This is a genomic window from Enterobacter cloacae complex sp. IR53030 (assembly GCF_049238365.1).
GTDB classification, from domain to species: Bacteria; Pseudomonadota; Gammaproteobacteria; order Enterobacterales; family Enterobacteriaceae; genus Enterobacter; species Enterobacter kobei.
In genome coordinates this window covers 56,181-171,523 of the sequence record NZ_JBMKHA010000007.1, presented here as the reverse complement: position 1 = coordinate 171,523, position 115,343 = coordinate 56,181, and the positions used below count along the sequence as shown (strand labels likewise).

Genomic DNA, 115,343 nt, shown 5'->3' with positions numbered 1-115,343 from the left:
ATCCCCCGAGCTGAGAGCAGATCATGCGCACGCCGGAAAGGCGGCTACGCTCTTCATAGCGGTTTGTCATTTCCGCTGCCAGCGTTTCCCACGGGACCAGCACCATCGCCGACAGCAGTTCAATCGAGAGATAGGTGCCCAGATAGTACCAGTAGCCCATGTCCGTCATCCACAGCAGGGCATACAAAAACATGAGCGGTGAGCTGAGTAATAAAAAGAAGCGGCGGCGGCCACATTTACGTCCGAGCCAGGTATCACCGAAATTATCGGTGACGTATCCCATAATGGGGCTGAGGAGTGCGTCAATAACGCGGGCAATGGCGAATATTGAACCCGCTTCAATCACTGAGAGTCCGCAATAGGTGGTGTAAAAAAAGAGCAGCCAGGTGCCGATAATGGCAAAAGCGCCCCCGCCAAACAGATCGGTTACGCCGTAGCCAAGCGCTACGCCGTAACCAACTCTACGTTCAGTTGGTTTGACCATAATAATATCCAGTGTAGGGTAATGATTAACCTGTGTTTCAGGTCGTTTTTTTATTTACTGCTGGACGACACATTACGTTCTAATTATTGATATCTATCCATTTTCTTAATTGAGATGAGCGATAAAGGGCCTCCACAAGGGTGAGTGATTTCCCGGCAGCATGGATATCGATGTAGTCCGTTTCCGGGTGATGAATGGCATGATAAAAACGGCGGATCGCCTGCTGGTGTCCCAGCCCCCAGTAGCTTTTGACCGAGCCGTCAGGAGAATCATCGGTTGCCAGCTTGCGACGTTCGCCCGGGGTAATGCGCCAGAGCACATTGTCATTGAGCAGCAGCGAACCCCGTTCGCAATGGATCTCAAGCCAGAGGGGGGAATCCGTGGTATTGCAGTTGCTGGCATAAAACAGGCCACGCGCGCCGTTAGCAAAGTGCAGCGTCGCCATTGCGCTGTCCTCCCCTTCGGTTACGTCCGCCAGCTCACCGCTCTCCACCACGCCTTTCAGGCGCGTGACCCCGCCGGCGAACCACTGCATCAGGTCGAGGGTATGGATCGCCTGGTTGATCAGCAGACTGCCGCCTTCCGTTGCCAGCCGTCCACGCCACGGACTTTCGGTGTAATAGGCGCCCGACCGCGACCACGTCAGCACCGCTTTCATGCCGAGCATCTTCCCCAGCTCGCCCTCGCTTAACTCCTGTCGGATGCGCAGGCTGGTGGGATTGAGCCGGTTCTGATAGCAAACGCCGAGCAGGCCCGGCGCCTGCTCGGCGGCCTGGACGATATCGCCGAATTCACTGCTGTTCATCCCCACCGGTTTTTCGCAGAACACATGCTTCCCGGCGGCGAGCGCCGCCAGAATCATACGTTTATGCTCGAAATGCGGCGTACAGATATGGACCACGTCGATGGCATCATCCAGCAGCATTTCCCGGTAATCCTGATAAAAACGGCACTGATAGGCCATCGCCAGCGTCAGTCCTTTAACGCTGTCGATATCCACCAGCGCGCGCAGCGCGACGTTGGGGATCTGGCGTAATGCATTCACATGGCAGCGGTGAATCGCGCCGGCACCGATAACCGCTGTGTTCAGGATCGTCATCGTTGCCTCCCGTTATGCCGTCGCGTTGGCCAGCATCTGAGCCTTCACGCAAAGCTCCGCCGCCTTGAAGGCGTGCGCCTGCGTCATGGCGTTTTCGGTCCGGTGCAGGCAGTCGAGGATCAGTTCACCAAAGAACGGGAACCCGACCTGCCCGGCGACGGGATAACGGAATTCTCCCTCCTTGTTCACCAGGTAAACCACATCCTGCTCGCCGCGGGTTAAATCGACATATTTGCGGATTTCGATATAGCCTTCGGTGCCGAGCAGGGTCAGACGACCGTCGCCCCACGTTGACAGCCCGTCCGGCGTAAACCAGTCGCAGCGGAAATAGCCGCTGGCACCGTTTTCCCCTTTCAGCATCGCGTCGCCGAAATCTTCGAAGGCGGGATACTGCGGGTGTTTAACGTTGCGAACCTGGCTTGCCACCACCGAGGCGTCGCTGTTGCCGGTATAAAAAAGGAACTGCTCAATCTGGTGGCTGCCGATGTCGCAGAGAATGCCGCCGAAGTCGCGACGATCGTAGAACCACTCCGGACGACCGGTCCCTTCCCGATGTGGACCGGTTCCCAGGGTTTGCACGACGCGGCCAATCGCGCCCTGCTGCACCAGTTGTCCGGCAAAGACCGCGCTCTCTACGTGCAGACGCTCGCTGTAATACACCGCGTATTTCTTCCCGGTTTGCGCCACCATTGCTTTGGCATCGGCCAGCTGTTCAAGGGTGGTGAGCGGCGCTTTATCCGTGAAATAGTCCTTACCTGCGGCCATCGCTTTCAGCCCCAGCGCACAGCGCCCGGACGGGATGGCCGCACCCGCTACCAGGCGCACCTCGTCGTCGTTGAGTATCACGTCCAGCGACGCCGCCACGTTGGCCTGCGGATATTGCTTGATGAATTTATCCACTTTCGCCGGGTCGGGGTCGTACACCCATTTCAGCGTGGCGCCGGCTTCAATCAGGCCGTTGCACATGCCGTAAATATGACCGTGGTCGAGTGCGGCAGCGGCAAAAACAAATTCACCTTCCCGGACAACCGGCTGCGGTTTACCTACCGGGGCGTAGTTCATTCCGTCTTTCTTGTTCATGATGACATTCCTCAATCCAGATCTTTTCCCAGGGGGATGGAACCGACTTCGCTGAAGTTGGCCACGCTTGCGGACTTCTCATAAAAACGGGGGGCGAGGGCGTTCGTCCCGCCGGTACGGTAAAACGGGTCATCGCGCTGAATCGGCAGCGGGACGACGGTGCGGGTAATGGCTGATTTATAAATTGCGGTAATCAGTTCGAGGGAACGCTTGCCCTGCAGGCCATCCACTAACGGTGCCGTGCCGTGCTCAATGGCATAAAGCAGGTCGTTAATCTGCCCGTTGTGTAGCGTCCATTCGAGTTTGCGGGTGTCGTGAAAAACCGCGTTGAGTTGCGCTTCTCGCGGCAGATCGTGGCTTTCCTGTGGGAAGCCGTTATCGGCGCTGACGCTGGCAAAGGCCTGCCACGGCGCGGAGATACGCGCTTTATCGCCCTGAATGATGATTTTCTGATCTTCCCCGTGGTGCACCACCGAGGCGGTAAGCTGCGTGAGCGCGCCGTTCGGGTATTTGAAGATCGCGGCGCTGAGGTCTTCCACCTCGGCATTGTCGTGCGCCACGTTGGTCATCATTGCCACGACCTCCGACGGGAAGCCGAGCATCCACTGGATGGCGTCGATATGATGTACCGCGTGGTTAAGCGTGCAGCCACCTCCCTCTTTTTCCCAGGTGCCACGCCACCACAGGTCGTAATAGCAGTGTCCGCGCCACCAGAACGAATCCACCTGCGCATGGCAGATTTTTCCCGCGAGGCCGGAATCCAGCGCTGCTTTTAAGCGCCAGAAAGCTTCGGTAAAGCGGTTCTGAGCGATAATGGAGAGCGTCTTACCGCTGGCCTGCTGTGCGGCGATCATCGCGTCGCACTCTTCCAGCGAGGCGGCCATCGGTTTTTCGCACAGCACATGGCACCCCGTGCGCAGGGCATCAATGCTGATTTCCGCGTGAACGTAGGGCGGCGTACAGACATCGACGATGTCCACATCGGGCTCTGACGCCAGCATCTGCTGGTGGCTTGCGTACACGCGGGCATCCGTCAGGCCGTAGCGTGCTTTTTTCTCGTGGGCTTTTTCCGGGTAGATATCGACCAGCGCGACGATCCGGCAACGCTGACCAAACTGCAAATAGCCCTGAATATGGTTATGCTAGATATTCCCTGTTCCCACGATAGCAACATTTAACATCGTGTTTCTCCGCTGTTACCAGGTGCCAGAGGCGTCCAGCGTGATGCTGGCGGTCTCTTTAGCCACTGAGGTGCTAATACGCTGCTGAAGCAGGCGCAGATACTGTTTCTCGTTGAGCGGCAGGTCGACCCAGTCGTCTGTCCAGGTGGAGAGGTGCATGGCGTTGGAAAGCGTAAGCCCGCGGATCCCTTCCAGACCCGGCGCGATCAGCGGCTCGCCGCGCAAAATGGCGGCCGAGAAATTGGCGGTAATAACGTGATGTTCGCTGCATTCCGGGGCGACGGGGATGGAGACCTCCCAGCATTCGGGTTCACCAAAACCGTTTTGCCAGCGGGCGTTGAAGGCGGTTTCGGATTCACGTAACCGCCAGTAGCGCAGTTTCCCCTCTTCGACGACCACCTTGCCGCGGTCGCCAACGATTTCCAGGCGGTTGGTCCCCGGTGTTTCCGCGACGGTAGTGATAAACACGCCCGTCGCGCCATTGGCGTACTCCGCATAAGCGGTGACCTCGTCTTCCACTTCGATATCGCGATGTTTGCCGAACTGGCAAAACGCGCGCAGACGGACCGGCATTCCGACCAGCCACTGCCAGAGATCGAGCTGATGCGGATCCTGGTTGAGCAAGACGCCGCCACCTTCCCCTTTCCAGGTGGCGCGCCAGCCGCCGGAGTTGTAGTAGCTCTGCGAGCGATACCAATTGGTGATGATCCAGTTGGAGCGGCGGATCTCGCCCAGCTCACCGCTGTCGATAAGGTCTTTTACCTTCTGATAGAGCGGGTTCGGGCGCTGGTTGTACATGATGCCAAACACCACGTCGCACTCCCGGGCGCAGGCGTTCATCTCCTGCACCTGAGCCGTGTATACCCCCGCCGGTTTTTCACACAGGGTATGAATGCCGTTGCGCATCGCCAGCATCGACAGGCGCGGATGCTCGTAGTGCGGCGTCGCGACAATCACCGCGTCGATAAGCCCGCTCTGGATCATCTCCTGGGCGTCACTGAACACGGGGAGATTGCCGACCAGCTGGCGAATGGCCGGATGCTTTTCCGGTGCATTATCGCAAACCGCCGTCAGGCACGCGTCGCTGACCGTACCCGCCAGTAAATAGCGCGCGTGGACCGTGCCGATATTACCTATTCCAATAATGCCAAAACGTACCTTCTCCATGTCACACCTTAATTTCTGTTGAAAAGAAGTGATGACCGGAAAATAGGAAAGGCGAGCCGCAGCGACAATGTGTTTTTGTGAGAATACTCGCAAGGTGATTAAGTAATCTCCAGGCTTTCTGAAATTTGGTTTTAAAATCAAAAGGCTGTTTCTGCAAATATTTGCAAAAACTGAATGGGAGCGAGGTCACACTATGCCGGGCAGGTTAAAAATGGAGGAGATTGCGGCCCTGACGGGCTATTCCGTCAGTACGGTATCTCGGGTATTAAGCGGCAAATCGTATACCAGCGATAAAGCCCGGGAGGCGATCGTTCGTACTGCCAGAGAATTAGGGAGGGTGCGAATAAGTACCCTCCGCAACGAAAATAAAACTTTTAGTCAATTAAATTCAATCACTTACATAGGCGTTTTTTTGCGTTTGGTGACTTATTCGCACCTTCCTTAGGCGTACTGGAGTCCATGGCGAGCGGCAGACTGTTAATTAACGGTATCGCTGTTTTTGCGCCAGAAAGAACCTTTCAGGGACGCGGCGATATTTTTTATCTGGAAGTCACAAAAGGGATTACTGAAGCCTGCGCGCGGCACAATGTGTGGGTGAGCTGCTGTGGATTAGAAGAACAGCACGCCGACGTGAAATTATTTATGGAAAAGGCCAGCCAGAAGAATATTAACGCGATAATTATTATTGGGACTGATGATTCCACCATATTTAAACTGGCGAGCACGTTAAATAAGCCCTGCGTGTTAATTAATTCCGTTGATCGGGATCGGGAGCTGGATGCCGTGTCACCCGATCACCGGGCGATTGGGTTTACCGCCATGCAGTATCTTTTTGAGCAGGGACATCGGCGTGTGCTCACGCTCACCTGCCTGCGGCGAGAAACGCTTTACGCGCGTCTGGACGGCATTAAAGAGGCGTACCGCCATTTTCACGTGGGCTTCGATCCCCAGCGTGATTTGCTCGTGACGGAGTGGTTTACCGCCGAAGAGGCTGAGCGGGCTTTGGATGAGTGGCTGATGAGCCATGATAGATCGCAGTGGCCGGAGGTGATTTTCCCGAACAGCACCAGCATGGTGGAAGGGGTAGTCAGGGCGTTAACCCGACACGGGCTGCGCGTTCCGGAAGATATTTCACTGATAACGACCGATTTTGCATGGAACCTGGCGCACCGTCTGGAAAAACCGGTCACGGGCGTGACGGTGCCCTGTCGGGAGCTGGGGATTGAAGCCGTTCACCTGCTGCAAACGCGGCTTAACCGACCGCAGGCGCCGGTCTTTAACCTGCTGTTGCAGGGAAAAGTGATGGATTACGGCTCGGTCTGTAATGCAACGCGCCACGCGGCTCGCGTGGCGCTGGAACGGTGATCAGGCCAGTTGAGGCGGCAGGCAGACGCCGATGCCTCCGATACCGCAGTAGCCGTATGGGTTTTTGTGCAGGTACTGCTGATGATCGTCCTCGGCATAGTAGAACGGTTTCGCGGTGGTGATTTCGGTTGTCACGTCACGCGTATCGCCCGCTTCCCGCATGGCCTGCTGGAAACGCTCAAGGCTGGCGCGGGCGGCAGCATCCTGCTCAGGCGTGAGCGGATAAATGGCCGAGCGGTACTGTGTGCCGTGGTCGTTGCCCTGACGCATACCCTGCGCCGGATCGTGGTTTTCCCAGAAAACCTGCAGAAGCTGCTCGTAGCGAATCACCGCAGGGTCGTACACCACGCGAACCGCTTCCGCATGGCCGGTCTCGCCGGAGCAGACTTCGCGGTAGGTTGGGTTAGGCGTGTAGCCGCCGGTGTAGCCAGCAGCGGTGCTGTATACGCCGGGCAGCTGCCAGAAGAGGCGCTCAACGCCCCAGAAGCAGCCCATGGCGAACAGGGCGATCTCCATTCCATCCGGCACGTTAGTCATCGAATGGCCATTCACGGCGTGTAAGGTCGCCACAGGCATAGGGGTGTTGCGTCCCGGTAATGCATCAGCTTGTGAAACCAGATGCTTTTTGTCGAATAAACTCACGATGGGGCCTCCCGGGGTGCGATGTTTCGGTTAAGGTTGTCACGACGCGTTTAATTGAACACAATAAATGCGCTGAATGAGTCTAGATTTAATCATAAGAAATATTTGGGTGTTACACCCATTTTCAACCCGTGATGTGGGTTTTTGGCTAACAGGCCGTATTTTGCCGCGGAGCGGCACTGCATTTGCTTCCAGGGTGGAAACAGGGATATTCAGGAGAAAACGTGACAAAAATCCGCCAGTTATGTTTGGTCAGTGTGTTGCTGACAAGCGGGGTTGCCAGCGCGGCGAATGTCCGTTTGCAGGTTGAGGGGCTTTCCGGAGCGCTGGAAAAAAACGTGCGTGCGCAGCTGTCGACCATCCAGAGTGATGAGGTGACGCCGGACCGGCGTTTTCGCGCGCGCGTGGATGACGCGATCCGTGAAGGGCTGAAAGCGCTGGGTTATTACGAACCCACCATTGATTTCGATCTCCGTCCGCCGCCAAAGAAGGGGCGTCAGGTGCTTATTGCCCGCGTCTCGGCGGGGGAGCCGGTACGGATTGGTGGCACGAACGTCGTCCTGCGCGGCGGGGCGCGTACCGACCGGGATTACCTGGATCTGCTCAGCACGCGGCCGAAAATCGGCACCGTGCTTAACCATGGCGATTACGACCATTTCAAAAAAGAGCTGACGAGCGTTTCCCTGCGTAAGGGCTACTTTGACAGCCAGTTCAACAAAAGCCAGCTGGGCATCGCGCTGGAGCGACGCCAGGCCTTCTGGGACATCGACTACGACAGCGGGGAGCGCTACCGCTTTGGCGACGTGACGTTTGAAGGTTCGCAAATTCGCGAAGAGTACCTGCAAAACCTCGTGCCGTTTAAAAAAGGCGACTACTACCAGTCGAGCGACCTGGCGGAGCTAAACCGCCGTCTCTCCGCCACCGGCTGGTTTAACTCGGTGGTTGTCGCGCCGGAATTTGATAAGTCTCGCAAAACCAAGGTGTTGCCGCTGCATGGCGTTGTCTCGCCGCGCACCGAGAACACCATTGAGACCGGTGTTGGCTATTCGACCGACGTCGGCCCGCGCGTGAAGGCCACCTGGAAAAAGCCGTGGATGAACTCATACGGCCACAGCCTGACGACCAGCGCCAGTATCTCTGCACCGGAGCAGCAGCTTGATTTCAGCTATAAAATGCCGCTGCTGAAAAATCCGCTTGAGCAGTACTATCTGGTCCAGGGGGGCTTTAAGCGCACCGACCTGAACGATACAGAGTCCGATTCCACCACGCTTGCGGTATCCCGCTACTGGGATCTGTCCAGCGGCTGGCAGCGCGCCATCAACCTGCGCTGGAGCCTGGACCACTTTACCCAGGCCAACGTCACCAACACCACCATGCTGCTCTATCCTGGGGTGATGATCAGCCGCACCCGCTCGCGCGGCGGCCTGATGCCAACCTGGGGGGATTCCCAGCGTTACTCCATCGATTACTCCAACACGATGTGGGGTTCTGACGTGGATTTCTCGGTGATTCAGGCGCAAAACGTCTGGATCCGCACGCTGTATGACAAACACCGCTTTGTCATGCGCGGCAACCTTGGCTGGATTGAAACCGGCGATTTCGACAAAGTCCCGCCGGACCTGCGTTTCTTCGCCGGGGGCGACCGCAGCATCCGCGGCTACAAATACAAATCTATCGCGCCTAAAGACGATGACGGCAAGCTGATCGGGGCCTCCAAGCTGGCCACTGGCTCGCTGGAGTACCAGTACAACGTCAGCGGAAAATGGTGGGGCGCCATGTTCGTTGATGGCGGCGAGGCGGTGAGCGATATCCGCCGCAGCGACTTTAAAACTGGCGCAGGTGTAGGCGTGCGCTGGCAGTCACCGGTCGGGCCCATTAAGCTTGATTTCGCCGTTCCGGTCGGCGACAAAGAAGAACATGGATTACAGTTTTACATCGGTCTGGGGCCTGAATTATGAGTTTATGGAAGAAAATAAGCCTCGGGGTGCTGATTTTTATCGTGCTGCTGCTCGGTACGGTGGCGTTTCTGGTTGGGACGACGACCGGGCTGCATCTGCTGTTTAACGCGGCGAACCGCTGGGTGCCGGGGCTGGAGATAGGTCAGGTGACCGGCGGCTGGCGCGACCTGCGTCTGAAGAACATCCGCTATGAGCAGCCAGGCGTGGCGGTGAATGCCGGGGAATTTCACCTCGCGGTGAAGCTGGGCTGTCTGCGTGACAGCAAGCTGTGCGTTAACGATCTGTCGCTAAGAGACGTTAACGTGGCGATAGATTCGAAGAAAATGCCGCCGTCTGCGCCGGTGGAAGAAGAGGATAGCGGCCCGCTGAATCTCTCCACGCCGTACCCGATTGCGCTCTATCGGGTGGCGCTCGATAACGTCAATATTAAAATCGACGACACCACCGTTTCCGTCATGGATTTCACCTCCGGCCTGCGCTGGCAGGAGAAAAACCTGACCCTGACGCCAACCTCACTGCAGGGCTTGCTGATCGCGCTGCCGAAAGTGGCCGAGGTGGCGCAGGAAGAGATCGTCGAGCCGAAGATCCAGAATCCGCAGCCGGAAGAAAAGCCGCTGGGTGAAACGCTAAAGGATCTCTTCTCGAAGCCTGTTCTGCCGGAAATGACTGACGTTCATCTGCCGCTGAACCTCAATATTGAGGAGTTCAAAGGTGAGCAGCTACGCCTGACCGGCGATACCGACCTGACCGTCTACAACATGCTGCTGAAAGTCAGCAGCATTGACGGCAACATGAAGCTCGACGCGCTGGATATCGACACCAACCAGGGGTCGGTGAATGCGTCTGGTAACGCCCTGCTGCGCGACAACTGGCCGGTGGATATCACGCTGAACAGCGCGCTCAACATCGACCCGCTGAAGGGCGAAAAAGTGAAGGTCAAAGTGGGTGGGGCGCTGCGCGATAAGCTGGACGTCGGGGTCAATCTCTCCGGCCCGGTGGACATGGTTCTGCGCGCGCAGACTCAGCTGGCGGAAGCCGGGCTGCCGCTCAATCTTGAGGTTGTCAGCAAGCAGCTTTACTGGCCGTTTACCGGCGAAAAACAGTTCCAGGCCGATGACCTGAAGCTGAAGCTGAGCGGCAAGATGACTGACTACACGCTCTCGTTCCACACGGCGGTGAAGGGACAGGGCGTACCGCCCGCGAACATCACGCTGGATGCGAAGGGCAACGAACAGCAGGTCAACCTCGACAAGCTGACCGTCGCGGCGCTGGAAGGGAAAACGGAGCTGACCGCGCTGCTCGACTGGCAGCAGGCGATCAGCTGGCGGGGCGAACTGAAGCTGACGGGTATCAACACCGCCAAAGAGGTGCCGGACTGGCCGTCGAAGCTGGACGGGCTGATCAAAACGCGCGGTAGCCTGTACGGCGGTACGTGGCAGATGGACGTGCCGGAGATCAAGCTCACCGGTAACGTCAAGCAGAACAAGGTGAATGTTGAAGGCTCGGTGAAAGGCAACAGCTACCTGCAGTGGGTGATCCCGGGTCTGCACGTCGCGCTGGGGCGCAACACGGCGGATATCAAAGGCGAGCTGGGGGTAAAAGATCTCAATCTTGATGCCACCATCGACGCGCCGAACCTGGATAACGCCCTGCCGGGCCTGGGCGGAACGGCGAAAGGGTTAGTGAAAGTGCGCGGTACGGTCGACGCGCCACAGCTCCATGCGGATATCACCGCCAATAATCTGCGCTGGCAGGAACTGAGCGTTGCTCGCGTCCGCGTGGAAGGAGATGTGAAATCCACCGATCAGATCGGCGGTAACCTGAACCTGCGCGTGGAGCGCATTTCTCAGCCGGACGTGAACATTAACCTGGTCACCCTGGACGCCAAAGGGAACGAAAAACAGCATGACCTCCAGCTACGCGTGCAGGGTGAGCCGGTTTCCGGGCAGCTTCACCTGACCGGCAGCTTCGACCGCAAAGCGGAGCGCTGGAAAGGGACGCTGGACAATACCCGTTTCAACACGCCGGTGGGGCCGCTGGCGTTGTCACGTTCTCTCTCGCTGGACTACCGTAATGCTGAACAAAAGATCGCTATTGGGCCGCACTGCTGGATCAACCCGAATGCAGAGCTGTGCGTGCCGCAGACCATCGATGCGGGCGCGGCAGGGCACGCGCAGGTAAACCTCAACCGCTTTGATCTGGCGATGCTGAAACCGTTTATGCCGGACACCACGCAGGCCAGCGGCGTCTTCAGCGGGAAAGCCGATGTCGCCTGGGATACGACCAAAGAGGGGCTGCCGCAGGGTAGCGTCACGCTTTCGGGCCGTAACGTGAAGGTGACGCAGGAGGTGAATGATGCGTCGCTCCCGGTGGCATTCGATACCCTCAACCTGAGCGCAGACCTGCATAACAACCGTGCTGAGCTGGGGTGGCTGATCCGTCTTACTAACAACGGTCAGCTTGACGGACAGGTACAAATTACCGATCCGCAAGGACGGCGTAATCTGGGCGGCAACGTCAATATCCGTAACTTCAACCTGGCGATGGTGAACCCGATATTCGCCCGCGGGGAGAAAGCCGAGGGTATGCTGAACGCCAACCTGCGTCTGGGCGGCAACGCGCAAAGCCCGCAGCTATTCGGTCAGATGCGCCTCAGCGGCGTGGACATCGACGGCAACTTTATGCCGTTTGATATGCAGCCCAGCCAGATTGCGATGAACTTCAACGGCATGAGCTCGACCCTGAGCGGTTCGGTGTTAACGCAGCAGGGGCAAATCAACCTGAGCGGTGACGCGGACTGGAGCCAGCTCGATAACTGGCGTGCCCGCATCGCGGCCAAAGGCAGCAAGGTGCGCATTACCGTACCGCCAATGGTGCGCCTAGATGTCTCGCCGGATGTGGTCTTTGAGGCGACGCCAAGCCTCTTCACCCTGGACGGGCGCGTCGACGTGCCGTGGGCGCGTATTGTGGTTCACGAGGTTCCGGAAAGCGCCGTCGGTGTCTCAAGTGATGAAGTTATGCTCAATGAAAATCTGAAACCTGTCGAACAGAAGAGCGCTGGCATACCGATTAATAGTAACCTTATCGTACACGTGGGGAATAACGTGCGGTTGGATGCGTTTGGGCTGAAGGCGAGGCTCACGGGCGATCTGAAAGTGGCCCAGGATAAACAAGGGCTTGGCCTGAACGGGCAGATCAATATTCCTGAAGGGCGTTTCCATGCCTATGGTCAGGATCTGATTGTGCGTAAGGGCGAGCTGCTGTTCTCCGGTCCACCGGATCAGCCTCTGTTGAACATCGAAGCGATTCGTAACCCTGAAGCGACGGAAAACGACGTCATTGCAGGCGTACGCGTCACCGGCTCTGCCGACGAACCGAAGGCGGAGATCTTCTCTGACCCGGCGATGTCGCAGCAGGAAGCCCTCTCTTACCTGCTGCGTGGACAGGGTCTGGACAGCGGTCAGAGCGACAGTGCGGCGATGACCTCAATGTTAGTCGGCCTGGGGGTTGCACAAAGTGGGCAGGTTGTGGGTAAAATCGGCGAGACGTTCGGCGTAAGCAATCTGGCGCTGGACACCCAGGGCGTGGGTGACTCCTCGCAGGTGGTGGTCAGTGGCTATGTACTGCCGGGTCTGCAGGTAAAATACGGTGTGGGGATCTTTGACTCACTGGCAACACTCACGCTACGCTATCGCCTGATGCCTAAGCTATATCTGGAAGCAGTGTCCGGCGTAGACCAGGCACTTGATCTGCTCTATCAGTTTGAGTTTTAGCAATGCGAATATTTGTCTACGGCAGTTTACGAACCAAGCAAGGCAACAGTCACTGGATGACCAATGCCCTGCTGCTGGGGAATTACAATATCGAAAATTACCAGTTGTACAGCCTGGGCCACTATCCAGGCGCGGTTCCCGGCGAAGGAACAGTACAGGGTGAAGTTTATCGTATTGATAATGCTACACTTGCCGAACTTGATGCCTTGCGCACCAGGGGCGGTGAATACGCTCGCCAGTTGATCCAGACGCCGTACGGAAGTGCGTGGATGTATGTCTACCAGCGTCCGGTCGATGGGTTAACGCGGATTGTAAGCGGTAACTGGTTAGACAGAGACCAGTACTGAAAAACGACAACGCCACCGGAAGGTGGCGTTGTTTTTTTACTCTTTCAATTATCTTCTGTATTACGGCGTCTGGTTAAGAACAGAGGAACGAACAGCATGACGTACGGGGCAATAATCCATAAAAAACACAAGGCGCGTGAACGGCCATAGTAGTTTATGCACCGCGTATTGCTTGAAATGACGGGCAGGAAAAACAGTAAAAACAGCAGAATCGCATAATCGCTTCGATAAGGGATCCATAAGTAAAACAAAAACCAGGCAAGCTGGAATGTTATGATGCAGAGATACTGCCATTTGCTGTCTTTGCCGTAACAGTCAAACGCCTTTATGTAACCCATCTTTATGCTTTGAAGAAAGAAACTTAGCATGTATAACGCTCACGATCGCGACGGTCAGGAGTGTGCTCGTCAGCAACGCCCCTAAAAAATAGCTGTGGGTGATATCAGTAGCACCCGAGCCTAAAGTATGCAATTTACTATATCCTCTCTCTACTGCAACAAAAAGTGTATATAGCCCGATGTTGATACAGAACTGAAGTAGACAAGAAGCGACGATATTTTTGGGAGTTCTTTTTAATAACATAAGTGATGCGTAGATAATACTTGCTGAAAGAGCAAAATAGAGTCCGTTAAATAAACTTGATAGTAAGGCGATATTAACTTCATTGAAGACTAAATTATCGCTTCCATAGTACCATGCCAGGTATTCAACATACGTGCTTCTGCCAAAGATAAAGGCAGCAATAATAAGGATGAATAGACTCAAGATATGGCTTTTCTTACTCATAATTTTGCTCCCTTAGAAAGCAGTTCCTTCATTGTTTTACCAGCTTCCAGCTGATCTTTGATTATGGCAAGGTCACGAGTATTGTGGTTATACTTTGCAATAGCGGTTGGCGTACCTTTACCACCATTGTCCATAAAGAAGACAATATCCTTACGACCATAAAGAAGTACCTGTGGGATGGGATCACGCCCATAACTCACTGCTTGCGGAAGGGAGTGAATAGACTCTGTCGTGAGGAAGCGAGGAATGCTTTCATGCTCAATATTGCCTAAAGGTGTAGTGGCAACAAGGGAGCCGATAAAATCGGTCGTATACACTAACGCATCGGTATCTTTAGTCGTGACTTTTGAACCCGTAAGATATTTTATCTGTTGCCAAAGGGTAATATCTTTTGGGATTACTTTTATACCATCCATAAACATATCTTGCTTACGTTTTAGCTGAATGACTGTACGATGCACCTGTGTCAAAGAGGGGCTTATTTCCCCAATAGAAGGCATAAGTCCATCGCGGGAATACAGTCGTTCAATGATAAAATAAATTCCAGTTGGGCGGGCAACATCAATGTTAATGGATGACATATGAATCCTGTTATGAATGGGGATTAATGATCATCATGACAGTATGTTATTAATTTCCATGCTATTCAACCACTCCCACCATAAATGATAGGGTGTCCTTTTTTTAAAAATATACAAGATAAAAGAAATGGGATTTATCTTAAAAACTCATGTGGTGCTTTTAACTAATCCATAAAAAAGCCCCGACTCGCGGGGCCTTCATTATCAGCGTAAGAATTACTTCTTAGCCGCGCGCTCGAAAGAGGCGATGATTTCTGCTTTCGCCGCTTCTGCGTTGTCCCAGCCGTCAACTTTAACCCACTTGCCTTTTTCGAGGTCTTTGTAGTGCTCGAAGAAGTGAGTGATCTGCGCTTTCAGCAGTTCTGGCAGGTCGTTCACATCTTTAATGTGATCGTACTCTTTGCTCAGCTTGGTGTGCGGTACTGCAACCAGCTTCGCATCTTCACCGGATTCGTCGGTCATTTTCAGCACGCCAACTGGACGGCAGCGAATGACTGCGCCTGGCTGCAGCGGGTATGGCGTTGGGACCAGTACGTCAACCGGGTCACCGTCCAGAGACAGGGTGTGGTTGATGTAACCGTAGTTGCATGGATAGAACATCGCGGTAGACATGAAACGGTCTACGAACAGGGCGCCGCTCTCTTTGTCCACTTCGTATTTGATCGGATCTGCGTTTGCCGGGATTTCGATAACTACGTAGATGTCTTCTGGCAGTTCTTTACCCGCTGGGACGTTGAGTAAGCTCATGTCGGTGTCCTTTAAAATGGATGGTAAACAAGTGGCAGGTATTATAGCCAACTCACGCTGAATGTCTCCGCCTGTTTTCGCATTCTCTCCCCGCCAGCACCACTTTTCAGACCGATTCCATGACAGAAAAATCCATAAACTCAGCCGCATTTTTAATGGTGAAATGAAAGCGATTACAAACTTGTGATTAACGTTTTATTCACTTTTCCGAAGTGTGATGTAACGCAATTCGTTACATATTTCATTGGCTATAGTCATTTCGCAGAACATCTTTTAACCAACAATAAACACCCCTACGAGGACGCTCATATGTGGAAGCGCTTACTTCTTGTCACAGCAGTTTCGGCAGCCATGTCGTCTATGGCGATGGCCGCCCCTTTAACCGTAGGTTTTTCGCAAGTTGGCTCTGAATCCGGCTGGCGTGCGGCAGAAACCAACGTTGCGAAAAGCGAGGCTCAGAAACGCGGCATCACGCTGAAAATCGCCGATGGTCAGCAAAAGCAGGAAAACCAGATCAAAGCCGTGCGCTCATTTATTGCTCAGGGCGTGGATGCCATCTTTATCGCGCCAGTGGTGGCGACCGGCTGGGAACCGGTTCTGAAAGAAGCCAAAGATGCTGAGATTCCGGTCTTCCTGCTCGATCGTTCCATCGACGTTAAAGACAAATCTCTCTATATGACCACCGTGACGGCCAACAACGTGCTTGAAGGGCAATTAATTGGCGACTGGCTGGTAAAACAGGTCGACGGCAAGCCGTGTAACGTCGTTGAACTGCAGGGCACCGTGGGGGCGAGCGTGGCTATCGACCGTAAGAAGGGTTTTGCTGAGGCCATCGCGAAAGCGCCAAACATCAAGATTATCCGCTCTCAGTCCGGCGACTTTACCCGCAGTAAAGGTAAAGAGGTCATGGAGAGCTTTATTAAAGCGGAAAACAACGGCAAGAACATCTGCATGGTTTACGCCCATAACGATGACATGGTGATCGGTGCGATTCAGGCGATTAAAGAAGCGGGCCTGAAGCCGGGCAAAGATATCCTCACCGGCTCTATCGACGGTGTGCCGGATATCTACAAAGCGATGATCGACGGCGAAGCCAATGCCAGCGTAGAACTGACGCCAAATATGGCGGGTCCGGCATTTGATGCGCTGGAGAAATTCAAGAAAGACGGCACGATGCCTGAGAAGGTGACCGTCACCAAGTCCACGCTCTACCTGCCGGATACGGCGAAAGAAGAGTTAGAGAAGAAGAAAAACATGGGCTACTAAGCCAGTGAAATTGCCGGGTGGCGCTGCGCTTGCCCGGCCTACGATACGCTCTTTTGTAGGCCGGATAAGCGTAGCGCCACCCGGCTTGATGTAGGGGGAACCATGACCACTGAACAGCACCAGGAAATCCTCCGCACAGAGGGCTTAAGCAAATTTTTCCCGGGTGTAAAAGCGCTGGATAACGTTGATTTCAGCCTGCGGCGCGGTGAAATTATGGCGCTGCTGGGCGAGAACGGCGCGGGAAAATCGACGCTGATTAAATCTCTGACCGGCGTTTATCACGCCGACCGCGGCACCATCTGGCTGGAAGGCAACGCCATTTCGCCAAAAAATACCGCCCATGCTCAACAGCTTGGGATTGGGACGGTCTACCAGGAAGTGAACCTGCTGCCAAATATGTCGGTGGCGGATAACCTGTTTATTGGTCGTGAACCAAGACGTTTTGGCCTGCTGCGGCGCAAAGAGATGGAAGCGCGGGCGACGAAACTGATGGAATCCTACGGCTTCTCCCTCGACGTTCGCGAGCCGCTGAACCGGTTTTCCGTCGCGATGCAGCAGATCGTCGCCATTTGCCGCGCGATCGATCTCTCCGCGAAGGTGCTGATCCTCGACGAACCTACTGCCAGCCTCGATACCCAGGAAGTCGAGATGCTCTTTACCCTGATGCGCCAGCTGCGCGATCAGGGCGTCAGCCTGATCTTCGTCACACACTTCCTCGATCAGGTGTATGAAGTGAGCGATCGCATTACCGTACTGCGTAACGGCAGCTTTGTCGGCTGCCGTGAAACCCGCGAGCTGCCGCAGATTGAGCTGGTCAAAATGATGCTGGGCCGTGAGCTGGAGACCAATGCGCTCCAGCGCGCAGGGCGCACGCTGCTGAGCGAAAAACCGGTGGCCGCGTTCAGCGATTACGGCAAAAAAGGGATCATCTCACCGTTTAACCTCGAAGTGCGCCCCGGCGAAATTGTCGGGCTGGCGGGGCTGCTAGGGTCAGGCCGGACCGAAACCGCCGAGGTGATCTTCGGCATCAAGCCTGCGGACAGCGGTACCGCGTTGATCAAAGGTAAACCGCAAACCCTGCGATCGCCGCATCAGGCCTCCTGTCTGGGAGTGGGGTTCTGCCCGGAAGACAGGAAAACAGACGGCATTATTGCCGCCGCCTCGGTGCGGGAAAATATCATTCTGGCGCTACAGGCGCAGCGCGGATGGCTGCGTCCAATTCCGCGTAAAGAGCAAAACGCCATTGCCGAGCGCTTTATTCGCCAGCTGGGTATTCGTACGCCGAGCGCGGAACAGCCGATCGAATTTCTCTCCGGCGGTAACCAGCAGAAAGTGCTGCTGTCACGCTGGCTGCTGACCAAACCGCAGTTCCTGATCCTGGATGAACCCACGCGCGGCATTGACGTTGGCGCGCACGCCGAAATTATCCGGCTTATCGAAACGCTGTGTGCCGACGGGCTGGCGCTGCTGGTCATTTCGTCCGAGCTGGAAGAGCTGGTGGGGTATGCCGATCGCGTGATCATCATGCGCGATCGCAAACAGGTGGCTGAGATCCCGCTGGATAAGCTGTCCGTTCCGGCGATCATGAATGCCATCGCGGCATAAGGAGTGAATTGTGATGTCCCGTTCGCTTTCGCAAACCGGTGAGTCAAAGCGCCGCTTTAACTGGCCAACCGGCACGCCGCAAATCGCAGCGCTGCTGCTGGTGTTACTGGTGGATAGCCTTGTCGCACCGCATTTCTTCCAGATTATTGTTCAGGATGGTCGCCTGTTTGGCAGCCCGATCGATATTTTAAACCGTGCCGCGCCCGTCGCGCTGCTGGCGATTGGTATGACGCTGGTGATAGCCACCGGCGGGATTGACCTCTCCGTCGGCGCAGTGATGGCTATTGCCGGGGCTACCGCAGCCTCCATGACCGTGGCGGGCCATAGCCTGCCGGTGGTACTGCTGGCGGCATTGGGAACCGGCGTGCTGGCCGGACTGTGGAACGGCATTCTGGTGGCGGTACTAAAAATTCAGCCTTTCGTCGCCACCCTTATTTTGATGGTGGCCGGGCGCGGGGTGGCGCAGCTGATCACCTCCGGACAGATAGTCACCTTTAACTCCCCGAGTCTGGCGTGGATCGGCAGCGGCAATTTCCTGTTCTTTCCAACACCGGTGATCGTGGCTCTGGTTACATTAGTGGTGTTCTGGCTTTTCACCCGCAAAACAGCGCTCGGCATGTTTATTGAAGCGGTGGGGATCAACATTCGTGCGGCACGAAATGCCGGGGTCAATACGCGGCTGATGGTGATGCTGACCTACGTGCTGAGCGGCGTTTGCGCCGCCATTGCCGGGGTGATTGTCGCGGCCGATATCCGCGGGGCCGATGCCAACAATGCTGGGCTCTGGCTGGAGCTGGATGCCATCCTCGCGGTGGTGATTGGCGGCGGATCGTTGATGGGCGGGCGCTTTAACCTGCTGCTCTCGGTCATTGGCGCGCTGATCATTCAGGGCATGAACACCGGGATCCTGCTCTCCGGTTTTCAGCCGGAACTCAACCAGGTGGTAAAAGCGGTGGTCGTACTCTGCGTGCTGATCGTCCAGTCACCGCGCTTTGTCAGCATCATTAAGGGGATCCGTGGCCATGATAAAACGTAATTTACCGTTAATGATCACGCTGGGCGTGTTTGTGCTGGGGTATCTCTACTGTCTGACCCAGTTCCCCGGTTTTGCCTCAACACGCGTGATTTGCAACATCCTGACCGATAACGCCTTTTTAGGCATCATCGCCGTCGGGATGACCTTTGTGATCCTCTCCGGTGGGATCGATCTCTCCGTTGGCTCGGTGATCGCGTTTACCGGCGTGTTCCTCGCCAAGGCGATCGGTTTCTGGGGGATCTCCCCTCTGGTAGCGTTTCCGCTGGTGCTGGCGATGGGCTGTGCGTTTGGCGCCTTTATGGGGCTACTGATCGACGCGCTAAAAATTCCCGCTTTTATTATTACCCTCGCCGGGATGTTCTTCCTGCGCGGCGTAAGTTACCTGGTATCGGAAGAGTCCATCCCGATTAACCACCCGGTGTACGACACGCTCTCCAGCCTGGCGTGGAAAATCCCCGGCGGTGGCCGTCTGAGCGCGATGGGGTTGTTGATGCTGGGCGTGGTGGTGGTGGGTATCTTCCTTGCCCACCGTACCCGGTTCGGTAATCAGGTTTACGCCATTGGCGGGAACGCCACGTCGGCAAACCTGATGGGGATCTCGACCCGCAGCACGACCATCCGCATCTATATGCTCTCAACCGGCCTGGCAACGCTGGCGGGTATTGTCTTCTCGGTGTATACCCAGGCGGGCTATGCCCTTGCAGGCGTAGGCGTGGAGCTGGACGCGATTGCCTCTGTGGTCATTGGCGGCACGCTGCTCAGCGGCGGAGTGGGGACGGTGCTGGGAACGCTGTTCGGCGTAGCGATCCAGGGGCTGATCCAGACCTATATCAACTTTGACGGCACGCTCAGTTCCTGGTGGACCAAGATCGCCATCGGCATTCTGCTGTTTATATTTATTGCCCTGCAGCGCGGTCTGACGGTGCTCTGGGAGAACCGTCAAAGCTCGCCTGTTACTCGCGTAAACACCTCGGTAACAGAGCGATAACACGCTGAATTTGCTTAAAGTCTAAACATTTTCCGGTAGCGGCCGATAACCTTTTTTTCTGTCCAGAAATATCTCGCTACCGGAAATAATATCATGCTTAAAACGCTATCGATTCGTACCGGCTTGCTCTCTTTACTGGCCGTTATGACCCTTCTGCTGCTGATTGTCAGCGGCATTGGCATTTATGCCCTCACACAGAGTTCTTCTTCACTGCAGCGCATTAATCACCTTCAGGGTGAGCAGATGGTGCAGCTAAATACCGGCTATACGCTGATTCTGCGCGCGCGCAATGAGGCGGGCCAGGCCGTCCGGATGATGGAAATCGGCATGCTCGATGATGCGGCCAAATCGGTTAAAAACATCAATCAGGAAATCGCCGTGGCTCAGAAAACGCTGAAAGGCGTGATCGACGGCGGCGTGGCTGACGAGCAGGGGCAAAAGTTGCTGGATAACGTGGCAACCAGTCTGGCGACGTATAACCAGCAGGGCATCAACCCGATGCTAAAAACCCTGAATGACCAGAGCGCGGACAGTTATTACGACCTGCTGGAGAATACGCTGATCCCCGTGGCGAAGCAGTTTGATAACGATATGCAGGCGTTTCAGACATGGAGCGAAGCGCGAGGGAAGGCGGAAGTCACTGCCGTACAGGCGAGCAAAACCCGCGTGCTGATCCTGATTATTGTCGCCGCGCTGCTGACGGCTGGCATCATCGTGCTTGCCTGGCTGGTGCTGCGCCATATGCTGCTTAAGCCGCTCTCTGCTTCCATTGCTCAGCTGGAGAATGTGGCGGCGGGCGATTTAACCCACACGCTGAATGCCCCGGCGAGCCAGGAATTTAACCGCCTTAACGCGGCGATAGAGGTGATGCGTCAGTCGCTGATGCACTCGGTGATGCGGGTACGCGATGCCAGCTCGCAAATCGACACCGGCAGCCGTGAGCTGACGGCGGGCAACCGGGATCTTGCCGAGCGTACAGAATCCACCGCCACCTCGCTGGAGCAGACCGCTGCCAGTATGGAACAGATTACCGCCACGGTGAAACTCAACGCCGATAATGCCGAGCAGGCGCACCAGCTGGCGAAATCGGTTTCTGATACCGCCGATCACGGCAGCGAAATGGTCTGCTACGTGATTGAAAAAATGCGTGATATCTCCGGCAGTTCAGCGCGTATTGCTGACATCCTGAGCGTGATCGATGGCATTGCCTTCCAGACCAATATTCTGGCCCTTAACGCCTCCGTGGAAGCGGCGCGCGCGGGCGAGCAGGGGCGCGGGTTCGCCGTCGTGGCGGGTGAAGTGCGTAACCTTGCCAGCCGCAGCGCCGATGCGGCGAAAGAGATCCGATCCCTTATCAGCGATTCGCAGACCCACGTTAACGAGGGCAGCGAGCTGGCCCAGCAGGCGGGTGAAACGATGGATGAGATTGCCACCGAAGTGCTGCGCATGACCAAACTGATGCGCGAGATTGCGACCGCGTCTCAGGAGCAGAGCCGCGGCATTGAGCAGGTGAATATTGCTGTGAATCAGATGGACGAAACGGCGCAGCAGAATGCGGCGCTGGTGCAGCAATCCTCCGCCGCGACCCGCTCTCTGGAAGAGCAGTCGCGTCAGCTGATGGAGGCCATGTCATCATTTAAATTGACGGCTCAGACTGCGGCATAATATTTCCCAACCCCGGTACGTTCTGTGCCGGGGATTTATTTCGCCCTGAATTAATGGCCGCAATATTATCGTGAATATCGCCCATTAATATTTCCAGTGAGTGGGTTAACGCTAACGCTTTTTCAGTTGGCTCAAGGTATAAACCCTTGCGGAAAAATAATGGCTCATCAAACAGTTGATTAAAACGCTTCAGGGCCAGGCTCACCGCAGGACGTGACATCTCCAGGCGCACTGAGGCCTTTGCCATGCTGCCGCAGCGGACGACTTCAATAAATACAGGAATAAGGTTTAAATCAATGCCGGTATTCGCCCGGGAATAATTTTTCATTGCGATGCTGCTCCACGAAATATCTGTCAAACTGTTATGGAAATAATGCAGGAGCAATGGCGAATATAAAAGCGTGTTTTTTATAAACACTTATACGGTAAAAGATATAAATGTGTTGGGGAGCCAGACGGGCTCCCCGGGAGTGAGAGATTACGCGTCCGGATACTCGCGGATAAAGCGCTCAACGTCTTCAACCATGTGGTTGTTGCCGACGAAGAAGGAACGACGCTGGTGGAGGCTTTCCGGCACGATGTCCAGAATACGCTCTTTACCGTCGCTCGCCTTGCCGCCCGCCTGTTCGGCCAGGAACGCCATTGGGTTGCACTCGTACAGCAGGCGCAGCTTTCCGTCAGGGTGGCTGGCGGTACTTGGATAGAGGTAGATACCGCCTTTCAGCAGGTTACGGTGGAAATCCGCGACCAGCGAGCCAATATAGCGGGAGGTGTACGGGCGCTGAGTCGCTTTATCTTCTTCCTGACAGAATTTGATGTACTTCTTCACGCCGTTCGGGAATCGGATGTAGTTGCCTTCGTTGATGGAGTAGGTGTTGCCCTTCTCCGGGAAGCGCATACGCTCCTGGCTCAGACAGAAGACGCCCAGCGATGGATCGTAGGTAAAGGCGTGAACACCACACCCGGTGGTGTACACCAGCATGGTGGAGGAGCCATAGACGACGTAACCGGCAGCCACCTGATTACTGCCCGGCTGCAGGAAATCTTCCTCGGTCACCGGCGTGCCAACAGGCGTGACGCGGCGGTAGATGGAGAAAATGGTACCGACAGAAACGTTAACGTCGATGTTGGAGGAACCGTCGAGCGGATCCATCAGTACAACGTATTTCGCGTGTTCACAGCCTTCGAAAACAACAATTTCATCTTCTTCTTCGGAGGCGATACCCGCAACGATGTCGCGCGCGCGCAGTGCAGCTTTCAGTTTTTCATTTGCGAACAGATCGAGTTTCTGTTGAACCTCGCCCTGAACGTTCTCGGCACCGCTGGCACCCAGGATATCGACCAGACCGGCCTTGTTGATATCACGATGGATGATCTTAGCGCCCAGCTTTATTGCCGACAGCAAAGCAGTGAGTTCACCCGTAGCATGAGAGAACTCGTGCTGCTTTTCGACAATAAATTCACCTAACGTTTTCATAACACTTTCCCTGCATCTTTGTGAGTAGAGCGATTGTATGTTCACTAAAACGACTAAAGCCCAACAATCTTAACAAATATTCAAATAGTAGCGCAGAGGTGAATCGCGCCAGCAACATACGGATTTACCTGAAATGCGTTTCACAGCCGCTAACATGTGAGTAAAATGTGCGCCACATTGAAGAAGGATAGTGACGTATGCGCATTCATATATTGGGGATTTGTGGCACTTTCATGGGCGGGCTGGCAATGCTGGCGCGCTCGCTGGGCCATGAAGTGACAGGTTCGGACGCCAATGTGTATCCGCCGATGAGCACGCTTCTGGAGAAGCAGGGTATCTCTCTGATTCAGGGCTACGATGCCAGCCAGCTGGATCCCGAGCCGGATCTGGTCATTATTGGCAACGCCATGACCCGCGGCAATCCGTGCGTTGAAGCGGTGCTGGAGCGCAATATTCCATTCATGTCCGGCCCGCAATGGCTGCATGATTTCGTCCTGCGTGACCGCTGGGTGGTTGCCGTTGCGGGTACCCACGGAAAAACCACCACCGCCGGCATGGCGACCTGGATCCTCGAAGCCTGTGGCTACAAGCCGGGCTTTGTGATCGGCGGCGTGCCGGGTAACTTCGACGTTTCTGCGCGTCTGGGCGATAGCCCATTCTTTGTCATTGAAGCGGATGAATACGACTGCGCGTTCTTCGACAAACGCTCCAAGTTTGTCCATTACTGCCCGCGCACGCTGATCCTCAACAACCTTGAGTTCGATCACGCGGATATTTTTGACGACCTGAAAGCGATTCAGAAGCAGTTCCACCACCTGGTGCGCATCGTGCCGGGGCAGGGCCGTATCATCCTGCCGGAGAATGACATTAACCTGAAGCAGACTCTGGCGATGGGCTGCTGGAGCGAGCAGGAGCTGGTGGGCGAGCAGGGTCACTGGCAGGCGAAGAAACTCAACGCGGATGCCTCCGAGTGGGAAGTGTTGCTCGACGGCGAAAAAGTGGGTGAGGTGAAGTGGGGCCTGGTGGGCGAACACAACATGCACAACGGCCTGATGGCGATTGCAGCTGCGCGTCATGTTGGCGTTCTGCCTGCGGATGCCGCCAATGCGCTGGGCACGTTTATCAATGCCCGCCGCCGTCTGGAACTGCGCGGTGAAGCGAATGGCGTGACGGTGTATGACGATTTCGCGCACCACCCAACGGCTATTCTGGCGACGCTTGCCGCGTTGCGTGGCAAGGTCGGCGGCACCGCGCGCATTCTTGCCGTGCTGGAACCGCGCTCGAACACCATGAAAATGGGCATCTGCAAAGACGATCTGGCCCCGTCGTTAGGCCGTGCCGATGAAGTCTTCCTGCTGCAGCCGCAGCATATTCCGTGGCAGGTGGCGGAAGTGGCCGATGCCTGCATTCAGCCTGCCCACTGGAGTGCGGATGTGGATGCGCTCGCGGATATGGTGGTCAAAGCCGCACAGCCTGGCGACCATATTCTGGTGATGAGCAACGGCGGGTTTGGTGGGATCCATCAGAAGCTGCTGGACGGTCTGGCGAAAAAGGCCGAGGCCGCAGAGTAAAAAAAAGCCCGGTGGCGCTAGCGCTTACCGGGCCTGGATTTTGCACGACCTTGTAGGCCGGATAAGGCGTTTACGCCGCCATCCGGCGCAAAACCGCACCGATTACCCTTCGTTCTCAGACAGCTCGCGCAGATACTGGAAAATCAGACGCGCAGACTTCGGCGGTTTATTCCCTTCTTTCTCTTTCTTCGCGTTGCGGATCAAAGAGCGCAGCTGCTGACGGTCGGCATTCGGCCACAGGTTCAGCACTTCCGGTACCGCATCATCGCCCTGTTCAATTAGACGATCGCGGATCTGCTCCAGCTTATGGAACAGCGCAACCTGCTGGTTGTGGCGGTTTTTCAGTTTATCCAGCGCCTGGCGGATCGGATCTACGTCGCGCTGACGCAGCATTTTCCCGATAAGCTGAAGCTGGCGACGACGGCCTTCTTTTTTGATTTTCTGTGCCAGTTCAATGGCATCACGCAGATCCTGGTCGAGCGGGATTTTGTCCAGCGCGTTTTTACCCAGTTCTACCATTTCTGCGCCAAGCTGTTTTAACTCTTCGGCGTCGCGTTTAATTTCACTTTTACTGACCCAGATGATCTCATCATCTTCGTCTTCGATGTCATCACCGGGAACGTCGTCGAGCCAGTCTTCGGGCTGCTTAGTCATGTCAGGCTCCTTAAAAAAAGAGGCTAATGTTACCAGTTAAGACGCGCACTGAAAAACGGTTCTCTGTTAGACTTCATTTAACTCTCTCTTACAGTATGGCATTTGCGATGAAAGTAACCTCACAAGTTGAAGCGCAGCGTAAGATTCTGGAAGAAGCCGTCTCCACCGCGCTGATGCTTGCTTCCGAAAAATCAGATGGCGCCGAAGTGGCGGTCAGCAAAACCACCGGTATCAGCGTGAGCACCCGCTATGGCGAAGTGGAGAACGTAGAATTCAATAGCGATGGCGCGCTTGGGATCACGGTGTATCACCAGAATCGCAAAGGCAGCGCGTCGTCTACCGATCTCAGCCCGGATGCCATTGCCCGCACGGTGCAGGCGGCGCTGGATATCGCCCGATACACCTCGCCGGATCCTTACGCCGGCGTGGCCGATAAAGAGCTGCTGGCCTTTGACGCGCCGGATCTTGATCTCTTCCACCCGGCAGACGTCACCCCGGATGAAGCCATCGAGCTGGCCGCGCGTGCCGAGCAGGCTTCCCTGCAGGCCGACAAGCGCATCACCAATACCGAAGGCGGCAGCTTCAACAGCCACTACGGCATCAAAGTTTTCGGCAACAGCCACGGCATGCTGCAGGGCTACTGCTCCACCCGTCACTCGCTCTCCAGCTGCGTCATCGCCGAAGAGAACGGTGACATGGAGCGTGACTACGCTTACACCATTGGCCGCGCGCTGGGGGATTTGCAATCGCCGGAGTGGGTGGGCAAAGAGTGTGCCGAACGCACGCTGTCTCGCCTGTCGCCGCGTAAACTCTCTACCATGAAAGCCCCGGTGATTTTTGCCAATGAAGTGGCAACCGGTCTGTTTGGTCATCTGGTGGGCGCTATCGCCGGTGGCTCCGTTTACCGTAAATCCACCTTCCTGCTCGACTCGCTGGGCAAGCAGATCCTGCCGGAATGGCTGACCATTGAAGAACACCCGCATCTGCTGAAAGGGCTGGCCTCTACGCCGTTCGACAGCGAAGGGGTGCGCACGGAACGCCGCGATATCGTTAAGGACGGCATTCTGACCCAGTGGCTGCTGACCAACTACTCCGCTCGCAAGCTGGGGCTGAAAAGTACTGGCCACGCGGGCGGTATCCATAACTGGCGTATTGCCGGGCAGGGCCTGAACTTTGAGCAGATGCTGAAAGAGATGGGCACCGGTCTGGTGGTAACCGAACTGATGGGCCAGGGCGTCAGCGGCATCACCGGAGACTATTCTCGCGGGGCGGCGGGCTTCTGGGTCGAAAACGGTGAAATTCAGTATCCGGTGAGCGAAATCACCATCGCCGGCAACCTGAAGGACATGTGGCGCAACATCGTTACGGTCGGTAACGATATTGAAACACGTAGCAATATACAGTGTGGTTCTGTACTGCTGCCCGAGATGAAAATTGCGGGTCAATAAAGATAGCGTTTTGTTAATAATAAAAAAGGAAGTGAGCAATGCGTAAACATCTGTTAGCGATCGTCGCGGCTTCAACGCTGGTTCTTGGCTCTTCTGCGTTTGCTGCCGATCTTGAAGAAGACATGGGCATCCTCGGGCAAAACCTGAAGGTGGTGCAAAAGACGGACAATGCGGCGGAAATGAAAGACGCCCTGACCAAAATGCGTGAAGCGGCGCTGGACGCCCAAAAAGCGACACCGCCGAAGCTGGAAAGCAAAGCGGCTGACAGCGCAGAGATGAAAGACTATCGCCACGGCTTTGACGTGCTGGTCGGCCAGATTGACGGCGCGCTGAAGCTGGCCAACGAAGGCAAAGTCAAAGAAGCTCAGGCGGCGGCCGAGCAGTTCGTGACGACCCGCAACACGTATCACAAGAAATACCGTTAACCGATCGCGCATCGGACCAACACCCAACGGGAGCCAGTGGCTCCCGTTTTTTTTGCGTGGTGATAAGTAAACCCTATCGCCATCACATTTTTGCATTACCACGCCTGAACGTTTTCGTTGCCTCTGCCCGCCTTTGACCGCTGGAATCAGTGATATTCATCACGTAAATGCATTGATTTGACCGTATTCACCGTATTTATGTGGCACAGATCACTGCCGCGGCTTGCCTTTCCACTTCGAAGTGGAAAACAACTCGCTACAAACCCTTCCTCCCCACCGTTAGTTTTATTCCAGAGCCATTAACGGGGTAAGACGAGTGATTAACGGAGCGGTAATGAACGACGTTGGGGAACAGGCGGTGCAAACAGAACAGCTCGCGAACACCATGCTACAGCAGGTCTATGCTCTGCTGGCCCGGCACAACATCATCCCCAACGCAGTACAGGAGCAAATGCTCACCTCCCACGTTCGCGCCATGGCGCACCGGTCCGTGACCGGCGAGCCGCTGCCGGAGGTTGAAGCAGAGCTGTTTGACGAAATTTCACCGGATTCAATGCGGCTTGCCCGTGAAGTGGTGGTGCAGTTTGGCAACCTTCCTGATGAAGAGGCCTGGCTGCTCTCCGTTCACTTTGAAGTCGCGAAAGACAACCTTTAAGGAGCAACACATGGAACAGATTACAGTCGTGATTGGCGATCGCCTGGGTAAAGGTCAGAAAGTGGCGGCCGGGGTGGAAAAAGCAGGTGGACGCGCGGTGGTTGTGCCGGGCATGGCAGCGGATATGAAGCTCGGCGACGTAATGAAAGCGGAAAACGCCACCTTCGGCATCTCCTTCTGCGGCAGCGGCGGCGCGGGCGCGATTACCGCGCAAACCAAGTATGGCTACAAAGCCAAATACGGCATGCGTTCGGTAGATGAAGGCGTCACCGCCATCAACGAAGGCTGCAACGTGCTGGGCTTTGGCTTTATGGACAAAGAAGAGCTGGGCGAGCGTCTGGTGCAGGCGTGGCAGAAGAAACACGGCGCATAAGCATGAAAGAACAGTTCACAACCACGGTGAGAGTGAAGGGGAAGGGCGACGCCAAAGCGCGCGCCTTTGCCGACGCGCTCAACCACGTTCAGGCCGCGGTGATGAAAGCCTCACCGCATATCTTACTGCGTATTGAGCCACAGGATGTGCAGGTCGTTCAGGCGCAAGAAGCGGTGCGTAAAGAAGCGTTTCTGTTCTTCTTTTTGCGCCGGGAAAGACGCACCTACAGCGTGGAGCTGGATGTGACCGTCAACGTGACCGCCATCAATCTCGATCGGGTGGACTTCGTCACGCAACGCTGATTATTCATAAAAGGGCAGACTGATGTTCTTAATTATATTAATAAAATCGCTCATCATCGGCGGCCTGGTAGGCGTCGGTGTTGGGGCCGGGGCTGCACGCATGTTTCATGCGCCTACCACTCAGGGTATGGGCGCGTTTCGTACGTTGGGGGAACTGAACTCCTGCGAAGGGGATCCCGCTTCTCACTTCTCCTTTGGGTTAGGTTTCTTCTTTAACGCCTGGGCCTCTTCCGTGGCCGCGGGTGCTTTCACACAGGACGTTGACCACCGCATCATCCCAAACTGGGGCGCGGCGGCACTGATGATCAAAAACCGTAACGTCGGCGAAACGCTGCACGATCCGCGCAAAATGGCGATTGCCTGTGGCGTGATCGGCATGATCGTCGTGACTTTCCTTAACCTGACGGCCTCCTCCGTACCGGCTGCGCTTCAGGTCACCGCCGTGAAGGTGCTGGTGCCCGCTGCGAACCTGCTGGTCAACACCGTGATGCCGGTGATCTTCTGGCTGGCGGCCATCGACGCCGGTAAAAAATCGGGCTTCTGGGCCACCATCTTTGGCGGCGCGGCACAGCTGATCATGGGTAACGCCGTACCGGGCCTGGTGCTGGGGATCCTGATCGGTAAAGGCGTTGAAGAGAGCGGCTGGAACCACGTCACCAAAGTGATGATGGCGGCGATCGTTCTGCTCTTCGTGCTGAGCGGCTTCTTCCGCGGCTTCGACATGAAGATGATCGAATCCTTCCATCTGACCGTGCCGAACTGGCTCGACATGATCCACAACTCGCTCAGCGGTAAATAACAGGAGCCTCGACATGGAACAGAATAAAGGTTTTTGGTATGCCGACTGGTCGTTCCCGATCTTCGTTGGCCTGCTCTCCTCCGGCGTGTTCGCCGGGACGCACATGTACTACCTCTACGGCATCGGCGCGTTTAACGAAGTGGCCTTCGTGGCGATGCTGAAAGCGGGGATTGATACCGGGGTCTACGGTGCGGTGGCGGCATTCGGCGCAAGCTTCCTGTTCGCCCGCATCATTGAAGGCTCACTGGTGGGTATTCTCGACATCGGCGGTGCGATTCAGACCGGCGTCGGGCTCGGCGTGCCGGCGCTGCTGTTGGGGGCGGGGATCATGTTCCCAGTGACCAACTTTATTGCCTCGCTGATTACCGGCCTGGTGATTGGCCTGGCGATTGGCTACGTCATCATCCTGGCGCGTAAGTTCACCATCAACCAGAGCAACTCCACCTACGGGGCTGACGTGATGATGGGCGCGGGTAACGCCTCAGGCCGCTTCCTCGGGCCGTTGATTATCCTCAGCGCCATGACCGCCTCTATTCCTATCGGTGTCGGTTCCCTGGTGGGCGCGCTGCTGTTCTACATCTGGCAGAAGCCGATTACCGGTGGCGCCATCCTCGGTGCAATGATTTTGGGCTGGCTGTTCCCGGTCGCCCTTTAATACCCGCGGGCGCTCAGGCGCCCGCCTTATCAGGAGAACCCCATGTTTGATTTACTCCTGCGCCGCGCGCGCCTCGCCGACGATACCCTGACCGATATCGCCATTCAGGATGGGAAAATCGCCGCGCTGGGCGACATTGACGCTCCCGCCCGTAAAACGGTTGAGCTGAACGGTAATGTGTTCGTCAGCGCAGGCTGGATTGACTCTCACGTCCACTGCTACCCGAACTCGCCGATTTATCACGACGAGCCGGACAGCGTAGGCATTGCCACGGGCGTCACCACCGTGGTGGATGCCGGCAGTACCGGGGCAGATGACGTGGATGATTTCTATGAAATTACCCGCAAGGCCGCCACCGAGGTGTTTGCCCTGCTGAACATCTCCCGCGTCGGGCTGATTGCCCAGAACGAACTGGCCAATATGGCGAATATTGATGCCGATGCCGTGAAGCAGGCAGTAAAACGCCACCCTGATTTTATCGTCGGCCTGAAAGCGCGCATGAGCAGCAGCGTGGTCGGTGAAAACGGCATTACGCCGCTGGAGCGCGCGAAAGCCATTCAGAGCGAGAACGGCGATCTGCCGCTGATGGTGCACATCGGCAACAACCCGCCGAACCTCGACGAAATCGCCGAACTGCTCAGTTCCGGCGACATCATCACCCACTGCTACAACGGCAAACCCAACCGTATTTTGACGCCCTCCGGCGAGCTGCGCGCCTCCATCACCTCCGCCCTGAAGCGCGGCGTGCGTCTGGACGTGGGGCACGGTACGGCGAGCTTCAGCTTTGAGGTGGCGAAACGCGCCATCGCGATGGGCATTCTGCCGCACACCATCAGCTCGGATATCTACTGCCGTAACCGGATTAACGGACCGGTCGGGTCGCTTGCAAGCGTGATGTCGAAGTTTCTCGCCATCGGCATGTCTTTGCCGCAGGTCATTGACTGCGTCACCGCCAACGCCGCGGATGGCCTGCGCCTGACGCGTAAAGGCCGCATCCAGCCCGGCCTTGACGCCGACCTGACGCTGTTCACGATTAAACGCCAGCCAACGGTGCTGACGGATGCCGAAAACGACAGCCTGCAGGCTGAACATATTCTGGTGCCGCTTGCCGCGATCCGCGCGGGCAAGGGCTACATGACCGAACAAGGGAGCACGGAACATGCCTTCGATTTATGAGAAGTACCACTTAAAGCAAGTTATCAACACCTCGGGCCGCATGACGGCGCTGGGCGTTTCCACGCCGCGCCCGGAAGTGGTGCAGGCCGCAATGGACGGCATGAATCACTATTTTGAGATGAAGGATCTGGTCAACAAAACCGGGGAATACATCGCGAAGCTTCTTGATGTGGAAGGCGCGACGGTGGTCTCCTGCGCGTCGGCGGGCATTACCCAGTCCGTAGCGGCAGTGCTGGTCAAAGACAGCGACTGGCTGCTGGAAAACCTGCACGTGACCCCGATTGCGAACAACGAGATTGTCCTGCCGAAAGGCCACAACGTTAACTTTGGCGCGCCGGTGGGCACCATGGTCGCGCTGGGCGGCGGAAAACTGGTCGAAGCGGGCTATGCCAACGAATGTTCCGCCGATCAGCTGGCGGCGGCGATCACCCCGCGCACGGCGGCGATCCTCTATATCAAATCTCACCACTGCGTGCAGAAAAGCATGCTCAGCGTCGAGCAGGCGGCAGTAGTCGCACGTAAACACGATCTGCCGCTGATCGTCGATGCCGCAGCGGAAGAAGATCTGCATGTTTACTACCGTTCCGGCGCGGATCTGGTGATCTACAGCGGTGCGAAGGCGATCGAAGGGCCAACCAGCGGGCTGGTGATCGGCAAAACCCAGTACGTTGAGTGGGTGAAACGCCAGACGGCAGGTATTGGCCGCGCGATGAAGGTGGGTAAAGAGGGCATCCTCGGCCTGACCTGCGCCATCGAACACTACCTCACGGCGACCAAAGAGAGCGGTGCTGAGATGGTGGCGAAGATGACGCCGTTTATCGACGCGCTTAACACCCTGAACGGCGTCACCGCGCGCGTAGTCTGGGACAGCGCCGGGCGCGATATTGCCCGCACCGAGATTAAATTTGACGAAGCGACCACCGGCGTGGGCACCGGTGACCTGGTGAATAAGCTCAAGCAGGGTGAATACGCCATCTATTTCCGTGGCTACAAGGCCAACGAAGGGATTATCGAAGCGGACGTGCGCAGCGTAAATGCTGACCAGCTGAACATCGTGTACCGCCGCATTAGCGAAGTGTTAGGACAGGAGAAAAAGGCATGAAACTGACCCCCAATTTTTACCGTGACCGCGTCTGCCTGAACGTGCTGGCAGGTTCGAAGGCCAATGCCAGCGCCATTTACGAGGCGGCGGAAGGCCATGTGCTGGTGGGCGTGCTCTCCAAAAATTACCCGGACGTGGCAAGCGCGGTGGCGGATATGCGTGAGTACGCGGCGCTGATTGATAACGCGCTTTCCGTGGGACTGGGCGCGGGCGACCCGAACCAGTCGGCGATGGTCAGTGAAATCTCCCGTCAGGTACAGCCGCAGCACGTCAACCAGGTCTTTACCGGCGTGGCGACCAGCCGCGCGCTGCTGGGGCAGAACGACTCTGTGGTGAACGGTCTGGTCTCACCGACCGGCACCGTCGGTATGGTGAAAATTTCCACCGGTCCGCTGAGCAGCACGGCACCGGACGGTATTGTCCCGGTGGAAACCGCGATAGCCCTGCTGAAAGATTTTGGCGGCAGCTCGATCAAATACTTCCCGATGGGCGGCCTTAAGTGCCGTGACGAATACCAGGCGGTAGCGGAAGCCTGCGCCCGTTACGACTTCTGGCTGGAACCGACCGGCGGGATCGATCTGGAAAACTTTGAGGCGATCCTGCAGATCGCCCTCGACGCGGGCGTGAGCAAGATCATCCCGCATATCTATAGCTCGATTATCGACAAGGCCAGCGGTGATACGCGTCCGGAAGATGTGCGTACGCTGCTTGAGATGACGAAGAAACTGGTTAAGTCATAACACCCAAAGGAGCCACCATGCACACCCGTAACCTGCTTGTTGCTTCACTCTCTTTGCTTGCTACCGCCGCCGTCGCGCAAACCCAGTATGCCTGGGTCGGTACCTACAACCCCAACGGCGAAGGGCTGTACCGTTTTACCGTTGACGCGCAAACCGGCGCGCTCGGCAACAAAACGCTGGTTAGCAAACTGCCGAACGCCGCGCAGTTGGCCGTCTCACACGACGGCAAAACGCTCTATCTGGCAAGCGAAGTGGAGCAGGGCGTGGTGCAGGCGCTGCGGGTGGAAGATAACGGCGAGCTGAGCGAGTTGAATCAGGTGGCCTCCGGCGGCGCGGGGCCGGTTTATCTTTCGCTGACGCCGAATGGCCAGCACCTGCTGGTGGCAAACTACGTCAGCGGATCGATTGCCGTTTTGCCGGTCAAAGCAGACGGCAGCCTGGGAGATGCCACGGATAAACATCAGGATCAGGGCGAACCGGGTGCAGCAAAACCAGAAGCCGCTGTAGAGGGCAGTTTTGCTATCAGCGATCACAACGGTCCTCATGCGCACATGATCGCCGCCGATCCGAGCGGGAAGTACGTATTTTCGACCGATCTGGGGTTAGATCGCATCTATCAGTACCGTTTTGACGATCGAAGCGGAAAGCTGACCCCCAACGATCCGCCGTTTATCAGCGCCTCCTCGAAAGGGGCCGGACCTCGCCATTTCGTCTTTACGCCGAAAGGGGATGCCCTGTGGCTGATTAACGAAGAGGCCTCAACGCTCACCCATTATACCGTGAATGCCAACGGCACCTTGAAAGCGGGTAAAACACTCTCTGCCCTGCCAAAAGGGTACAAAGGCACCAGTTTTGCTGCCGGGCTGGCGTTAAGCGCCGACGGTAAACAGCTGTATGTGGCTAACCGTTTGCATAACAGCATCGGGCACTTTACCGTAACAGCAGAAGGCACGCTGAGGCATCAGGATGACGTGTGGACGCGTGGCGACTACCCGCGCACCCTGACGCTCGATAAACAAGGACGCTGGCTGTACGTTATGAACCAGCGCAGCGATAACATTACCCGTTTTCGCGTGGCGCAGGATGGGAAGTTGAGCTTCGAGCCAGACTATACGCCGGTCGGCAGCCCATCCCAGATGGTCATTTCACCCTAAGCCGTAAGAGGACAACGACGTGCGATTTCCGAACCAACGTTTAGCGCAACTTTTCGATCTGTTGCAAAACGAGACGCTGCCGCAGGACGAGCTGGCGCAGCGGCTGTCGGTCTCCACGCGAACCGTCCGTGCTGACATCACCGCCCTGAACGGGCTGCTGGCGAGCCACGGGGCGCAGTTTATTCTGAGCCGTGGAAATGGCTATCAGCTTAAAATTGACGACGCCGCGCGTTATCAGCAGCTCCAGGCCTCCCATCCGCGCGCGCTGCGTATTCCCCGTACGGGCGCGGAGCGCGTGCATTATCTGGTGGTGCGTTTTCTGACGTCGGCGTTTTCGCTTAAGCTGGAGGACCTGGCGGACGAGTGGTTTGTCAGCCGCGCCACGCTGCAAAGCGACATGGCGGAAGTGCGCGAGTGTTTTCATCGCTATAACCTGACGCTGGAAACCCGTCCACGCCATGGCATGAAGCTGTTTGGCAGCGAAATGTCGGTTCGTGCCTGCCTGACCGATCTGCTCTGGGAGCTGGCGCAGCAGGACAGCCTGAACCCGCTGGTGACGGACGTCGCACTCAATGCGGGCGTGGCGGAAAAGATGGTGCCAGTGCTGCACGACGCGCTGACGCGTCACCACATTCGCCTGACGGACGAAGGGGAGTTGTTCCTGCGCCTGTACTGCGCGGTATCGGTGCGACGCATCAGCGAAGGCTATCCGCTGCCGGAATTCCATGCGGAGGATGTGGAGGAGAACGTGCGGGAAGCGGCGAAAGATATTGCCGTGGCCATTCAGGAACTGGCGGGCAAAGCGCTTGCACCCTCGGAGGAGAACTGGCTCTGCGTGCACATCGCTGCGCGGCAGATCCAGGAGATCGCCCCAAGCGCCATTAACGCCGATGACGAAGAGGCGCTGGTGAACTACATCCTGCGCTACATCAACACCCACTACAACTACAACCTGCTCAGCGACGCGCAGCTGCACGCGGATCTGCTCACGCACATCAAGACGATGATCACCCGCGTGCGGTATCAAATCATGATCCCCAATCCGCTGCTGGATAACATCAAGCAGCACTACCCGATGGCCTGGGACATGACCCTGGCGGCGGTATCGAACTGGGGCAAATACACGCCGTATGCGATCAGCGAAAACGAAATTGGTTTCCTGGTGCTGCACATTGGCGTCGGGCTGGAGCGTCACTACAACATTGGCTACCAGCGCCAGCCGCGCGTGCTGCTGGTCTGTGACGCCGGTAATGCGATGGTGCGTATGATTGAGGCGGTACTCCAGCGTAAATACCCGCAGATTGAGGTCACGCGCACGCTCACGCTGCGCGAGTACGAGCAGGTGGAATCGCTCAGCGAGGACTTTGTTATCGCTACCGCGCGCGTCAGTGAAAAAGCAAAACCGGTAGTGATGATCGCACCGTTTCCGACTGATTATCAGCTGGAGCAGATTGGCAAGCTGGTGCTGGTAGACCGCACCCGCCCGTGGATGCTGGATAAATACTTCGACGCCGCCCATTTCCGCATCATCGACGCGCCGATTGACCAGCAAACGCTGTTCCGCGAGCTGTGCGAACAGCTTGAAGGGGAGGGGTTTGTGGGGACGGCGTTTCTGGAGTCGGTGGTTGAACGTGAAGCCATCGTCAGCACCATGCTCGGTGACGGCATTGCGCTTCCGCACTCCCTCGGTCTGCTTGCCCAGAAAACCGTGGTCTACACCGTACTCGCCCCGCAGGGGATTGCGTGGGGTGACGAAACCGCGCACGTGATTTTCCTGCTCGCCATCAGCAAAAGCGAGTATGAAGAGGCGATGGCGATCTACGATATCTTCGTCACCTTCCTGCGCGAGCGCGCCATGGCGCGGCTCTGTAGCTGCGGCGATTTTGCCGAGTTTAAAACGGTGGCGATGGAGAGTTTGAGTCGGTTTTGAGAGGCGTTATCCAGAATTCGATGTAATGCGAATGTAATGCTAAACTGCATTACACATTCACTTCTACTGGAGGCATAATGGCCACGCTGAACGTCCGTCTGGATGACAAACTCAAAAATGAGGCTTATGCCGTGCTGGAAAAACTCAATATCACGCCAACGGAAGCTGTGCGTTTACTGTTTCAGTATGTCGCGGAAACGGGACGCATGCCGGTGAAATCGGTCACCATTAGCGACAGTGAAGATGAACTGATACAGACAGTCCGGGAGCGACTGGCTAATCCGCAAAAGGGAATCAAGGTCAGTCTGGATGACTTATGAACTGGTATTTGACCCGAGGGTGTTAAAGGAGTGGAGCAAGCTGGGCGATACCGTAATCAGCCGTTTATCATGACGCAAACAAACGGCTTTAGCGATTACCGCAAATGATGCACAACCTGGTTACTGCTGCCGCGCCAGATCAGCGCGGGGTCTTTTAAATCCTGAACGAACTTGCCGTCGACCAGCACGTTAATCAACTCCACCACTTCCATCTGAGCCGCATTCAGTTCATCCAGCCTGTAACCCGTCCAGACCCAGATATCCTTTCCTGCGCACTCGCGGCGAATGCGTTTTACCAGATTCAGGATCTCCGGCACGTTTTGCGGGTGAAGAGGATCGCCGCCGGAGAGCGAAATTCCCTGTCGTTTGATGCGCGTATCGTTGAGATCGTTAATGATCCGGTCTGCCATTTCCGCGGTAAACGGCATACCGGAATTTAAGCGCCAGGTGCTTTTGTTATAGCAACCCGGGCACTCGTGGACGCAGCCTGACACGAACAGGGTGCAGCGGGTGCCGGGTCCGTTGACGATATCGACAGGGTAGTATTGATGGTAATTCATAGCTTTAACCTGATGCCCTCACCCCGGCCCTCTCCCACAGGAAGAGGGAGAAAACCGGAGCCGGGCTCAACAATATGATCGATCGGTCCCCTCTCCCTTGAGGGAGAGGGGTAGGGTGAGGGGGAGAACCCAGCGCAGAACTTACCCGATCTGCCCATTCCCCAGATGCTTCACGCGGCGTTTCACCTCTTCCTGCTTACCGGCGTTAAACGGACGCGCATCCGGGCTACCGAGATAGCCGCACACGCGGCGGGTTACCGACACGCGTGCCGCGTCGTGGTTACCGCATTTCGGGCAGGTAAAGCCTTTGCTGGTACACTCGAACTCACCGGTAAAGCCGCACTCGTAGCATTCGTCGATGGGCGTGTTGGTGCCGTAATACGGCACATGCTGATAACTGTAATCCCACACGTCTTCCAGCGCCTTCAGGTTGTGCTGAATGTTCGGGTACTCGCCGTAGCAGATGAAGCCGCCGTTGGCGATCGGCGGATATGCCGCTTCAAAGTCGATCTTGTCGTACGGGTTTACCTTCTTCTCCACGTCGAGGTGGAAGCTGTTGGTGTAGTAACCTTTATCGGTCACGCCTTCCACGATGCCGAACTCGGCGGTGTCCAGACGGCAGAAGCGGTCGCACAGGTTCTCGCTTGGGGTACTGTACAGGCTGAAACCGTAGCCGGTTTCCTCTTTCCACTGGTCCACGGCATCGCGCAGGCGCTGAACAATCGCCACGCCTTTTTCACGCAGCGCGTCGCTGTCATACATATGCGTGCCGCCAGACAGGGCATTGATGGTTTCATGGATGCCGATATAGCCCAGCGAAATCGACGCGCGGCCGTTTTTGAAGATCTCAGAGACGTCATCGTCCGCTTTCAGGCGCACGCCGCAGGCCCCTTCCATATAGAGGATAGGCGCCACGCGGGCTTTTACCCCTTCAAGGCGGGCGATACGGGTCATCAGCGCCTTGCGCGCCAGCTGCAGGCGTTCATCCAGCAGTGTCCAGAATTCAGCTTCATTGCCTTTGGCCTCCAGCGCGATGCGCGGCAGGTTCAGGCTGATGACGCCGAGGTTGTTACGCCCGTCGTGGATCTGCTCGCCGTTTTCATCTTCGTAAACGCCGAGGAAGCTGCGGCAACCCATTGGCGTTTTAAATGAACCGGTTACTTTTACGACCTGATCGTAGTTCAGAATATCCGGGTACATGCGCTTGCTCGCGCACTCCAGCGCCAGCTGTTTGATGTCGTAATTCGGATCGCCAACTTTGTGGTTCAGCCCGTCGCGGATGGCGAATACCAGTTTCGGGAACACCGCCGTTTTGCGGTTTTTGCCGAGGCCGGAGATACGGTTGCGCAGGATGGACTGCTGGATCAGACGCGATTCCCAGCTGGTGCCCAGGCCAAAACCGAAGGTCACAAACGGCGTCTGGCCGTTGGCGGTATGCAGGGTATTCACCTCATACTCCAGCGACTGGAACGCGTCATAGCACTCTTTCTCGGTGCGCGAGTGTGCATAACCGTCGGCGTCCGGGATCTGCCACTCTTCGGCCGTTTTGCGGTGCTTGTTGAAGCTTGCGGTCACAAACGGGGCCAGCACTTCGTCAATGCGGTTAATGGTGGTGCCGCCGTAAATGTGGCTGGCGACCTGGGCGATAATCTGTGCCGTGACCGCAGTGGCGGTGGAGATGGATTTTGGCGGTTCAATCTCGGCGTTACCCATTTTAAACCCGTGGGTCAGCATGCCTTTCAGGTCGATCAGCATACAGTTGAACATCGGGAAGAACGGTGAATAGTCGAGATCGTGATAGTGGATCTCACCGCGCTCGTGCGCTGAGACCACATCGCGCGGCAGCAGGTGCTGACGGGCATAGTGTTTGGCGACGATACCGGCCAGCAGATCGCGCTGGGTGGGGATCACTTTACTGTCTTTGTTGGCGTTTTCATTGAGCAGGGCAGAGTTGGTCTGCTCTACCAGGCCACGGATTTCCTGGTTCAGGCGACCGCGCTTTTCACGCTGCACGTCACGATCGTGGCGGTACTCAATGTAGGCGCGGGCCAGCTGCTTGTAGGGGCCCGCCATCAGCTGATTTTCAACCGCGGTCTGGATCTCGTTGATATCCACCTGGCTGCGTTCATTCATCTGGCTGCTAACGACTTCTGCGACGGTGGCGCAGTAATCTGCGTCATCGACTCCCGCTGCTTTAGCTGCACGCAGAATGGCTTCCTGGATGCGCTCTGATTTAAACGGCACTTTACAGCCATCACGTTTCATCACATGCGGTGTCATGATCACTCCATTTTTAAAAACAGTTTATCCACAGAGGTGGAGAAGTATTCACCGGGCGCATTCCCCGCCAGGCCAAAGACTTCCCGCGTTCCCGGCTCGTGTTATCCACAATTCCGGCCAGCGTAAGCGCCGTCTTGTTGTTGGAATAGTAGACGATTAATACAACATGTTGGGTCGGCGTGCATTTTAAGTGCTACATATAGTGATTTGCATCAAACTTGTTTGCGATTTATTTGATGCAGAACAAAGTAAAAAGACGAGAGTACAAACGGCGGGCGCTTCAGCGATTGTAAAGACCGGAAGGAAAAATCTGATTAATTATTCAACAAAAACAAGCGCTCAGCACGGTCTGTACTGAGCGCTACGTGATTAATGGATGCCGCGCACCCAGCTTAAACCTGCCTGTAAAAAGGCGGCGATAGCGACAGTGCCCAGCACCAGTGGGATGAGAAGGGAACGCGCGGGCACCGCATCCTCAATGTGCGGTTCTTCCGTACTCAGGGCTGACAGCGCCTCTTCCCGGGTGCGTGCCGCCAGAAGCTGCTCACGCACACGGTCTTCCGTCAACAGGCTGGTTAGCGTCGTGAGCAGCTGCATATGCGTGCTGCCTGCTTCAGCAGGGGGAATGGCGAGCAGGAAGACCATTCTGACCTCTTCATCCCCCTCCAGCCCCGGCCAGCGTATCGGGTCGTCAAAGAGCGCCAGACAAAACGCCGCCTGATGCACCGTCTCGGTTTTACCGTGTGGAACGGCAAGTGCTTCGCCCAGAGCCGTGGGACCTTCACTTTCACGCTGTAAAACGCTCTGGATAAATGTCTCTTGATCGCCGATGACGTTTCGCCTGACGAGCGGTTCGGCGAGCCAGCGGATCAGCGCTTCAGGGGTACGGTGCGGCGGGTTGATAAAAACCAAATCGGGGTGCGTCAATGCAAGCAAGTTCATATTAAGCCTCTAACAAAAAATCGCAGGTCGCGGAAGGGTGGATCGCCGTTACCGGCTGCACGGGCTCTTCCAGATAGTTGATCTGAGGAAGCCCCGCGAGATCTGCCGGAACGGGAACCGGCTGCGTGCCAGCGTTAAACACGCGGATGACCGTGCCATGCGACTGTTGGGCATGGGGCAGGGCAGACAGAATAAGCGGCTCCGGTAGGGTCAACAGCGAGAAGTGTGCCGGAAGCTGGCGTTCGGGCAGGCGCAACGAAAAGCGCTCAAGGCGATGATCGAGCGTGTGCAGCGTTTGCCGTTGATAGGTAAAGGGCTGTCCGGTCGCGAGATTTTCCAGCTGGCGTAGCGTCAGATGATCGGCATTGTCGGCCAGCGCGACGCTGAATGAAAAGTGCAACGGCTTCAGCAACTGGGCATCGGGGGTCTCAACCACCGTATTATTAATCCCGGATGCCCGACCCGGTCGCCAGTCAAGGTCGTTTCGTCCGAGCACACCCGTTGACTTAAACAGCGTCAGGGCAATCACTGCCGGTTCGTGCCCGAGGATCTGAAACTCCTTCATGCCGCGGCTATTCACCACCAGCGCTTTGCCTTCTTCTGCGACAGCGATAATGCCCTCGCTGGTTTCGAGATCCACGGGCAGCTCGCGATAGCGTTCCTGCCAGTTTTCATCGTCATACCCCGTTTCGCGTTGGATGATCGCAAAGGGCTGTGAGGCGATAGCGTGATGCGTGTGAATATCGCTGTTGATCAGCAAGCGCAGCCGGTGATCGCAGTGGCTGTTTTCCAGCGCACCGTCGACATACAGGTTCGGATCGTCATGGCGCAATTCACACGCCAGACGCAGGCATAACGGTTTTCTGACTGCATCCTGATGTCCGGCGAGATCCGGCGGCAGAAGCAGCGTCGCCTCAATAATCAGCTTTTCGACAAGCGGCGTTTTCAGGCAATCAATGAGTGTGAAATGGGAACAGCGCGTTGGCGTATCGCCCGCAAGCGGGGAGAAATCGTAGCTGTCGCCCGCATCCGCGCAGTCTTCGAGGGTAAAGAACGCGGGGATGCATCTGCCCGTGTGTTTGTCCTCAAGGGTAAGCGTTCCGGCGTCCAGCATCAGCCGATAATGCGCATTTTCTATTTCGCGGCCCTTTTTCTGTTCAGGCTGCCGTAACGGCGCAGGGTTATTCTCAACGTTCACGGTGAGATAGCCAACCGACGGCAGAACCGGCGTCTGCACAGCAATGTGCCAGCGGAAATAGGGAGGAAGGGGCGTTTCACACTCGCCTTCGGCAGTGAGGGAGATCGCCGTTCCGCCGGGTAAAATGTCTCTTTTCAGGACGTCGAAGCGCACGGGCTGCCCCTGATACGTCAGCGCGATATGTTCAGCCCTGCTATACAGCGTGGTTTTAACCACGCGCCGCATTGGGGTGGTCAGCGGATTGAAGATCAGCAGGTCCCCTTCCTGAGCACAGGCGGCGGCCAGCGTTTTTACCACCAGATTCCACAGGCTGTGACACAGCTGCTCGGTTTGTTCCAGCCGATGCAGAATGTCGCGATTGGTCGCATCGCTATTACAGCCGCCGATAGAGTCGTGGGCGTGGGTTCGCAAAAGCGTCTTCCAGAGGGTATCGACTACAGAGAGATTGACCGGTAGCCCCTGATGCCGCGCCATGGCAATCGTCGGCTCCAGCTGTCGCAGGATAAACTGCTCGATCTCATCATTTTTCTTTTTAATGTCGTAGCGCACAGAGCCGATCGTTTTATGGATGCGGGTGTAGCGTGGCGATTTCAGCTCGCCTTCCCAGCTTTCAAACTGCTCACGCTGCGCGCGCAGGATGTCCACGTAACGCTCCAGCGAACTGATGGTGTACCAGTCCTGGTTGGGAGAGTGTTTGCTGGCGACCTGCAGGATAGTCGGCAGCGCCGGGTCGATGCTGACCTGATCGCCGCCGCAGGGTAGGAGCAGGTCATCGATACCGGCCCGTGAACGCAGCAAATCGACCATCGGGTAGATTTTCCCCTGCAGATGGCTGGCTTGCGAAGCGATATTTTTAGCCGCGCCATACCCGAGCGCCATCGCGCAGGCGATGACGCTCGCCCCTGACGGCGCGCGCCAGATAAACTGGCTGCGTTTGGCATGCCGGTCGTGATCGATACCGCGCCAGAAGACGATGTTATCGATATTGCAGCCCTGCAAAATCGTCGGCATCTGCGCATTGTGGCCGAAGGTATCCGGCAGATAACCGACCTGCATCGCATGTCCCAGCGTTCGGGCGGCGAAGATGCCGTACTTCAGGTTGCGGATAATGGATTCGCCATGCACGTTGTAGGTGTCCGTCTGGGTATACCACGGCCCGACGAAAATCCTTTTTTCTCTGACCAGCTTTTCCAGCCTGGCGCGATAATCGGGATTGATCGCAAGAAAGTCCTCCACGACCGCCATCTGCCCGTCAAGGTGATAGCAGGCATAAGCCGGGTTCTGCTCCAGCGTGTTGATAACATCCGCAAAGTTGTATGACGCCAGCACCATGCTGTCCTGACGGGTGAAATACCACTCCTGATCCCAGTGCGTGTGGGCAATAACGTGGATCTGACTCATGATGTTTCCCTCACCTGACGTTCTTTGGGCTGACATAAAGCACGCCCAGGGCGCAAATCAGTGCGCCAATAAAGACGCTCGCCAGATAGCCCGCCACATTGGTCGCCAGCGGCCAGCCCCAGATGGCGGGCAGAGGCAGCGTCTGCTTCACGCCGAGTGCAATCGCCACCAGTGCACCGGCGACGGCACCGGTCATGAACACCGGGATCAGGCGTGGGTTTTTCAGGATGAACGGGATAGCGCCTTCTGAGATCCCGATTACGCCCAGCAATAACGAGGTGCTGCCAACGGTTTTTTCTTCCCGGCTGAAGACATCCGGCAGACCAAAGCGGCCGTTGAGGAATGCGGCAAAACCGACGCCAATGGAGGGGATCACGATAGAGAGTTCGCGGGCGGTTAAATCAAACGTCTCGCTCATGCCATTCAGGCCGAGCGCGACCGAGCCTGCCGCCTTATTGACCGGACCACCAAGGTCGAAAGCGGTGCCCGCGGCGATCATTGCGGAATAGAACCCGCGACCGGTGTCGCCTGCCGAGGTAAAAAAGACCACCATCAGCTGATTAAGCGAGCCAAAAATCGGGTTAATCAGATATTCCATGACCATCACCAGCGTAATGCCGGTGATCAGCGGGACGATTAGCATGGTTTTAATGGTGGTGAGCTGCTGGCGGACATGAATCGAATCGTTGAGCCAGCGCACCAGATAGCCCACAAAGAAGCCAATCCCAATCGCGCCAAAAAAGCCGGAGGGCATAAAGCCCTCGATATCAAAGAAGCGCTTGTAGACTTCGTCTGACATGATGCCGCCGATAAGCCCGGGGATCAGCGCCGGTTTTCCGGCAATGGCAAACGCCAGATACATGGCGAAGACCGGATACATGAACTTGATTGTCATAAAGCCCACTTTATCCAGCACGCTGAACGGCGAATGTTCAATGTTAATAAACTGGCCGGTAATTTTGGCCGTCGCCATCATCAGCCCACCCATGACCACGACCGGTAACATATAGCTGATGGCCGCCATGATATGGCCAATAAATATCTGGTAAGCCGAACGCCGGAGATCGTCTTCGTCTTCATCTGCTACAGCGGTAGCATTTTTTTCCATTGCCAGCGCCTGACGCAGATAGCGATCGGTGTGCTTGATCAGCTCTTGTGTTCGTGTCTGAAGGTGAGGAATGTCATCAAAACGTTCGGCATCCTGAATGGGGACGTCGGTTGCCAGAATAATGGCGGTGGCAGAGGCAATTTCCTGTTTTGTTAAGCGATTTTTAACACCGTCGCTACCCTGCGTTTCGACCTTTACCTCAATGTTATGCGCTTTAGCCCATGCGATAATTTTATTCGCGGCCATAAACGTGTGTGCAATGCCTGTCGGGCAGGCCGTTACCGCGACAACTTTTTGTTTCGTCATTGTCATAATTCCCTGGATGTGAAAACAGGGAAAGTATAAAGAGAAGCCAAAACAGTTTTTAATGTTTGCTAATACTTATTACGTATCGTCATACGCGGGCTTGCAATATGTGAAGCGCCTTCCAGAGGATATTTTTCGGCTGTGGTAAAATCATGTCAGGATTAAACAGGGTGTAATATATGAATTCATTTCAGGGAAGTGAGCGTTTGATATTTGAATACATTCAGCATCACGCTACTCATATTTCTACTATATCGGCAAAAGAGATTGCCCGTGATACTTTTACCACGACAACCTCCGTTAATCGCGTGTGTAAGAAAATGGGCTATAAGAGCTATACAGAGCTTCGGTATCGTTTTTTACGCGATCATTTTACCCCTGCGCCTGTAAACCCTGACGTGGGGCCGCAGGCGGAGGAGATTGTGGTGGAGATGTCCAGGTTGCTGACCCATTCCAGCCATATTTTTCTCTATGCACGGGGCGCATCACTCACCAGCCTCAACTACCTGTCGCGTTTTTTATCTCTGGCGAGCCTGCCGCACCTTATTCTCAACGATATGCACCAGCTGACGCGGGTATCGAAGGGAACGCTGGTGTTGATCAGTAAATCCGGAGAGACGCAGTCGTTAATTGAAATGGCGCGTAACGCGCTGCGCAAAGGATTAAAGATTATTGCGATCACGCGCGAGGGGTCTACGCTGGCCGCGCTCTCTTCTCTATGCTGGCCGTTGTTGATTGATATCAACGCGGTATCGTTATATCAGCGGGAAGGGCAGCTGGAACTGTTAAGTGCGGTAGACCGTATCGGCTGCAGGCTGCTGCAGCACGATACGGTGTAGTCAGGTCGTCAGAGCTGCTTCACTATCCCCAGACGGACGGCATAATCATTTTCATGGTTGCCGTCATCGTTGATATAGGTTTTATCCAGTGAAACCAGTTCGACGTAAGGCGTCCAGCCATCGTCGAGCTTGTAGTTGAAGGCGACGGTATGTTCCCAGTAGGTATCATCCCCGGTTCCCTGATCGACACCATCCTGCCAGCGGAAGCGTGGGTTGTAGGACATCCCGAATTTGCCAATGTTATACGCGAACCAGATGTCGAACTGGTGTGACTGGCGGCGGGTATACCCGCTGCCGTCGAGTTCTTTGTCGCTGTGCGCGTCATTGACGGTGTTATAGCGATAACGGGCGGCGAGATTCAGACCGTTATCGAACGCTTTCCAGCCCTGAATGAAGGGGCGGTAATGGGTATTGCTGGCGGTGAAAACCGTCACCATACCCGGCGCTACGGCAAAGCCGTTTCCAAGATCGAAGCGCCAGCGTGTTTCAATCTCTTGTGCCGCCTCCGTTAAGCCTTTTTCGTCTGGGTTATATCGGTCGGTATCGCCAAAAAAGGTATCATTGTGGTTTTGTGCGGCTTCAACGGAGAAGTAAAAACCATTCTCCGCCTGATGCATGACCTTAATACGGGAATCATTGACGTCTGAGTTTGTGTTGTGACCAAAACGAAGGTCGACGGATGTATTTCCGCACCATCCCTGTGTGCTTAATAATAGTGCGCTAATACACGTTGCTTTAATAATTCTCTTTTTCATAATGTCCTGCCGAGGTTATTTGATTGGCAGGGCTATTTTTATTTTCGGCACGCCACGATGTAAAAGTTATCGTCGTACATTTAGCGTATCGCTAAACATAAAAAAAAGAGATACAGCATGCTGTATCTCCTGATAGTTATTCCTGCACCCACCAGATAGCTTCAAACGGGCGCAAGAGCAGCGTGTCGGGACGGGTGGGGACATCATCATAGTTGCTGAGTGCGACCCGCCATGCGCCCTGTACCGGCTCCGGTTGCCACTGCTGACGCTCGCGGCTCAGGTTCGCCACCACCCTCAGCGTCTGCCCCTGCCACTGACGGCGATAACACCACAGGGAAGGATGGTCCGGGAGCAGATCCTCGTAGTCGCCCCACGTGAGCAGCGGCAGCGTTTTGCGCAGGCGAATCAGCGACTGGTAGGTGTAAAACACCGAGTCCTGGTCGTCCAGCGCCGCGCGGGCGTTCACGGTTTCGTAGTTATCGCAGACGCCAATCCACGGCTCGCCCTCGCTAAAGCCCGCATTGTGCGAGGCGTCCCACTGCATTGGCGTGCGGCCGTTATCGCGGGATTTGCTTGCCAGAATCGCCAGCAGTTCCTCAGGATCGCGACCGTTTGCCCGCATTTCGGCGAACATATTCAGGCTTTCCACATCGCGATAATCGGTGATGCGGCTGAAGTGCGGGTTGGTCATCCCCAGCTCCTCGCCCTGATAAATGTACGGCGTGCCCTGCATACCGTGCAGCACCATGCCCAGCATTTTCGCTGCGGCTACGCGGTGTTCCCCTTCGTCGCCAAAGCGTGAAACGATGCGCGGCTGATCGTGGTTACACCAGAACAGCGCGTTCCAGGCTTTGTTGTGCATCCCCTGCTGCCAGTGGCGGAAGAGGGTTTTCAGCGCGACAAAGTCCGGTTTCGCCTTCGTCCATTTTTCACCGCCCGGGTAATCCACCTTCAGGTGATGGAAGTTAAAGGTCATCGACAGCTCGCGCCCGTCGAGCGAGGCATACTGCTGGCAATTCTCCAGCGAGGTCGAGGACATTTCGCCCACCGTCATCAGGTTGCGCGGGGTAAAGACGTCGCGGCTCATCTCCTGAAGATATTCGTGGATGCGCGGCCCGTCCGTGTAGAAGCGGCGACCGTCGCCCGTTTCGTCATTCGGGAAATCCTGATCTTTTGAAATCAGGTTAATGACGTCCAGACGTAAGCCGTCCACGCCGCGATCGGCCCAGAACTCGCATACCTTTTTCAGCTCGGCGCGCACCTCCGGGTTTTCCCAGTTGAGATCCGCCTGCTCCGGCGCGAAGAGGTGCAGGTAATACTGCTCGCTCTCGGCGTGCCAGCGCCAGGCGTTGCCGCCAAACTTGGAGCGCCAGTTGTTAGGCAGTTGCTCCGGCGTACCGTCGCGCCAGATGTAGAACTGGCGGTACGGGCTTTCCTTATTCAGTGATTCCCGGAACCAGGCGTGCTGGGTTGACGTGTGGTTGAACACCATATCCAGCACGATGCGAATACCGCGTTGATGCGCCCCGGCGACCAGTTCGTCAAAATCATCCAGCGTACCGTACGCCGGGTCGATGGCGATGTAATTCGCCACGTCATAGCCGTTATCCACCTGCGGCGAGATATAAAACGGCGTCAGCCAGATGGCGTCAATGCCGAGGGTTTTCAGGTAGTCCAGCCGCGCGGTCACGCCGCGTAAATCGCCGGTGCCACTGCCGGTCGTGTCCTGAAAACTCTTTGGATAGATCTGATAGATGACGCCGTTCTGCCACCAGTGAGGAAGGGTATTCATAATGCGTTCCTGCAAATGCGAAGGGGCGCAACTGCGCCCCGAAAGATGAAGTTAAACAATCTGCAGCGCGCCCTGACGGAACTTACGCTGATAAACCACGGTGGTGAGCGCCATTGGGACGATAATCGCAATCGCCATTGCCAGGGCAAACACCTGCCAGTAAGCGGGCTGGATGGAGAGAATGCCCGGCAGACCGCCCACGCCAATCCCGTTCGCCATCACGCCGTTCAGACCACACACCAGGCCTGCCAGACCGGAACCGATCATCGCGCAGAGCATCGGGAAGCGGTATTTCAGGTTGATACCGTACATCGCCGGTTCGGTGACGCCGAGGTAGGCTGAGATCGCGGCCGGAACGGAGATCTCGCGCTCGTTGTGCTTACGGCTGACGATGATGATGCCGGTCACCGCAGACGCCTGCGCAATGTTAGACAGGGCGATAATCGGCCAGACCGGCGTGCCGCCGAGGCTCTGGATCATCTGCATATCAATGGCCAGCGTGGTCTGGTGTACACCGGTGATCACCAGCGGGGCGTACAGGAAGCCAAACAGCGCGGCGCCAATCGGTGCGAAGCTGCCGGTCATCAGGTGGCGCACCGCGAAGGCCACGCCGTCGCCGATCATGCGGCCAAACGGACCGATAAACGCATGTGCCAGGAAGACGGCCAGAATCAGCGAGCAGACCGGAACGACCACCAGATAAAGATAATCCGGTACGATGCGCTTCAGGCGTGTCTCAATAAAGCCCAGCATCAGCCCCGCCAGCAGGGCTGGGATAACCTGCGCCTGATAGCCCACTTTGGCGATGGTGAACAGACCGAAGTTCCACACTTCAGGCACCTGCTGACCAAGTAAGTAAGCGTTCATTAACTGCGGAGAGACCAGCGTGACGCCCAGCACGATACCGAGAATTGGCGTACCGCCCATTTTGCGCACTGCGGACCAGCAAATCCCGACCGGCAGGTAGAAGAAGATCGCTTCACCAATCAGCCACAGGAAGTCGTAAACGGTTTTCAGCGCCGGATACATCTGCGCCAGCGTTTTGCCGTCGCTCATCGGCACATCACCGATGACGTTACGGAAACCAAGAATTAAGCCGCCGCTAATCAGCGCCGGCAGCAGCGGGAAGAAGATCTCCGCGAAGTGGGAAATCAGCTGCTCGTGCCACTTCATATTCTGGCGTGCAGCCTTCTTGGCCTGCTCTTTATCCGCCGAGCTGTGCCCGGTGGTTGCCAGCAGAGCCTGATAGTAATCGCCCACTTCGGTACCAATGACCACCTGGAACTGCCCGGCGTTGGTGAAGCAGCCTTTAACCATTTTGAGTTCTTCAATGGCCTTCGGGTTCGCTTTTGCCGGATCGTTCAGCACGAAGCGCAGGCGGGTAATGCAATGGCTAACGGTTGCGATGTTTTCGCGGCCGCCGACCAGGACGATCAGCTGATCAATATCTGCTTGTTTGACTTTACTCATCATGAAACCTCATGACAGATGGTGAGGGGTGTAATGACCTGAGCGCAAGCCTACTCTTTCAGCGTGACGGCGAAAATGGGAACGTTCCCGAAATCGGGCGAAGATCACAATAAACGCTTCAGGGGGGCTATGAAAGATGAGCGGGAATCACGATCTGCCGCGGCTCGCTCCGCCCGTTGATCTGCTCGATCAGCTGCGCGGCGGCCTGTCTGCCGGACTCGGCATAACCTGGATCGACGGTGATGATCTCCGGGTGCAGAAACTTCATCAGCGGCGTGCTGCCGACGCTCGCCACCTGCAGGCTGTCGATGCGCTGCTCCTGGAGGTATTTGCTGGCTCCCAGCGCCAGCGTATCCGTGGCGCACACCAGCGCGGTTGTCTGCGGGGTCAGGACACTGGCAACCTGCTCATAGCCTTGCTTCATGCCCAGACCCGGCAGGGAGGCGACGGCCGGGAGGTTGTGCTTTTTGCAAAACGCCAGATAGGCCTCATGGCGACGCTTGCCGGTGGTGACGTCGGTGTGGGGTACGCCGAGGAAGCTGATATGGCGATGGCCTTTATCGTACAGACGCTGCATCAGGGTGATAATCGCCCCCTCGTCGTCATAACAGACAGAGGCAAAACCGTGGGCGTCGCGCGCCATCATGACCAGTGAGGGCTGCCAGGGTTTTAGCATCTCGTCTTTAATGCCGGTAAAGCCGAACAGCACCACGCCGTCAATGTTGCGTCGCTGGAGCATGCCCAGATGCTCTTCAACCAGCTGCGGCGAGAACTGGCTCTCCATCATGATGGGGTCATATCCCTGCTCGTAAAAGGCGGGCAGCATGGTCTGCACGGCAAGGTTCTCCGAGAGCGAATCCAGACGAGAGACAATAATCGCGACCACTTTGTCACTCTGCCCGCGCATAGCGCGCGCGGAGCGGGAAGGGGAAAAGCCGTGCTGATTCATCACCGCCTCGACGCGCTCGCGTGTGCGTTCGCTGACACCGCTTTCGTTATTCAGCACCCGTGAGACTGTCGATTTCCCCACGCCGCTTAAACGCGCGATGTCTTTAATGGTAAGGCGGTTCTGCATGCTGTTTTCCCTGTAACAACGACAAAATGATCAATTGAGCCTAATGCTATAGCGCGATTTCGCTATGGGCAAAGTCTGGTTTACGTTCGGTTTATTTGCAGGGGGGTATAATACCGCCCGAATCGTCACAAAGGGTACGCTTAAATCCTTATACTGCGCGGCGACACCCTGTTTTTACTTACCGGAGGCTCCATGGATCCCGATCCCACACCTCTCCTGAACGGGAGAACACGTTCTTTCCGGTAAGCCAGCTTTTGCTGTCTCACCGGTGATGTGAGGCAGCAACGTCCCAAACGTTCCTGCTTGAAAAATTGAGTGCCTGACAGGTACGGCTTTGCCACGCCTGAAGGGAATGCTGCGTCCGCCGTTGCGGATGCGGAGGAATGACTATGTTTAAAAATATCACCCGGCAGCTGCAGGCCCTGCTGAGCCGCCACCTGCCACATCGTCTTATTCAGCGCGACCCGCTGCCCAATGCTAAAAACATCGCGGGTGCAGCGATTCCCGCTTCCCTGACCGAACGCTGCCTGAACGTGGCGGCAATGGATGAGAACGAAGTCTGGCGCGCCTTTGGCGGCCACCCGGAAGGGCTGAACGCGACGGAAGTGGACAAAATCCGCGCCGTGCACGGCGATAACCACATTCCGGCGCAAAAACCGTCTCCGTGGTGGGTGCACCTGTGGCTCTGCTACCGCAACCCCTTCAACCTGCTGCTGACCGTGCTCGGCATCATCTCCTACGCGACGGAAGATCTCTTTGCCGCTGGGGTGATTGCTCTGATGGTGGGGATTTCCACGCTGCTGAACTTTATTCAGGAAGCCCGGTCCACCAAAGCGGCGGACGCCCTGAAAGCGATGGTCAGCAACACCGCGACCGTCTCGCGCGTGATTAACGACCTCGGCGAAAACGCCTGGGTGGAGCTGCCCATTGACCAGCTGGTGCCGGGTGACCTGGTGAAGCTGGCCGCGGGGGACATGATCCCGGCGGATTTACGCATCATTCAGGCGCGGGATCTGTTTGTCGCCCAGGCCTCCCTGACCGGGGAATCCCTGCCCGTTGAAAAGGTGGCGCGCAGCCGTGATCCGCAGCAGATGAACCCGCTTGAGTGCGACACCCTGTGCTTTATGGGAACCACGGTCGTCAGCGGTACGGCGCAGGCGATTGTCACCGCGACCGGGGGCAACACCTGGTTTGGTCAGCTTGCCGGACGCGTCAGCGAGCAGGAGAGCGAGCCGAATGCCTTCCAGAAAGGGATTGGCCGCGTCAGCATGCTGCTGATCCGCTTTATGATGGTGATGACGCCGATTGTGCTGTTGATCAACGGTTACACCAAAGGCGACTGGTGGGAGGCGGCGCTGTTTGCCCTCTCCGTGGGCGTTGGTTTAACGCCGGAAATGCTGCCGATGATTGTCACCTCCACGCTGGCGCGTGGGGCGGTGAAGCTCTCGAAACAGAAAGTGATCGTCAAGCACCTCGACGCTATCCAGAACTTTGGCGCGATGGACATTCTCTGCACCGACAAAACCGGCACTCTGACGCAGGATAAAATTGTGCTGGAGAACCACACCGATATCGCCGGTAAAACCAGCGAACGCGTGCTGCACAGCGCGTGGCTGAACAGCCATTACCAGACCGGGCTGAAGAACCTGCTCGACGTGGCGGTGCTGGAAGGGGTCGATGAGGAAGCCGCCCGCACGCTCTCCGGTCGCTGGCAGAAGGTGGATGAGATCCCGTTCGATTTTGAACGCCGCCGCATGTCGGTGGTGGTGAGCGAGCAGCCGGACGTGCACCAGCTGATCTGCAAAGGCGCGCTGCAGGAGATCCTGAATGTGTCGACGCAGGTGCGCCATAACGGTGAGATCGTGCCGCTGGACGACACCATGCTGCGCCGCATCAAGCGCGTTACCGACAACCTGAACCGTCAGGGGCTGCGCGTGGTGGCGGTGGCGAGCAAGTTTCTGCCCGCGCGCGAGGGGGACTATCAGCGTATCGACGAATCCGATTTGATCCTCGAGGGTTACATCGCATTCCTCGATCCGCCGAAAGAGACCACCGCGCCTGCGCTAAAAGCGCTGAAGGCGAGCGGTATCACCGTTAAAATCCTCACCGGCGACAGCGAGCTGGTGGCCGCGAAAGTGTGTCACGAAGTAGGGCTGGATGCGGGCGATGTGGTCGTGGGCAGCGACATTGAGCACCTGTCCGACGACGAGCTGGCGAAACTGGCGCAGCACACCACGCTGTTTGCCCGCCTGACACCGATGCACAAAGAGCGCATTGTTACCCTGCTGCGTCGTGAAGGGCACGTTGTGGGCTTTATGGGTGACGGCATCAACGATGCGCCTGCCCTGCGTGCCGCGGATATTGGCATCTCCGTGGACGGCGCGGTGGATATCGCCCGCGAAGCGGCGGATATTATCCTGCTGGAAAAAAGCCTGATGGTGCTGGAGGAGGGCGTTATCGAAGGGCGTCGCACCTTTGCCAACATGCTCAAGTACATCAAAATGACCGCCAGCTCCAACTTCGGTAACGTGTTCAGCGTCCTGGTGGCCAGCGCGTTTCTGCCGTTCCTGCCGATGCTGCCGCTGCACCTGCTGATCCAGAACCTGATGTACGACGTGTCCCAGGTAGCGATCCCGTTTGATAACGTCGACGACGAGCAGATCCAGAAGCCGCAGCGCTGGAACCCGTCCGATCTGGGGCGCTTTATGCTGTTCTTTGGGCCGATCAGCTCCATCTTCGACATCCTGACCTTCTGCCTGATGTGGTTTGTGTTCCATGCCAACACGCCGGAACATCAGACCTTGTTCCAGTCCGGCTGGTTCGTGGTGGGTCTGCTGTCGCAAACGCTGATTGTGCATATGATCCGCACGCGCCGCATTCCGTTCATCCAGAGCCGTGCCGCATGGCCGCTGATTGTGATGACGGGCATTGTGATGGCGCTCGGCATCGCGCTGCCGTTCTCGCCGCTGGCAAGTTACCTGCAGCTTCAGGCGCTGCCGCTGAGCTACTTCCCGTGGCTGGTGGCGATCCTCGCGGGCTACATGGTGCTGACGCAGATGGTGAAAGGGTTTTATGCGCGTCGGTATGGATGGCAGTGATTTTTTGCCGGGTGGCGGCTTCGCCTTACCCGGCCTACTCCCGTCACGTAGGCCCGGTAAGCGCAGCGCCACCGGGCAATAGCTTTCTTCCCAAATTCAACAACCTGTGATCGCCGTCGGCGCATTCGCTTGACGACAATTTGTACGCATGTTAACAGAATGTTTTGCCTTTATTTGGCCCGTCAGATAAGGAACATTCATGTTACGGTACAGTCTCTTAACCGCCGGGCTGCTGCTCGGCGCCTCTGCCTTTGCCGCCCCGGCAGGGGATCTCCCGTTAATGCCCTGGCCTGAGAAGGTGGAACGCCCGACCACGCAGGGCGCACTGGTGCTCACCAGCCAACTTTCCGTGACCGTCAGCGGCGACGATCTCGGCGACGCGGTCAACCGCCTGCGTCAGCGTATCGCCCTGCAAACCGGCTGGACGCTACAGCCGCAGGCTGAGCTACCGGACAAACCGACCATTCGCATCGCCATCGCCAAAAAGGTGAAGCCGCAGCCGCTGCCGGACAGCGATGAAAGCTATACGCTCACGGTGGATGCCAACGGTGTGAACATCTCCGCCAACACCCGCTTCGGCGCGCTGCGGGCGATGGAAACGCTGCTTCAGCTGGTGCAAAACGGCGCGGAAAACACGTCGCTGCCGTGGGTGACCATTGAAGACGCGCCGCGCTTCCCGTGGCGAGGGCTGCTGCTCGACTCGGCGCGCCATTTCATTCCCATCGTGGATATCAAACGCCAGATTGACGGCATGGCGGCCGCAAAGCTTAACGTCCTGCACTGGCACTTAACCGACGATCAGGGCTGGCGCTTCAGCTCGAAGCGTTACCCGAAGCTGACGCAGCTTGCCAGCGACGGGCTGTTCTATACCCCTGAGCAGATGCGCGAGATTGTTCGCTATGCCACCGAGCGCGGCATCCGCGTGGTGCCGGAGATCGACATGCCGGGCCACGCCTCGGCGATTGCTGTGGCCTACCCGGAGCTGATGAGCGCGCCGGGGCCCTACAAAATGGAGCGCAACTGGGGCGTGCTGAAGCCGGTGCTTGATCCGACCAAAGAGGCCACATACGCCTTTGCTGACGCGATGGTCAGCGAACTGGCGGCGATCTTCCCGGATCCGTATCTGCACATCGGCGGGGATGAGGTGGACGACAGCCAGTGGAAAGCGAACGCCGCGATCCAGACGTTCATGCGCGACCACACGCTGGCGGACAGCCACGCGCTGCAGGCCTATTTCAACCGCAAGCTGGAGACGATCCTCGAGAAACATCATCGGCAGATGGTCGGCTGGGATGAGATCTATCATCCTGACTTACCGAAAAGCATTCTGATCCAGTCCTGGCAGGGGCAGGACGCGCTGGGTAAGGTGGCGCAAACCGGCTACAAGGGTATTCTTTCGACCGGTTTCTACCTCGATCAACCCCAGTCCACCGCCTATCACTACCGCAATGAAATCGTTCCCCAGGGGCTGAATGGCGTGGACGTGATAGCAGACACCGACAGCGCCCAGAGCTGGGCCTTCTCCATGCCGCGTCTGAAAGGCAAGCCGGTCGAGGGGAGTTTTACCCTGGTGAAAGGGGACGCCGGCTGGCGCGGTTTTATTGATTTTGCCGGGAAATCCCGCCGTGCGGTGCAGGATATTGCATGGCGCGACGACAATCAGGTGACGTTTACCGTTGACACCTGGATGGGCGAAACGCGCCCGGTCGTCTCGGTCGATAACGACAAGCTCACCGGTTACTTCCTGGTGGGCAATACCCGCTATCCGATTAGCGGTACCCGTCTGGACGAGGTGCCGAAAGGGATCCCACCGGTAGTGCCGGACGTGGCGAATCAGGCTAATTTGCTCGGCGGAGAAGCCGCGCTGTGGGCGGAAAACGTGGTCGCGCCGGTGCTGGATATCCGCCTGTGGCCTCGGACGTTTGCGGTGGCGGAGCGGTTATGGTCCGCGCAGGACGTCAATGATGTCGACAACATGTATACCCGCCTGCAGGCGATGGACAGCTGGACGACGGTGTCGGTTGGCCTGCAGCAGCATACCCAGCAGCAGGTGCAATTCACGCGGCTCGCGAATAATGCCGACACGTTGCCGCTGCAAATCCTCGCGCAGGCGCTTGAACCGGCCCAGTATTACACCCGTCAGCACCTCAAGTTCCAGGCGGGAAACTATCACCAGTTTGAGCCGCTTAACCGCCTCACGGATGCGCTGAATGCGGAAAGCATCACCGTGCGTCAGATGAACAAATGGGCGGACCGTCTTGTGAGCGATGCGGAAGACACGGAAAGCGCCGACGCGCTGCGCCACGTCTTTAATCGCTGGCAGAGCAACACCAGCGACGCGCTGGCGCTGAGCGAAAACAGCTATCAGCTGAAGGCGATTAAACCGGTGATCCTGGAGGTGGATAAGCTTGCCGCAATTGGCCTGAGGCTGACGGATCTGGTGGCGCGACAGGGCACGCTGGATGACAAAGAGATCGCCTCGATTCAACGCGAGCTGGATAACGCGGCGAAGGTGCAGGACGAAGTGGTGATTGCTGCGGTGTATCCGCTGGAGACGCTGCTCAGGGCGACGCGAAACCAGTAACATAAGCGCCCGGTGGCGCTACGCTTACCGGGCCTACGTGACGTGTAGGCCCGGCAAACGAAGTGCCTCCGGGCGTAAAGGCAACTCAGTTCTTCAACATCCACGCCTCTTTCCAGTCTGAACCCACGCCGGGCTCGAACTGGGTAGAGGTCGAACTGTACTGCTTGCAGTACCCACTGTACGGGAATGGCTTGCACTCGTAGGTCTTACCGTCTTTGGGCTGCAACACCACGGTGCCCGCCTTATAAGAGGCAAGGTTATCCGGGAAGATAAAATCAGATTTACCGGTATCGCCGGAGGTTGCTTCACCTTCGAGCATCATATCCAGCACGTCCTGCGCGAACAGGGTGCCGGCTTTATTGGTAGCGTAGTATTTCAGCATGTGGTGCCCTGGCGTGACGTTTGTCAGGTTCATGGTCACATCCTGGTTGCTGTTATTCATATCCTGCTTCAGATAACCTTTTTCCGCTCCGGGATGGTTCAATACGTGTGCTTCAAGGTTCACGTCACCCTGCGTATTGACGTGGAATGTCACCGTCGCGGCACCGTGAGTCACTTTGCTGTAATGCAGGTCAGTCACGGCAATGGATTCATTAACCACCGCTTTTTGCTCTTCATAAGAGATAGCCACTGACTTCAGCGTACTGTCTTCTTTTACGAAGACGCTGTTTGCGCCGTGAACCGGGCTAACTTCTCCGCTTTCATCCTTCACGCCGACGCGCACGTCGTGATGAGCGCTGTTAATTTTTTGCGCCAGATCGTAGGCCCACTGGTTGGCATCTCCCTGTTGAGCCGAGGCGATAGTCAGCTCGGTCGCCATGGAGGCAATTTCGCCGTTGGCATCGAAGAAGCGAGCAATCACTTTATCGCCCACGTTGAGGTTGTTACCTGCAATCTGGCCGCTCAGCGTTTTGCTCCACACGGAGGCGGCGGCCGGGGTTTCATCCGGCGTGACGTTGCCGCCGTTACCGAAGTCCACGTCGATGGCCTGATAGAAACTGTTGGGCGTATCGGCAATTTCCCACACGCCGTAAATCACCTGATAACCGGTACGTTCCGGCACGTTACAGTTCATCGACTGGGTCATTGCGGGCGCCTGGCCGTTGCCGTTTACCGTACAAAACGGCGTTAAGTCGAACTGGTCGCGGGTCAGCGGCTTATTCGGATTCCAGTTTTGTTTGGTGATGTAATAGCGCCAGTTGGTGGTTTTGTGCGGCGCGGTGGGGTGCCAGACAAACTGATGTACCCCGGCGGTCATCGGCGTTTTGGTCCAGGCATTCTGGCTTTGCTTATCAAGCTGCGAGTAGTTGGCAATCCCGGCGCTGGCGAGTTCGCCATCCGGCGGCAGGCTCCCTGACGGGAAACCGGAGGCACGTTCTACGCTCTGGGGTTCATATTCCACCAGACCGCAGTCAATGTTTTGTCCCTGTTTACACATATAAGCGCGGCTGGCAGGGGATTCGATATAGCCGTATGCCAGCGCAGAAGAGGCTACCGTAAGAGTGGCCATAGCCAACGCAATTCTGGAGATTTTCATTTTTGTCCGAAGCGGGAATTTATAAAGGTGTGCGAGTGTATTTATTCCCGGACCGCGTCGTCATCGTATTACGAAGGTAAAAATAGCCAAATAAAAAAAGGCAGCCGAAGCTGCCCTGATTTGCCTGAAATTGATTAGCGGCGCACGGCGATCGCTTCGATTTCAATTTTCACGTCTTTTGGCAGACGCGCCACTTCAACGCAGGAGCGCGCCGGGAAGGTCGCATTGTGTTCGGTAAAGAATGCTTCGTAAGTGGCGTTAACGGTCGCGAAATCATTCAGATCTTTCACGAACACGGTCGTTTTCACGATGTCGCCCACTTTCAGACCGGCAGATTCAACGATAGCCTGCACGTTTTCCAGCGACTGACGCGCCTGTGCCGCTACGTCGGCTGGCACTTCACCGGTTTTTGGGTTCACCGGGATCTGGCCCGAGGTGATGATCATGCTGCCCAGATCAACGCCCTGAACGTACGGGCCGATAGCCGCGGGTGCATTTTCCGTCGCGAGTACTTTGGTCATGATTTCTCCAGAATAACAGCTGATTAAATGTTCCCGGCCATTATAGGGAGGCCGGGATCCTTTACCAACCTCAATTAGTTGGCCAGCACCACATAATGAGAAAACTCTTTTTCGCAGTATTTGCATTTGAGTGCGATGTCATCAGCGCGTTTTTTCACTGCAAAACTGGATGAAACCGGCTCAGCATGACTGATGCAGTTGCTGTTCGGACAGACCAGCACGCTCTCAATGCGATCCGGCAGGCCAGGATGGGATTTGCCGACCACTTCATACTCGTCGATGCGGTTGACGGTGGCATCCGGTGCGTACAGCGACAGCTGGTTGACCTGCTCGTCGGTCAGGAAGGTATTCTCGATTTTGATCAAGTCCTTGCGGCCCATCTCGCCCGACGGCAGGTTCAGGCCAATGGTGATGCGCTGATCGGTCTCGGTCAGTTTGAACAGCGTCAGCAGCTTAAATCCCACCTGCGCAGGGATGTGGTCAATCACGGTGCCACGTTTGATGGCTTCAACCTGGAGTTTGTTATCGTGTGTCATGGTCGTCTCCCCTTACAGAGCTAAATCGCGATTCAGAACCAGTGCCAGTAACGCCTGGCGGGCGAAGATACCGTTCCCGGCCTGCTGGAAATACCAGGCGTGCGGCGTTTTATCCACGTCAGTGGTGATCTCATCGATGCGCGGCAGTGGGTGCAGCACCTTCATGTTGTCGCGCGCGCCGTCGAGGTCGCTGGCGCGCAGCACAAACTGCGCCTTCACGTTGGCGTACTCGGAAGGATCCAGACGCTCTTTCTGCACGCGGGTCATGTAGAGAATATCCACGTGGCTCATCACCTCTTCGATGCTGGCGTGCAGGCTCCACGCAATGCCTTTTTCGTCCAGCATATCGAGAATGTACTGCGGCATCGCCAGCGCGTCTGGGGCGATGAAGAAGAAGCGGTTGCCGTTAAATTTCGCCAGCGCCTGGGTCAGGGAGTGGACTGTGCGGCCATATTTCAGGTCGCCGACCATGGCGATGTTCAGGTTCTCCAGCGTGCCCTGCGTCTCCTGAATGGTGAACAGATCCAGCAGGGTCTGCGTCGGGTGCTGGTTAGCACCGTCCCCGGCGTTCAGTACCGGGATGCCGCCGGAAAACTCGGTCGCCAGGCGCGCCGCGCCCTCCTGCGGGTGGCGCATCACAATCGCGTCTACGTAGGTGCTGATCACTGAAATGGTATCCGCCAGGGTCTCGCCTTTTTTACCCAGCGACGTGTTGCTGCTGTCTGAGAAGCCCACCACGCTCGCGCCCAGGCGGTGCATGGAGGTTTCAAAGGAGAGGCGGGTGCGGGTCGAGGCTTCAAAGAAGCAGCTCGCAATCACCTTGTGCTTCAGCAGCTCCGGTTGCGGATTGGCCTTCAGTTTTGCCGCGGTTTCCAGAACCAGTTCCAGCTCTTCGCGGCTGAGGTCGTTTATGGAAATGATGTGTTTTTGATAAAGCGGATTCATGTTTATCTCCTGACGCCGGGCAAAAAAAAGCCCCTCAAATGAGGGGCTCTGGGAATAGATTAAGCAACGGGAAGAAAAACGGCAGGCCAGCGTCTGATTTCAGACGCGGTAAGACGTTATGTCGTACACGCTTGACCATGCTTCCTCCCGGCAAATTGTCGGGCATTATACGCAGCTCGCTTTGCGGATCAAGCGATTTAATGCACGCTTTACTCAATGCAAACGGTTCTTTGTGAATATTAATGCGTTCTGAGTAAATAATTAATTTGTTTATGCACCAGCGCGGTGCGCTTCACCACCCGAGGGGCGACCCAGACGATACTGCTTCCGGCCACCACGCCTAAAATTTCCGGTAACTGGTGATAATCCAGGATACGCGCCACCGCGCGGCCATATCCGGCAACGGTATGGATAAGGATAAATTCGCTATTGTGCTCAACGCTCACCACCATTTCGGACACGGTGCGCGCGGCATCAGGAGCGGGGCGCAGCTGGGGATTCAGCGAATAAATCTTTAGCCCTTTGGCATTTCGAATTTTTATGACACCGAGCAACTTGAGCAGACGTGAAACGGTGGACTGGCTGATGGTCTCAAAACCCCGCTCCTGTAAGTCGCGGCGGATCTCCTCCTGAGAGAGATAGCCCTTTTCCGCGATCAGACGCTGGCAGACCGTTAGCTGTAGTTGCTCTTTGGGAGAGTACTCTTCGTAATCCATCATAGTTCCCATATCAGTTCCCGAAATAACCGGTGACACCGCACCGATCCACAGGCCGGATAAGCGCAGCGCCATCCGGCAAATTACAACAACGCCCCCAGACTTAACGCCACCATAATCACCACCGTTAAAATCCCCAGCAGCGGCGCGACCCATTTCAGATAGCGCACGTAAGGCACGCGGGCGATAGCCAGCCCGCCCATTACGACGGCAGAGGTGGGAGTGATCAGGTTAACGATACCGGACGCCGACTGGTAAGCCGTAACTACCAGGTCGCGGTTGACGTTAGCGAAATCGGCAAGAGGCGCCATGATCGGCATCGTCAGAACGGCCAGGCCGGACGAAGAAGGCACAAGAAACGACAGCACCACCTCCAGCCAGTACATCACGTTGATGAACGCCACCGTCGATAAGCCGGTAACCATTCCCTCGGCGCTGTGCAAAATGGTGTGGGTAATCATGCCCTTATCCATGATCACTACGATACCGCGCGCGATACCGATAATCAGCGCGACGCCCAGCAAATCTCGCGCGCCGTTGATAAAGGTTGAGGTCAGTTCCTCTTCGCTCATGCGGGCGATCAGGCCGACGATTATTGCACTGGCGAGAAATACCGCTGAGATCTCCGCCATCCACCAGCCGAGCACCGCCACGCCGTAGATCATGACCGCGAAGGCAAGGGCGAAAATCACCAGGATGATTTTGCGCACCGGGGTGAATTCCAGCGACTGTTCGCCCTTGTTGCCGAGGAAGTGGGCGAGGTTCTCCTCCTGTTTGTCCGCAACGATGGAAAGAGACGGATCCTTGCGCACTTTACGGGCATAGCGCATCACCCACGCCACGCAGATGATCCACCCGATGACCAGCAGCGCCACGCGCAGGGCGATACCGTTGGTGAAGGGGATCCCGGCGGCGTTGGCGGCGATCACTGTCGCGAACGGGTTAATGGTGGAGCCAAGCGTGCCGATCCCGGCGCCGAGCAGCACGGTGGAGGCGGCTACCACCGGGTCGAAACGGGCGGCCAGCATCACCGGAACCAGCAGCGTATAGAACGGCAGGGACTCTTCGGCCATGCCGTAAATGGTGCCGCCTGCGGCAAACAGCGCCATCAGGATCGGGATCATCCACTCTTCACGACCGCGCAACCGGGTGGTGACGCGTTCGATCCCGGCGTCAATGGCCCCGGTTTTAGTGACGATCCCGAGGAATCCCCCGATGATCAGTATAAACAGCGCAACGTCGATCGCCCCGGCCTGGCCGGACTCGGGATCGTACAACCCGGCAATCGGGGCCATCAGCACGGAAACCAGTCCCTGCGGATGGGCCGCTACGTGCGCATAGGTTCCGGCAACCGGCACGTCCTTGCCGAGCGCCTCGTTCATGGCCATGTGATACTGCCCGGCCGGAACAATCCACGTCAGGACGGCAACGACGGCAATCAGAAAAAAGAGAATGGTGTATGCGGAGGGAAATTTGAACTTGCCCATGATGTTCTCCTGAAACCCGGCGCACCCCGCGGCGCGCCGGGCGGTGATTAGTCGCCGAGTGTCGCCACCATGACCGCTTTAATGGTATGCATGCGGTTTTCTGCTTCATCAAAGACGATAGAGTTCGGGGATTCGAAGACCTCTTCCGTCACCTCCAGCCCTTTCAGGCCATAGGCCATTTCGATTTCGCGGCCCACTTTGGTGTGCTCGTTGTGAAACGCCGGCAGGCAGTGCATGAACTTGACGTTCGGGTTGCCGGTGGCTTTCATGACGTCCGCGTTGATTTGATAGGGCTTCATCAGGCTGACGCGTTCGGCCCACGCCTCTTTCGGCTCGCCCATGGAGACCCACACGTCGGTGTAGAGGAAATCCGTCCCGCGCACGCCTTCTTCCACGTCGTCGGTCAGGGTGATGCGCGCGCCCGTTTCTTTCGCGATGGCACGGCACTGCTCAACCAGACCCGCTTCCGGCCAGAAGGATTTCGGTGCCACCAGGCGGATGTCCATCCCCATTTTGGCCGCGCCGACCATCAGGGAGTTGCCCATGTTGTTGCGTGCGTCGCCGAGATAAGCAAAGCTCAGCTCCGGCAGGGTTTTGCCCGGGGCGTGCTCCAGCATGGTCATCAGATCGGCGAGGATCTGCGTCGGATGGAATTCGTCGGTCAGGTCGTTCCACACCGGTACGCCCGAGTATTCACCCAGCTCTTCAACAATCGCCTGGCCGTAGCCGCGGTATTCGATACCGTCATACATACGCCCCAACACGCGGGCGGTGTCTTTCATCGACTCTTTATGGCCGATCTGCGATCCGCTTGGGCCGAGGTAGGTCACCTGCGCACCCTGGTCAAACGCGCCCACTTCGAAGGCGCAGCGGGTGCGGGTGGAGGTTTTTTCAAAGATCAGGGCGATGTTTTTGCCGACCAGGGTTTGCTTTTCGCGTCCGGCTTTTTTGGCCGCTTTTAGCTCGATGGCGAGGTCGATCAGGTACTGGATCTCCGCCGGGGTGTAGTCCAGCAGTTTCAGGAAGTTGCGGTTTTTCAGGTTGATGGTCATATGGGAAATCCTTTTTAAATGTATGTTCAGTTACGAATCAACGTGCCTTTCTCGCCCGCCAGAATCTCTGCCCCATCGGCCAGCGCGCCGATTCCGGCAATGCCGTTGCAGGCTTCAACAAACTCGCGGCAGGCGGCCACTTTCGGCCCCATCGATCCGGCGTCAAACTGCATGCCTCTGAGCAGTTCTGGCGTCACCTGCGCCAGCGGGCGCTGGGTCGGTTTTCCCCAGTCGAGGTACACCGCGTCGGCATCGGTGAGGATCAGCAGGGCGTCGGCCTCAATCTGGCGCGCCAGCAGGGCGGCGGAGAGGTCTTTGTCGATCACCGCCTCAATGCCGTGATAGCCGTTGGCGTTTTCCACCACCGGCACGCCGCCGCCCCCGTTGCAGATCACCAGGTGGTCGCGCTGGATCAGCGCCGTGATGGCGTCGCTCTCGACGATGCGTTTCGGCTGCGGTGACGGCACCACGCGACGGAAGTAGCTGCCGTCGGCCTTAAACACCCAGCCTTTTTCCGCGGCCAGCGTTTTTGCCTGGGCTTCGCTGTACACCGGGCCGATGTATTTGGTCGGGTTGCTGAACGCCGGGTCGGCGGCGTCCACTTCCACCTGCGTGAGCAGGACGCTCACCTCACGCTGCGGCAGGCTGTTTTTCAGCGCCTGCTGGAGCATGTAGCCGATCATCCCCTGGCTTTCGGCACCAAGAACGTCCAGTGGGTAAGGGGTCACTTTGTCGTAGGCGCTGTTCTGCAGCGCCAGCAGCCCGACCTGTGGACCGTTGCCGTGAACCAGCACCACGCGCCACTGCGCCGTGAGCCCGGCGATGGTGCGGGCGGCCTGCTCAATGTTCTGGCGCTGGATCTCTGCTTCCAGCGGCTCGCCGCGCTTCAGCAGCGCGTTGCCGCCAAGGGCCACAACCAGAGTGGGTTTTCGTTCCATGATGGCTCCTTTAAATTCCGTCGCGTTCCAGTGGGCAGCTCATGCAGCGTGCGCCGCCGCGGCCGCGGCCCAGCTCATCGCCCGGGATGGGCAGCACGGTGATGCCGGCTTTGTCGTACTTCTCGTTAGTCCAGACGTTGCGCTCGTAGCCAATCACCACGCCGGGACGGATGGTCAGAACGTTATTGGCGTCGTTCCACTGTTCGCGTTCGGCTTCAAAGGCGTCGCCGCCGGTGGTGATCAGGCGCACCTGGTTAATGCCGAGCGCTTTCTCGATGGCGTGCAGCAGGTCGGTTTCCTGGGTACGTTGCAGGCCGCCGCGCCCGTCCGGGGTGAGCGTCCAGCACTGGGCGTCTTTGCGCACGACTTCCGGATAGACGGAGAAAGTGTCCACGTCGATGTGGGTCATCACGGTGTCGAGGTGCATGCAGGAGCGGTGTTTTGGCAGCTCAACGGCGATCACGCGCTCGGCCTGGCGGTGTTTGAACAGGCTGTTGGCGAGGAACTCCACGCCCTGCGGCGTCGTGCGTTCGGACATGCCGATCAATACCGCCCCGCGACCAATCACTAAGGAGGGTGCGAATAAGTACCCTCCGCAACGAAAATGAAACTTTTAGTCAATTAAATTCAATCACTTACATAGGCGTTTTTTTGCGTTTGGTGACTTATTCGCACCTTCCTTAGTTATATCATTGATTTTAATGGTTAAAATATGGTGGCGGGAATAGCTATGCAATAATGGCAGTTAACTATTTTTGACTTAAGGAAAATCCATAAATAATTATGAGTTTATAAAGGAAATTATTAAAGTGATAAAATGTGATACGGCAGCAGGTTTTGTGATTTACGCTTTCGATTCAGGAAGTTATGTTGGCGCTATCACGCGCGCGAAATGAGGTTATGCATAACCGCTGCATAATTGCCTGTGTGTGTTTAACAGTGAATTAACACCTTTCCCGATAAACATGCGCTCGCGCAAAGGTCACAGAAAAAGGGCTGGTATGGCAGCGCGAACTCTCGTATAAAAGACAAAAATGAAACGTTGTTTTACATTGAGGGTTTTCTCATGATCATCGGCAACATCCACCATCTCCAGCCCTGGCTGCCTGACGAACTGCGCCAGGCCATTGACTATATAAAGCGCCACGTCACTGACGCCACGCCGCCCGGCAAGCATGATATCGATGGCAACACTCTCTTTTATCTGGTCTCGGAAGACATGACTCAGCCGTTTGCTGAACGCCGCGCCGAGTTTCATGCGCGCTATCTGGACATCCAGATCGTGATGAAGGGTCAGGAAGGGATGACCTTCAGCACCCTGCCGCACGGTACGCCGGATACCGACTGGCTGGCGGACAAAGACATCGCGTTCCTGCCGGAAGGCGAGCAGGAGAAAACCGTGGTGCTGAGCGAAGGGGATTTTGTGGTGTTCTGGCCTGGCGAAGTCCATAAGCCGCTGTGCGCGGTGGGGGCGCCTACTAAGGTGCGAAAAGTCGTGGTGAAAATGCTGATTGAATAACCCTTTACCCCTCACCCTAACCCTCTCCCCACAGGGGAGAGGGGACTGCACCGAGCCGTCTTTTCTCCCTCGCCCCTTTGGGGAGAGGGCCGGGGTGAGGGGGACAATCTGTGATCCAGCTTAAATTTCCCGCACTCCCTCCTCATCTCCCATTTACCTGCGCTTTTTCTGCGTCATAGTATGATCGTTAAATTAATGAACGCTGTTCTATAATGTAGAACAAAATGATTCAGCAAGGAGATCTCATGCCGCAGCCTGTGTTGTTTACGGGAATCATTCCCCCTGTCTCCACCATTTTTACCGCCGATGGCCAGCTCGATAAGCAGGGCACCGCCGCGCTGATCGACGATCTGATCGCCGCAGGCGTTGATGGCCTGTTCTTCCTCGGCAGCGGCGGCGAATTCTCCCAGCTCAACGCCGAAGAGCGTAAAACCATTGCCCGCTTTGCTATCGATCATGTCGATCGTCGCGTGCCGGTACTGATCGGTACCGGCGGCACCAACGCCCGGGAAACCATTGAACTGAGCCAGCACGCGCAGCAGGCGGGCGCGGACGGCATCGTGGTCATCAACCCCTACTACTGGAAAGTCTCGGAAGCGAACCTGATTCGCTATTTCGAACAGGTGGCCGACAGCGTCACGCTGCCGGTGATGCTCTATAACTTCCCGGCGCTGACCGGGCAGGATCTCACGCCAGCGCTGGTGAAAACCCTCGCCGACTCGCGCAGCAACATCGTAGGCATTAAAGACACCATCGACTCCGTCGCCCATCTGCGCAGCATGATCCACACCGTCAAAGCGGCCCACCCACACTTCACCGTGCTGTGTGGCTACGACGATCATCTGTTTAATACCCTGCTGCTCGGCGGCGACGGGGCGATTTCGGCGAGCGGCAACTTTGCGCCGCAGGTGTCGGTAAATCTTCTGAAAGCCTGGCGCGATAAGGACGTGGCGAAAGCGGCTGAGTATCATCAGACCTTGCTGCAAATCCCGCAGCTGTATCAGCTGGATACGCCGTTCGTGAACGTCATTAAAGAGGCGATTGTACTTTGCGGTCGCCCGATCTCCACGCACGTGCTGCCGCCCGCTTCACCGCTGGACGAGCCGCGCAAAGCGCAGCTGAAATCCCTGCTGCAACAGCTCAAGCTCTGCTGAGCCGGAAGATAACCATGACCATCGAGAAAATTTTCACCCCACAGGACGATGCGTTTTATGCGGTGATCACCCACGCGGCGGGGCCGCAGGGCGCGCTGCCGCTGACCCCGCAAATGCTGATGGAATCCCCCAGCGGCAACCTGTTCGGCATGACGCAAAACGCCGGGATGGGCTGGGACGCCAACAGGCTGACCGGCAAAGAGGTGCTGATCATCGGTACCCAGGGCGGCATCCGCGCCGGGGACGGACGCCCGGTTGCGCTGGGCTACCACACCGGGCACTGGGAAATTGGCATGCAGATGCAGGCGGCAGCGAAGGAGATCACCCGCAACGGTGGGATCCCGTTCGCGGCCTTCGTCAGCGACCCGTGCGACGGGCGCTCTCAGGGCACGCACGGCATGTTCGACTCCCTGCCGTACCGCAACGATGCGGCGATCGTGTTTCGTCGTCTGATCCGCTCCCTGCCGACGCGCCGGGCGGTGATCGGCGTGGCAACCTGCGATAAAGGGCTGCCGGCGACCATGATCGCGCTGGCCGCCATGCACGATCTGCCGACCATTCTGGTGCCGGGCGGCGCGACGCTGCCGCCGACCGTGGGTGAAGATGCGGGCAAGGTGCAGACCATTGGCGCGCGCTTTGCCAACCACGAGCTGTCGTTGCAGGAGGCCGCCGAGCTGGGCTGTCGCGGCTGCGCGTCGCCGGGCGGCGGGTGTCAGTTTCTCGGCACGGCGGGCACTTCTCAGGTGGTCGCGGAAGCGCTGGGTCTGGCACTGCCGCACTCCGCGCTGGCACCGTCCGGGCAGGCGGTGTGGCTGGAGATCGCCCGCCAGTCGGCGCGGGCGGTGAGCGAGCTGGATAACCGCGGCATCACCACGCGCGATATCCTCACCGATAAGGCCATCGAAAACGCCATGGTGCTCCACGCGGCGTTCGGCGGTTCCACCAATTTACTGCTGCACATACCGGCCATCGCCCACGCGGCGGGCTGCACCCTTCCTGACGTCGCGCACTGGACGCGCATCAACCGTAAAGTTCCGCGCCTGGTGAGCGTCCTGCCCAACGGCCCGGACTACCATCCGACCGTGCGCGCGTTCCTGGCAGGCGGCGTGCCGGAGGTGATGCTCCACCTGCGCGATCTCGGCCTGCTGCATCTGGATGCCATGACCGTGACCGGCCAGACGGTGGGCGAGAACCTCGACTGGTGGCAGGCATCGGAACGTCGGGCGCGCTTCCGTCAGTGCCTGCGCGAGCAGGACGGCGTCGATCCGGATGACGTGATCCTGCCGCCCGAGAAGGCCAAAGCGAAAGGGCTGACCTCAACGGTCTGCTTCCCGACGGGCAACATTGCGCCGGAAGGATCGGTGATCAAGGCCACGGCGATCGACCCGTCGGTGGTCGGTGACGATGGCGTTTACCGCCACACCGGTCGGGCGCGGGTGTTTGTCTCAGAAGCGCAGGCGATTAAGGCCATCAAGCGGGAAGAGATTCAGCAGGGCGATATCATGGTGGTGATCGGCGGCGGACCGTCCGGCACTGGCATGGAAGAGACCTACCAGCTCACCTCCGCGCTGAAGCATATTTCGTGGGGCAAGACGGTGTCGCTGATTACCGATGCGCGCTTCTCGGGCGTGTCGACGGGCGCCTGCTTCGGGCACGTGTCGCCGGAGGCGCTGGCGGGCGGGCCGATCGGCAAATTGCGCGATAACGACATCATTGAGATTGCCGTGGATCGTATGACCCTGACGGGCAGCGTGAACTTTATCGGCACGGCGGACACCCCGCTGACGCCGGAAGAGGGCGCGCGCGAGCTGGCATGGCGGCAGACGCATCCGGACCTGCACGCCCACGACTTTTTGCCGGACGATACGCGGCTATGGGCAGCATTGCAGTCGGTGAGCGGCGGCACCTGGAAAGGCTGTATTTATGACACCGATAAAATTATTGAGGTAATTAACGCCGGTAAAAAAGCGCTCGGCATTTAATTATTTCTAGAAAAAAACGTCTGCGGAAAATATTCCGCGGACGGCTTTCTTATTTCTGTAATTTATTAATTTAAACAATCAGTTGCGATATATCGCTGGCGTCACAAAAGCAAAATAACATAATTCAGAAATAAGATATGACCATTGCTGGTTAATTGAACAGCTCATTACATTCCATTAACACGATGTTGTTATTCAGCACACGATATAAGGGTGTAATTCTGATGACGCAATTAACCATGAAAGACAAAATTGGCTACGGGCTGGGTGACACCGCCTGCGGCTTCGTCTGGCAGGCCACGATGTTTCTGCTGGCCTATTTCTATACCGACGTCTTCGGCCTGTCAGCGGGCATTATGGGCACGCTGTTTTTGGTCTCCCGCGTGCTCGACGCCGTCACCGACCCGCTGATGGGGCTGCTGGTTGACCGCACCCGCACGCGGCACGGCCAGTTCCGCCCGTTCCTGCTGTGGGGCGCGATCCCGTTTGGCATCGTCTGCGTACTGACCTTCTACACGCCGGACTTCTCGGCGCAGGGCAAAATCATCTACGCCTGCGTGACCTACATTCTCCTGACTCTGGTCTACACCTTCGTTAACGTGCCGTACTGCGCCATGCCGGGCGTCATCACCGCTGACCCGAAAGAGCGTCACGCCCTGCAGTCCTGGCGCTTCTTCCTGGCGGCGGCGGGGTCGCTCGCCATCAGCGGTATCGCGCTGCCGCTGGTAAGCATCATCGGCAAAGGAAACGAGCAGGTGGGCTACTTCGGCGCCATGTGCGTGCTGGGGCTGAGCGGCGTGGTGCTGCTCTACGTCTGCTTCTTTACCACCAAAGAGCGTTACACCTTTGAGGTGCAGCCGGGCTCGTCGGTGGCAAAAGATCTCAGGCTGCTGTTCGGCAACGGCCAGTGGCGCATTATGTGTGCCTTTAAGATGATGGCGACCTGTTCCAACGTGGTGCGCGGCGGGGCGACCCTCTACTTCGTCAAATACGTGATGGATCACCCGGAGCTGGCGACCCAGTTTTTACTCTATGGCAGCCTTGCCACCATGTTCGGCTCGCTCTGCTCCTCCCGCCTGCTGGGCCGCTTTGACCGCGTCACCGCCTTCAAGTGGATCATCGTCGCCTACTCGCTGATCAGCCTGCTGATTTTCGTCACCCCGGCGGAGCATATCGCCCTGATTTTCGCCCTCAACATTCTGTTCCTGTTCGTCTTTAACACCACCACGCCGCTCCAGTGGCTCATGGCCTCTGACGTGGTGGATTACGAGGAGAGCCGCAGCGGGCGCCGCCTCGACGGGCTGGTGTTCTCCACCTACCTGTTCAGCCTGAAGATTGGCCTGGCGATTGGCGGGGCGGTAGTGGGCTGGATCCTGGCGTACGTGAACTACTCCGCCAGCAGCAGCGTGCAGCCGGTTGAGGTGCTGACCACCATCAAAATTCTGTTCTGCGTGGTGCCGGTAGTGCTCTACGCGGGCATGTTCATCATGCTGTCATTCTATAAGCTCACCGACGCCCGCGTGGAGGCCATCAGCCAGCAGCTGATCAAGCACCGCGCGGCCCAGGGTGAAGCCGTTCCCGACGCCGCGACAGCCGCATCCCATTAACCGGAGGCACTATGGAAATCACTAACCCGATACTCACCGGCTTCAACCCGGACCCGTCCCTCTGCCGCCAGGGCGAGGACTACTACATCGCCACCTCGACCTTCGAGTGGTTCCCGGGCGTGCGCATCTACCACTCCCGCGACCTGAAAAACTGGTCGCTGGTCAGCACCCCGCTGGACCGCGTGTCGATGCTGGACATGAAGGGCAACCCGGACTCCGGCGGCATCTGGGCGCCGTGCCTGAGCTACGCCGACGGCAAATTCTGGCTGCTCTATACCGACGTGAAGATTGTCGACTCGCCGTGGAAAAACGGCCGCAACTACCTCGTCACCGCGCCGTCCATTGAGGGGCCGTGGAGCGAGCCGATCCCGATGGGCAACGGCGGGTTCGACCCGTCCCTGTTTCACGACGACGATGGCCGCAAATATTACCTTTACCGCCCGTGGGGGCCGCGCCACCACAGCAACCCGCACAACACCATCGTGATGCAGGCGTTCGATCCGCAGACCGGCACCCTCTCGCCGGAGCGTAAGACGCTGTTTACCGGCACGCCGCTCTGCTACACCGAAGGCGCGCACCTGTATCGCCACGCAGGATGGTACTACCTGATGGTTGCCGAAGGCGGCACCAGCTACGAACACGCCGTTGTGGTGCTGCGTTCAAAAACGATCGACGGGCCGTACGAGCTGCACCCGGAGGTGACGATGATGACCAGCTGGCACCTGCCGGAGAACCCGCTGCAGAAGAGCGGCCACGGTTCGCTGCTGCAGACCCACACGGGGGAATGGTATATGGCCTACCTCACCAGCCGCCCGCTGCGCCTGCCCGGCGTGCCGCTGCTGGCCTCCGGCGGGCGCGGCTACTGCCCGCTGGGGCGCGAGACCGGCATCGCGCGCATTGAGTGGCGCGACGGCTGGCCGTATGTCGAAGGTGGTAAGCACGCGCAGCTGACCGTGAAAGGCCCGCAGATTGCCGAGCAGCCCGCTGCCGTTCAGCACAGCTGGCGGGACGATTTCGACGCCAGTTCGCTTGACCCGGAGCTGCAAACCCTGCGCATTCCGTTCGACGACACCCTCGGCTCGCTCACCGCGCGCCCCGGCTATTTACGGCTCTACGGCAACGACTCGCTTAACTCGACCTTCACCCAGTCGACCGTGGCGCGCCGCTGGCAGCACTTCACCTTCCGGGCGGAGACGCGGATGCAGTTCTCGCCGGTCCACTTCCAGCAGAGCGCGGGGCTGACCTGCTACTACAACAGCAAAAACTGGAGCTACTGCTTTGTGGACTACGAGGAGGGGCAGGGGAGAACCATAAAGGTGATCCAGCTCGACCACAACGTGCCGTCATGGCCGCTGCACGAGCAGCCGATTCCGGTGCCGGAGAGTGCGCAGAGCGTCTGGCTGCGCGTCGATGTGGATACGCTGGTCTATCGCTACAGCTACTCGTTCGACGGCGAGACGTGGCACACCGTGCCGGTAACCTATGAGGCGTGGAAACTATCGGACGACTACATCGGCGGGCGCGGCTTCTTCACCGGCGCATTTGTGGGGCTGCACTGCGAGGACATTAGCGGTGACGGCTGCCACGCGGACTTCGACTACTTTACCTACGAGCCGCTGTAGCGGCTCAGGCCGGGTAGCCCAGCGCGCGTGAGAGCTGGAGCCCGGCCTGCTGAAGCTGCTCGCGGAAATTAGCCAGCTCGGCGTCGTCCACGCGCGAGGTCAGCGTCGACAGGCTCAGGGCGGCAATCACGCGTGACTCATGGTTCCACACCGGCACCGCCACGCAGCGCACGCCCTGCTCGTTCTCTTCGCTGTCCAGGGCGTAGCCTTGTTCGCGGGTTTTTTTCAGCGCATCCACCAACGCTTCGCGGGTGGCAAGAGTGGAAGGGGTAAAGGTAGTGTACTGATAGCCCTCCAGCAGGGCGTTCAGCTCGGCCTCGCCCAGCCAGGCAATCAACACCTTGCCGATGGCGGTGGCATGAACCGGCAGGCGACGGCCAATGCGCGAATAGGCGATGGCGGCCAGCTTGCCTTCAATCTTCTCGATATAGACCCCTTCACGCCCGTCCAGGATCCCCAGATGGGTGGTCTGCCCGGTCCGCCGGGAAAGATCCGTCAGCCAGCCTTTTGCCTTCTGACGAATATCCATTGAGCCCACGACGAAATGGCCGCGCTCGACCAGCTTCATGCCGAGGCGATATTTACCGTTCTCTGGGTTCTGATCGATATAGCCGTGAAGCTGCAGGGTTTTCAGCAGCGAATGGAGGGTACTTTTGCTCAGCCCCATCAGTTTGCTGATGTCGGTGATCTTAAGCTCGGTGGCCTGCTCGTTGAAGAGGTCGAGGATCTGCAACGCACGTTCAACAGACTGAATAATCGGCATAATGCTGGCATGTCCACGCTGGAATTAAGGCGAAAACGTACCTTTTTTGGGGTGAAAAATCAATTGAGCAGGCCTGATTTGCCCGGCGGCGCTTCGCTTGCACGGGCCTACGGGTTTTGTAGGCCGGGTAAGCGCAGCGTCACCCGGCAAGAAGAGCGCACCGAATAAAAATGTGGGAGAGAGGATCACTCCCCAAGCGTCGCCACCATCACCGCCTTAATCGTATGCATCCGGTTTTCTGCCTGGTCGAACACGATGCTCGCCGCCGACTCAAACACCTCGTCCGTCACCTCCATCCCGCCGTGCAGATCGAACTCCTTCGCCATCTGCTTGCCGAGCGTGGTCTGGTCGTCATGGAACGCCGGCAGACAGTGCAGGAACTTGACGTTCGGGTTGCCGGTCAGCGCCATCATCTGCGCGTTCACCTGATACCCGCGCAGCAGCGCAATCCGCTCCGCCCACTTCTCTTTGGCTTCGCCCATCGACACCCACACGTCGGTATAGATAAAGTCCGCGCCCTTCACGCCGGCCGCCACGTCTTCCGTCAGGGTGATTTTGCCGCCGTGCTTCTCTGACAGCGCGCTGCACTCCGCTACCAGGCTCTCTTCCGGCCAGCAGGCTTTCGGGGCCACCAGACGCAGATCCAGCCCGGTCAGCGCCGCCGCTTCCAGCATCGAGTTGCCCATGTTGTTGCGCGCGTCGCCCGCGTAGACCAGCGTCATCTCGTTAAACGCTTTGCCCGGCAGGTGCTCCTGCATGGTCAGCAGGTCCGCCAGCAGCTGCGTCGGGTGGAACTCGTTGGTCAGGCCGTTCCACACCGGCACGCCCGCATATTGTGCCAGCGTTTCGACCACGTCCTGGCCGTGGCCGCGATACTGAATGCCGTCGTACATCCGCCCGAGCACCCGTGCGGTGTCCTTAATTGACTCTTTATGCCCAATCTGGCTGCCGCTCGGCCCTAAATAGGTGACGTGTGCGCCCTGGTCAAATGCGGCAACTTCGAAAGAGCATCGTGTACGGGTCGAGTCTTTTTCGAAGATGAGCGCGATGTTTTTACCAGTAAGCTTTTGTACTTCCTTGCCCTTTTTTTTATCGGCTTTGAGCTGTGCGGCAAGAGTCAGCAGAGAAGTGAACTGTGCAGGGGTAAAGTCGAGCAATTTCAGAAAGTGTTTCTTGTACAAATCGGACATTTTATCCTCGCCTGGCGAACGCCACTTATTGAATTAAAATTCACTTTATATGTGTAATTATTCATTTGCAACCCCGTTTCACAATTCTTTCTTACAAAGGTGGAGGCAAACCCGTCCGTGTGTGAAAATAGAAGTATCTGCCGCACTTTAAAGAGGATTGAGCCATGGCAAACCCGGAACACCTGGAAGAGCAACGCGAAGAGACGCGTCTGATTATTGAAGAGCTGCTGGAAGACGGTAGCGATCCGGACGCGCTGTACACCATCGAGCACCATTTCTCTGCGGATGATTTCGACGCGCTGGAAAAAATGGCGGTGGAAGCCTTCAAGCTGGGTTACGAAGTGACCGAGCCGGAAGAGCTGGAAGTGGAAGAGGGCGACACCGTCATCTGCTGCGACATCCTGAGCGAAGGCGCGCTGAAGGCGGAGCTTATCGACGCGCAGGTAGAACAGCTGATGAACCTGGCCGAGAAGTTTGAGGTGGAGTACGACGGCTGGGGAACCTACTTCGAAGATCCGAACGGTGAAGACGGCGAAGAAGGCGACGACGAAGATTACGTCGACGAAGACGACGACGGCGTGCGTCACTAAGCGTTTCAGGCGGTGGCGCACGCCACCGCTTTTTCAAGGCAGAACCATGGATTACCCGCAGATACTCGCCCCCGTACTCAACTTCCTTCAGTGCCCGACCCCGCAAGCATGGATTGATAAAGCCCGCAACCCGGCAAACCTGCCGCTGCTGCTCACCGACCACATGGTGTGCGAGCTCAAGGCCGCCCAGACCGCGCTATTACTCGTGCGTAAATACGTCGCCGACGAAAGCGGTGCCGACGCGCTGCTCGACTGGCTCAAGCCCTACGAACAGTTCACCTTCCGCGACGGCCCGGAGCCGGACTTCATCGCCCTGCACAGGCAGATTGGCAAAAGCGTGATGCCCAAAACCGACGACCCGTGGGGCCAGGCGCTCATCGACAGCATGGTGCTGCTGATTAAAGAGGAACTCCACCACTTCTGGCAGGTGCGCGAGGCGATGCTGGCCCGCGACATTCCGTACGTCAAAATCACCGCCAGCCGCTACGCCAAAGGGATGCTTAAAGAAGTGCGCACCCACGAACCGCTGACGCTGATCGACAAACTCATCTGCGGCGCCTACATCGAAGCCCGCTCCTGCGAACGCTTCGCCGCGCTGGCCCCGTTCCTCGAGGACGACCTGCAGAAGTTTTATCTCTCGCTGCTGCGCTCGGAAGCGCGCCACTATCAGGACTACCTGACGCTGGCCCAGCAGGTGAGCGACAACGATATCTCACCGCGCATACAGCATTTTGGCGAAATTGAAGCCACACTTATCTCGACACCGGACAACGAGTTTCGCTTCCACAGCGGCGTGCCGGTGTAAACCGGCATAACGCAAGGATAAGGATGCGAGATGAATAAAACGTGGACCCGTATTGTGATTGTCGTCGTCGCGGCCGCCGCCGTGGCGTTCTGGGTGTTCTTCGACAGGCAGCGCGCGCCGGAACAGCAGATGGATGCTGCCCTTAACGCGATGCCCGCCTGGCAGGTGATTAAGGAGCAGGAGCCTGCGCTGCATCAGCGCATCCTCTACCAGATGGCCGCCCTGCAAAAAGCGGGCGAGCCGGAGCAGCAGATTATCGACACCATCCAGCCGCAGATCCTGCATCTGCAGATGTCGCGCCTGCAAAACGCCCCGGACGCCAACGTGGTGAACTACATGACCATCAACATGGAGCAGACCGCCGCCATCCAGAAGGTGAGTGACGACGCCTGCTTCCGCTTCCTCTACCCGATGGTGAAGGGCGGCGCGAACCCGATGCGCATGCTGGATAAAGACCTGATGGCGCGGCGCATGCAGGCCGACGCCGACATGATGCGCGCGGCCTACGGCAAAAACCGCCACACCGTGACGCCGGCCGAGCGCGAGGCGGCTGTCGAGGATGTGCGGCCGATTATGAAGGCGCTTGCCGATAAGTACGGCGAGGACATCCAGCTGCTGCAGATGCCGGAGAAGGCGGCGGGCAAAGAGAAGCTCTCCTGCGATATGGTGCAGGAGATGTGGGCGAAGGTGCTGGCGCTGCCGGAGCAGAAGGCGGCAGGGGTGATTCGGCTGGCGGTGTCTGAGCTGGAGTGACGAAGGGCGCTGGTTTTTTGGGCACTTAGCGCGGGTTTCGCGCGTCGTCGCTTGCATGGCGGCGCGCGACAGGTATAATCCACAACGTTTCCGCATCCCCTTCAGTGCCGAAGTGGCGAAATCGGTAGACGCAGTTGATTCAAAATCAACCGTAGAAATACGTGCCGGTTCGAGTCCGGCCTTCGGCACCAAAAGCATGTAAATGGACCTCAACTGAGGTCTTTTTTTATGTCTGAAATCCGCGCCACACAAGGCTTTCCACGATTTTCTCCTCAACTGAAGTCAACCTAACTCAACCCACATCAACAAGCTTGTGAGTATACTAATGAGTATATTTGCCGATTCGATATTGCTTGTATACTCACGAAATACCAATGGAAGGAGGACCATTATGGCCCTAACGGATACTAAAGTTCGTTCTGCGAAACCTGAGGAGAAAGAGTATTCACTTGTTGACGGTGACGGCATGTTCTTACTTGTAAAACCTAACGGTTCCAAGTATTGGCGATTTCGTTTCCGTTTTGGCGGTAAACAACATTTGATGGCGTTCGGTGTCTATCCTGAAATTTCACTGGCGGATGCCAGGAAGAAAAGGGAAGAAGCCAGAAAGCTGGTAGCTGCTGGTATCGATCCTCGTGAGCATAAACGTGCTGCGAAAGAAGAGCAGGCGAAAGAGATTATTACTTTCGAGAAGGTTGCCAGAGAGTGGCTCGTGACCAACCAAAAATGGTCGGAAGATCATGCTAATCGCGTAAAAAAGAGTTTGGAGGATAATATCTTCCCAGCAATTGGTGCTCGCAATATTGCTGAATTGGGTACCCGCGATCTGTTAATTCCCATTAAAGCCGTCGAGACATCTGGCCGTCTTGAAGTGGCCTCCCGTCTTCAACAGCGCACCACGGCCATCATGCGTTATGCGGTGCAAAGCGGGTTGATTGATTACAACCCGGCGCAGGAGATGGCTGGGGCCGTCGCATCTGGCAATCGACAACATCGCCCGGCGCTGGAATTAAAGCGCATCCCTGAGTTACTCGAGAAAATAGACGGCTATACCGGCAGGCCGCTAACCCGTTGGGCAACGGAACTCACTTTGCTTATCTTTATTCGATCCAGTGAGCTGCGTTTTGCTCGCTGGTCAGAGATCGATTTTGAAACGTCAATGTGGACCATCCCGCCTGAGCGAGAGCCTATTCCCGGCGTGAAACATTCTCAGCGAGGATCAAAGATGCGTACACCTCATCTGGTGCCGCTTTCAAAGCAGGCGTTGGCAATCCTGAAGAAGATAAAACAGTTTTGCGGGGAACACGAGTTGATTTTCATTGGCGATCACGATCCGCGCAAGCCCATGAGTGAGAACACGGTCAACAGTGCTCTGCGGGTTATGGGTTATGACACTAAAGTTGAAATTTGCGGCCACGGCTTCCGCACAATGGCCTGTAGTTCGTTAATTGAGTCAGGGCTATGGTCCAAGGATGCAGTGGAGCGGCAGATGAGCCATATGGAGCGTAACTCGGTGCGAGCGGCGTATATCCACAAAGCGGAACATCTGGATGAACGCAAGTTGATGTTGCAGTGGTGGGCTGATTTTCTGGATGCAAACCGGGAGAAAACCGTTTCACCATTCGATTATGCAAAGCTCAACAACCCAATGAAGTAAAATACAGCATACACCCCAGCCGACCTTTTCAATGGTAGGCTGGGTTTAATCTTACTTCACCACTTCCATCAGCTTACCGAAGCTATCCACTACGTCATACTTCACGTTTTCTGGAGCAAACTTCTTGTTGATCTCATCGAAGAACTTACGGGCACATTTAATCTTGGTGGCTTCAATAGGCCGTAAATCCAGTGACGACATCGAGCCCTTGGTCTCAGCAACGAAATACACATGCTTGACCGAGCCTTCTTTGAAGGAAATAGCCCAATCGGGGTTGTAATCGCCGACAGGGGTTGGGATCAGAAAACCACGTGGCAACTTGGCATATACCACCACATCCTTGCTGGTATCCAACTCTTCGACGAACTTGCGCTCAATCGCAGAGTCGGTAAGCACGTAATCGTAGATGTGATTTTGCAATTTATTCCCAGCCTTACTGAGATCCTGTTTGCTCTGACCCGTGGTAAAGATGTCCAAATCAAACTTGTCTTCTAGCGTGTCATAGGCCAGATGCTCGATGATGACATTGGCCTTTTGTTCGTTGACCAAGCGAATGGCTTCGGCAATGAAACTTTCCGGGTTGCTCTTGAATTGCGCGAAGACGTCAGCATTGAGACCTTTTAGAATTTCGGCAACGGTTCGTCTTGTAAGCAAAGTCCCCTCAGATAACTTACCAATCAAGTCGTACTGCACAGCGGATTGAATGGAGGCGGTGTGCGATTCTGTTTCGGTAACTTTCAGCTCGAAGGAGTTACCCTTTTTGAGGTCATCGTAAGTTGCCGTATCAGCCTGCTCGCCACGGTGAATGGTATATTGTAACGGCGTTATTCGTAACCCTGCATTCTTATCATTGAGCGCCTTGATCGCATTATTCACTAGCTCAATATCATTAAACAGCACATTGTAGGTAGCCTTGCGATTGATTCTCTCCCACAGCACCTTGAATTCCTGCTTTTCAAAGTTGGCGTTGGTCTGCAGTCTTTTGGGCTTGCGACCATCGTCTATCTGCATGAGTTGGCTTTCGCTGAATACGCTATCAATCAGCTGGAATATCTGCTCTGCATAGGGCTGCAGTTCATCCGGCAATGCCTCCAGCGTGCCGTCTTTCTTAGCTTGATGGTACTTCTCAGTGATATTGCGTTTCTTATCGACGTAGCTGTTCTGGATCAGATAAAACTCGATGTCCGTGGCCTGGTCGTCCGATACCGTAATCGGGCCTTCCTTCGCGTTCAGCATCTTGCCCGTGAAGTAGGCCTTGTCCGCCACACGCGGACGAGCTGACAAGGACTCGCTAATGTCCTTTTGCAAGGCGGTCACGAAGTCCTTGTAACTTTCGCTGGCCACGACTGTCAGTACGTTAATGTCATGAACAATGGACGGATGATCCATGCGATCACCATTTTGATTAACGGACAAACGCAGGCCGCGCCCGACCTCCTGGCGGCGTGAAATGGTGTTATCACTATGCTTGAGCGTGCAGATAACAAACACGTTCGGGTTATCCCAGCCCTCACGCAAGGCCGAGTGTGAGAAGATAAAACGTACCGGCTCAGCTAGTGATAATAACCGTTCCTTGTCTTTGAGGATCAGATCATAAGCATCTACATCATCCGACAAGCCCGCATTTTCACCGCGCGCAGCGACCTTGGGATCGGTAAGGCGCTTGCTCTTCTTGTCGATGGAAAAGTAGCCGCTATGCGTCTTATCTGCCGCAATGTGGCGTAGATATTTAGCATAAGGGGCATCCCCCTCCATAAACCCATTATCAAACACTTCTTGAAGGTGCTTAGCGTACTCCTCTTCAAATATTTTTGCGTACTCTCCCTTTTCATCGGCAGCGGTGTAGTCCCGGTACCTGGCTACTTCGTCAATAAAGAATAACGAGAGAACCTTCACCCCTTTATCGAAGAGCTCCATCTCCTTATCAAAGTGCGCCTTGATCGTCTCACGGATCTGAATGCGGCGCAGAGCTATCTCAGAAACATCACCAGTCGCATCACCCACAGTCAGCTCTACACCATTGGTAAATCTCAGGGTGTCCGTATTGGCATTGATGTCCGATACCACAAATCTATCGCGGTATTGATCCAGCTCGTTCGATAGCACAAACAGATTATCACCCTTCCCCAGTTTGCGAGTGACGCGCTTGATTTTTCCTCCGCTGAGTTTCTGTTCGAACTCCACAACCGCAACTGGCGATTTTTCGTTTGAGATTTCGATGGCTTGTAAATAGAGATAGGCATTGGTTCCCGCCAGTCCCTTCACCGAGATACCGCGCACCTCAATCTTCTTCACTAGCTTCTGGTTGTAGGCATCGAGCGCATCCAGGCGGTGGATCTTGTTGTGTGTGGTCTTGTGGGTAGCTGAATAGCGCAACACCATCAATGGGTTGAAATTCGCTAAGGAATCCAGTGTCTTGCTCCCCTCCATTCGCTGTGGCTCGTCGAGGATCAAGATGGGCCGGTTTGCACTGATTACATCAATAGGGCGACGTGACTGAAAATCATCGAGCGCTTCATAGATGCGGCGGTTATCTTTGCCGGTGGCGTTAAACGCTTGTACGTTGATCACCATGACATTGATACCGGCATCAGAAGAGAAACTCTCTAGATGATGCAACTGTTTGGAGTTGTAAACAAAGAAGCGCGCCTTTTTGTGGTAGGTCTCCAGAAAGTGTTCGGCGGTGATTTCTAGCGACTTGACCACGCCCTCGCGGATGGCAATGCTTGGCACCACTATGACGAACTTGCTCCAGCCGTACTGTTTGTTCAGCTCGAAGATTGTCTTGATGTAGCAATAGGTCTTGCCAGTACCCGTTTCCATCTCAACATCAAGATTTAGCTTGGCGACCTTGGTCTTGACCAGGCTCTCCGACAACGGCAGGTTTTGCTGGCGCTGCATCTTTTGGATGTTATCAAGCAAGGCAACCTCACTGAGGGTTAGCTCAGCATTTTTAAAACCAGTGTCTACCGCAAACAGATCACCCATGCCGTTTTTGACATTACCTGGGTCAAGGCGATAGCTCATGGCCGCAGCAGAGGTCGGTGGCTGTCCCTGAAAAATATCCACGACCGCCTGCACGGCGGCAGCCTGATAGGGCTGATGTTTGAATTTAAGTTTCATCACTTGCCCCTCAGATACATTTCACTTCGGTGGCAGGAGACACGAGCTTGAAAATCTGCTCGACGTTGATTTTGACCGCACTGTTATTGAAGCCCGCGTCGCGGAACACCACACGTAATGGCTGATGTTTAGCCAGTTCCTTCACAAAGGTTTCGTCAATGCTGCCACTGGCGTCGAAGCAGGCGGCAAGCACATTGCCATCGACAAATAACACGTCTTTGCCTTGAATGGACTCTTTGGTAATGGGCAGAGCCAGATCGACACCCCAATCCAGCATCACCTGGAACAGTAGATCTTCAGGCGTGCGATCAGGCTTGATGTTGTCCACGAATAGATCGAGCTTCCCCTTTTCCAGCGCATCAGGGGCGTAATAGACATCGGCCATGTTCGATGTGTCGATTTTGAGGACGCGGAAGCCTGTATCTTGGTTCCAGCCTTCGTGGAATTCACCTTCCAGGATCTGTTTGCCAGCTCGGCGGATACGCTCCTTCGTAATCTCGGCAATGGTTTTGTAGCCAGCTTTTGCGGCCACGCTTTTTTCATCGCATGATTCCGGCAACTGCACCAAAATAAATCGCCGATTGCCACCATCTCTAGCGTTCAGTTGTTGTACTGCTTGGGCTGTTGAGCCAGACCCCGCAAAAAAGTCCAGAACCAGCGCTTCAGGATCAGAGCCGGTTACAACGTCAATCCACCTTGCTATGACGTATTCATCTTTGGGATATTCGAAGACTCCCGGCCCAATGAGGCGAGCGAGACGCTGCGAAGCAGTTGTTCGTATCTGGGTGAATATGGACTCAGGAACCTGACTGTCCAATTCTTCGAGAAAGGTCTTTCCCCGTGGGATTTTTTTCTCGTCTGGACCGAATTCCACAAGGCCGGCATCAATTTGCTCTTTTAGTCTAGCCTCTGTGAACCGCCACCCAGTACTAGGAGTTGATACTGGGCATTTTGTGATAGGGTGGAGCACTTCGAATTTCGGTCCGCCCCCTCCCGGCCAACCAAGGTCTTTGTCAGCATTGTAAATACGCCCCATGTCGTCGATGTTTTTGAAACGTGTAACCGCAGCAGTCAAATCCTCTTGCTTGGATAGCCATGCACGGTAGAGCGACGTTGCTCTAACAGGATTGTTCCCACTCTCAGCCCAGGCTTCGTGCCCAGCAGCTAGTGCTTTATCAACTCCAGATTTACGCTCTCGCCATCGAACTCCAAGCTCCCGTAGTTGATACTCATTCTTTGCATAAATTAATAGGTAGTCATGACCTACGGAGACGTACCTGGAGTCGTTCTTACGTCCCCCTTGCCAAATGACAGTCGCGATAAAGTTCTGCTCCCCAAAAACCAGATTCGTTACTTCGCGAAGATTTGCCACCTCGGTGTCGTCGATAGAAACAATCAGAACTCCGTCCTCAGAGAGAAGATTTCGTGCGAGATTCAATCGTGGATAGATCATGCTGAGCCAATTAGAATGAAAACGTCCATTTGAATCTTTATTGGCAACAAGTCGATTTCCTTTTTCATCGACTTGATTTGATTTCCTTAAGAATTCTTCGCTGTTCTCTGCGAAGTCATCCTCATAAATGAAATCATTGCCCGTGTTATAGGGCGGGTCTATGTAAATCATCTTGACCTTGCCAAGGTAGTTTTCCTGCAGCAACTTCAGTGCATCAAGGTTGTCCCCCTCGATGAACAGGTTCTTCGTCGTATCGAAGTCCACACTCTCCTCCCGCACTGGGCGCAGGGTCTTGGCAATCGGCGTATTGGCCGTCAGCAGCGCCTCACGCTTGCCAGGCCAGTTCAGGTGGTAGCGTTCCTGTGGGCCTTCGACAATTGACTCAGCCAGTTCTTGGCGCAACAGGTCAAAATCCACCGCCAGCTTCACGCTGCCGTCCTCGCCCTTGGCTTCGGTGACACAACCTGGAAACAGATCGCGAATGCGGGCTATGTTGCCCTGCGTGAGATTGGGTGAATGCATTTTTAGCTTTTCCATGTTCTTTTCCTCTGGATGCCGCACTATTGCGCAGTGTCCTAATTCTTTCTAGGCTGGCTTTATTCGGCGTCAGAATTGTTTTGGTGTTTGAGCTCGGCAAATTTGGCGGCCATTGTTGGGTTGCCGCGGGTGAGCCGCTTGACCGTCAGGTCTTCAGCTTTGTCGTTGGCAAGCCGTAGATTGTTGGCAGACTTGTGCAGGGCTTCTTTGGTCTTTTCAAGATCCTTAATGGCTTCGTCGATGCGTTTGACCGCTTCTTCAAACCCATCTGAAGCCAAACGCCAATTGCGACCGAATGCGGTCTTGAAGTCATCGAGCTGGGTTTCAAATTGGGTGATGTCGATGTTCTGCGCCTTCACCAGCGCCAACTCGGACTTGTATTGAAGTGACTTCATCGCCGCATTGCGTAGCAGCGTGATGATGGGGATGAAGAACTGTGGCCGAACGACGTACATCTTCGGGTAGCGGTGAAACACGTCAACGATCCCGGCGTTGTAAAGCTCACTGTCGGGCTCCAGCAGGGATACCAGTACGGCGTATTCGCAGCCTTTTTCGGTGCGGTCCTTGTCGAGCTCTTTGAAGAAGTCTTCGTTTTTCTTCTTGGTGGCTGTTTCGTCACCTTCGTTCTTCATCTCGAACATGATCGAGACGATCTCGGTACCTGCATCATCCATGTCCCGGAAAATGTAGTCGCCCTTGCTGCCGGTGCGCACGTCGTTGTCTTTTTCGAAGTAGGCCTTTGGGAATGCGGTGGCTCGGAGACGGTTAAACTCAATCTCGCAATGCTGCTCCAAGGTTTCCCCAATCATCTTGGTCGACAGCCGCGCCTTCATGTCCCGCAGACGCACGATCTCACCATCGCGATCCTTGAGCTGTGTTTCGTATTTATCTTTGAGTGCAGTCTCGGCAAGTTGCTTTTCCAGTGCAGCTCGATCTAGTCCGCTTTTGAGTTCGTCACGTTCCTTCGTCACCACGCTGACCGCTTCGGTGAGCGCGAGTTTTTGTGCAACTTCGCCCGCTGCAAGCTTGGCCTGCAGACTCTGAATCACGGTATCCTTGGTGGCCTCGGCTTGCCGTAGCTCACTTAATCGCTTCGCCTCGGCCAGTTGAGCTTTAGTTTCATTCTCTTGCTTTGCTTTTTCCAGCGCGTTTGCCAGCGCATCGCGATCTTTTTCTACCGCGTTCAGCGCCTCACTGACAGCAAGCTTTTGCGCAACCTCTCCTGCATCCAGCCTAGCCTTTAGTGCCTGGATTTCGGCGTCCTTTGCAGAAGCAGCCTTATGCAATTCACTGGTAATCTTGGCTTGAGCGAGTTCGACCGCATTTTGCTTGTCCGTCTCGGCCAGCTCAAGGCGTTCATGTAGCTGCTTCTCAAAGTCAGCATCGCGAACCTGTTTCAGAATGTCTGCGTAACCAGTTTCATCAATCTTGAAAGCCTTGCCGCAATGGGGGCAGATGATTTCATGCATGGTCATTCTCCTTTTGCCTTGGCTAAGATTTGCTGGAGCATCTCTGGCACCGCTCCTGCGGCTTTGAGTGTCGCCGTGCGGTATGCTAGTTGATTCTTCGAGAGACTGATACCTGTGGAAGCCTCGATTTCACTGCAGGCGGTTAGCCACTCAGTCCAGTTGGCTACGAGAAATGATTCCAGATGGTCTTCAAAAATGGCGACTGTGTCGCCGACGACAGCTTCCGGAAAATCCTCTTCAGCAATGCCGAAGTATCTCAATGTTGTCCGGTTTTCTCGGGCGTTTTTTGCAATTTCTTCATCGATCTTGTTTTGCTGTTTTCCTTTGGCTTTTGCTCGTGCCTCACATGCTCTGTCAGCATCGAAAAGCGCATAAACCGGGATACCGAGTGCGGACAGGATGGCATGGACAAGAGGGATCGACGTCTTGCCTCCAACGGGGACAATGGAAATGCCAGCGGCTTCAAGCGCACCAAAAGATATTTTGTCGCCTATACCGTGGAACACCGATGACTCGGTGGTACCCTCCACCAGAAAAGCGCGATGGGCAAAGAGCGCTACAGCCAGTTGATCTGAAACGATGCCATCTAACTGACGTTCGACAACATCAGCGTTCACTATCTCGTGCAGTCTGGTCTTCACATCATCAACGGAGGCAAAGTGGATAGTCACAGTTGGAGTCTCTCCAGATGATCGTGTCAATCGCCTAACTTGATCAAAATGGCGGGCCTCAAGGAAATAAGGGCTGTGTGTCGCATACGTCACCTGGATGCACTTGTCGGGGTCTTCGACAAGTGAGCGGAGCACTTTTGCAAACGCCTGTGCCTGAATCGGGTGCTGAAAGAGTTCTGGCTCCTCGATTGCTAAGCAGATGACTCCGTCGGCTGATGCAGAGCCGGACTGTGCCAAGAGCTGGAGCGCCGAGATCAAAATCGTCCGTTGAAAACCATGCCCCTGTCGTTCTACCGCAGTTTCGGTTGTGCCATCGAGCACGGCTACTTCGAACGTGGTTTTGGGGGCTTTGAGCTCCACATCTGCCGGGGAAACAGTGACTGCCCGACCCGGTGAGTAGGACGCAACGACGGCATTAAGCTGAGTCGTCATAACATCAAGTTGCGCTTTGAATTTCTCGTCGTACACTTTTTGCTGCTGTGTTCGTGATTCCTCGACGATCTTCGCAATCTCTTCATCAGCCGAAGCACGATCAACCGAACGCTCAAGAATACGTCCAATGATGCTCGACTTTCCGTCGATTGATTCTTCACTTGCGCGAAGGTCTGCAGTCACCAACACAAAATCGAAAAGGCCGCTCATCTTGCCGCTGCTGTTGAAGCCGAAAAAGTTGGTCTGAAGTGATTCGGGGGCGTCTACAAGTTGTTCTGTATGTGCTGCTTCCCAAGTAGTCATTGCATGTTCAATGGCAGTGCCGGTTGTGGCTGTCGGGAGTTCCAGCTCTGGGCGACTAGCTCTAAGATTGGCATAAAGCTCCCTCTTTGCGGCTACGCCATTTGCAGTTTTGATGGCGTTGAACTCTGGGTATCCCTTTGCGTTTGCAGAAAGCACATCAGTCCCGTCAGGTGAATGGCGCCTCCACGCAGTGAATGTGGTGGCACCCTCTGGAGTGTACTTACCAAGCGCCTCCCGATCCTTTTCGGTGAGATCTGCGAACGTGACTTGCACCTCGATGTCTTCGTCAGTCTCTCCAAAAAAGCAGTCTTTTTCTGTAAGCGAACCGGGCTTGCCGTTGAAGAACCAATCGAGTGCCCGTAGCACTGTCGACTTGCCAGCTCCGTTCGGCCCAATGAATGTCGTGACGGAGTCGAAGGGGATCGTGACGTCTTTGAGTGCCCGAAAGTTCTTGATGCGAACGGATTGAATCTTCATTTCAGTTTTATTCCCTTACACCTGTTGTGATCTGTCAATGTTTGAGCTCTTCCAGTTCTATTTTCAACATCCGCAGTGCGGCGTTGATTTCTACTTTGCGGTTGAATTGTTTTTCTTTGGCAAGTCTGCAGGCAGCTTTCTCAACCTCACGCTGCTTGGCTGCAACCAGTTCCACGCGTGAGACCAAGTCAGCAAGAGTTTCTTGTGGGCGCGCAGGCATGGGGATCAGACGGTGAAGCACCTGCTCATACAAGCCGCCCAGGTCGAGTGCTAAGGGCATGACGGTGCGCTCATAGTCACTCGGCAACCAGGCTGTGGCAAAGTAGTCACTCAAGACCCAACGACTGGCGTCCGACTCATTGGGGCGTTTGTATGCAGCGATCACCTTTGTTCGCTCATCAAAGCTCAGCTCGAAGATGATGGGAAACTGCACCGCGCCATCGATGCAACGCAAAACATCCAGATTCAGCTCCGATGTCTTGAGCTGGATTGAGAAAATCTGAAGCTCAGGTACTCCCGGCCTGGCGGGCAGATTGATCGTTTCCGGGGCCAACTTATATTGCCAGACGATTTGCTCAACTTGTTCGACGAACAAGTCCTTTAGTCTTGTATTAGCGCCGCTGTGTTCGTAAATCTTATTCTTTGGCAGTGTACGACCAAAGACAGCCTGCTTCGGATAATTAATGAACGCGGTATTCGACCCAAATCGAGCAGACTGACTCATCCGGCCTCCTGAATCACGAGGAAGGTAATCAGTTCGAAGTCGTCTAGCCCGACAATAGTATTGACCAACGCGGTGGTCTTTCCGCCGCAGAAGAGGCTGTCCAGATCCTTCTCTTCCTTCACCTCGATCATTGAGCGGATGGCCTTGCCAAGCAGGTCTGAATACATCTGCATCTTGCGGCCATCGGCCGTTTCCTTATTGAACAGGAGACAGGCATCTGTAATAGGCTGGGCTTGTCCCTTGCAGCAGGTGCGAACCAGATCCAGCAAACGTTTGACTTCGGTGTAATCGTGGATGACTTCCCCCTCGCGATTAATGTAGACGAGGTAATAAGGGTGCAGGCGGTTGTGCTGACTGACGTTGACGCTTGGATTCCGGTTGCGTAGCGTGAAGATCACACCCGGGCGTAGGCCCATCTCCGGCTTGGCAGGCACTGCGGCGTGCATCCCGCTTGGCACGTTGCTCAATTCGCCATTGACCTTCACATAGTTGAGTAAGTCCATTCGGAAGTCATTAAGCCCGAGATCAGTAATCGACACTCCGGTTTTCAGGTCTTCCAGCTCAATCACTTCCTCTTGCAAACGTCGCAATTGCTCTTTGCGATAAGACACATCGTTAGCTTGGGCGCTCAGCACATTGTCGTCACCAGTGGCTGTAACATCGGCAATCATCATTCGGCTCTCAACCCGTTCCTTCAGGTTGATGTATTCGTCGAGAGAGATGTCTGGCCAGTAGTTAACCAGTTGGATGCTGCTGTTGGGTGAGCCGATGCGATCCACACGGCCGAAGCGCTGGATGATGCGCACGGGGTTCCAGTGGATGTCGTAGTTGATTAGGTAGTCGCAGTCCTGCAGGTTCTGGCCTTCAGAGATACAATCGGTGCCGATCAACACATCTATCTCTGCCTCCTCATTTGGCAGCACGATGGCTTTCTCCTTCGAGTGCGGCGAGAAGAGGGTGAGCAGTTCCTGGAAGTCATAGCTCTTCTTGAGCGTGCTCTTCGGTGCCCCTTTGCCGGTGACTTTTGCACTGTGCAAGGTCTGTGTAGCCAGCAATTCCGGAGCCAAATTGGCATACAGATAGTCAGCGGTGTCGGCGAAGGCGGTGAAGATCAGCACCTTCTTGTTGCCGGGATTCAGTGGTGTGGCGATCTTCTCCAGAACCAGTGTCTTGAGATGCTGCAGTTTGGCATCATCGGCAGCCGTGATCTTGTTCATCGACGTCAGCAAGGCATCAATGATTTCCAGATCGACCTTCAGCTCGTGCTCCCATGAAGGTAAGTCCATATCGGCGAGGCTGATCTTGACCTTGCCGCCAATCTCGCTGTCGCCAATGTCAGGCAAGTCGTCGTCCGCATCGAGGTTTTCTAACTGGTCGGTCAGGTCATTTATTCTGCTGTCAATGCCACTGAGGTCGCCAGTCTGATTGAAAGTGCTGATCTTGCCTAGCGTATTCGTGTGGTTCGCGCGCAGGGACTGGAGCGTCAAGCGGAAGGACTCAATCGAGCTTTCCAAGCGCTTGAGCAGGTTGGTCGTCATCAATGCCTGCAGGCTCTTTTCGCGGTCGACTTGCTTAAGCTTGCCTTTGCCTGCGACCTGAGTGTCATACATCTCCTCGTACTTCTTGAGCCGACTGGGCAGGATGTAGCTGATCGGAGCGTAAACGGAAAGCTTGAGCAAAGACAGCTGCTCGAAGATCTCGTTGAAGCTCATCACATCCGTTCGCGGCGTGAGCGGACAGTGGAACGACAAAGGCTTGCGGCGCTCGGGGAATTGGCCGATTTCCGTGGTATCGTAGAAGGTCTGGATATGCTTGCGCGAGCGTGCGATGGTGACGCTGTCGAGCAATTCGAAGAAGTCGAAGTCTAACGAATCTAGGATGGCCCGCGCTGTGCGCTCTTCAGGTGGAAGCTTTGCCCATGCATTGAAGCTGGCCTGCGCACCACGGAAAATGTCCTCTACCGTCTTGCCGGTACGCAGCTTCTTGCTGAGGTTTTCGGAATCGCCTTCGTAGGCCAGTGCCAGTTGGTTGCGCAGGTCATTGAAGCGGTTGTTCACCGGGGTGGCCGAAAGCATCAGCACCTTGGTTTTCACACCCTCCTTGATAACCTTGTTCATCAGCTTCTGGTAGCGGGTTTCCTTGTCCTTATAGGCGTCATTGTTGCGGAAGTTGTGCGACTCGTCGATGACGACGAGGTCGTAGTTGCCCCAGTTGATGCGATTCAGCGGTGTGCCGAACGACTCACCGCTCGTACGGCTGAGGTCGGTATGACAAAGCACGTCGTAGTTGAACCGGTCGCGAGCAAAGATGTTGGTCTTGAGGTTACGGCTGTAGTTCAGCCAGTTGTCCGCCAGCTTCTTGGGGCATAACACCAGAACTGATTTGTTGCGTAGTTCGTAATATTTTATCACGGCCAGCGCGGTGAAAGTCTTGCCCAGGCCCACGCTGTCGGCCAGGATGCAGCCGCTGTAGCTCTCAAGTTTGTTGATGATCCCGGTGGCAGCATCTTTCTGGTAATTGAAGAGTTTGTTCCAGATGAGCGTGTCTTGATAGCCCGTGCGGTCGTTCGGCAGGACATCCTCGTTGATGTCGTCCAGAAACTCATTGAAGATATTGTAGAGCATCAGGAAGTAGATGCTCTCGGGCGAGTTTTCTTGGTAGACGGATGCAATGTGGTCGCAGATCTGCGCCGTTACATCCTCCAGCTTCTCGGGGTCTTGCCAGATCTGGTTAAACAGACTGAGGTAGGTCGCCGTAAATGTCGGCTCGTCCATCTTGTTGACGAAGTTGGAGACAGCGTTGCCCTGCTGGTAGCCGAGATCGACGGCGGTAAAGCCGTGCAATGGCATGTAGGCAGCCTCTGCGGCGGCGGCCTGAACACAAGCAAACTGCTGCATCGGTGCCTTACTGCGATTGGACTTGAATGTTGCCTTGCGCCGCATCCAGTCCGCGCACTCTTTTGCAATTGCGCGCTGGGTCAGTTTGTTGCGTAGCTGAATTTCGAACTCACTTCCGTACAGACTCTGTTCGCGGTCAGCCTTCGGTATGTGGAATTCTTTGCGTACCTTACGAATCTTATCGGTAACCTCGTTGGCGGTGAACGTCGGCGAGGTAAAGATGAATTGCAGCTCGTCGATTTTCTCCAGCTCTGCTTTGAGCGCTTCGAACGCATACATCGAAAAACAGGAAGCGGCGATCTTCAGGCGAGCACCAGGTTTGAGCGTCTGCTTTAGGTCGTCTCCGAGCAGACGGTTGATATTGTCGATCAGTTCCATTAATAGTCAGCCTTCTTAGTGGCGCTATAGCCTGGTGCCAGTAAGGCATTTTTTACGCCGTAAATTGCGAGATGATCTTTGAGCCATAACCGGTACTCCGGTCCGCGAAGGCAATGATCGGGTGAGCAGTCTACCCGCCAGCGCTGCAACATATAGCCCACCACCGCAGCGCGAACGCGCATTCTGATCGAACCATCTGTCATCCCGTAGTCCATCTTGATAATATCGGGCCGATCAACGTTCGGGTGCGGCACGAAATCCAGCTCGACGATGCGCGTCCATTGGATGTCGTTATCCTGTCGTTCGTTGGCCTGTGGCTCCTCGTCGAGCAATGTTGGTGCTTCGATGCGGGTGACGACGAAATCCCGAAACTCTCTACTCTTGCGATCAAAGGCCCGGACGTGCCAGCGTAGGCCGGTATCAACCAAGGCAAAGGGCACAATTACCCGCTCGGACTCGCCGCCCCTCATCGAGTGGTAGCGGATGGCGACAGGTCGCTTGGCGTGGATGGCTCGGCAAATCGCTGCTAACACATCCATCTTGGGGATGCACAGGGCTGCGGGGGATTCACATGGTAGCAGCGCCTGCATTGAGCCGTTCACGCCATCGCCAAAGCCGAAAGCCAGCGCCGACAGAACACGCTGCGATGCGTGTTTGAACAACGGGGAAAACGCCTGCCCGATGCGATAGATCTTGTTGCTACCATCGAAGGTGATGTTATGCGGCGCAATTTCCCGGTATAAAGCCAAATCGCGTGTCGCCCCTGCCGGAGCCACACCGAAGCGCTCAATCAGATCTGGGCGACCGATTTCACCGAAGAAGTAGAGCCGAAAATCGATGTAGGCCAACCGATCGCGCTGAACCAGACTCAAGTCCTCAAGCCGCTTAAAAGGGGAACTAGGCATGAATCATCACTATATGGGAAAATGAAAATTGAATACGGTAATCCATAAAGTGCCATGGTTGTAATCAAATTGATGATAATCATGCATTAATACTTATGTAACAGCAAGAAATGATGTCTCGAACCAAGACAGTCATCGTATTGGCTGATGTTTCTATACTTGTAAAAGCTCAAGTAATCCGCTGAGAGCCTCCGTATGGGAAGCTTTTCACACCAAAGTTAAGTAATATGTCCAACGACCGCACAAATTAATCGATAATCAGTGACGTAGAACATCTCCGGGTTATCAGCACTTTGTTCACCGATAAAGAAGACCCTGGCCTTATCTTTCAATCTTTTTACTTTAGCTTCCTGTGCCTCTGTCCGAGCAACTTCCAACTCTTTGCGCACCACAGTACGCTTGGCTTTTGACCACTCAGCCCATTTTATGTGGATCTGGTAACTTCGGGATGATTTGCGTTTTCCGGACTCATCTTCCGCCCACTCGCCAGACAACGGGATGATGAGCTTTTCATCATCTTCAATAAATTTATTCCAGAGCAGTTCCGCATAAAAGATCTTTGGCTCCGGGTAGGGCTGAATTTTATTTTGGAGTTTTTTAAACACCTCTGAGTAAGTTTGCCCCTTAATACCAGGGACGTTTAGCGACATTCCTCGATCATATGGGAAGCGGAGGAACGCACGGCAAATATTGCGGATAGTATGCACTTGACGCCTGGATTGTCGTTCGGGTGAATGACCTTCACCAGATCCTGAGGATGCTGAACGCGTCGAACTGGACTTGATTTCATCACCTGCAATGCCTGGTTCAACAACCGGGCGTTGTTCAATCAACTTTAATCCCGAAGGCATTAAACCTGGAGCACTGTCCAGTATGTTGCGGATACTCTCTTTTTGGCCCTGTCGAATTACTATGCTTTCGGCATCAGCATCACATTCAGGATGATGATGGATATGGCGTTTCTTTTTAAAATAAGCTCTAACTTTTTTATCTTTTTCCCATGCAGCAGGATACATGGTTATACCACATCCCCAGCACACATAACCTTCAGTATCAACGCTATCCAGCAACCAGAGGTCCTCAGCTTCCACGATCTCTCCGGTGTGTTTATCACGAGCAGATTCCATCACTTACTCCTTATCTAGAACAAAGAATTAAGGGTTTCTTTCGCTACGATCTGACCAGTCCGCTTCGCGTGCGATCACTGCACTTCATCAATTTTGCTTTCGAGTACACTGCACCCGGAATTCGTCTGAGCTTACGTGCTACTTCCAGTTTTACTCGTTTTTTTCATGCTCAATAGATCCCCGTACGTAACATCAAGGATAGAAAGGCTATAGCAGAGCGCCCCGACCTGATTCCGTTACGCTTGAGGTGAATGTAACCATACTTATTTTTTCACCAGTCTCTTTATCAGCATTTTAAATGCTGGATCTTTGGCATCATACCAATTTTTAATTGAACCAGAAAAATCTTCCCGCCCGGATTTTACTATTTTGTTGAATTCAATTAACTTATCATTCAACTTGTTCTGAGCCTCTGTATCCGTTCTGAACATCTCTCCACCAGAACAAGCATACCAATCTTCAAGTTGGCTAACAGCTTTCATCTTAAATATCCCCAAATCCCTGTCTTTCCTCTCAAATTTCTCATACAGCTCACTTTTATAAAGCATTGCGGCAGCCCAGCCCCGAAACTCTCCCTGATGTTCAAGCGCTTCAGCGAGGGCGTTTTGATATTGATCGCGGGTACTCTCATCTCTCAGATAATGGTAGGCAATAAGGAAGAAGTAACAGGAGGCTTCAAAGGCATCTGCTGATTGATATCTCTTTCTATCCTTAATGCGATCCAACCCTTCTGATATTTGCTCGAGCGTTATAATCTCCTCAAGCAGATAGGAAAAAAAATCATTCGCATCCCATTGGCTTTCAATCGTTATCCGTTGCAATGGCGTAATACTGGTTGATGTTTTACTCCGGGATCTGATTTCGAGCAAAAAATATCGCCAGACGTAATACTGTTCATACAGCCGGGCAATAAATCGTTTTTCATGGCGACAGAAATTTTTCCATTCTTCTTTCAAAAAACCGCCATTCAGAATGAGGGTCAATAAGCCAGGTTCCGTAGCAAATTCCCGAATATAAAAATCCGTTGGGGAAGCAGTGCCCTGAGCCTCCAGTTCGCTAATATATTTCCTGACTGACAGTAAATTTTCCTTATCAAACATCATGATGCTCTCTTGCCCAGGTTGGTTTTTACCCTGATTATATCCAGAACAAAGTGAGGGTGCAGCTGGTTTAGGTATTGAAAATCCTGCTCGTTAGGCAGAAATGCGGTATGCGGTAAAAACGAGAAAATAAAGTTGCTCTTGGTCTGTAGACCGCAAAAGTCCTGCCCCTGTAGATTTGCCCCATCCGGAGCAGAGTGCTCCTGAGGGTAACCAGGAAGAAGAAAATGCATAAACCCCATAGTAAAAAGATGCGCATGAGCGAGCTGGCATCCTCTGTCATCCGTCAGTTTCAAACAACGGATTCAGTCTCTCATCAGGAAAGCAATGTAAACCTCCTCTTATCAGGTAATGTGGAAAAGATTACCTTTCAGGGAAAGAAAAAAACGGGTGCTGAAAATAGCAATGGAATCACACCACCTAAGGATGAAGACCACCTTGTCGATATGAAATACATTACGACCCATAGTGGGTTGAGTGATAAATTTTTTTACGCCCTTATCAGGCGCGGAGCATTCCCCCGCCCAATAAAATTAGGACGGTCATCCCGCTGGAAGATGAGTGAGTTTAAACAGTGGATCGAAGAACGCGCTGCTGCAAGGTAATACGCAGGAGATAGTAACAAGTGCATTATGCATTGAAAAATGCAGGTAATATATTTTCGTGCAATGCAAAAGAAGCAGAATCAAGTTATCCGTACACAGGAAATGAGGCTATGTCTTTAAATAACAATCCAGAGAAAAAAAGCGGGACAACTTTCCCTTTACACTGTTTACCTGAGCAATTAAAAGAGACAGTTGAACGTGTGAATATGTTTACAGGAATGTCAATGGAACTGATGGTAAACATTATTTTCACCATGCTTTCAATTATATGCCAGTACCTTGTCGGTGTTGTATCGCCTTAGGAGGGTGCGAATAAGTACCCTCCGCAACGAAAATGAAACTTTTAGTCAATTAAATTCAATCACTTACATAGGCGTTTTTTTGCGTTTGGTGACTTATTCGCACCTTCCCTTACTCAAGTATATCTGGGCCATGCTCTTTATACCTTCTTACGCTTGCCGAGTCTGGTGAGGGTAAGACATTTCTGTCACGACTGCTAATGAGACCCGTTTATAGTCGATTCGAGAAAATGCAGCTTGAATACAGAGACCGGCTTGTTGCCTATAAAAGGGAGCATCTGATCTGGAAAACTATTTTACAGGGACTCAATGCCAATCAGCGGCAGGCTATAAAAAAGGGATATGGTGTCGAGGATGCTCAGGCTCAGCTGGAGCAGCATTATAAACGTGAACCTAAACGTCCTGTTGAGCCAAAGTTCATCTATCAGGATGTGACATTTAAAGCTCTTATCCAAGGCTTAAGCCTGCATGCTGAAGCTGGCATCATCATGGATGAAGCGATCTCTTTTTTCAGAAGTGGGTTGAAAAATCACCTCGGACTGTTGAATAAAGGCTGGGATGGAGGGAAATATTCATTTGACAGAACGGATGGCGAGAGCTATGAACTCCCATTATGTCTGATGCTTTCACTAATGATTCAGCCTGGCGTATTTACTAATTATTTAGAAAAACATGGCGAGATGGCTAAAAGTAGCGGTTTACTTGCCCGCTTCCTTGTTATGAAGGTAAAAAGCTCAATAGGGCAACGTAATAGTCGTATTGATGAAGAGGGGGTGAATGCAGTATTAGCTCCGTTTTATAGCAAAATACAGGGGCTGTTAAGTCTTATTGAAACCCGATTTTATGATGACAGCATACCGAAAGATCAACTAAGACTGTCTGATGATGCAAAAATGGTTCTTCAGGAAAGACAGAAAGAAATTGAACAAGCTATTTTACCTGGCGGGCGTTTTGTACATATCCGGGATTTTGCGTCAAAAGCAATAGAGCAGGCACTGCGACTGGCTACAATAATGACTTTTTATTCAACTAAACCTACAGGAGACAGTTCGGCCGCTGATCTTATTTATACAAAGATTATCGATGCACGTCAAATAAGCAATGCACTGACAATGGTGGAATGGTATTTGCAACAGGCGAGCGACTTATTTTATCCACTGTCAGAGCGATACCAGTTTGAATGCGATGTCCGAAGCCTCTGGAGCTTTATTGTTAAAAGACTGAACAAAAATCAAGGTATACCATTTCCTAAGTATGAACTGCTTCAGTCTGGTCCGGGTCGTCTCAGACACATAGATAAATTAACGCCTGCGTTAAATCAGCTAATCAATCAGGGAATGTGTTGCATTATACGGTTCAATGGCTCCAGTGCTTTGTACATCGCGGGTATTTATAACGGCAATGTATGTTTAGGCGGCGTAAGAGAGCAGTATGCGATTGTACAGATAAGAAGCTTCGCTGACGAAAATTTCTGGCAAGTTGATTTGTAAGATATTGATGACCGCACAATCAATTATTAAGCAATAACTGTCTTCGTTACTTTCGAATGCTAATCTTGCTTCATTTGAAGGCATGCCAGCCATCGCAGTAACCATGCTGAGGTTGATGGATAAATAACCAGACATGCGCTTGTCTGTCTTAAAACAATTGCTGGTATTGCTAATTTAGCAGAAATCTCAGCTTTTCAGGGGGGGGGGGACGGGTGTTTGTTCAAAACTCACTCATGATGTTTGGAGTGCATGATGCCCGGAACACTCCATGAAGCAGATCGTCACTTTTGATTTGATATTGGAAAATAGTGCGGTATGACTGTATTCAACTACCAGGTGGGTGTAACGCAATAAGGTAATTATACGTAATATATATAAACTAAATATCACATCACTATTCATTACCAGCTATAACACTAAATAAATTAAAGTATATACACATCATGGCTAAATGCAGGAGAGATAATTGCGATAACTTTGTTTCCAGACTCAGAGCAGCACAACAGAAACGATTATGTGATAAACATTATCTGACCTTTCTGACCGGGGTCAACAGACATGAATGGAGAGAAAATACCCGATGTGGATACCCTCCCTGTCAGAATACGCTATCAGGAACAAGGAATGAAAAATATTGCAGCGCAGTTTGCCGTCAACGTGATTCCAGGAAGTTCGATAACTTCAACCTTGAATGTATTCTGAGTTCATCGTACTGGACACATATGGGAAATTCAATCAAACGGAATCTGTATTTGTTAGGATCAGTTTTAAAAATAGGAGATATCGTGGATTACTATCATTTGTATTTACGCAAATCTCATTACCAACGAAGTTATACTCCTCCACTCACTGGTTGTCAGGGAAAATTAAATCTGGTTGCATTACTACGCCTGGATATCAGTCATCTGTATCCGAACGCAAAAGGGGGAGCAAATACTACTGAGAATCTGATTATAGCGCCTTTATTTATTAATCGCCGGAATAATGATGCTATCCCGTATCAGGGACAGGGTTTCGGGGGGATACAGTCAACAGGTGAATCGATACCGTTTAACGGCAGTCTGTATGACAGTTTAATTGCGCGATTTGGTTCAGAAGAGGTGAATGCGGCACTAAGAGAAATCACACCGGCCAAACGTTTTTATGGCAATGCTCCCAGAGAGATTGAATTTGGGGGCATTGAGCAACAGCTTCCCTTATTCACTTTACTTCATGGGGAATTATGGCGTCTTGGGCATAACAAGATCTCAGAATGCTTAGGGGAGATCCGACAGCTTTTTCCTGAATACCCTTTGTATCTTGAGTTACTGGCAATTGTGGGTTTTCATGCGGTGTTATCCGGTGACCCCGATCGCATCATGGCCCTTTTATGCCGCATTTTTAATAAATGCTTTAATATCACCTCGTCATTACGCGAGCCACACAAGCAGTTTATCGGCCTGATGTATCGCTTATTGCGTAAGTATCTTCTTCGCTACTTCAGTGTTGAAATAGATAACAGGGAAGCCATGGTGGCGTTCTACAATGGGTTCTATTCACAGGAGATAATTGGGCCTGGAGACGCTGAAGATGAAGTTCTGTGCTATCGCTATTTCACAGGCATCAAACGTTTTGCCACCACCTTTTTCTATGTACCACCAGAGAAGAAGGAAAGCGTCGATTTATGGCGTCTTATGGGAGACGATCTCACTTTTTAGTAATATTGGTGAGATATTGATAAACTAGGAAGGTATAGATCGCGACAAAACCGCTATAACAGGATTACATCACCAACACAGTGATGTAATCTATTTTCAAAGATAAATCTAAATATTTGACACTAAATCAGCCACTCTTTGGTTAAATCCATCATCCCCACGATTTAAAATTGTTCCCCATAGTACAAAACTGACCGCAGAACGGGGGGCTTTCCATGGCCTGTCATAATACTGGGCCGGAAATCTTCCGCTACGTACGGATTCTAGTCTGTCTCCGGTACGCTTCACCAGTACATCCGCAGCCTGTTGCGCGGATACCGGGTACTTTTGTTTATAGTCGCTCGCTGACATCGCGCCAAGATAAGCAAGATAGAAAGCCTGGGAAACCGATAACTCATTTACCAGCTCCCGGGTCAGATCTGCCAGGTTTTCCGTATTGCGTGGTTCAGGCCATTTACGTTCTTCTGCAAGTGAGCCTAAGTATTCCACAATTTCGCCCTGAGCAATCTCTCGTGCAAAGGGAAGAAGTTCTTTATGCCAGTGCTCCGGAATATTACCATTTAGAGTGCGAAGTTGCCCGATCAGCGCTTCACATGACCGGGACATACGCCACCTGACGGCACCAAAGCGTACACCAGCAATTTCGCCATCAGCGACAGGGAATGCGTCAGGATTTGTGTCAGGATGTATTGAGGCAAGTCCTGAATTCAGTAGATTAAACAATATTGCTCTGTTACTGATGACCGGTGAAAAGGAAAGACTACTTTCATCCAAGGAAATGAGTTCAATATCATCTGGTTCTGCGTTGGCACATCGGTAAAGTGCCAGCAAAGCAACTGCGACACGCAAGGATATATCTTCAGGCTTAATGCTGTGTTCTACCAGTGGAGGAAATTCAGAAAGGTACCCGGCAATAATTTGTTTTTTAGCCGCATTTTTATCCTCACATCGTTTCCTGGCACTTGCCAGACCATCAGTGAGTTTTTGTTTTTTATCCTCATTACCGCTGAACTGAATGACATGGTGTTCCAGTTGATTAAGTAACGGACGATCAGCCTGAGTTGTACAAAGTAAGAGCATATTGAAGATTGCGGAATAATGTTCAGGCTCAGTGAGGAGAACATTGTTGTATGCCGAAATAGCTTTGGCCTTATAATTCATTTCCTGAGATGACCAGCCAAGATAAAACTGAACACTGACTCGTTCATCGCCATCTGAAATAACAGCCATAAGCTGATAAAGTTCTTTGCATTGTCGGTACTCGACGAGAAAGCCAACCAGTTCCTGGACTAAATTGTAAGCTGTAGGTGAAGGAATTGGATGACTTTTAAGAAATTTAATCACACCCGAGGCAAACTTGCGGGTTGAGTCAGCATGGTTACCCACGATCTCAGGAATTAACCAACTGTAAGTTAAATCACAGTTATTTTGATAAGCAATCCACTCTGAAGTGACCCAATACTGTCCCAGTTTTGCCCAGTTTGGGCGGTCACGATGTGAGTGAATAATGGTATACAGAGAGAGGAGTTTTCCATCAAATTCTTCCGGGTAAAGCGTCACATCACCAAGGCTCTCTGCTAGATTATCCCAGAATTCAGCACTGATTTCTGGGCTATCCGTAAATCCGAATTCATTATCCAGTAGTTCAGTAACAGATATTGCCCGGAAAAATCTCTGTGCACGCCCTTGTGACGTACTGATAAGAAGCGCTTTATAGGGCCTTAAATCAAAATCAGACCATGAAAGTACATAATTATCCCAATGCTCTCCCGTAAAAGGTTCAGGCTCATTCAGTAACTCAAGGGAGCTAAATACCACGCCATATTTGTTTGTTGCGAGTAGCTCGATAAAATTGTCAGCCAACGCAGGGATTTCATTTATCGCCACCTCACAGGCTATGGCTAAAGCTGCCCGGCAGGCAATTGTCCGATTTTCTACTGAATATGAAGCGTCATTGCTTAACTGTATAAAGCCAGATAAGGGATCAAGTTTATTTGTTTTAGAATGAATGTCGCATCGGGCAAGCTCAATTTCCCACAAAACCTGTTGGGAAGGTGGATCGCTACGCTGTTCGTACACTTCAAGCTGGCTCAGGTAGTCCAGTGCTTCATCGAATTTCCCTGCCTTTGCAGCAATACCAGCGGCTACCCAGAGGTAACGGGGCATCAGCGATGGGTACTGAAATGTTTGCAAAAATGCGTATTGTTTATCAGTCGAAACACCAGAATCCTGCATATCTATAAGAACCGAAAGACGGAGAGGCTGGCAACCAGGGTAAAGTGAGAGCAGATATTCAGTGTCCTGAAGTCGCTGTGTTGGGTTACATGCATCTCCGGGCCACATCCTCTGGAAACGTGCAAAAACGGCAACAAGCGGGACCGTGCTGGCTGAAGTGACTGCCTGTAAACGTGGCCAAATTAACTTCTCATCTTCTTCGCGTCGTTCATAGTCTCGGTCTATGCTGATGAGTTTGCTTAACAATCCGATACCATCAGCATCAAGTTTTTCTCTGTACTCAATGAGGCGTTTCCTTGCATCGTCATAACGACCCACCATCCATTCGCAGTAGGCTGTTTTGGCTGTAATTCTTGGTTCCGCTGTGTTTAATTGAAGATAACCAGATAAAGCCTGTTCATGCTGAGCCTGGTTTAAATACCCGTCGGCCACGCTTTCTGGTTGGTTGCTCTTATTCAGGCCAGACTTTGAGAAAATGATTTCTGATAGCGAATTGAAGGGTAAAGGGGGCGTATTGTTTACCAAAACGATGCTCCTGATTTCTATTGACCACAGTTCCCAACTGAAGTGTACCGGTCACCATCATAATGTATCTGGTTTCTGATGGCAGTGACATAGCACGCGATCGCCGGGCGAAGATTTATCGGTAAGACTGATTCCAGAAAATCTCACGTCCTCATTACCTCTGTGAACAATCGGAATATGCCATTCCGGATCAGTTATTTCACAGGAGTAAACTATGTCTGATTCCCCCGACACGCAGCCCGGTCGTGATGCCCTGCGAGCCTCTCTTTCATTTTTGCCCCAGTATGTCTGCGATCATATTTTTGCCAGACTTCAACACGCTATTCATTACGAGCCGGTAATTGGCATTATGGGAAAAACCGGTGCTGGTAAATCTTCGCTCTGTAATGCTCTGTTCCAACAACCGGTATGTCTGACCAGTGATTTGATGGCCTGCACCTGCGAACCACAGCGGCTGGTGCTGACCGTCGGTGAACGCAGCATGATGCTGGTTGATTTGCCGGGAGTGGGAGAGACCCCAGAAAAGGATGAAACCTATCTCTCACTGTACCAGCAACTGTTTTCTGAGCTGGATTTGATTATCTGGGTCATCAGGGCTGACGATCGCGCACGGGCAACGGATATCACCACACACCGAGCTCTGCTGAATGCTGGTGCCGACCCATCGAGATTTCTGTTTGTGCTGTCCCAGGCTGACCGCATCCCGCCCGTACCTGATGGCCAGGAACACCAGTCACTCCCGGATGTTGCACAGCGTCTGTCCTTGGCTGCTGTCAGCTCGCTGGTTGCCGGGCAGCTTCCATCCTCTTTCCCTGTAATGGCTGTATCCGCACATACCGGCTACAACCTGTCAGCTCTGGTGGAGCTGATGGTGCATGCCCTGCCTACGCAGGCCAGTAGCGCGGTCTATCGGCAGCTGAAATCTGACCATAAAAGCGCTGAAAGCGACTCCGCCGTGCGGCAGCGATTTGGTGAATTAGCTGGTAGCGCTTTTGATTCCGTTATTGACCCAAACTCGCTGCCGTCAGGCTGGCGGGCTTTGCTATGCCGGTTACGTGAAAAATTGGTGCAATTAGCTACTAGCCTCTGGGACAAGCTGTTCAGCTGAAAGTAGTGATTCAGAGCCGAAAATCAGCTGCTCTAAAATCAGTATATTGATCTATAAAAACGATCAATAATGGAATATCGATCGTTTTTATCTATTAAAAAATCGATAAATTATCCCTGTATTGATCGCTTTTACCTATCAAAAACAAGGGCATTTTCCTCACAGAACTCTTCAGGAGTCTGGCTGACAGGGAGGCAGGAATAACGACATGGATGTTAACCCACCCATAAGCGTTTTATCCGCCTGTTATCCCCCTAATGACTACTCCTGATTAATTCACAAGGTGGTATATGAAAATTCAGACAGTGATGGCAATTGTGTTATCTGCCGCTTCGGTATCGGCCCAGGCTGGTAATTGGGCAGTGAAAAACGGCTGGTGTCAGACCATGACCGAGAACGGCCAGGCGCTGGTGATGTTGAAAAATGACACCATTAGCATATTGGGTCAGCTTCAGGGATGCCCCAATGGCCCACAGGAGCTTATGGGTAGTCGTATTGGCGTGAATGGCAACCTTGTTCCTACGTCGCAGGTCTGTAGCCAGCAAACAGGATTTAAAGCCATCGAAGTTGAAGGTGGCCAGGCCACTGCAGCAGCGAAAAAAGCGATTGCTTCTATTGCCGGTCAGGAAGTTTCAACCCTGCAGGTATTTGGCGGTCAGATGACTTTTACCCGTGGCGACATGATGAGCGTTTGCCCTAAGTATGTGTCAGCTTTACGCGCCAACGCCGGGAGTAATGCGCCAGAGATTAATAAAGGCTCAGTCATGAAAGCAGCCAAACAGGCGTATACAAAAGAGTATGACAGCGAAACTACTGAGGCCGCTGATTTTGGCAGCTATGAAGTGAAAGGAAATACCGTGGTATTTGAAGTCTACAACGCAGGCTATCGCACCTACGACAAGGTGGTGGTCACTGTTGGTGCAGATGGTAAGGCCACCGGTGCAAAAGTGGAATATATGGGTCGTTAACAGATTCGAATAACGTAGTTCGCTGTATCAGAGGCCATGTTCTTTCAGGAGCATGGCCTCTTTCTTTTTATGCCGATACATTCAGAAAAGGAGTTATCTATGCGCTTAGCTTCCCGCTTTGGCAGGGTCAATCTTATCCGTCGCGACCGTCCCTTAACGCACGATGAAATGATGTACCACGTTCCCAGTGTATTCAGCGCTGAAAAGCATGAATCCCGTAGTGAACGATATACCTGTATCCCAACCATTACCTTACTTGAAAGCCTGCAACGGGAAGGTTTTCAGCCGTTCTTTGCCTGTCAGGCTCGCGTTCGCGATCCTGGTAAACGTGAGCACACTAAACACATGCTTCGTCTGCGTCGAGAAGGTCAAATCACTGGTAAGCAGGTGCCAGAAATCATTCTGCTAAACAGCCACGATGGCTCTAGTTCTTACCAGATGCTGCCGGGGTTGTTCCGTGCGGTTTGCCAGAATGGACTGATTTGCGGTGAGAGTTTTGGTGAGGTACGCGTACCACACAAGGGCAACGTGGTGGAAAAAGTGATTGAAGGGGCCTACGAGGTGCTGGGGATATTTGACCGGGTGGAAGAGAAGCGCGATGCGATGGAATCGCTTTTGTTACCGCCGCCAGCACAGCAGGTGCTGGCGAAAGCCGCATTAACGTATCGATTTGGTGAAGATCACCAGCCGGTGACGGAATCGCAGATACTCTTTCCACGCCGCTGGCAAGACGAAAGCAACGACCTGTGGACCACTTATCAACGTATTCAGGAAAACTTGATTAAAGGTGGTCTGTCGGGACGAACGACCAAAGGAAAGCGCACCCATACTCGTGCTGTGAAAGGAATCGACGGCGATGTAAAGCTCAATCGCGCGTTGTGGGTGATGGCTGAAAATATGCTGCAACTTGCATCATGAATCGCTTATTCGAGTTTGTTGATAGCCCTGTAACTCCCGGTTGCGGGGCTTTTGCTTTAAAGGAACCCCCATGCCTGAACTGATTTTACCCCCGACTTTCCCGGTGAATGAACAGCGTATTATCCGCCGCGCCATGCGCCTGCTGGAGAAATATCTGCGCCAGCCTGGTGAACAGTTTCTTGCCGCGAATTGTACGAAAACTTGGCTACAACTGCATCTGGCGCGACAGGAACGAGAAGTCTTTATCGTACTCTACCTCGATAATCAACATCGCCTGCTGGAACACGAAACTCTATTTCTTGGCACGATCAGCCATACCGAAGTTCATCCCCGTGAAATTGTAAAATCTGCACTACGCCATAACGCAGCAGCGGTGATAGTCGCCCATAACCATCCGTCAGGGATTACGGATGCAAGTAAGGCAGACAGAACCATCACCGCCCAAATCGTAAACGCTCTGGGTCTGGTCGAGGTTCGGGTGCTGGACCATTTCATTATCGGTAATGGCGAAATATTGTCTTTTGCTGAACGGGGCTGGCTGTAGCGAGAAATTTCACCTACTTAACGAATATAAAACAGGAGGAAATGATGGAGAAAAACGATCCCATCGAATGGGGGCTTCGACGCGATATCATGCCGCGTGTAGGAGCACGACTGGTACAGGAAGGAAATCAATTGCATTACCTGGTTGACCGGGCCGGTGTCACCGGCATTTTTAATGAAGCTGAGAGCCGCAAACTGAATGCAGCATTTCCGCATTTCGTGGAGCAGATGGAGTTAATGCTACTCTCCGGGGAACTAAACCCCCGTTATGCACATTGTGTCACCCTGTACCATGATGGATTTACCTGTGAAGCTGACACGCTTGGCTCTTATGGTTACGTCTACATCGTCATTTACCCCACTCAACGCTGACCGATTTTAGCCTCACCCTTAACGAGAACAACCCCATGAAAACTTTACCTGCATCAACTCAGCGGGCGGCTAAGCCATGCCCGACGCCCGTAGTTGTCTGGCAAACGCTACTCACCCGTCTGCTGGAGCAACACTATGGTCTGACTCTGAACGACACGCCATTCTGCGATGAAACAGTCATTCAGGAACATATTAACGCCGGTATCACACTGGCTGATGCCGTTAACTTTCTGGTGGAAAAGTATGAGCTGGTTCGTATCGATCGCAGAGGGTTTAGCTGGCAGGAACAATCGCCTTATCTGCGGGCTGTAGACATTTTGCGGGCGCGACAGGCAACCGGCCTATAGCGGCGAAGTCATCATCTTTCGACACGCTGAATCTTGCGAGCCTCCCTCCCGAATTACATTCCCGATCTGTCTTCCTTATTTACTCATTGCATAATGCGCCTGCCACTCCCGGCAGGCGTGTTTGCTTTTATACGGACAAAAATTATGCAAACAGAAGCTGAAGTTTTAACCGACCATAATGAGCTGATTTGCTCAACCAGTGTTGAACGCATTGTTACAGGACGTGATGCTGCGCTGAACCTGATAGAAATCCTGATCCAGGAGCTTGATGATATCTCACGGCTAACCTCCAGCATCGGTGGTGATGTGGCGGAGCATTGGGCGATGCGACAGGGCCATTCCTTTGACTGCTGGCTGATGCAACCAGTAGATAAAGCGATGCCGGTGATTACCCGCAATATCGATCGCAGTATCTGGCGCGATCTCATGCTGAAGTCCGGGATGTTGACCCTAATGGATGCCGAAGCTCGCAGCCAGTGGGCGAAGAACCTGGAGGAGGGCGATCTCCCGGCGATTAGCGAAGCCAACATCCTGAGTACCTTTGAACAACTCCATCACAATAAACAGGATGTTTTCGAACGTGGGATTATCAATGTATTTAAAGGGCTAAGCTGGGACTACAAAACCAATAATCCCTGCTATTTCGGTAAGAAGATTATCGTCAACAACTTGGTGAAGCACGACCGATGGGGCTACAGCCTGAATTGGGGCTGGCGGCGCGATCAGTTAGCCGATCTGGAGCGAATGCTCTACCTGCTGGATGGGAAGGCCATTCCCGATAACCGGCATGATGTCTCCATCCGGTTTATGGATTTTGTGCGCGATAATCCGCATCAGCAGATTTTCGAAGATGAGTTGTTCACTATTCGCTACTTTCAGAAGGGCAGTGGACATATCACTTTTAAACGCCTGGATCTGGTGGAGAAGATGAATGACATCGTGGCGAAGCACTTTCCGGGGATGTTGCCTGCGAAATGAGATGTGATGTTTTTATAGGCACCTCTATGCTAATCTTAATAGGAGTTATTAAATGTTATTAAACGAGGTAGTCCCTATGGGTTCGCTTACTAAACAAACCATCAGCGCACAGATACCCGTTGAGTTGGCAGCTGCTGTTGAAAATCTGGCAATTGAGTTGGACCGTTCTAAAAGCTGGATTATTAAGGAAGCGTTGACCAGTATGCTGGCCGAAAGAGAACGGCGTCACCAGAGCATCCAGGCCGGTCTTGCCGATGTGGATGCCGGTCGCGTGGTGAGCCACTCGGACATGGTAGATTTTGCTAATCGCTTAAAGAAATCCTGATAAATGGAAGTTTACTGGACGCTTAAAGCTCAGGATGACCTGGAGCGTATCTACCGTTTTGCCCTTCAGTACAGCCGCCAGCACGCCGATGACGTTTTGGATCGCCTGATTATTGGCTGTGCTGGTCTTACAGCGCATCCGGCAATTGGCATACAGCAGACTCGGTATGAACCTCATGAGGTCCGAAAAGTGTTATTCGATGACTATGAGGTTCACTACGAACTCCGTGACAATGATATCTATATCGTGGATCTCTGGCATACCAAAGAAGAACGTTGAAGAGATGCTCTTCACATTCGCGAGTATTTCCCACTAACTTAAAACTCATTTTTGTGTTTTTTACTCTTTTTTGTGTTTTAATGATATCCATTACTTTTTGGTAAGTGGGGAGGGCATCATGCAAAACAAAATTAAAGAACTTCGTACTCAACTATCAATCACTCAGCGTGAATTGGCGGATATGGTTGGTACCAGCCAACAGCAGATCCAACGTATCGAGACAGGGAAAGTTGCGGCCAAGTTAGGACTGGCGCAGGCGATAAGCGCTGTCTTAAAGAAACCATTGAATGCAGTTTTTCCTGATAACGATACTTTATTGCAAAAAGTGCGCAATCAAAGTAGCCGTAGTGATGATGATCTGGAAAGCATCGCCGCTAGTGGTATTGAAATGGATGGCTGCATTTGGACGGTAAAACTCTGGTTACGAGGGCAGCAAGATTATTTGCTGTTACCCATTTCCCCGGCTGATAAGCGTCGTTTTTACTCATACTTTCAGGAAATAGCAGCGCCTGATTATGAGCATTTCTTTGTTTTCGACTCTGAACAGCATCGTTATGCCTTAAATGCCCGAGAAGTGATTTTTCACCAATTCTTGTTTGATGGTTTTCCACCTATCCCTGATGAAGAGGCAAATGAAGAAAGATATGGGAATGTCCATATCACCATGGTGAATGGTGGTCCGGTTATTGAGCTTTACTGTGAGCCAGATGAGCCTGAGGACGAAAGTGATGGCGATATCGGTCAGTTGAATGCATTTTTTGACATTCTTGAATCAGAGCCGGAATCAACCGAGCGGTATCAGTTAACCGACATAGATGGGGAAGATGCTTTTATCCGTATTGGTTCTATTGCGATGGTGCGAGTCGCACTTGACGCGTTAGAGCCTGTGGAAGATGATGAGGAGTAATTTTTAGTTAGCTAAGACTTCAGAGAATCGCGTTGAGTATACATGTGAGTATATATAGCGATTCTGTTATTCTTAAATTTCAATTATTTCAGTTAGTTACGTCGAGAATCGCGGTGCGGCCTTCGCACCAAGACTCATCTAAGCTATTGTTTTAAAACAATTTAATTCATAATCTTGCTTGAAATCGCGTAGCCCCTCTTACAAAAGGGTATACGAGGCGATGTCTCAGCGATATAAACTCTATCGTCGAACCAGCGGCATTTATGTTGTCCGCATTAGCGTTCCCCAACGTTTTCGTCGATACGCAGGACAGTGTGAGATTCACACTTCAACAGGCACTCACGATCTTCATGAAGCAAAGCAGAAGTCCGCGCTCCTGTTGGCGGTCTGGTATCAGACCTTACAAGAGTATGAACAATTGGATTATCGAACTTTAAGTGATTGCGCCCCACTGCTTGCTGGTGAGGGGATGATCTCGCTTTCTAACTTTGCTCAGTCAATAGAGTTGCCTATATCGCAATTGATTCGAGAGGTGATTAATCGTAACCTCCCGGTATTCTGGCTGGCGACTGGTCAGTTCGGTTTCTATGTTGATGAATTTAATGCAGTAGAGCGGGAACCCGGTGCAAAACGAGAAAAACAGTCTGATGATGAAAAGGATCAACCTAAAGAAGTCATCATTCTCAATAGCGCGTTTGAGCTGGGGAGGGTGCGAATAAGTACCCTCCGCAACGAAAATGAAACTTTTAGTCAATTAAATTCAATCACTTACATAGGCGTTTTTTTGCGTTTGGTGACTTATTCGCACCTTCCTTAATGCAAATTACTCCGAAATGGTTTTGAAAAGGCTCTGTAGAGGTAAGATAAATTAACTAAATTTCAGTCATACGGGGCACGTCATGCTGCAATCTCTCAACCACCTGACCCTCGCGGTCAGCGACCTGCAAAAAAGCGTCACCTTCTGGCACGAGCTGCTGGGGCTGACCCTGCACGCCCGCTGGAATACCGGGGCCTATCTCACCTGCGGCGATCTGTGGGTCTGCCTGTCGTACGACGAGGCGCGCCAGTATGTGCCGCCGCAGGAGAGCGACTACACCCACTACGCGTTTACCGTGGCGGAGGCGGAATTTGAACCGTTCTCGAATAAGCTGGAGCAGGCGGGCGTCATCGTCTGGAAGCAGAATAAAAGCGAGGGGGCGTCGTTCTATTTTCTCGACCCGGACGGACACAAGCTGGAGCTGCACGTGGGCAGCCTCGCCGCGCGGCTGGCGGCGTGTCGCGAGAAGCCCTATGCGGGCATGGTGTTTACCTCAGACGAGGCTTGAGGCGCGCACCTTCAGCCTGCCCGCCAGCGTCACGTGCGTGGCGGCATCTTCCTGATTGCACAGGTACTCCACCGCCAGCCGTCCCAGCTCGCTGTAGGGCAGCTGGATACTGGTCAGCGGCGGGGTGAGCTGCTCGGAGATCTTCTGGTCGTCGTAGCCCGCCAGCAGCATGTCCTGCGGGATGCGCACGCCGTTCACCGCCAGCGCCTGATAGCAGCCAATCGCCAGCCAGTCGCTGGCGCAGAAGATGGCGTCCGGGCGCTCGGCCAGTTCCAGCAGGGACGTGGTGGCGGTAAAGGACTCGCTGAACTGCCAGTTGGTCTGGCGCACCAGGCCGTCGTCACACGCGAGTCCGGCCTGTTCCAGCGCCGCCTGGTAGCCCGCCAGACGCTGGCGAGAGGCCTCCATCCAGCTCTCCCCGGTAATGTGGGCGATGCGCGTCGCACCGCAGGCAATCAGGTGTTTAGTGACCTGAAAAGCGTTGGCGTAGTCGTCCGGAATAAACGACGGCAGCAGCGGCGAGCCGGGGTCGCGCTGGTTGAGCAACACCAGCGGGATGCGGGTGCAGTCCTCGAAGGCCGTCATGTCCACCAGCGTGGTGACCGGGGAGGCGAGAATAATCCCGATGCAGTTGCGCTTCTCCAGCTGGCGGATGATGTTCAGCGCCAGCTCGATGTCGTCGCCGTAGTCGTAGACGGTGAGCAGGGTCTCGTTGCGCCACGCCGCTTCCCGCGCCTGGCTGATGGCGTCGATAAACGGGTCGAAGCTCTGAACGGAGCTGACCAGCAGGGCGATCTCTTCCTGATTGCGCGGGGCGTGAACGGCGGGTAGGCGGTCGTAGCCGAGCTCGGTGGCGACACCAATCACCCGCTGGCGGGTGTCGTCGCTGAGCTTGATGTTGCGGGACTGGTTAAGCACCAGCGATACCGTCGCCTGCGACACCCCTGCCGCCCGCGCAATATCGTTCATCGTCACTTTCGGTTTTCGCTTCATCCGTCCTCTCCCTTTCGCGAATTCGCATCATACCCTAACCGCGCGCTTACGCGCCGTCGATCACGTTTCTCATTCATCGAAGCGCGAACTTTGTGAAGGCCGTCGCTTTTCGGCGTGCCGTGATTTGCGCATTTATCCTGCAACTAATATTTATTAGCTAAATATTATCAGTAAGAGGACGCGTAATGAAAGAGCAGTGGAGCAGGGAGCAGGCACAAGCGTGGTATGAGCAAAAAGGCTGGCTGTGCGGGTTTAACTATTTGCCGTCGACGGCGGTGAACTGGACCGATATCTGGCAGGAAGAGACCTTCGATGCCGAGACCATCGACCGCGAACTGGGTTGGGCGGCGGAGGCGGGCTACAACACCCTGCGCATCAACCTGCCGTTTATCGTCTGGGAGCATGACCGCGACGGGCTGATGGCGCGCATCGACCAGTTTTTGACCATTGCCGACGGCCACGGGTTCAGCACCATGCTGACCCTGATGGACGACTGCGGCTTCTCCGGCGACGAGCCGTACCTCGGCCCGCAAAAGCCGCCCGTACCGGGCAAGCACAACAGCCAGGCGGCGGCGAGCCCGGGTCGGGATAAGGTGTGCGATCCCGACTGCTGGCCGCAGATTGAGCGCTATATCCGCGACGTTGTCCGCCAGTTCCGCGCGGACAAGCGCGTGCTGCTGTGGGATCTCTACAACGAGCCGGGCAACCGCGGCATTTTCGCGACGGGCACGCAGGAGGTGCAGTACGACACGAAGCTGGAGACCTGCGCCCATGAACTGATGAAGCTGGCGTTCCGGTGGGGGCGTGAGGAGAACCCGACCCAGCCGCTCACCGTCTGCGCCTGGCGTCTGCCGCCGGAAGAGGAGGGCGAGACGTTCTTCCAGCATCCGCTGGACCAAACCGCGCTCGCGCTCTCTGACGTGGTGAGCTTCCACGCCTACACCCACACCGGGCGCATGACGGCGATAATCCAGCAGCTGCAAACGCTCGGTCGTCCGCTGTTCTGCACCGAATGGCTGGCGCGCCACGTGGGCAGCACCATCGAAGAGCAGCTCCCGCTGATGTATGCGGCGAAGGTCGCGCCCTACCAGTGGGGGCTGGTGCGCGGCAAAACCCAGACGTGGCTGCCGTGGCCGGTGGTGATGAAGGAGTCCACGGACTACTGTCGCCTCTGGTTCCACGACGTGTTTGAGGAGAACGGGATCCCGTTCTCACGCCGTGAAATCGCCCTGATGCAGCAGCTGCGTAAGATCGCCCCGAAGGCGCAGGACTAATAATATCGACCCGGCGGTCCACCGCCGGGCAACCAGGCAGGCATATAACAATGGCAATGACAATGAAAATACCGTCTCGCGAGTTGTGGTCTTATTTTGGTTATGGATTAGGTCAGTGTTTTAGCTTTGGTTTAGTAGGTTCGTTTATTAACTATTTTTACACCGACGTGCTGGGCATTTCGGCGCTGGCGGCGAGCACCATTTTCCTGATTGCCCGCGCGTGGGACGCGGTTCACGATCCGCTGTTTGCCAGCATTATGGACACCATTAACAGTCGGTTCGGCAAGTTTCGCCACTTTTTGCTAATCGCCCCTTTGTTGATCACCGGCGTCACGCTGCTGTCGTTCTATAAAATTGAAGCGGACATGACCACCAAAATCCTCTACGCCGGGGTGACCTACATCCTGTGGGGGACGCTGTATGCCATCTCCGATATTCCGTTCTGGTCGATGTCGTCGGTGATGACCAACGACTCCGCCCAGCGCACCCGCGCGGTGACGGCGGCGATGCTCGGGGTGAACGCCGGGATTGCCTGCGCCAATATCTTCTTCCCGAAGCTGGCGGCGTTTTTCGCCCAGTACAGTAACGACAAAGGTTATTTTATGGCGGCGCTGGTGATGATGCTGGTGGGGCTGCCGCTGATGCTTAACGGCTTTATGCAGATCAAAGAGCGCGTGCCGCCGAGCCCGGAAAAGGTGACCATCCGCGATACCTTCCACAACCTGCGTCAGAACAAGCCGCTGTTTATCGTCCTGCTGTCGTTCTTCTTCTGCGTGTTCCATAACGTGGCGGGCGGGCTGTATATCTACTTCTTTATCAACAACCTGGGCGACGGCAGCCTGCAGATGGCGATTGGCGTGATGGGAATTGTCGCGGCAGTGCTGTGCCTGGTCGCCCCGATGCTGACGCGCCGGATGCAGAAGCGGAAGCTGTTTATGATCCTCTGCGGGCTGGACGTGGCGGTGCGCGTGGTGATGTGGTTTGTCGGCTATCAGCAGGTGACGATGCTGTTTATCCTGCTCGGCCTGAGCACCCTGTTTGTGATGATGACCAACATCCTCACCTCGTCGATGATTGCCGACACCATCGAGTACGCGGAGTACCACACCCACAAGCGCTGCGCGGCGATCACCTTCTCCGGACAGACCTTTACCGGCAAGATGTCGGTGGCGGTGGGCGGCGGGTTGATCGGTGTGTTCCTGACGTTGATCGGCTACGTGCCGCAGGCGCAGATCCAGAGTGAAGGCGTGTTGTCGGGGCTGTTCTTCGGGATTTGCCTGCTGCCGGCGATGGGGTCAGCGATCCGAATGGGCTTTATGTCGCGCTTTACCTTTACCGAGGAGAAGCATGCGGAGATTTGTCGGCTGCTGGCAGAGCGTCGGCATCATTTAAAAAATAGCCGTGCGGAAAATGAGCGGCTGGAGCGCCCGGCCCCGGCGAATTAAGAGAAGAGGGCGCCTGCAACGCAGGCGTCCACTTTAGAACTTAATTCACGTCAGCTATCCCACAGCAATCATAGGCTAATTTCAATAATTGCTGAGTCATTGTGACGGCATCTGCTGCTAAATCAACGGTGGCAAAGTGGATTTTATGCCCCTGTACCTCAACGAATTCGGAGAGCATTACGTCGACGGCTGGATGAAGTAATAATCCAGCCGAACGGAGAGATAGCGGGTCTGTTCGATTCTCCTGCGTGCGCAGATAGGTATACATCTGGTAGATATAACCGCTGCGCAAGCTCCGATCACGATACCAGCCTTTAATCAGAATGTTATTGAATTTAGTGTCGATGATGATGCGCTGTGCAGGTTGCCTGTGCTCAAGAATGATGTCTGAGTTCATGGTTGGGAAAATACTTTCGCTCCCTGCACTTTGAGACGTTAATCTCCATTTCAACTCTTTTCCGGCAGCGACTGTCCAGTCTTTTTTGGGAAGATGGACGTGATAGAAACCCGCCATACTTTTCTCGAACAGCTTACGCATCCAGTAAGGGTCATCAGACGGCGTTGGCAACAGTTTTTGCCCCGCAGTTTGGGTTGGTAGCCATAATTCAAATGCCAGCTGCGCGGCATCTACCATGGCTTTATCCGCCGCATCATGGCGACCAAAGCGCGCGATTGATGGCAGTTCACCTTTGCTCGGCATACCGCTTTCGATACCTCGACGACGCAAATTGATTGCCATTGCGCGACATTGCGCAGCCAGCGCGCCGTCGCTGAGTAGCGGGACAAGGTGCTCTAACGCAGAACGAACATAGCGATTACGGGGAGTATCCAGCGTCATTTCCTGAAACTGACAGGCTACCTGTGCCCGCTCAAGCAATTGTCGACTGGTTGTGCGCAGAACATCAATGCGTCCCCTTACCCTGTTTAGCGTGGCGCGGCGAGTTTGGTATCCCATACTTAAATGCCTTAACAGCCGCTGCTCTACTTCGTGAAGCAGGATCCTGGCCACCAGCGCCGGGATTTCCTCCGGGTTGTTTTCAGCGGCAACCATGCTGCGCCCGTGATGGCGAAACAGACTAGAGGCATACAGCATCAATAGCCAGATATTGCGCAAAGGAATGCGCAATACGGCTGCCCGAGCCTGCGTATCGCCACGTTCATCAAGATCGGTCATACGCTGAGGAGTTCCTTTCTGGCATCCAGGACTTTCTCCGGCGCATCGAACCAGTATTCGGCAAGCAAAGGACAGATTTCGGTTTCGACAACCTGCTTGTACCAGGCCATACCGTCGTCAATCTTCAACCCCGCTGGTGGGGTAACGTAGCTATGCCCGATACAAAACTGTGGTCCCAGGGCCGCATCCCTGGACAATTTTTCATTTAACGCAGTTATTTGGGATTCGATTAGGGCTAATGTTTCCACGCTCACATTAAACCGTTGGTTAACCCATTTTTTCCACGCGTCGTTAAACTCGGGCTTAAGATCAATAAACGCAAAGCGGCGCCGTAATGCCAGGTCGAGCAGGGCAAGCGAGCGGTCAGCGATATTCATCGTCCCGATGATGTACAGATTCTCAGGAATGTAGGTTTTTTCATCCATATCAGATCGGTATGAGAGCTCAAGCGCCTCATTCGGCGTGCGTTTATCCGCCTCCATCAGCGTCAGCGTCTCGCCAAAAATTTGCGCAGGATTACCCCGGTTAATTTCCTCAATAATGACCACGTACTTTGTTGTCGGATCGTTTACTGCTTTGTCGATCGCATGGAGAAAAGGCCCGTCTACCAATGCCAAACGTCCTTCATTGTTAGGACGCCAGCCGCGAATAAAGTCTTCGTAGGAGAGGGTGGGGTGGAACTGCACCGCGCTGATGCGCTTAGAGGTTTCCTCGCCCATAAGGCAATACGCCAGGCGGCGGGCAAGCCAGGTTTTACCGGTTCCCGGCGGGCCCTGCAGGATAAGGTTTTTTTTGGCCTGTAACCGCTGAAGGATGAGTTGGATTTTTTCCTCTTCTAAAAAGCAGCCCTCATCGATCAAATTGCTTATCGCGTAAGGCTTATGGGGGATTTCCGCTGGCACGTTCTCTTCAACCGTTTCCTCGGTGATGCTCTGGAATTCACCTTTATCGAAGTTGAGGTATTCATAGTTGCCGGGGGTCTGAAACTCCAGTTCATCATCATCACGTAGTTTTTGCAGATAATATGAAATGGACGATTCAACCGTATTGTTATTGGGATAATCCGCCTTAATCTCATCCAGATAAGCCTCTTTTAACTCCCTCAAGGAGAAATATGGGCTGTCTTTTTTCAGGCACAGTAGTTTGATTTTATTAAGCAAATACGCTTTCCATGTCAGCCGCTCGACTTCATCATTTGACTGATGTAAATCGATATTCCATGCCGCCAGGGAGAGTTCAGGGAAGGAGTGAACCGGATAGTTTGGCTGGGTAAAGGCCTTTTTGAGCGCCAGCGCTACGGTCTGATAGTTGTGTCCGCTGCAGCGCCCTTTGGCACCTTTTTTAATGATTTTAATATTCAGGACTTTCTGGATGTAGTACTGAGACTGGCTATCCAGCGTAGGGTAGAACCAGGGGCGTAGCCAGTACAATCCCATCGTCAGGTTCCAGCCAACATTGCGCACGTTAGATGCGGCGTCATAAGAAAACAGGAAGTCCGTGGGATCGGCGTTTGGGGTGTCGGCGAAGGAGATTGCCTGAGAAAACATTTCCCACAGCGTATCGATGTCTTCAGGCTTACGTGATTTCTCATAGCCAAAGAACCATGACTTCTGATTGTTCAGAAGCGGAATACCGTCGAACGACTCAGGAACCGGTTCGCGAACGCCTATCAGTTTTGCCAGGCTGGCTGCGATATTTCTTCGGTTGGTAACGGTAAGCGAGCGATTAAATAAACCCATAGTGGTGAAAGGACAAATGTCTTTCAAAGGATGGGGAGCGCCATTAGCGGGCTTGTCCTGCAGGTGTGACATACTGCCAATCTCAGCAGCAATGCGGTGAATACCCGCCACCAGCTCCTCTCTTCGATTTCGCCAGGTCAGTAGCTGAGAGGCAAATGCCTGATAGAAGTCTGCCCATGCGAATCTGACGTCTTGCTCAACTGCGTCCATATGCTCTCCAGTAAAATTTCAGGCTTCAGTAACCTGGCGACTGAATTTTACGGGATTGTAAGCCTTAGTGAATAACTACCTAAAACAGTGATCTATAAGGGCATGCCGGAACGACATGCCCTCATATGACATTACAGCGACTTCACAAACGCCAGCAGATCTTCGTTGAGCTGGTCCTGGTGGGTCAGCGCAAAGCCGTGCGGCGCGTTGTCATACACCTTCAGCGTGGCGTTTTTGATCATCTCTGCCGCCAGCTTGCCGGTGCTTTCAAACGGCACGATCTGGTCGTTACTGCCGTGAATCACCAGCGTCGGCACGTCGATTTTCGCCATATCCGGGCGGAAGTCGGTTTCGCCGAACGCGGTCACGCAGTCGATGGTGCCTTTCAGCGACGCCAGCAGGGCAATGTTCAGCGTCTGGGTCAGGGCACCGGCAGAAACGGTTTGTCCGGCGTTGGTACCGTAGAACGGGGTGGCGAAGTCGCTGATGAACTGGGCGCGATCTTTACGCAGTCCGTCGCGAATGCCGTCGAATACGCTTTGATCTACACCCTGCGGGAAGGAGTCGGATTTACCGAAGATCGGCGTGACCGCGCCCAGCAGCGCCAGACCGGCGACGCGTGAGCTGCCGTAGTTATTGATGTAACGGGTCACGTCGC

General features: G+C 54.7%; 98 protein-coding genes, 1 tRNA gene and 6 pseudogenes (2 of these 105 cut by a window edge). 57 read left to right on the top strand and 48 right to left on the bottom strand.

The genetic code is table 11. The features are described 5' to 3' along the window. The 5 genes from ACOTXR_RS09850 to ACOTXR_RS09830 all read right to left on the bottom strand — a co-directional run. A protein-coding gene (locus tag ACOTXR_RS09850) for an MFS transporter (RefSeq protein WP_058690310.1) crosses the window boundary here: on the bottom strand, positions 1-484 show its start. 1,064 nt of this gene lie to the left of the window's left edge; only the first 484 of its 1,548 coding nucleotides appear in the window; it begins with the start codon at positions 482-484; its stop codon lies off the left edge, out of view. Positions 485-563: 79 nt separating this feature from the next. Continuing rightward, positions 564-1,583: a Gfo/Idh/MocA family protein gene (locus ACOTXR_RS09845; RefSeq protein ID WP_078310305.1), complete on the bottom strand. Its 1,020-nt coding sequence runs from the start codon at positions 1,581-1,583 to the stop codon at positions 564-566. Between the two features lie 12 nt (positions 1,584-1,595). Continuing rightward, on the bottom strand, positions 1,596-2,663 hold the full coding sequence (locus tag ACOTXR_RS09840) for a Gfo/Idh/MocA family protein (protein ID WP_058690309.1): 1,068 nt from the start codon (positions 2,661-2,663) through the stop codon (positions 1,596-1,598). A gap of 11 nt (positions 2,664-2,674) precedes the next feature. Continuing rightward, positions 2,675-3,796 carry a Gfo/Idh/MocA family protein gene (locus ACOTXR_RS09835; RefSeq protein WP_236248922.1) on the bottom strand — a complete coding sequence of 374 codons (1,122 nt, stop codon included), beginning with the start codon at positions 3,794-3,796 and terminating at the stop codon, positions 2,675-2,677. A 63-nt stretch (positions 3,797-3,859) separates the two neighbouring features. Continuing rightward, a complete protein-coding gene (locus tag ACOTXR_RS09830; RefSeq protein ID WP_058690308.1) occupies positions 3,860-5,011 on the bottom strand; it encodes a Gfo/Idh/MocA family protein in 1,152 nt (383 codons plus the stop codon). 157 nt (positions 5,012-5,168) lie between these two features. On the opposite strand from ACOTXR_RS09830, the pseudogene ACOTXR_RS09825 reads away from it, so the two are divergent. After that, positions 5,169-5,339 (top strand): annotated as a pseudogene (locus ACOTXR_RS09825) (LacI family DNA-binding transcriptional regulator); the annotation flags it as partial. 113 nt (positions 5,340-5,452) lie between these two features. Then, a pseudogene (locus ACOTXR_RS09820) lies at positions 5,453-6,376 on the top strand (LacI family DNA-binding transcriptional regulator); the annotation flags it as partial. On the opposite strand, the gene msrA reads toward ACOTXR_RS09820, so the two are convergent. Then, positions 6,377-7,018: a peptide-methionine (S)-S-oxide reductase MsrA gene (msrA, locus tag ACOTXR_RS09815; protein WP_023336688.1), complete on the bottom strand. Its 642-nt coding sequence runs from the start codon at positions 7,016-7,018 to the stop codon at positions 6,377-6,379. Between the two features lie 224 nt (positions 7,019-7,242). Between msrA and tamA the strand changes: the two genes are divergently transcribed. Genes tamA through ACOTXR_RS09800 form a run of 3 tightly spaced genes read left to right on the top strand, consistent with a single transcriptional unit; the run spans position 7,243 to position 13,096 of the window. After that, entirely contained in the window at positions 7,243-8,976 is a 1,734-nt protein-coding gene (tamA, locus tag ACOTXR_RS09810) for an autotransporter assembly complex protein TamA (RefSeq protein ID WP_047626910.1), read from the top strand. After that, entirely contained in the window at positions 8,973-12,749 is a 3,777-nt protein-coding gene (tamB, locus tag ACOTXR_RS09805) for an autotransporter assembly complex protein TamB (RefSeq protein ID WP_200923802.1), read from the top strand. Before tamA ends, tamB begins: the two co-directional genes overlap by 4 nt. 2 nt (positions 12,750-12,751) lie before the next feature. Then, positions 12,752-13,096, top strand: coding sequence for a gamma-glutamylcyclotransferase family protein (locus tag ACOTXR_RS09800; protein WP_014882267.1), 345 nt, complete (start codon positions 12,752-12,754; stop codon positions 13,094-13,096). 315 nt (positions 13,097-13,411) lie between these two features. On the opposite strand, the gene ACOTXR_RS09795 is transcribed toward ACOTXR_RS09800, so the two are convergent. From ACOTXR_RS09795 to ppa, 3 genes are all read right to left on the bottom strand, one after another. Beyond that, entirely contained in the window at positions 13,412-13,882 is a 471-nt protein-coding gene (locus tag ACOTXR_RS09795; protein ID WP_050861808.1) for a hypothetical protein, read from the bottom strand. After that, positions 13,879-14,463, bottom strand: a complete 585-nt coding sequence (locus ACOTXR_RS09790) for a hypothetical protein (RefSeq protein WP_014882270.1) — start codon at positions 14,461-14,463, stop codon at positions 13,879-13,881. The genes ACOTXR_RS09795 and ACOTXR_RS09790 overlap by 4 nt, the downstream gene beginning before the upstream one ends. Positions 14,464-14,679: 216 nt before the next feature. Next, entirely contained in the window at positions 14,680-15,210 is a 531-nt protein-coding gene (gene ppa, locus ACOTXR_RS09785; RefSeq protein WP_008501423.1) for an inorganic diphosphatase, read from the bottom strand. Positions 15,211-15,519: 309 nt separating this feature from the next. Between ppa and ytfQ the strand changes: the two genes are divergently transcribed. From ytfQ to ACOTXR_RS09760, 5 genes are all read left to right on the top strand, one after another. Further along, a complete protein-coding gene (gene ytfQ / locus ACOTXR_RS09780) occupies positions 15,520-16,476 on the top strand; it encodes a galactofuranose ABC transporter substrate-binding protein YtfQ (RefSeq protein ID WP_014882271.1) in 957 nt (318 codons plus the stop codon). Positions 16,477-16,578: 102 nt separating this feature from the next. Beyond that, complete coding sequence (gene ytfR / locus ACOTXR_RS09775) at positions 16,579-18,081, top strand: galactofuranose ABC transporter, ATP-binding protein YtfR (RefSeq protein ID WP_045134407.1); 1,503 nt, start codon at positions 16,579-16,581, stop codon at positions 18,079-18,081. A 10-nt stretch (positions 18,082-18,091) separates the two neighbouring features. Continuing rightward, positions 18,092-19,117, top strand: a complete 1,026-nt coding sequence (gene ytfT, locus ACOTXR_RS09770; RefSeq protein WP_162269483.1) for a galactofuranose ABC transporter, ATP-binding protein YtfT — start codon at positions 18,092-18,094, stop codon at positions 19,115-19,117. Next, positions 19,104-20,105, top strand: a complete 1,002-nt coding sequence (gene yjfF, locus ACOTXR_RS09765; RefSeq protein WP_023331880.1) for a galactofuranose ABC transporter, permease protein YjfF — start codon at positions 19,104-19,106, stop codon at positions 20,103-20,105. The genes ytfT and yjfF overlap by 14 nt, the downstream gene beginning before the upstream one ends. Positions 20,106-20,198: 93 nt before the next feature. Continuing rightward, entirely contained in the window at positions 20,199-21,770 is a 1,572-nt protein-coding gene (locus ACOTXR_RS09760; protein WP_014882275.1) for a methyl-accepting chemotaxis protein, read from the top strand. Here ACOTXR_RS09760 and ACOTXR_RS09755 read toward each other — a convergent pair. Together ACOTXR_RS09755 and fbp are read right to left on the bottom strand one after the other, a co-directional pair. Continuing rightward, positions 21,742-22,188 carry a helix-turn-helix domain-containing protein gene (locus ACOTXR_RS09755; RefSeq protein WP_224955188.1) on the bottom strand — a complete coding sequence of 149 codons (447 nt, stop codon included), beginning with the start codon at positions 22,186-22,188 and terminating at the stop codon, positions 21,742-21,744. The two genes, ACOTXR_RS09760 and ACOTXR_RS09755, sit on opposite strands and share 29 nt — an antisense overlap. Before the next feature lie 60 nt (positions 22,189-22,248). Then, complete coding sequence (fbp, locus tag ACOTXR_RS09750; protein ID WP_014882277.1) at positions 22,249-23,247, bottom strand: class 1 fructose-bisphosphatase; 999 nt, start codon at positions 23,245-23,247, stop codon at positions 22,249-22,251. A gap of 197 nt (positions 23,248-23,444) precedes the next feature. Here fbp and mpl point away from each other — a divergent pair, with 197 nt between their 5' ends. Then, complete coding sequence (gene mpl / locus ACOTXR_RS09745; protein ID WP_014882278.1) at positions 23,445-24,818, top strand: UDP-N-acetylmuramate:L-alanyl-gamma-D-glutamyl-meso-diaminopimelate ligase; 1,374 nt, start codon at positions 23,445-23,447, stop codon at positions 24,816-24,818. Between the two features lie 102 nt (positions 24,819-24,920). Here mpl and yjgA read toward each other — a convergent pair whose 3' ends face one another. Next, positions 24,921-25,472 (bottom strand): ribosome biogenesis factor YjgA, encoded by a 552-nt coding sequence (yjgA, locus tag ACOTXR_RS09740; RefSeq protein ID WP_014882279.1) that lies wholly within the window; start codon positions 25,470-25,472, stop codon positions 24,921-24,923. Positions 25,473-25,567: 95 nt separating this feature from the next. Between yjgA and pmbA the strand changes: the two genes are divergently transcribed. The 14 genes and pseudogenes from pmbA to ACOTXR_RS09670 all read left to right on the top strand — a co-directional run. Beyond that, a complete protein-coding gene (pmbA, locus tag ACOTXR_RS09735) occupies positions 25,568-26,920 on the top strand; it encodes a metalloprotease PmbA (RefSeq protein WP_047343866.1) in 1,353 nt (450 codons plus the stop codon). A gap of 38 nt (positions 26,921-26,958) precedes the next feature. Further along, positions 26,959-27,345 carry a cytochrome b562 gene (gene cybC / locus ACOTXR_RS09730; protein ID WP_014882281.1) on the top strand — a complete coding sequence of 129 codons (387 nt, stop codon included), beginning with the start codon at positions 26,959-26,961 and terminating at the stop codon, positions 27,343-27,345. Positions 27,346-27,661: 316 nt separating this feature from the next. Then, the gene (locus tag ACOTXR_RS09725; RefSeq protein WP_101706501.1) at positions 27,662-28,000 is read left to right on the top strand and encodes a glycine dehydrogenase; all 339 of its coding nucleotides are present in this window, start codon (positions 27,662-27,664) and stop codon (positions 27,998-28,000) included. 10 nt (positions 28,001-28,010) lie between these two features. Next, a complete protein-coding gene (locus ACOTXR_RS09720) occupies positions 28,011-28,373 on the top strand; it encodes an SFCGS family glycine-rich protein (RefSeq protein ID WP_006179053.1) in 363 nt (120 codons plus the stop codon). Positions 28,374-28,375: 2 nt separating this feature from the next. Next, positions 28,376-28,675, top strand: coding sequence for a DUF4312 family protein (locus ACOTXR_RS09715; RefSeq protein ID WP_008501409.1), 300 nt, complete (start codon positions 28,376-28,378; stop codon positions 28,673-28,675). Between the two features lie 22 nt (positions 28,676-28,697). Beyond that, a complete protein-coding gene (locus tag ACOTXR_RS09710; protein WP_008501408.1) occupies positions 28,698-29,474 on the top strand; it encodes a DUF4311 domain-containing protein in 777 nt (258 codons plus the stop codon). 13 nt (positions 29,475-29,487) lie between these two features. Then, positions 29,488-30,129, top strand: a complete 642-nt coding sequence (locus ACOTXR_RS09705) for a DUF4310 family protein (protein WP_003856081.1) — start codon at positions 29,488-29,490, stop codon at positions 30,127-30,129. Between the two features lie 42 nt (positions 30,130-30,171). Then, the gene (locus ACOTXR_RS09700; protein WP_023338951.1) at positions 30,172-31,305 is read left to right on the top strand and encodes an amidohydrolase/deacetylase family metallohydrolase; all 1,134 of its coding nucleotides are present in this window, start codon (positions 30,172-30,174) and stop codon (positions 31,303-31,305) included. Next, positions 31,289-32,407 carry a DgaE family pyridoxal phosphate-dependent ammonia lyase gene (locus ACOTXR_RS09695; RefSeq protein ID WP_058690303.1) on the top strand — a complete coding sequence of 373 codons (1,119 nt, stop codon included), beginning with the start codon at positions 31,289-31,291 and terminating at the stop codon, positions 32,405-32,407. The genes ACOTXR_RS09700 and ACOTXR_RS09695 overlap by 17 nt, the downstream gene beginning before the upstream one ends. Further along, positions 32,404-33,147, top strand: coding sequence for a 2-dehydro-3-deoxy-phosphogluconate aldolase (gene dagF, locus ACOTXR_RS09690; RefSeq protein WP_023338953.1), 744 nt, complete (start codon positions 32,404-32,406; stop codon positions 33,145-33,147). The genes ACOTXR_RS09695 and dagF overlap by 4 nt, the downstream gene beginning before the upstream one ends. A 17-nt stretch (positions 33,148-33,164) precedes the next feature. Then, complete coding sequence (locus tag ACOTXR_RS09685) at positions 33,165-34,301, top strand: lactonase family protein (RefSeq protein WP_023338954.1); 1,137 nt, start codon at positions 33,165-33,167, stop codon at positions 34,299-34,301. Between the two features lie 19 nt (positions 34,302-34,320). Continuing rightward, positions 34,321-36,231, top strand: coding sequence for a BglG family transcription antiterminator (locus ACOTXR_RS09680; RefSeq protein WP_048997306.1), 1,911 nt, complete (start codon positions 34,321-34,323; stop codon positions 36,229-36,231). 77 nt (positions 36,232-36,308) lie between these two features. Continuing rightward, the gene (locus ACOTXR_RS09675; protein ID WP_058690302.1) at positions 36,309-36,551 is read left to right on the top strand and encodes a type II toxin-antitoxin system RelB/DinJ family antitoxin; all 243 of its coding nucleotides are present in this window, start codon (positions 36,309-36,311) and stop codon (positions 36,549-36,551) included. Beyond that, positions 36,541-36,618, top strand: a pseudogene (locus tag ACOTXR_RS09670) (type II toxin-antitoxin system mRNA interferase toxin, RelE/StbE family); the annotation flags it as partial. The gene ACOTXR_RS09675 and the pseudogene ACOTXR_RS09670, both read left to right, overlap by 11 nt. Positions 36,619-36,646: 28 nt before the next feature. On the opposite strand, the gene nrdG reads toward ACOTXR_RS09670, so the two are convergent. From nrdG to ACOTXR_RS09645, 5 genes are all read right to left on the bottom strand, one after another. Then, positions 36,647-37,111, bottom strand: coding sequence for an anaerobic ribonucleoside-triphosphate reductase-activating protein (gene nrdG / locus ACOTXR_RS09665; protein WP_023338956.1), 465 nt, complete (start codon positions 37,109-37,111; stop codon positions 36,647-36,649). A gap of 141 nt (positions 37,112-37,252) precedes the next feature. Next, a complete protein-coding gene (nrdD, locus tag ACOTXR_RS09660) occupies positions 37,253-39,391 on the bottom strand; it encodes an anaerobic ribonucleoside-triphosphate reductase (protein ID WP_014882293.1) in 2,139 nt (712 codons plus the stop codon). Positions 39,392-39,760: 369 nt separating this feature from the next. Then, complete coding sequence (locus ACOTXR_RS09655; protein WP_014882294.1) at positions 39,761-40,333, bottom strand: PTS sugar transporter subunit IIA; 573 nt, start codon at positions 40,331-40,333, stop codon at positions 39,761-39,763. Between the two features lies 1 nt (position 40,334). Further along, the gene (locus ACOTXR_RS09650) at positions 40,335-42,932 is read right to left on the bottom strand and encodes a glycoside hydrolase family 38 C-terminal domain-containing protein (RefSeq protein WP_058690301.1); all 2,598 of its coding nucleotides are present in this window, start codon (positions 42,930-42,932) and stop codon (positions 40,335-40,337) included. A gap of 10 nt (positions 42,933-42,942) precedes the next feature. Continuing rightward, positions 42,943-44,346 carry a PTS fructose transporter subunit IIC gene (locus ACOTXR_RS09645; protein WP_071978045.1) on the bottom strand — a complete coding sequence of 468 codons (1,404 nt, stop codon included), beginning with the start codon at positions 44,344-44,346 and terminating at the stop codon, positions 42,943-42,945. A 179-nt stretch (positions 44,347-44,525) separates the two neighbouring features. Between ACOTXR_RS09645 and ACOTXR_RS09640 the strand changes: the two genes are divergently transcribed. Then, entirely contained in the window at positions 44,526-45,185 is a 660-nt protein-coding gene (locus tag ACOTXR_RS09640; protein WP_014882297.1) for a MurR/RpiR family transcriptional regulator, read from the top strand. Positions 45,186-45,193: 8 nt separating this feature from the next. Here the strand turns inward: ACOTXR_RS09640 and ACOTXR_RS09635 are convergent, their stop codons facing one another. The 4 genes from ACOTXR_RS09635 to treR all read right to left on the bottom strand — a co-directional run bounded on the left by ACOTXR_RS09635 (position 45,194) and on the right by treR (position 50,277). Beyond that, positions 45,194-45,940, bottom strand: a complete 747-nt coding sequence (locus ACOTXR_RS09635; protein WP_023331894.1) for an oligogalacturonate-specific porin KdgM family protein — start codon at positions 45,938-45,940, stop codon at positions 45,194-45,196. 136 nt (positions 45,941-46,076) lie between these two features. Further along, positions 46,077-47,732, bottom strand: coding sequence for an alpha,alpha-phosphotrehalase (gene treC, locus ACOTXR_RS09630; protein WP_032637631.1), 1,656 nt, complete (start codon positions 47,730-47,732; stop codon positions 46,077-46,079). Positions 47,733-47,783: 51 nt separating this feature from the next. After that, positions 47,784-49,202, bottom strand: coding sequence for a PTS trehalose transporter subunit IIBC (gene treB / locus ACOTXR_RS09625; protein ID WP_014882300.1), 1,419 nt, complete (start codon positions 49,200-49,202; stop codon positions 47,784-47,786). A 127-nt stretch (positions 49,203-49,329) separates the two neighbouring features. Further along, positions 49,330-50,277, bottom strand: coding sequence for a trehalose operon repressor TreR (treR, locus tag ACOTXR_RS09620; protein ID WP_014882301.1), 948 nt, complete (start codon positions 50,275-50,277; stop codon positions 49,330-49,332). A 389-nt stretch (positions 50,278-50,666) separates the two neighbouring features. Between treR and mgtA the strand changes: the two genes are divergently transcribed. Next, a complete protein-coding gene (mgtA, locus tag ACOTXR_RS09615) occupies positions 50,667-53,375 on the top strand; it encodes a magnesium-translocating P-type ATPase (protein WP_200923804.1) in 2,709 nt (902 codons plus the stop codon). Positions 53,376-53,574: 199 nt separating this feature from the next. Beyond that, the gene (locus tag ACOTXR_RS09610) at positions 53,575-55,959 is read left to right on the top strand and encodes a beta-N-acetylhexosaminidase (protein ID WP_058690298.1); all 2,385 of its coding nucleotides are present in this window, start codon (positions 53,575-53,577) and stop codon (positions 55,957-55,959) included. Positions 55,960-56,044: 85 nt separating this feature from the next. Here the strand turns inward: ACOTXR_RS09610 and gbpA are convergent, their stop codons facing one another. The 5 genes from gbpA to ACOTXR_RS09585 all read right to left on the bottom strand — a co-directional run bounded on the left by gbpA (position 56,045) and on the right by ACOTXR_RS09585 (position 59,637). Then, entirely contained in the window at positions 56,045-57,496 is a 1,452-nt protein-coding gene (gene gbpA, locus ACOTXR_RS09605) for an N-acetylglucosamine-binding protein GbpA (protein WP_421767025.1), read from the bottom strand. A gap of 134 nt (positions 57,497-57,630) precedes the next feature. Beyond that, on the bottom strand, positions 57,631-58,017 hold the full coding sequence (gene ridA / locus ACOTXR_RS09600; RefSeq protein ID WP_014882305.1) for a 2-iminobutanoate/2-iminopropanoate deaminase: 387 nt from the start codon (positions 58,015-58,017) through the stop codon (positions 57,631-57,633). 74 nt (positions 58,018-58,091) lie between these two features. Next, positions 58,092-58,553, bottom strand: a complete 462-nt coding sequence (gene pyrI, locus ACOTXR_RS09595) for an aspartate carbamoyltransferase regulatory subunit (RefSeq protein WP_014882306.1) — start codon at positions 58,551-58,553, stop codon at positions 58,092-58,094. Between the two features lie 12 nt (positions 58,554-58,565). After that, complete coding sequence (gene pyrB / locus ACOTXR_RS09590) at positions 58,566-59,498, bottom strand: aspartate carbamoyltransferase (RefSeq protein ID WP_014882307.1); 933 nt, start codon at positions 59,496-59,498, stop codon at positions 58,566-58,568. Positions 59,499-59,532: 34 nt separating this feature from the next. Next, positions 59,533-59,637 (bottom strand): pyrBI operon leader peptide, encoded by a 105-nt coding sequence (locus ACOTXR_RS09585; RefSeq protein WP_022646880.1) that lies wholly within the window; start codon positions 59,635-59,637, stop codon positions 59,533-59,535. Here ACOTXR_RS09585 and ACOTXR_RS09580 point away from each other — a divergent pair. Further along, positions 59,617-59,734, top strand: a pseudogene (locus ACOTXR_RS09580) (hypothetical protein). The gene ACOTXR_RS09585 and the pseudogene ACOTXR_RS09580 sit on opposite strands and share 21 nt — an antisense overlap. Before the next feature lie 3 nt (positions 59,735-59,737). Here the strand turns inward: ACOTXR_RS09580 and ACOTXR_RS09575 are convergent. The 5 genes and pseudogenes from ACOTXR_RS09575 to ACOTXR_RS09555 all read right to left on the bottom strand — a co-directional run. Next, the gene (locus ACOTXR_RS09575) at positions 59,738-60,217 is read right to left on the bottom strand and encodes an arginine repressor (protein ID WP_014882308.1); all 480 of its coding nucleotides are present in this window, start codon (positions 60,215-60,217) and stop codon (positions 59,738-59,740) included. An 80-nt stretch (positions 60,218-60,297) separates the two neighbouring features. Beyond that, positions 60,298-61,701: a YfcC family protein gene (locus ACOTXR_RS09570; RefSeq protein WP_045134401.1), complete on the bottom strand. Its 1,404-nt coding sequence runs from the start codon at positions 61,699-61,701 to the stop codon at positions 60,298-60,300. Between the two features lie 47 nt (positions 61,702-61,748). Further along, a complete protein-coding gene (argF, locus tag ACOTXR_RS09565; protein ID WP_421767024.1) occupies positions 61,749-62,753 on the bottom strand; it encodes an ornithine carbamoyltransferase in 1,005 nt (334 codons plus the stop codon). Between the two features lie 26 nt (positions 62,754-62,779). Continuing rightward, entirely contained in the window at positions 62,780-63,691 is a 912-nt protein-coding gene (arcC, locus tag ACOTXR_RS09560) for a carbamate kinase (RefSeq protein ID WP_032637623.1), read from the bottom strand. Between the two features lie 10 nt (positions 63,692-63,701). Then, positions 63,702-64,262, bottom strand: a pseudogene (locus ACOTXR_RS09555) (arginine deiminase family protein); the annotation flags it as partial. Between the two features lie 495 nt (positions 64,263-64,757). Between ACOTXR_RS09555 and ACOTXR_RS09550 the strand changes: the two are divergent. The 5 genes from ACOTXR_RS09550 (at position 64,758) to ACOTXR_RS09530 (ending at position 71,575) form a co-directional block, all read left to right on the top strand. Then, positions 64,758-65,210, top strand: a complete 453-nt coding sequence (locus ACOTXR_RS09550; protein WP_058690295.1) for a YhcH/YjgK/YiaL family protein — start codon at positions 64,758-64,760, stop codon at positions 65,208-65,210. 245 nt (positions 65,211-65,455) lie between these two features. Then, positions 65,456-66,364 carry a 2-keto-3-deoxygluconate aldolase gene (gene yagE, locus ACOTXR_RS09545; protein WP_014882314.1) on the top strand — a complete coding sequence of 303 codons (909 nt, stop codon included), beginning with the start codon at positions 65,456-65,458 and terminating at the stop codon, positions 66,362-66,364. Between the two features lie 14 nt (positions 66,365-66,378). Further along, positions 66,379-68,346: a xylonate dehydratase YagF gene (gene yagF / locus ACOTXR_RS09540; protein WP_058690294.1), complete on the top strand. Its 1,968-nt coding sequence runs from the start codon at positions 66,379-66,381 to the stop codon at positions 68,344-68,346. Positions 68,347-68,570: 224 nt separating this feature from the next. After that, complete coding sequence (locus tag ACOTXR_RS09535) at positions 68,571-69,953, top strand: MFS transporter (protein WP_058690293.1); 1,383 nt, start codon at positions 68,571-68,573, stop codon at positions 69,951-69,953. Positions 69,954-69,964: 11 nt separating this feature from the next. Continuing rightward, on the top strand, positions 69,965-71,575 hold the full coding sequence (locus ACOTXR_RS09530) for a glycoside hydrolase family 43 protein (protein ID WP_058690292.1): 1,611 nt from the start codon (positions 69,965-69,967) through the stop codon (positions 71,573-71,575). Between the two features lie 4 nt (positions 71,576-71,579). Here ACOTXR_RS09530 and xynR read toward each other — a convergent pair whose 3' ends face one another. The 3 genes from xynR to argL all read right to left on the bottom strand — a co-directional run bounded on the left by xynR (position 71,580) and on the right by argL (position 73,593). Continuing rightward, on the bottom strand, positions 71,580-72,338 hold the full coding sequence (gene xynR, locus ACOTXR_RS09525) for a DNA-binding transcriptional repressor XynR (protein WP_014882318.1): 759 nt from the start codon (positions 72,336-72,338) through the stop codon (positions 71,580-71,582). Between the two features lie 185 nt (positions 72,339-72,523). Then, a complete protein-coding gene (gene argF / locus ACOTXR_RS09520; protein WP_058690291.1) occupies positions 72,524-73,528 on the bottom strand; it encodes an ornithine carbamoyltransferase in 1,005 nt (334 codons plus the stop codon). After that, positions 73,498-73,593: a putative translational regulatory protein ArgL gene (gene argL / locus ACOTXR_RS09515; protein WP_213014371.1), complete on the bottom strand. Its 96-nt coding sequence runs from the start codon at positions 73,591-73,593 to the stop codon at positions 73,498-73,500. Before argL ends, argF (ACOTXR_RS09520) begins: the two co-directional genes overlap by 31 nt. A 99-nt stretch (positions 73,594-73,692) precedes the next feature. Here argL and rraB point away from each other — a divergent pair, with 99 nt between their 5' ends. From rraB to ACOTXR_RS09490, 5 genes are all read left to right on the top strand, one after another. Beyond that, positions 73,693-74,118 carry a ribonuclease E inhibitor RraB gene (gene rraB / locus ACOTXR_RS09510; RefSeq protein WP_014882320.1) on the top strand — a complete coding sequence of 142 codons (426 nt, stop codon included), beginning with the start codon at positions 73,693-73,695 and terminating at the stop codon, positions 74,116-74,118. Positions 74,119-74,164: 46 nt separating this feature from the next. Beyond that, on the top strand, positions 74,165-74,923 hold the full coding sequence (gene miaE, locus ACOTXR_RS09505) for a tRNA isopentenyl-2-thiomethyl-A-37 hydroxylase MiaE (protein WP_058690290.1): 759 nt from the start codon (positions 74,165-74,167) through the stop codon (positions 74,921-74,923). A gap of 30 nt (positions 74,924-74,953) precedes the next feature. Further along, a complete protein-coding gene (locus ACOTXR_RS09500; protein WP_421767023.1) occupies positions 74,954-75,676 on the top strand; it encodes a topoisomerase II in 723 nt (240 codons plus the stop codon). Positions 75,677-75,782: 106 nt separating this feature from the next. Next, positions 75,783-75,867, top strand: a tRNA-Leu gene (locus ACOTXR_RS09495). Between the two features lie 200 nt (positions 75,868-76,067). Then, positions 76,068-77,333 carry a tyrosine-type recombinase/integrase gene (locus tag ACOTXR_RS09490; RefSeq protein ID WP_222834758.1) on the top strand — a complete coding sequence of 422 codons (1,266 nt, stop codon included), beginning with the start codon at positions 76,068-76,070 and terminating at the stop codon, positions 77,331-77,333. A 51-nt stretch (positions 77,334-77,384) separates the two neighbouring features. On the opposite strand, the gene ACOTXR_RS09485 is transcribed toward ACOTXR_RS09490, so the two are convergent. The 9 genes from ACOTXR_RS09485 to ACOTXR_RS09445 all read right to left on the bottom strand — a co-directional run bounded on the left by ACOTXR_RS09485 (position 77,385) and on the right by ACOTXR_RS09445 (position 92,932). Further along, positions 77,385-80,456 carry a type III restriction-modification system endonuclease gene (locus ACOTXR_RS09485; RefSeq protein ID WP_222834759.1) on the bottom strand — a complete coding sequence of 1,024 codons (3,072 nt, stop codon included), beginning with the start codon at positions 80,454-80,456 and terminating at the stop codon, positions 77,385-77,387. A gap of 10 nt (positions 80,457-80,466) precedes the next feature. Continuing rightward, the gene (locus ACOTXR_RS09480; protein WP_222834760.1) at positions 80,467-82,446 is read right to left on the bottom strand and encodes a site-specific DNA-methyltransferase; all 1,980 of its coding nucleotides are present in this window, start codon (positions 82,444-82,446) and stop codon (positions 80,467-80,469) included. A gap of 59 nt (positions 82,447-82,505) precedes the next feature. Further along, entirely contained in the window at positions 82,506-83,915 is a 1,410-nt protein-coding gene (locus ACOTXR_RS09475; protein ID WP_150872369.1) for a DUF2130 domain-containing protein, read from the bottom strand. A 2-nt stretch (positions 83,916-83,917) separates the two neighbouring features. Continuing rightward, positions 83,918-85,798: an ATP-dependent nuclease gene (locus ACOTXR_RS09470; RefSeq protein ID WP_222834761.1), complete on the bottom strand. Its 1,881-nt coding sequence runs from the start codon at positions 85,796-85,798 to the stop codon at positions 83,918-83,920. 34 nt (positions 85,799-85,832) lie between these two features. Then, positions 85,833-86,522, bottom strand: a complete 690-nt coding sequence (locus tag ACOTXR_RS09465; protein ID WP_222834762.1) for a DUF4391 domain-containing protein — start codon at positions 86,520-86,522, stop codon at positions 85,833-85,835. Continuing rightward, positions 86,519-89,797 (bottom strand): helicase-related protein, encoded by a 3,279-nt coding sequence (locus ACOTXR_RS09460; RefSeq protein ID WP_222834763.1) that lies wholly within the window; start codon positions 89,795-89,797, stop codon positions 86,519-86,521. Before ACOTXR_RS09460 ends, ACOTXR_RS09465 begins: the two co-directional genes overlap by 4 nt. Continuing rightward, positions 89,797-90,702 carry a helix-turn-helix transcriptional regulator gene (locus ACOTXR_RS09455; RefSeq protein ID WP_222834764.1) on the bottom strand — a complete coding sequence of 302 codons (906 nt, stop codon included), beginning with the start codon at positions 90,700-90,702 and terminating at the stop codon, positions 89,797-89,799. Before ACOTXR_RS09455 ends, ACOTXR_RS09460 begins: the two co-directional genes overlap by 1 nt. 218 nt (positions 90,703-90,920) lie before the next feature. Beyond that, positions 90,921-91,829: a hypothetical protein gene (locus ACOTXR_RS09450; protein WP_222834765.1), complete on the bottom strand. Its 909-nt coding sequence runs from the start codon at positions 91,827-91,829 to the stop codon at positions 90,921-90,923. A 263-nt stretch (positions 91,830-92,092) separates the two neighbouring features. Further along, complete coding sequence (locus ACOTXR_RS09445; RefSeq protein WP_222834766.1) at positions 92,093-92,932, bottom strand: hypothetical protein; 840 nt, start codon at positions 92,930-92,932, stop codon at positions 92,093-92,095. Positions 92,933-93,156: 224 nt separating this feature from the next. Here ACOTXR_RS09445 and ACOTXR_RS09440 point away from each other — a divergent pair, with 224 nt between their 5' ends. The 4 genes from ACOTXR_RS09440 (at position 93,157) to ACOTXR_RS09425 (ending at position 97,020) form a co-directional block, all read left to right on the top strand. Then, positions 93,157-93,534: a helix-turn-helix transcriptional regulator gene (locus ACOTXR_RS09440; RefSeq protein ID WP_350429415.1), complete on the top strand. Its 378-nt coding sequence runs from the start codon at positions 93,157-93,159 to the stop codon at positions 93,532-93,534. 20 nt (positions 93,535-93,554) lie between these two features. Then, positions 93,555-93,836: a hypothetical protein gene (locus ACOTXR_RS09435; protein ID WP_421767022.1), complete on the top strand. Its 282-nt coding sequence runs from the start codon at positions 93,555-93,557 to the stop codon at positions 93,834-93,836. A gap of 95 nt (positions 93,837-93,931) precedes the next feature. Then, positions 93,932-95,323 (top strand): YfjI family protein, encoded by a 1,392-nt coding sequence (locus ACOTXR_RS09430; protein WP_421767028.1) that lies wholly within the window; start codon positions 93,932-93,934, stop codon positions 95,321-95,323. Between the two features lie 785 nt (positions 95,324-96,108). After that, positions 96,109-97,020: a hypothetical protein gene (locus ACOTXR_RS09425; RefSeq protein WP_222834768.1), complete on the top strand. Its 912-nt coding sequence runs from the start codon at positions 96,109-96,111 to the stop codon at positions 97,018-97,020. Positions 97,021-97,128: 108 nt separating this feature from the next. Here the strand turns inward: ACOTXR_RS09425 and ACOTXR_RS09420 are convergent, their stop codons facing one another. Next, positions 97,129-99,780, bottom strand: coding sequence for a hypothetical protein (locus ACOTXR_RS09420; protein ID WP_226339588.1), 2,652 nt, complete (start codon positions 99,778-99,780; stop codon positions 97,129-97,131). 214 nt (positions 99,781-99,994) lie between these two features. Between ACOTXR_RS09420 and ACOTXR_RS09415 the strand changes: the two genes are divergently transcribed. From ACOTXR_RS09415 to fosA, 12 genes and pseudogenes are all read left to right on the top strand, one after another. After that, positions 99,995-100,888: a GTPase family protein gene (locus ACOTXR_RS09415; RefSeq protein ID WP_222834770.1), complete on the top strand. Its 894-nt coding sequence runs from the start codon at positions 99,995-99,997 to the stop codon at positions 100,886-100,888. Between the two features lie 290 nt (positions 100,889-101,178). Further along, the gene (locus ACOTXR_RS09410; RefSeq protein ID WP_222834771.1) at positions 101,179-101,856 is read left to right on the top strand and encodes a hypothetical protein; all 678 of its coding nucleotides are present in this window, start codon (positions 101,179-101,181) and stop codon (positions 101,854-101,856) included. A 99-nt stretch (positions 101,857-101,955) separates the two neighbouring features. Next, entirely contained in the window at positions 101,956-102,774 is an 819-nt protein-coding gene (locus ACOTXR_RS09405) for a DUF932 domain-containing protein (RefSeq protein ID WP_222834772.1), read from the top strand. 70 nt (positions 102,775-102,844) lie between these two features. Continuing rightward, positions 102,845-103,318 carry a RadC family protein gene (gene radC, locus ACOTXR_RS09400; protein ID WP_171402892.1) on the top strand — a complete coding sequence of 158 codons (474 nt, stop codon included), beginning with the start codon at positions 102,845-102,847 and terminating at the stop codon, positions 103,316-103,318. A gap of 44 nt (positions 103,319-103,362) precedes the next feature. Then, a complete protein-coding gene (locus ACOTXR_RS09395) occupies positions 103,363-103,689 on the top strand; it encodes a type IV toxin-antitoxin system YeeU family antitoxin (RefSeq protein WP_222834849.1) in 327 nt (108 codons plus the stop codon). Between the two features lie 35 nt (positions 103,690-103,724). Continuing rightward, positions 103,725-104,036 (top strand): TA system toxin CbtA family protein, encoded by a 312-nt coding sequence (locus ACOTXR_RS09390; protein WP_222834773.1) that lies wholly within the window; start codon positions 103,725-103,727, stop codon positions 104,034-104,036. Between the two features lie 144 nt (positions 104,037-104,180). Continuing rightward, complete coding sequence (locus ACOTXR_RS09385) at positions 104,181-105,014, top strand: DUF4942 domain-containing protein (protein ID WP_222834774.1); 834 nt, start codon at positions 104,181-104,183, stop codon at positions 105,012-105,014. Between the two features lie 76 nt (positions 105,015-105,090). Then, positions 105,091-105,339, top strand: a complete 249-nt coding sequence (locus tag ACOTXR_RS09380; protein ID WP_000535213.1) for a CopG family ribbon-helix-helix protein — start codon at positions 105,091-105,093, stop codon at positions 105,337-105,339. A 3-nt stretch (positions 105,340-105,342) separates the two neighbouring features. Beyond that, a complete protein-coding gene (locus tag ACOTXR_RS09375; RefSeq protein ID WP_222834775.1) occupies positions 105,343-105,618 on the top strand; it encodes a type II toxin-antitoxin system RelE/ParE family toxin in 276 nt (91 codons plus the stop codon). 118 nt (positions 105,619-105,736) lie between these two features. Then, entirely contained in the window at positions 105,737-106,525 is a 789-nt protein-coding gene (locus ACOTXR_RS09370) for a helix-turn-helix transcriptional regulator (RefSeq protein WP_222834776.1), read from the top strand. Positions 106,526-106,745: 220 nt separating this feature from the next. Further along, a pseudogene (locus ACOTXR_RS09365) lies at positions 106,746-107,231 on the top strand (DUF6538 domain-containing protein); the annotation flags it as partial. 193 nt (positions 107,232-107,424) lie between these two features. Continuing rightward, a complete protein-coding gene (fosA, locus tag ACOTXR_RS09360) occupies positions 107,425-107,850 on the top strand; it encodes a FosA/FosA2 family fosfomycin resistance glutathione transferase (RefSeq protein WP_023338973.1) in 426 nt (141 codons plus the stop codon). Here the strand turns inward: fosA and ACOTXR_RS09355 are convergent. After that, positions 107,836-108,843, bottom strand: a complete 1,008-nt coding sequence (locus ACOTXR_RS09355; protein ID WP_078309576.1) for a LacI family DNA-binding transcriptional regulator — start codon at positions 108,841-108,843, stop codon at positions 107,836-107,838. The genes fosA and ACOTXR_RS09355 overlap by 15 nt on opposite strands. 185 nt (positions 108,844-109,028) lie before the next feature. Between ACOTXR_RS09355 and ACOTXR_RS09350 the strand changes: the two genes are divergently transcribed. Next, the gene (locus tag ACOTXR_RS09350) at positions 109,029-110,117 is read left to right on the top strand and encodes a cellulase family glycosylhydrolase (protein ID WP_078309578.1); all 1,089 of its coding nucleotides are present in this window, start codon (positions 109,029-109,031) and stop codon (positions 110,115-110,117) included. 50 nt (positions 110,118-110,167) lie between these two features. Then, positions 110,168-111,562, top strand: coding sequence for an MFS transporter (locus ACOTXR_RS09345; protein ID WP_200923808.1), 1,395 nt, complete (start codon positions 110,168-110,170; stop codon positions 111,560-111,562). Positions 111,563-111,602: 40 nt separating this feature from the next. Here the strand turns inward: ACOTXR_RS09345 and mcrC are convergent, their stop codons facing one another. The 3 genes from mcrC to ACOTXR_RS09330 form a co-directional block, all read right to left on the bottom strand. Next, positions 111,603-112,736: a 5-methylcytosine-specific restriction endonuclease system specificity protein McrC gene (mcrC, locus tag ACOTXR_RS09340; RefSeq protein WP_078309581.1), complete on the bottom strand. Its 1,134-nt coding sequence runs from the start codon at positions 112,734-112,736 to the stop codon at positions 111,603-111,605. After that, positions 112,733-114,685: an AAA family ATPase gene (locus ACOTXR_RS09335; RefSeq protein WP_032643912.1), complete on the bottom strand. Its 1,953-nt coding sequence runs from the start codon at positions 114,683-114,685 to the stop codon at positions 112,733-112,735. The genes mcrC and ACOTXR_RS09335 overlap by 4 nt, the downstream gene beginning before the upstream one ends. A 131-nt stretch (positions 114,686-114,816) precedes the next feature. After that, on the bottom strand, positions 114,817-115,343 hold the 3' portion of the coding sequence (locus tag ACOTXR_RS09330) for an alpha/beta fold hydrolase (protein ID WP_014882377.1). 295 nt of this gene lie beyond the right edge of the window; only the last 527 of its 822 coding nucleotides appear in the window; the start codon falls outside the window, past its right edge — the gene reads right to left on this strand; it ends in the stop codon at positions 114,817-114,819.

Excerpts from the sequence above, each read along its gene's own strand:
- ACOTXR_RS09800 (WP_014882267.1), top strand. The coding sequence starts at position 12,752 with ATGCGAATATTTGTCTACGGCAGTTTACGAACCAAGCAAGGCAACAGT.
- miaE (WP_058690290.1), top strand. The coding sequence starts at position 74,165 with ATGGATTACCCGCAGATACTCGCCCCCGTACTCAACTTCCTTCAGTGC.
- nrdG (WP_023338956.1), bottom strand. The coding sequence starts at position 37,111 with ATGAATTACCATCAATACTACCCTGTCGATATCGTCAACGGACCCGGC.
- rraB (WP_014882320.1), top strand. The coding sequence starts at position 73,693 with ATGGCAAACCCGGAACACCTGGAAGAGCAACGCGAAGAGACGCGTCTG.
- ppa (WP_008501423.1), bottom strand. The coding sequence starts at position 15,210 with ATGAGCTTACTCAACGTCCCAGCGGGTAAAGAACTGCCAGAAGACATC.
- ACOTXR_RS09650 (WP_058690301.1), bottom strand. The coding sequence starts at position 42,932 with ATGAGTCAGATCCACGTTATTGCCCACACGCACTGGGATCAGGAGTGG.
- cybC (WP_014882281.1), top strand. The coding sequence starts at position 26,959 with ATGCGTAAACATCTGTTAGCGATCGTCGCGGCTTCAACGCTGGTTCTT.
- ACOTXR_RS09375 (WP_222834775.1), top strand. The coding sequence starts at position 105,343 with ATGGAAGTTTACTGGACGCTTAAAGCTCAGGATGACCTGGAGCGTATC.
- ACOTXR_RS09475 (WP_150872369.1), bottom strand. The coding sequence starts at position 83,915 with ATGCATGAAATCATCTGCCCCCATTGCGGCAAGGCTTTCAAGATTGAT.
- ACOTXR_RS09575 (WP_014882308.1), bottom strand. The coding sequence starts at position 60,217 with ATGATGGATTACGAAGAGTACTCTCCCAAAGAGCAACTACAGCTAACG.
- ytfQ (WP_014882271.1), top strand. The coding sequence starts at position 15,520 with ATGTGGAAGCGCTTACTTCTTGTCACAGCAGTTTCGGCAGCCATGTCG.
- ACOTXR_RS09655 (WP_014882294.1), bottom strand. The coding sequence starts at position 40,333 with ATGAACTTGCTTGCATTGACGCACCCCGATTTGGTTTTTATCAACCCG.
- ACOTXR_RS09385 (WP_222834774.1), top strand. The coding sequence starts at position 104,181 with ATGCAAACAGAAGCTGAAGTTTTAACCGACCATAATGAGCTGATTTGC.
- ACOTXR_RS09390 (WP_222834773.1), top strand. The coding sequence starts at position 103,725 with ATGAAAACTTTACCTGCATCAACTCAGCGGGCGGCTAAGCCATGCCCG.
- treR (WP_014882301.1), bottom strand. The coding sequence starts at position 50,277 with ATGCAGAACCGCCTTACCATTAAAGACATCGCGCGTTTAAGCGGCGTG.
- ACOTXR_RS09370 (WP_222834776.1), top strand. The coding sequence starts at position 105,737 with ATGCAAAACAAAATTAAAGAACTTCGTACTCAACTATCAATCACTCAG.
- fosA (WP_023338973.1), top strand. The coding sequence starts at position 107,425 with ATGCTGCAATCTCTCAACCACCTGACCCTCGCGGTCAGCGACCTGCAA.
- ACOTXR_RS09455 (WP_222834764.1), bottom strand. The coding sequence starts at position 90,702 with ATGCCTAGTTCCCCTTTTAAGCGGCTTGAGGACTTGAGTCTGGTTCAG.
- dagF (WP_023338953.1), top strand. The coding sequence starts at position 32,404 with ATGAAACTGACCCCCAATTTTTACCGTGACCGCGTCTGCCTGAACGTG.
- argL (WP_213014371.1), bottom strand. The coding sequence starts at position 73,593 with ATGAATAATTACACATATAAAGTGAATTTTAATTCAATAAGTGGCGTT.
- ACOTXR_RS09585 (WP_022646880.1), bottom strand. The coding sequence starts at position 59,637 with ATGGTCAAGCGTGTACGACATAACGTCTTACCGCGTCTGAAATCAGAC.
- ACOTXR_RS09570 (WP_045134401.1), bottom strand. The coding sequence starts at position 61,701 with ATGGGCAAGTTCAAATTTCCCTCCGCATACACCATTCTCTTTTTTCTG.
- ACOTXR_RS09795 (WP_050861808.1), bottom strand. The coding sequence starts at position 13,882 with ATGAGTAAGAAAAGCCATATCTTGAGTCTATTCATCCTTATTATTGCT.
- ACOTXR_RS09685 (WP_023338954.1), top strand. The coding sequence starts at position 33,165 with ATGCACACCCGTAACCTGCTTGTTGCTTCACTCTCTTTGCTTGCTACC.
- argF (WP_421767024.1), bottom strand. The coding sequence starts at position 62,753 with ATGACCATCAACCTGAAAAACCGCAACTTCCTGAAACTGCTGGACTAC.
- ACOTXR_RS09840 (WP_058690309.1), bottom strand. The coding sequence starts at position 2,663 with ATGAACAAGAAAGACGGAATGAACTACGCCCCGGTAGGTAAACCGCAG.
- mcrC (WP_078309581.1), bottom strand. The coding sequence starts at position 112,736 with ATGACCGATCTTGATGAACGTGGCGATACGCAGGCTCGGGCAGCCGTA.
- argF (WP_058690291.1), bottom strand. The coding sequence starts at position 73,528 with ATGTCCGATTTGTACAAGAAACACTTTCTGAAATTGCTCGACTTTACC.
- yjgA (WP_014882279.1), bottom strand. The coding sequence starts at position 25,472 with ATGACTAAGCAGCCCGAAGACTGGCTCGACGACGTTCCCGGTGATGAC.
- tamB (WP_200923802.1), top strand. The coding sequence starts at position 8,973 with ATGAGTTTATGGAAGAAAATAAGCCTCGGGGTGCTGATTTTTATCGTG.
- ACOTXR_RS09720 (WP_006179053.1), top strand. The coding sequence starts at position 28,011 with ATGGAACAGATTACAGTCGTGATTGGCGATCGCCTGGGTAAAGGTCAG.
- xynR (WP_014882318.1), bottom strand. The coding sequence starts at position 72,338 with ATGCCGATTATTCAGTCTGTTGAACGTGCGTTGCAGATCCTCGACCTC.
- pmbA (WP_047343866.1), top strand. The coding sequence starts at position 25,568 with ATGGCATTTGCGATGAAAGTAACCTCACAAGTTGAAGCGCAGCGTAAG.
- ACOTXR_RS09405 (WP_222834772.1), top strand. The coding sequence starts at position 101,956 with ATGCGCTTAGCTTCCCGCTTTGGCAGGGTCAATCTTATCCGTCGCGAC.
- fbp (WP_014882277.1), bottom strand. The coding sequence starts at position 23,247 with ATGAAAACGTTAGGTGAATTTATTGTCGAAAAGCAGCACGAGTTCTCT.
- ACOTXR_RS09335 (WP_032643912.1), bottom strand. The coding sequence starts at position 114,685 with ATGGACGCAGTTGAGCAAGACGTCAGATTCGCATGGGCAGACTTCTAT.
- ACOTXR_RS09350 (WP_078309578.1), top strand. The coding sequence starts at position 109,029 with ATGAAAGAGCAGTGGAGCAGGGAGCAGGCACAAGCGTGGTATGAGCAA.
- ACOTXR_RS09535 (WP_058690293.1), top strand. The coding sequence starts at position 68,571 with ATGACGCAATTAACCATGAAAGACAAAATTGGCTACGGGCTGGGTGAC.
- ACOTXR_RS09640 (WP_014882297.1), top strand. The coding sequence starts at position 44,526 with ATGAATTCATTTCAGGGAAGTGAGCGTTTGATATTTGAATACATTCAG.
- ACOTXR_RS09790 (WP_014882270.1), bottom strand. The coding sequence starts at position 14,463 with ATGTCATCCATTAACATTGATGTTGCCCGCCCAACTGGAATTTATTTT.
- yagE (WP_014882314.1), top strand. The coding sequence starts at position 65,456 with ATGCCGCAGCCTGTGTTGTTTACGGGAATCATTCCCCCTGTCTCCACC.
- ACOTXR_RS09380 (WP_000535213.1), top strand. The coding sequence starts at position 105,091 with ATGGGTTCGCTTACTAAACAAACCATCAGCGCACAGATACCCGTTGAG.
- yagF (WP_058690294.1), top strand. The coding sequence starts at position 66,379 with ATGACCATCGAGAAAATTTTCACCCCACAGGACGATGCGTTTTATGCG.
- ACOTXR_RS09355 (WP_078309576.1), bottom strand. The coding sequence starts at position 108,843 with ATGAAGCGAAAACCGAAAGTGACGATGAACGATATTGCGCGGGCGGCA.
- ACOTXR_RS09450 (WP_222834765.1), bottom strand. The coding sequence starts at position 91,829 with ATGGAATCTGCTCGTGATAAACACACCGGAGAGATCGTGGAAGCTGAG.
- ACOTXR_RS09500 (WP_421767023.1), top strand. The coding sequence starts at position 74,954 with ATGAATAAAACGTGGACCCGTATTGTGATTGTCGTCGTCGCGGCCGCC.
- ytfR (WP_045134407.1), top strand. The coding sequence starts at position 16,579 with ATGACCACTGAACAGCACCAGGAAATCCTCCGCACAGAGGGCTTAAGC.
- treB (WP_014882300.1), bottom strand. The coding sequence starts at position 49,202 with ATGAGTAAAGTCAAACAAGCAGATATTGATCAGCTGATCGTCCTGGTC.
- ACOTXR_RS09675 (WP_058690302.1), top strand. The coding sequence starts at position 36,309 with ATGGCCACGCTGAACGTCCGTCTGGATGACAAACTCAAAAATGAGGCT.
- ridA (WP_014882305.1), bottom strand. The coding sequence starts at position 58,017 with ATGACCAAAGTACTCGCGACGGAAAATGCACCCGCGGCTATCGGCCCG.
- ACOTXR_RS09760 (WP_014882275.1), top strand. The coding sequence starts at position 20,199 with ATGCTTAAAACGCTATCGATTCGTACCGGCTTGCTCTCTTTACTGGCC.
- pyrI (WP_014882306.1), bottom strand. The coding sequence starts at position 58,553 with ATGACACACGATAACAAACTCCAGGTTGAAGCCATCAAACGTGGCACC.
- ACOTXR_RS09530 (WP_058690292.1), top strand. The coding sequence starts at position 69,965 with ATGGAAATCACTAACCCGATACTCACCGGCTTCAACCCGGACCCGTCC.
- pyrB (WP_014882307.1), bottom strand. The coding sequence starts at position 59,498 with ATGAATCCGCTTTATCAAAAACACATCATTTCCATAAACGACCTCAGC.
- ACOTXR_RS09715 (WP_008501409.1), top strand. The coding sequence starts at position 28,376 with ATGAAAGAACAGTTCACAACCACGGTGAGAGTGAAGGGGAAGGGCGAC.
- ACOTXR_RS09395 (WP_222834849.1), top strand. The coding sequence starts at position 103,363 with ATGGAGAAAAACGATCCCATCGAATGGGGGCTTCGACGCGATATCATG.
- ACOTXR_RS09470 (WP_222834761.1), bottom strand. The coding sequence starts at position 85,798 with ATGAAGATTCAATCCGTTCGCATCAAGAACTTTCGGGCACTCAAAGAC.
- ACOTXR_RS09480 (WP_222834760.1), bottom strand. The coding sequence starts at position 82,446 with ATGGAAAAGCTAAAAATGCATTCACCCAATCTCACGCAGGGCAACATA.
- ACOTXR_RS09845 (WP_078310305.1), bottom strand. The coding sequence starts at position 1,583 with ATGACGATCCTGAACACAGCGGTTATCGGTGCCGGCGCGATTCACCGC.
- yjfF (WP_023331880.1), top strand. The coding sequence starts at position 19,104 with ATGATAAAACGTAATTTACCGTTAATGATCACGCTGGGCGTGTTTGTG.
- ACOTXR_RS09710 (WP_008501408.1), top strand. The coding sequence starts at position 28,698 with ATGTTCTTAATTATATTAATAAAATCGCTCATCATCGGCGGCCTGGTA.
- ACOTXR_RS09830 (WP_058690308.1), bottom strand. The coding sequence starts at position 5,011 with ATGGAGAAGGTACGTTTTGGCATTATTGGAATAGGTAATATCGGCACG.
- ACOTXR_RS09645 (WP_071978045.1), bottom strand. The coding sequence starts at position 44,346 with ATGACGAAACAAAAAGTTGTCGCGGTAACGGCCTGCCCGACAGGCATT.
- ACOTXR_RS09465 (WP_222834762.1), bottom strand. The coding sequence starts at position 86,522 with ATGAGTCAGTCTGCTCGATTTGGGTCGAATACCGCGTTCATTAATTAT.
- radC (WP_171402892.1), top strand. The coding sequence starts at position 102,845 with ATGCCTGAACTGATTTTACCCCCGACTTTCCCGGTGAATGAACAGCGT.
- ACOTXR_RS09490 (WP_222834758.1), top strand. The coding sequence starts at position 76,068 with ATGGCCCTAACGGATACTAAAGTTCGTTCTGCGAAACCTGAGGAGAAA.
- arcC (WP_032637623.1), bottom strand. The coding sequence starts at position 63,691 with ATGGAACGAAAACCCACTCTGGTTGTGGCCCTTGGCGGCAACGCGCTG.
- ACOTXR_RS09485 (WP_222834759.1), bottom strand. The coding sequence starts at position 80,456 with ATGAAACTTAAATTCAAACATCAGCCCTATCAGGCTGCCGCCGTGCAG.
- ACOTXR_RS09415 (WP_222834770.1), top strand. The coding sequence starts at position 99,995 with ATGTCTGATTCCCCCGACACGCAGCCCGGTCGTGATGCCCTGCGAGCC.
- ACOTXR_RS09610 (WP_058690298.1), top strand. The coding sequence starts at position 53,575 with ATGTTACGGTACAGTCTCTTAACCGCCGGGCTGCTGCTCGGCGCCTCT.
- ACOTXR_RS09460 (WP_222834763.1), bottom strand. The coding sequence starts at position 89,797 with ATGGAACTGATCGACAATATCAACCGTCTGCTCGGAGACGACCTAAAG.
- ACOTXR_RS09550 (WP_058690295.1), top strand. The coding sequence starts at position 64,758 with ATGATCATCGGCAACATCCACCATCTCCAGCCCTGGCTGCCTGACGAA.
- nrdD (WP_014882293.1), bottom strand. The coding sequence starts at position 39,391 with ATGACACCGCATGTGATGAAACGTGATGGCTGTAAAGTGCCGTTTAAA.
- gbpA (WP_421767025.1), bottom strand. The coding sequence starts at position 57,496 with ATGAAAATCTCCAGAATTGCGTTGGCTATGGCCACTCTTACGGTAGCC.
- mpl (WP_014882278.1), top strand. The coding sequence starts at position 23,445 with ATGCGCATTCATATATTGGGGATTTGTGGCACTTTCATGGGCGGGCTG.
- ACOTXR_RS09345 (WP_200923808.1), top strand. The coding sequence starts at position 110,168 with ATGGCAATGACAATGAAAATACCGTCTCGCGAGTTGTGGTCTTATTTT.
- ACOTXR_RS09635 (WP_023331894.1), bottom strand. The coding sequence starts at position 45,940 with ATGAAAAAGAGAATTATTAAAGCAACGTGTATTAGCGCACTATTATTA.
- ACOTXR_RS09440 (WP_350429415.1), top strand. The coding sequence starts at position 93,157 with ATGCATAAACCCCATAGTAAAAAGATGCGCATGAGCGAGCTGGCATCC.
- mgtA (WP_200923804.1), top strand. The coding sequence starts at position 50,667 with ATGTTTAAAAATATCACCCGGCAGCTGCAGGCCCTGCTGAGCCGCCAC.
- ACOTXR_RS09445 (WP_222834766.1), bottom strand. The coding sequence starts at position 92,932 with ATGATGTTTGATAAGGAAAATTTACTGTCAGTCAGGAAATATATTAGC.
- ACOTXR_RS09700 (WP_023338951.1), top strand. The coding sequence starts at position 30,172 with ATGTTTGATTTACTCCTGCGCCGCGCGCGCCTCGCCGACGATACCCTG.
- ACOTXR_RS09695 (WP_058690303.1), top strand. The coding sequence starts at position 31,289 with ATGCCTTCGATTTATGAGAAGTACCACTTAAAGCAAGTTATCAACACC.
- ACOTXR_RS09410 (WP_222834771.1), top strand. The coding sequence starts at position 101,179 with ATGAAAATTCAGACAGTGATGGCAATTGTGTTATCTGCCGCTTCGGTA.
- treC (WP_032637631.1), bottom strand. The coding sequence starts at position 47,732 with ATGAATACCCTTCCTCACTGGTGGCAGAACGGCGTCATCTATCAGATC.
- ACOTXR_RS09705 (WP_003856081.1), top strand. The coding sequence starts at position 29,488 with ATGGAACAGAATAAAGGTTTTTGGTATGCCGACTGGTCGTTCCCGATC.